95 protein-coding genes, 2 tRNA genes and 1 pseudogene are annotated in these 95,063 nt (G+C 68.4%); 43 read left to right on the forward strand and 55 right to left on the reverse strand.

Features of this window, described 5'->3' with window-relative positions:
- Positions 1-148: pseudogene (locus KUG43_RS17440) on the reverse strand (photosystem II D2 protein (photosystem q(a) protein)); the annotation flags it as partial.
- A gap of 96 nt (positions 149-244) precedes the next feature.
- On the opposite strand from KUG43_RS17440, the gene KUG43_RS00005 reads away from it, so the two are divergent.
- Both KUG43_RS00005 and KUG43_RS00010 read left to right on the forward strand, forming a co-directional pair.
- Complete coding sequence (locus tag KUG43_RS00005; RefSeq protein ID WP_216905092.1) at positions 245-811, forward strand: photosystem I assembly protein Ycf4; 567 nt, start codon at positions 245-247, stop codon at positions 809-811.
- Position 812: 1 nt separating this feature from the next.
- Positions 813-1,556 carry a peptidylprolyl isomerase gene (locus tag KUG43_RS00010; RefSeq protein ID WP_216905093.1) on the forward strand — a complete coding sequence of 248 codons (744 nt, stop codon included), beginning with the start codon at positions 813-815 and terminating at the stop codon, positions 1,554-1,556.
- Between the two features lie 31 nt (positions 1,557-1,587).
- Here KUG43_RS00010 and ilvN read toward each other — a convergent pair whose 3' ends face one another.
- Positions 1,588-2,118 carry an acetolactate synthase small subunit gene (gene ilvN / locus KUG43_RS00015; protein ID WP_216905094.1) on the reverse strand — a complete coding sequence of 177 codons (531 nt, stop codon included), beginning with the start codon at positions 2,116-2,118 and terminating at the stop codon, positions 1,588-1,590.
- Positions 2,119-2,205: 87 nt separating this feature from the next.
- A complete protein-coding gene (locus KUG43_RS00020) occupies positions 2,206-3,135 on the reverse strand; it encodes an alpha/beta fold hydrolase (RefSeq protein ID WP_353617869.1) in 930 nt (309 codons plus the stop codon).
- A gap of 55 nt (positions 3,136-3,190) precedes the next feature.
- Here KUG43_RS00020 and KUG43_RS00025 point away from each other — a divergent pair, with 55 nt between their 5' ends.
- The 4 genes from KUG43_RS00025 (at position 3,191) to KUG43_RS00040 (ending at position 5,800) form a co-directional block, all read left to right on the forward strand.
- Positions 3,191-4,372, forward strand: a complete 1,182-nt coding sequence (locus KUG43_RS00025; protein ID WP_216905096.1) for a N2,N2-dimethylguanosine tRNA methyltransferase — start codon at positions 3,191-3,193, stop codon at positions 4,370-4,372.
- A 26-nt stretch (positions 4,373-4,398) separates the two neighbouring features.
- Positions 4,399-4,497 carry a cytochrome b6-f complex subunit PetM gene (petM, locus tag KUG43_RS00030; protein WP_015108796.1) on the forward strand — a complete coding sequence of 33 codons (99 nt, stop codon included), beginning with the start codon at positions 4,399-4,401 and terminating at the stop codon, positions 4,495-4,497.
- 71 nt (positions 4,498-4,568) lie between these two features.
- Positions 4,569-5,531, forward strand: a complete 963-nt coding sequence (locus tag KUG43_RS00035) for an NAD(P)H-binding protein (RefSeq protein WP_216905097.1) — start codon at positions 4,569-4,571, stop codon at positions 5,529-5,531.
- Between the two features lie 53 nt (positions 5,532-5,584).
- Entirely contained in the window at positions 5,585-5,800 is a 216-nt protein-coding gene (locus KUG43_RS00040) for a DUF8669 family protein (protein ID WP_216905098.1), read from the forward strand.
- On the opposite strand, the gene KUG43_RS00045 is transcribed toward KUG43_RS00040, so the two are convergent.
- Positions 5,772-6,389: a pseudouridine synthase gene (locus KUG43_RS00045; protein WP_216905099.1), complete on the reverse strand. Its 618-nt coding sequence runs from the start codon at positions 6,387-6,389 to the stop codon at positions 5,772-5,774. The genes KUG43_RS00040 and KUG43_RS00045 overlap by 29 nt on opposite strands.
- Positions 6,390-6,624: 235 nt before the next feature.
- Between KUG43_RS00045 and infA the strand changes: the two genes are divergently transcribed.
- A complete protein-coding gene (gene infA, locus KUG43_RS00050) occupies positions 6,625-6,894 on the forward strand; it encodes a translation initiation factor IF-1 (RefSeq protein WP_015108791.1) in 270 nt (89 codons plus the stop codon).
- Positions 6,895-6,900: 6 nt separating this feature from the next.
- On the opposite strand, the gene KUG43_RS00055 is transcribed toward infA, so the two are convergent.
- The gene (locus KUG43_RS00055; RefSeq protein WP_286194219.1) at positions 6,901-7,275 is read right to left on the reverse strand and encodes a DUF8673 family protein; all 375 of its coding nucleotides are present in this window, start codon (positions 7,273-7,275) and stop codon (positions 6,901-6,903) included.
- Between the two features lie 45 nt (positions 7,276-7,320).
- Positions 7,321-8,802 carry a DEAD/DEAH box helicase gene (locus KUG43_RS00060; protein WP_216905100.1) on the reverse strand — a complete coding sequence of 494 codons (1,482 nt, stop codon included), beginning with the start codon at positions 8,800-8,802 and terminating at the stop codon, positions 7,321-7,323.
- 116 nt (positions 8,803-8,918) lie between these two features.
- On the opposite strand from KUG43_RS00060, the gene KUG43_RS00065 reads away from it, so the two are divergent.
- Genes KUG43_RS00065 through KUG43_RS00080 form a run of 4 tightly spaced genes read left to right on the forward strand, consistent with a single transcriptional unit; the run spans position 8,919 to position 12,840 of the window.
- Positions 8,919-10,076: an NAD(P) transhydrogenase subunit alpha gene (locus tag KUG43_RS00065; protein ID WP_216905101.1), complete on the forward strand. Its 1,158-nt coding sequence runs from the start codon at positions 8,919-8,921 to the stop codon at positions 10,074-10,076.
- Positions 10,073-10,366 (forward strand): NAD(P) transhydrogenase subunit alpha part 2, encoded by a 294-nt coding sequence (locus tag KUG43_RS00070; protein ID WP_015108787.1) that lies wholly within the window; start codon positions 10,073-10,075, stop codon positions 10,364-10,366. The genes KUG43_RS00065 and KUG43_RS00070 overlap by 4 nt, the downstream gene beginning before the upstream one ends.
- The gene (locus KUG43_RS00075; RefSeq protein ID WP_216905102.1) at positions 10,363-11,793 is read left to right on the forward strand and encodes an NAD(P)(+) transhydrogenase (Re/Si-specific) subunit beta; all 1,431 of its coding nucleotides are present in this window, start codon (positions 10,363-10,365) and stop codon (positions 11,791-11,793) included. The genes KUG43_RS00070 and KUG43_RS00075 overlap by 4 nt, the downstream gene beginning before the upstream one ends.
- A gap of 15 nt (positions 11,794-11,808) precedes the next feature.
- Positions 11,809-12,840 carry an alpha/beta fold hydrolase gene (locus KUG43_RS00080; protein ID WP_216905103.1) on the forward strand — a complete coding sequence of 344 codons (1,032 nt, stop codon included), beginning with the start codon at positions 11,809-11,811 and terminating at the stop codon, positions 12,838-12,840.
- Here the strand turns inward: KUG43_RS00080 and KUG43_RS00085 are convergent.
- Both KUG43_RS00085 and KUG43_RS00090 read right to left on the reverse strand, forming a co-directional pair.
- Positions 12,815-13,165, reverse strand: coding sequence for a (2Fe-2S) ferredoxin domain-containing protein (locus tag KUG43_RS00085; RefSeq protein WP_216905104.1), 351 nt, complete (start codon positions 13,163-13,165; stop codon positions 12,815-12,817). The genes KUG43_RS00080 and KUG43_RS00085 overlap by 26 nt on opposite strands.
- Positions 13,162-14,412 (reverse strand): 1-deoxy-D-xylulose-5-phosphate reductoisomerase, encoded by a 1,251-nt coding sequence (locus tag KUG43_RS00090; RefSeq protein WP_216905105.1) that lies wholly within the window; start codon positions 14,410-14,412, stop codon positions 13,162-13,164. Before KUG43_RS00090 ends, KUG43_RS00085 begins: the two co-directional genes overlap by 4 nt.
- Before the next feature lie 92 nt (positions 14,413-14,504).
- Here KUG43_RS00090 and KUG43_RS00095 point away from each other — a divergent pair, with 92 nt between their 5' ends.
- On the forward strand, positions 14,505-14,726 hold the full coding sequence (locus KUG43_RS00095; RefSeq protein ID WP_216905106.1) for a hypothetical protein: 222 nt from the start codon (positions 14,505-14,507) through the stop codon (positions 14,724-14,726).
- A 12-nt stretch (positions 14,727-14,738) separates the two neighbouring features.
- On the opposite strand, the gene KUG43_RS00100 is transcribed toward KUG43_RS00095, so the two are convergent.
- Genes KUG43_RS00100 through KUG43_RS00110 form a run of 3 tightly spaced genes read right to left on the reverse strand, consistent with a single transcriptional unit; the run spans position 14,739 to position 17,707 of the window.
- Complete coding sequence (locus KUG43_RS00100) at positions 14,739-15,887, reverse strand: glycosyltransferase family 9 protein (protein ID WP_216905107.1); 1,149 nt, start codon at positions 15,885-15,887, stop codon at positions 14,739-14,741.
- On the reverse strand, positions 15,884-16,927 hold the full coding sequence (locus KUG43_RS00105) for a glycosyltransferase family 2 protein (protein WP_216905108.1): 1,044 nt from the start codon (positions 16,925-16,927) through the stop codon (positions 15,884-15,886). Before KUG43_RS00105 ends, KUG43_RS00100 begins: the two co-directional genes overlap by 4 nt.
- A gap of 15 nt (positions 16,928-16,942) precedes the next feature.
- The gene (locus KUG43_RS00110) at positions 16,943-17,707 is read right to left on the reverse strand and encodes a hypothetical protein (protein ID WP_216905109.1); all 765 of its coding nucleotides are present in this window, start codon (positions 17,705-17,707) and stop codon (positions 16,943-16,945) included.
- 363 nt (positions 17,708-18,070) lie between these two features.
- Here KUG43_RS00110 and KUG43_RS00115 point away from each other — a divergent pair, with 363 nt between their 5' ends.
- A complete protein-coding gene (locus KUG43_RS00115) occupies positions 18,071-19,285 on the forward strand; it encodes a glycosyltransferase family protein (RefSeq protein WP_216905110.1) in 1,215 nt (404 codons plus the stop codon).
- Here the strand turns inward: KUG43_RS00115 and KUG43_RS00120 are convergent.
- Positions 19,219-20,409 carry a glycosyltransferase gene (locus tag KUG43_RS00120; protein WP_216905111.1) on the reverse strand — a complete coding sequence of 397 codons (1,191 nt, stop codon included), beginning with the start codon at positions 20,407-20,409 and terminating at the stop codon, positions 19,219-19,221. The genes KUG43_RS00115 and KUG43_RS00120 overlap by 67 nt on opposite strands.
- Before the next feature lie 147 nt (positions 20,410-20,556).
- On the opposite strand from KUG43_RS00120, the gene KUG43_RS00125 reads away from it, so the two are divergent.
- Positions 20,557-21,582 carry a hypothetical protein gene (locus tag KUG43_RS00125; protein WP_216905112.1) on the forward strand — a complete coding sequence of 342 codons (1,026 nt, stop codon included), beginning with the start codon at positions 20,557-20,559 and terminating at the stop codon, positions 21,580-21,582.
- A 28-nt stretch (positions 21,583-21,610) separates the two neighbouring features.
- Here KUG43_RS00125 and KUG43_RS00130 read toward each other — a convergent pair whose 3' ends face one another.
- From KUG43_RS00130 to KUG43_RS00150, 5 genes are read right to left on the reverse strand one after another with little or no spacing between them, the layout of a single operon-like run.
- On the reverse strand, positions 21,611-21,886 hold the full coding sequence (locus tag KUG43_RS00130; RefSeq protein WP_216905113.1) for a hypothetical protein: 276 nt from the start codon (positions 21,884-21,886) through the stop codon (positions 21,611-21,613).
- Positions 21,883-23,403 (reverse strand): beta-barrel domain-containing protein, encoded by a 1,521-nt coding sequence (locus KUG43_RS00135; RefSeq protein ID WP_216905114.1) that lies wholly within the window; start codon positions 23,401-23,403, stop codon positions 21,883-21,885. The genes KUG43_RS00130 and KUG43_RS00135 overlap by 4 nt, the downstream gene beginning before the upstream one ends.
- Positions 23,403-26,354, reverse strand: a complete 2,952-nt coding sequence (locus KUG43_RS00140) for an ABC transporter transmembrane domain-containing protein (RefSeq protein ID WP_216905115.1) — start codon at positions 26,352-26,354, stop codon at positions 23,403-23,405. Before KUG43_RS00140 ends, KUG43_RS00135 begins: the two co-directional genes overlap by 1 nt.
- Positions 26,351-27,181, reverse strand: a complete 831-nt coding sequence (locus KUG43_RS00145; RefSeq protein ID WP_216905116.1) for a peptidylprolyl isomerase — start codon at positions 27,179-27,181, stop codon at positions 26,351-26,353. The genes KUG43_RS00140 and KUG43_RS00145 overlap by 4 nt, the downstream gene beginning before the upstream one ends.
- A complete protein-coding gene (locus KUG43_RS00150; protein ID WP_286194220.1) occupies positions 27,178-30,108 on the reverse strand; it encodes a glycosyltransferase in 2,931 nt (976 codons plus the stop codon). The genes KUG43_RS00145 and KUG43_RS00150 overlap by 4 nt, the downstream gene beginning before the upstream one ends.
- A gap of 55 nt (positions 30,109-30,163) precedes the next feature.
- Here KUG43_RS00150 and KUG43_RS00155 point away from each other — a divergent pair, with 55 nt between their 5' ends.
- The 6 genes from KUG43_RS00155 (at position 30,164) to KUG43_RS00180 (ending at position 35,215) form a co-directional block, all read left to right on the forward strand.
- Complete coding sequence (locus KUG43_RS00155) at positions 30,164-31,834, forward strand: hypothetical protein (protein WP_216905117.1); 1,671 nt, start codon at positions 30,164-30,166, stop codon at positions 31,832-31,834.
- Positions 31,831-32,145, forward strand: coding sequence for a hypothetical protein (locus KUG43_RS00160; protein ID WP_216905118.1), 315 nt, complete (start codon positions 31,831-31,833; stop codon positions 32,143-32,145). Before KUG43_RS00155 ends, KUG43_RS00160 begins: the two co-directional genes overlap by 4 nt.
- A 325-nt stretch (positions 32,146-32,470) precedes the next feature.
- Positions 32,471-33,811 (forward strand): DUF6880 family protein, encoded by a 1,341-nt coding sequence (locus KUG43_RS00165; RefSeq protein ID WP_216905119.1) that lies wholly within the window; start codon positions 32,471-32,473, stop codon positions 33,809-33,811.
- A 72-nt stretch (positions 33,812-33,883) separates the two neighbouring features.
- Positions 33,884-34,708, forward strand: coding sequence for a PIN domain-containing protein (locus KUG43_RS00170; protein ID WP_216905120.1), 825 nt, complete (start codon positions 33,884-33,886; stop codon positions 34,706-34,708).
- A complete protein-coding gene (locus KUG43_RS00175; RefSeq protein ID WP_216905121.1) occupies positions 34,650-34,874 on the forward strand; it encodes an AbrB/MazE/SpoVT family DNA-binding domain-containing protein in 225 nt (74 codons plus the stop codon). Before KUG43_RS00170 ends, KUG43_RS00175 begins: the two co-directional genes overlap by 59 nt.
- Positions 34,871-35,215 (forward strand): type II toxin-antitoxin system PemK/MazF family toxin, encoded by a 345-nt coding sequence (locus KUG43_RS00180; protein ID WP_216905122.1) that lies wholly within the window; start codon positions 34,871-34,873, stop codon positions 35,213-35,215. The genes KUG43_RS00175 and KUG43_RS00180 overlap by 4 nt, the downstream gene beginning before the upstream one ends.
- 11 nt (positions 35,216-35,226) lie before the next feature.
- Here KUG43_RS00180 and KUG43_RS00185 read toward each other — a convergent pair whose 3' ends face one another.
- Entirely contained in the window at positions 35,227-35,586 is a 360-nt protein-coding gene (locus tag KUG43_RS00185) for a transposase (protein ID WP_353617873.1), read from the reverse strand.
- Positions 35,587-36,171: 585 nt separating this feature from the next.
- Between KUG43_RS00185 and KUG43_RS00190 the strand changes: the two genes are divergently transcribed.
- Positions 36,172-37,308, forward strand: a complete 1,137-nt coding sequence (locus tag KUG43_RS00190) for a polysaccharide pyruvyl transferase family protein (RefSeq protein WP_216905124.1) — start codon at positions 36,172-36,174, stop codon at positions 37,306-37,308.
- Here the strand turns inward: KUG43_RS00190 and KUG43_RS00195 are convergent.
- The 8 genes from KUG43_RS00195 to polA all read right to left on the reverse strand — a co-directional run bounded on the left by KUG43_RS00195 (position 37,297) and on the right by polA (position 49,797).
- Entirely contained in the window at positions 37,297-39,453 is a 2,157-nt protein-coding gene (locus KUG43_RS00195; RefSeq protein ID WP_216905125.1) for a hypothetical protein, read from the reverse strand. The genes KUG43_RS00190 and KUG43_RS00195 overlap by 12 nt on opposite strands.
- Positions 39,450-40,154, reverse strand: coding sequence for a hypothetical protein (locus KUG43_RS00200; RefSeq protein WP_216905126.1), 705 nt, complete (start codon positions 40,152-40,154; stop codon positions 39,450-39,452). Before KUG43_RS00200 ends, KUG43_RS00195 begins: the two co-directional genes overlap by 4 nt.
- Positions 40,155-40,949: 795 nt before the next feature.
- Positions 40,950-41,837, reverse strand: a complete 888-nt coding sequence (locus tag KUG43_RS17180; protein WP_216905127.1) for a class I SAM-dependent methyltransferase — start codon at positions 41,835-41,837, stop codon at positions 40,950-40,952.
- Positions 41,838-42,021: 184 nt separating this feature from the next.
- A complete protein-coding gene (locus KUG43_RS00210; protein ID WP_216905128.1) occupies positions 42,022-43,251 on the reverse strand; it encodes a glycosyltransferase family protein in 1,230 nt (409 codons plus the stop codon).
- A gap of 4 nt (positions 43,252-43,255) precedes the next feature.
- Positions 43,256-44,740 (reverse strand): cysteine--tRNA ligase, encoded by a 1,485-nt coding sequence (cysS, locus tag KUG43_RS00215; RefSeq protein WP_216905129.1) that lies wholly within the window; start codon positions 44,738-44,740, stop codon positions 43,256-43,258.
- Complete coding sequence (rfbB, locus tag KUG43_RS00220; protein ID WP_216905130.1) at positions 44,737-45,882, reverse strand: dTDP-glucose 4,6-dehydratase; 1,146 nt, start codon at positions 45,880-45,882, stop codon at positions 44,737-44,739. The genes cysS and rfbB overlap by 4 nt, the downstream gene beginning before the upstream one ends.
- A 32-nt stretch (positions 45,883-45,914) precedes the next feature.
- Complete coding sequence (rfbD, locus tag KUG43_RS00225; protein ID WP_286194221.1) at positions 45,915-46,814, reverse strand: dTDP-4-dehydrorhamnose reductase; 900 nt, start codon at positions 46,812-46,814, stop codon at positions 45,915-45,917.
- 43 nt (positions 46,815-46,857) lie between these two features.
- Entirely contained in the window at positions 46,858-49,797 is a 2,940-nt protein-coding gene (gene polA, locus KUG43_RS00230; protein ID WP_216905131.1) for a DNA polymerase I, read from the reverse strand.
- A gap of 62 nt (positions 49,798-49,859) precedes the next feature.
- On the opposite strand from polA, the gene KUG43_RS00235 reads away from it, so the two are divergent.
- Both KUG43_RS00235 and KUG43_RS00240 read left to right on the forward strand, forming a co-directional pair.
- Positions 49,860-50,435, forward strand: a complete 576-nt coding sequence (locus KUG43_RS00235) for a DUF1643 domain-containing protein (RefSeq protein WP_216905132.1) — start codon at positions 49,860-49,862, stop codon at positions 50,433-50,435.
- The gene (locus tag KUG43_RS00240; RefSeq protein WP_216905133.1) at positions 50,393-50,635 is read left to right on the forward strand and encodes a hypothetical protein; all 243 of its coding nucleotides are present in this window, start codon (positions 50,393-50,395) and stop codon (positions 50,633-50,635) included. The genes KUG43_RS00235 and KUG43_RS00240 overlap by 43 nt, the downstream gene beginning before the upstream one ends.
- Positions 50,636-50,638: 3 nt before the next feature.
- Here KUG43_RS00240 and gltX read toward each other — a convergent pair whose 3' ends face one another.
- From gltX to KUG43_RS00270, 6 genes are all read right to left on the reverse strand, one after another.
- The gene (gene gltX / locus KUG43_RS00245; protein WP_216905134.1) at positions 50,639-52,081 is read right to left on the reverse strand and encodes a glutamate--tRNA ligase; all 1,443 of its coding nucleotides are present in this window, start codon (positions 52,079-52,081) and stop codon (positions 50,639-50,641) included.
- A 24-nt stretch (positions 52,082-52,105) separates the two neighbouring features.
- Positions 52,106-52,179 (reverse strand) — tRNA-Asp (locus KUG43_RS00250).
- 234 nt (positions 52,180-52,413) lie between these two features.
- Positions 52,414-52,602: an SH3 domain-containing protein gene (locus tag KUG43_RS00255; RefSeq protein WP_006043540.1), complete on the reverse strand. Its 189-nt coding sequence runs from the start codon at positions 52,600-52,602 to the stop codon at positions 52,414-52,416.
- Positions 52,603-52,638: 36 nt separating this feature from the next.
- Positions 52,639-52,711, reverse strand: a tRNA-Trp gene (locus tag KUG43_RS00260).
- 65 nt (positions 52,712-52,776) lie between these two features.
- Complete coding sequence (gene rplS, locus KUG43_RS00265) at positions 52,777-53,175, reverse strand: 50S ribosomal protein L19 (RefSeq protein ID WP_286194222.1); 399 nt, start codon at positions 53,173-53,175, stop codon at positions 52,777-52,779.
- A gap of 138 nt (positions 53,176-53,313) precedes the next feature.
- On the reverse strand, positions 53,314-53,676 hold the full coding sequence (locus tag KUG43_RS00270) for a peptidase (RefSeq protein WP_216905135.1): 363 nt from the start codon (positions 53,674-53,676) through the stop codon (positions 53,314-53,316).
- Between the two features lie 63 nt (positions 53,677-53,739).
- On the opposite strand from KUG43_RS00270, the gene map reads away from it, so the two are divergent.
- Complete coding sequence (gene map / locus KUG43_RS00275) at positions 53,740-54,600, forward strand: type I methionyl aminopeptidase (protein WP_216905171.1); 861 nt, start codon at positions 53,740-53,742, stop codon at positions 54,598-54,600.
- Between the two features lie 21 nt (positions 54,601-54,621).
- Here map and KUG43_RS00280 read toward each other — a convergent pair whose 3' ends face one another.
- A complete protein-coding gene (locus KUG43_RS00280) occupies positions 54,622-55,338 on the reverse strand; it encodes an NAD-dependent epimerase/dehydratase family protein (protein ID WP_216905136.1) in 717 nt (238 codons plus the stop codon).
- 63 nt (positions 55,339-55,401) lie between these two features.
- On the opposite strand from KUG43_RS00280, the gene KUG43_RS00285 reads away from it, so the two are divergent.
- Both KUG43_RS00285 and KUG43_RS00290 read left to right on the forward strand, forming a co-directional pair.
- A complete protein-coding gene (locus KUG43_RS00285) occupies positions 55,402-56,508 on the forward strand; it encodes a phosphotransacetylase family protein (RefSeq protein WP_216905137.1) in 1,107 nt (368 codons plus the stop codon).
- A 39-nt stretch (positions 56,509-56,547) separates the two neighbouring features.
- Positions 56,548-57,060, forward strand: coding sequence for a DNA recombination-mediator protein A (locus tag KUG43_RS00290; protein WP_094583973.1), 513 nt, complete (start codon positions 56,548-56,550; stop codon positions 57,058-57,060).
- Positions 57,061-57,068: 8 nt separating this feature from the next.
- On the opposite strand, the gene KUG43_RS00295 is transcribed toward KUG43_RS00290, so the two are convergent.
- The gene (locus tag KUG43_RS00295; RefSeq protein ID WP_216905138.1) at positions 57,069-57,515 is read right to left on the reverse strand and encodes an NfeD family protein; all 447 of its coding nucleotides are present in this window, start codon (positions 57,513-57,515) and stop codon (positions 57,069-57,071) included.
- A 101-nt stretch (positions 57,516-57,616) separates the two neighbouring features.
- Here KUG43_RS00295 and KUG43_RS00300 point away from each other — a divergent pair, with 101 nt between their 5' ends.
- Entirely contained in the window at positions 57,617-58,531 is a 915-nt protein-coding gene (locus KUG43_RS00300; RefSeq protein WP_015108740.1) for an SPFH domain-containing protein, read from the forward strand.
- A 1-nt stretch (position 58,532) separates the two neighbouring features.
- Here the strand turns inward: KUG43_RS00300 and KUG43_RS00305 are convergent, their stop codons facing one another.
- The gene (locus tag KUG43_RS00305) at positions 58,533-59,021 is read right to left on the reverse strand and encodes an MAPEG family protein (protein WP_286194224.1); all 489 of its coding nucleotides are present in this window, start codon (positions 59,019-59,021) and stop codon (positions 58,533-58,535) included.
- A gap of 59 nt (positions 59,022-59,080) precedes the next feature.
- Between KUG43_RS00305 and KUG43_RS00310 the strand changes: the two genes are divergently transcribed.
- Positions 59,081-59,572 (forward strand): YajQ family cyclic di-GMP-binding protein, encoded by a 492-nt coding sequence (locus KUG43_RS00310; protein ID WP_216905139.1) that lies wholly within the window; start codon positions 59,081-59,083, stop codon positions 59,570-59,572.
- Between the two features lie 807 nt (positions 59,573-60,379).
- Complete coding sequence (locus KUG43_RS00315; protein WP_216905140.1) at positions 60,380-61,303, forward strand: DUF5996 family protein; 924 nt, start codon at positions 60,380-60,382, stop codon at positions 61,301-61,303.
- On the opposite strand, the gene KUG43_RS16815 is transcribed toward KUG43_RS00315, so the two are convergent.
- Genes KUG43_RS16815 through KUG43_RS00325 form a run of 3 tightly spaced genes read right to left on the reverse strand, consistent with a single transcriptional unit; the run spans position 61,300 to position 61,881 of the window.
- A complete protein-coding gene (locus KUG43_RS16815; protein ID WP_286194225.1) occupies positions 61,300-61,581 on the reverse strand; it encodes a PIN domain-containing protein in 282 nt (93 codons plus the stop codon). The two genes, KUG43_RS00315 and KUG43_RS16815, sit on opposite strands and share 4 nt — an antisense overlap.
- 26 nt (positions 61,582-61,607) lie before the next feature.
- Positions 61,608-61,736: a hypothetical protein gene (locus tag KUG43_RS16820; protein ID WP_286194227.1), complete on the reverse strand. Its 129-nt coding sequence runs from the start codon at positions 61,734-61,736 to the stop codon at positions 61,608-61,610.
- Between the two features lie 4 nt (positions 61,737-61,740).
- Positions 61,741-61,881, reverse strand: coding sequence for a type II toxin-antitoxin system Phd/YefM family antitoxin (locus KUG43_RS00325; RefSeq protein ID WP_286194228.1), 141 nt, complete (start codon positions 61,879-61,881; stop codon positions 61,741-61,743).
- Positions 61,882-62,120: 239 nt separating this feature from the next.
- Between KUG43_RS00325 and KUG43_RS00330 the strand changes: the two genes are divergently transcribed.
- The 3 genes from KUG43_RS00330 to ggt are packed head-to-tail and all read left to right on the forward strand — an operon-like array spanning position 62,121 to position 68,646.
- The gene (locus tag KUG43_RS00330; RefSeq protein WP_216905141.1) at positions 62,121-63,038 is read left to right on the forward strand and encodes an SHOCT domain-containing protein; all 918 of its coding nucleotides are present in this window, start codon (positions 62,121-62,123) and stop codon (positions 63,036-63,038) included.
- Positions 63,039-63,043: 5 nt separating this feature from the next.
- Positions 63,044-66,820 (forward strand): hydantoinase B/oxoprolinase family protein, encoded by a 3,777-nt coding sequence (locus KUG43_RS00335; RefSeq protein WP_216905142.1) that lies wholly within the window; start codon positions 63,044-63,046, stop codon positions 66,818-66,820.
- Entirely contained in the window at positions 66,817-68,646 is a 1,830-nt protein-coding gene (ggt, locus tag KUG43_RS00340) for a gamma-glutamyltransferase (RefSeq protein ID WP_216905143.1), read from the forward strand. The genes KUG43_RS00335 and ggt overlap by 4 nt, the downstream gene beginning before the upstream one ends.
- 3 nt (positions 68,647-68,649) lie before the next feature.
- Here ggt and KUG43_RS00345 read toward each other — a convergent pair whose 3' ends face one another.
- Positions 68,650-69,180, reverse strand: coding sequence for an HdeD family acid-resistance protein (locus KUG43_RS00345; RefSeq protein WP_216905144.1), 531 nt, complete (start codon positions 69,178-69,180; stop codon positions 68,650-68,652).
- Positions 69,181-69,236: 56 nt separating this feature from the next.
- Positions 69,237-69,623: a hypothetical protein gene (locus KUG43_RS00350; RefSeq protein WP_216905145.1), complete on the reverse strand. Its 387-nt coding sequence runs from the start codon at positions 69,621-69,623 to the stop codon at positions 69,237-69,239.
- A gap of 112 nt (positions 69,624-69,735) precedes the next feature.
- On the opposite strand from KUG43_RS00350, the gene KUG43_RS00355 reads away from it, so the two are divergent.
- Complete coding sequence (locus KUG43_RS00355) at positions 69,736-70,503, forward strand: potassium channel family protein (protein WP_353617870.1); 768 nt, start codon at positions 69,736-69,738, stop codon at positions 70,501-70,503.
- On the opposite strand, the gene KUG43_RS00360 is transcribed toward KUG43_RS00355, so the two are convergent.
- Positions 70,431-71,915, reverse strand: coding sequence for an NAD(P)/FAD-dependent oxidoreductase (locus KUG43_RS00360; protein WP_216905146.1), 1,485 nt, complete (start codon positions 71,913-71,915; stop codon positions 70,431-70,433). The genes KUG43_RS00355 and KUG43_RS00360 overlap by 73 nt on opposite strands.
- Positions 71,916-72,068: 153 nt before the next feature.
- Here KUG43_RS00360 and KUG43_RS00365 point away from each other — a divergent pair, with 153 nt between their 5' ends.
- The 4 genes from KUG43_RS00365 to KUG43_RS16825 are packed head-to-tail and all read left to right on the forward strand — an operon-like array spanning position 72,069 to position 75,390.
- On the forward strand, positions 72,069-73,037 hold the full coding sequence (locus KUG43_RS00365) for a CobW family GTP-binding protein (RefSeq protein ID WP_216905147.1): 969 nt from the start codon (positions 72,069-72,071) through the stop codon (positions 73,035-73,037).
- Between the two features lie 7 nt (positions 73,038-73,044).
- Positions 73,045-74,145, forward strand: coding sequence for a WD40 repeat domain-containing protein (locus tag KUG43_RS00370; protein WP_216905148.1), 1,101 nt, complete (start codon positions 73,045-73,047; stop codon positions 74,143-74,145).
- Positions 74,142-75,107 carry a metal ABC transporter solute-binding protein, Zn/Mn family gene (locus KUG43_RS00375; protein WP_216905149.1) on the forward strand — a complete coding sequence of 322 codons (966 nt, stop codon included), beginning with the start codon at positions 74,142-74,144 and terminating at the stop codon, positions 75,105-75,107. Before KUG43_RS00370 ends, KUG43_RS00375 begins: the two co-directional genes overlap by 4 nt.
- A 34-nt stretch (positions 75,108-75,141) precedes the next feature.
- Positions 75,142-75,390, forward strand: coding sequence for a hypothetical protein (locus KUG43_RS16825; RefSeq protein ID WP_286194231.1), 249 nt, complete (start codon positions 75,142-75,144; stop codon positions 75,388-75,390).
- On the opposite strand, the gene KUG43_RS00385 is transcribed toward KUG43_RS16825, so the two are convergent.
- The 9 genes from KUG43_RS00385 to hemL all read right to left on the reverse strand — a co-directional run bounded on the left by KUG43_RS00385 (position 75,387) and on the right by hemL (position 84,357).
- Positions 75,387-76,103: a 3'-5' exonuclease gene (locus KUG43_RS00385; RefSeq protein WP_286194232.1), complete on the reverse strand. Its 717-nt coding sequence runs from the start codon at positions 76,101-76,103 to the stop codon at positions 75,387-75,389. The genes KUG43_RS16825 and KUG43_RS00385 overlap by 4 nt on opposite strands.
- 746 nt (positions 76,104-76,849) lie before the next feature.
- Positions 76,850-77,185 carry a hypothetical protein gene (locus KUG43_RS00390; RefSeq protein ID WP_216905150.1) on the reverse strand — a complete coding sequence of 112 codons (336 nt, stop codon included), beginning with the start codon at positions 77,183-77,185 and terminating at the stop codon, positions 76,850-76,852.
- Between the two features lie 315 nt (positions 77,186-77,500).
- Positions 77,501-78,415: an ion transporter gene (locus KUG43_RS00395; protein ID WP_216905151.1), complete on the reverse strand. Its 915-nt coding sequence runs from the start codon at positions 78,413-78,415 to the stop codon at positions 77,501-77,503.
- A 2-nt stretch (positions 78,416-78,417) separates the two neighbouring features.
- Positions 78,418-79,134 (reverse strand): ABC transporter ATP-binding protein, encoded by a 717-nt coding sequence (locus tag KUG43_RS00400; RefSeq protein WP_216905152.1) that lies wholly within the window; start codon positions 79,132-79,134, stop codon positions 78,418-78,420.
- On the reverse strand, positions 79,131-79,982 hold the full coding sequence (locus tag KUG43_RS00405) for an ABC transporter ATP-binding protein (RefSeq protein ID WP_216905153.1): 852 nt from the start codon (positions 79,980-79,982) through the stop codon (positions 79,131-79,133). The genes KUG43_RS00400 and KUG43_RS00405 overlap by 4 nt, the downstream gene beginning before the upstream one ends.
- Entirely contained in the window at positions 79,979-80,890 is a 912-nt protein-coding gene (locus tag KUG43_RS00410) for a branched-chain amino acid ABC transporter permease (RefSeq protein WP_216905154.1), read from the reverse strand. The genes KUG43_RS00405 and KUG43_RS00410 overlap by 4 nt, the downstream gene beginning before the upstream one ends.
- 5 nt (positions 80,891-80,895) lie before the next feature.
- Positions 80,896-81,825 (reverse strand): branched-chain amino acid ABC transporter permease, encoded by a 930-nt coding sequence (locus KUG43_RS00415; RefSeq protein WP_216905155.1) that lies wholly within the window; start codon positions 81,823-81,825, stop codon positions 80,896-80,898.
- A gap of 7 nt (positions 81,826-81,832) precedes the next feature.
- Positions 81,833-83,032 (reverse strand): ABC transporter substrate-binding protein, encoded by a 1,200-nt coding sequence (locus tag KUG43_RS00420; RefSeq protein ID WP_216905156.1) that lies wholly within the window; start codon positions 83,030-83,032, stop codon positions 81,833-81,835.
- The gene (hemL, locus tag KUG43_RS00425; RefSeq protein ID WP_286194234.1) at positions 83,029-84,357 is read right to left on the reverse strand and encodes a glutamate-1-semialdehyde 2,1-aminomutase; all 1,329 of its coding nucleotides are present in this window, start codon (positions 84,355-84,357) and stop codon (positions 83,029-83,031) included. The genes KUG43_RS00420 and hemL overlap by 4 nt, the downstream gene beginning before the upstream one ends.
- A gap of 144 nt (positions 84,358-84,501) precedes the next feature.
- Between hemL and KUG43_RS00430 the strand changes: the two genes are divergently transcribed.
- Positions 84,502-86,001 carry an FAD-linked oxidase C-terminal domain-containing protein gene (locus KUG43_RS00430; RefSeq protein ID WP_286194245.1) on the forward strand — a complete coding sequence of 500 codons (1,500 nt, stop codon included), beginning with the start codon at positions 84,502-84,504 and terminating at the stop codon, positions 85,999-86,001.
- A 21-nt stretch (positions 86,002-86,022) separates the two neighbouring features.
- Here KUG43_RS00430 and KUG43_RS00435 read toward each other — a convergent pair whose 3' ends face one another.
- Positions 86,023-87,747 carry an alpha/beta hydrolase gene (locus KUG43_RS00435; RefSeq protein ID WP_216905159.1) on the reverse strand — a complete coding sequence of 575 codons (1,725 nt, stop codon included), beginning with the start codon at positions 87,745-87,747 and terminating at the stop codon, positions 86,023-86,025.
- On the opposite strand from KUG43_RS00435, the gene KUG43_RS00440 reads away from it, so the two are divergent.
- Together KUG43_RS00440 and KUG43_RS00445 are read left to right on the forward strand one after the other, a co-directional pair.
- Positions 87,738-88,118, forward strand: a complete 381-nt coding sequence (locus KUG43_RS00440; protein WP_216905160.1) for a hypothetical protein — start codon at positions 87,738-87,740, stop codon at positions 88,116-88,118. The two genes, KUG43_RS00435 and KUG43_RS00440, sit on opposite strands and share 10 nt — an antisense overlap.
- Before the next feature lie 175 nt (positions 88,119-88,293).
- The gene (locus KUG43_RS00445; protein WP_216905161.1) at positions 88,294-88,581 is read left to right on the forward strand and encodes a hypothetical protein; all 288 of its coding nucleotides are present in this window, start codon (positions 88,294-88,296) and stop codon (positions 88,579-88,581) included.
- Positions 88,582-88,590: 9 nt separating this feature from the next.
- Here KUG43_RS00445 and chrA read toward each other — a convergent pair whose 3' ends face one another.
- The 4 genes from chrA to KUG43_RS00465 all read right to left on the reverse strand — a co-directional run bounded on the left by chrA (position 88,591) and on the right by KUG43_RS00465 (position 93,272).
- Positions 88,591-89,907, reverse strand: a complete 1,317-nt coding sequence (gene chrA / locus KUG43_RS00450) for a chromate efflux transporter (protein ID WP_353617871.1) — start codon at positions 89,905-89,907, stop codon at positions 88,591-88,593.
- 323 nt (positions 89,908-90,230) lie between these two features.
- Entirely contained in the window at positions 90,231-91,034 is an 804-nt protein-coding gene (locus KUG43_RS00455) for a class II glutamine amidotransferase (RefSeq protein ID WP_216905162.1), read from the reverse strand.
- A gap of 40 nt (positions 91,035-91,074) precedes the next feature.
- Positions 91,075-92,130 carry a sulfate ABC transporter substrate-binding protein gene (locus tag KUG43_RS00460; RefSeq protein ID WP_353617872.1) on the reverse strand — a complete coding sequence of 352 codons (1,056 nt, stop codon included), beginning with the start codon at positions 92,128-92,130 and terminating at the stop codon, positions 91,075-91,077.
- A gap of 125 nt (positions 92,131-92,255) precedes the next feature.
- A complete protein-coding gene (locus KUG43_RS00465; protein ID WP_216905164.1) occupies positions 92,256-93,272 on the reverse strand; it encodes a sulfate ABC transporter substrate-binding protein in 1,017 nt (338 codons plus the stop codon).
- A gap of 207 nt (positions 93,273-93,479) precedes the next feature.
- On the opposite strand from KUG43_RS00465, the gene KUG43_RS00470 reads away from it, so the two are divergent.
- From KUG43_RS00470 to KUG43_RS00480, 3 genes are all read left to right on the forward strand, one after another.
- Positions 93,480-93,911 carry an RrF2 family transcriptional regulator gene (locus KUG43_RS00470; RefSeq protein ID WP_216905165.1) on the forward strand — a complete coding sequence of 144 codons (432 nt, stop codon included), beginning with the start codon at positions 93,480-93,482 and terminating at the stop codon, positions 93,909-93,911.
- Between the two features lie 179 nt (positions 93,912-94,090).
- Positions 94,091-94,642 (forward strand): Crp/Fnr family transcriptional regulator, encoded by a 552-nt coding sequence (locus KUG43_RS00475; protein WP_216905166.1) that lies wholly within the window; start codon positions 94,091-94,093, stop codon positions 94,640-94,642.
- 64 nt (positions 94,643-94,706) lie between these two features.
- Positions 94,707-94,898 carry a hypothetical protein gene (locus KUG43_RS00480; protein ID WP_216905167.1) on the forward strand — a complete coding sequence of 64 codons (192 nt, stop codon included), beginning with the start codon at positions 94,707-94,709 and terminating at the stop codon, positions 94,896-94,898.
- Positions 94,899-95,063: the final 165 nt, after the last annotated feature.

Consider the following 95,063-nt stretch of genomic DNA (forward strand, 5'->3'; position numbering starts at 1 on the left):
CCACGAAAACGAAGCGGTCGCGCTTGAGCCAGTCGTCGAGGACGTCGAACCATCCACGCGTGGCCGGTGCACGCCCTAGGGCGATCGTCATGGGGGAAAGCGGTGCGGATGACCCGCAGGGCTGTGGGTTACCGGGGGATGGTAACAACGTTGATCCGCCCCCCGTGCCAGGCGACACGGGCTGAAACTGACGCCTCCGGCACGCTTCGCGGCAGGATGGCGGGCCATTGTCCTTTCGTCCCGCATGGCTTCGCCCGGCGTCGCTTCCCCTTCGGCCGACGAGCAGGTGCTGGAGCAACCGGTGCTCGGCTCCCGCCGTCTCTCCAACTTGCTGGTGGCGGCGGCCGTCAGCATCGGTGGCCTTGGTTTCGTGCTCACGAGCGCCTCCAGCCGCTTCGGCCGTGATCTGCTGCCCATCGGCCACCCTGCCGCCCTGGTCTGGGTGCCCCAGGGTCTTGTGATGGGGCTCTATGGGGTGGCGGCGCTGTTGCTGGCCACCTACCTGTGGCTCGTGATCAGCATTGATGTGGGCTCGGGCCTCAACCGTTTCGATCGCGGGTCCGGCGAAGCCCGCATCAGCCGCCGCGGCTTCCGCCAGCTGATCGAAGTGGTGATCCCCCTGCGGGAGATCCAGGCGGTGAAGGTGGAGGTGCGCGATGGCCTCAGTCCCCAGCGACGCCTGGCCCTGCGGGTGCAGGGGCGCCGGGACATGCCCCTGACCCGGGTGGGCGAACCGATGCCCCTGGCCGATCTGGAGCTGGCGGGTGCGCGCCTGGCCCGCTTCCTGGGTGTTCCCCTGGAGGGCCTTTGAGATGGGTCAGACAGGCAAGCCACAGCGCACAACCCCTGCAGCCCTTGGCTGGCGGCTGCTGCTCCTGGTGGTTCTGGGGCTGACGCCCCTGGGCCTGGCGGCCTGCGCCGCCGACAGCGGCAACCAACCACTGGGCTGCGAGGCAGCCACCAGCCCCTGTTTGCAGGGCACGGCGGTGGTGGCCATGGAGACCAGCAAAGGACCGGTGGAAGTGAGCCTGGACGGTGCGGCGGCACCGCTCACAGCGGGCAACTTCGTCGATCTGGTGCGGCGCGGGGTCTACAACGGCACGGTCTTTCACCGGGTGGTGCGGGAGCCGGTGCCGTTCGTGGTGCAGGGGGGTGACCCCAGCAGCGCCGATCCCAAGGTGGCCCCCAGCGACTACGGCTCGGGCGGCTTCGTTGACCCCGCCAGTGGCGAGTCCCGGCGCATCCCCTTGGAGCTCAAGCTCAGCAACTCCCAGGAACCTCGCTACGGCGAGGAGATCACCACCCCCACCGCCACGCGCCAGCTGGCCCTCACCCATGAGCGCGGTGCCATCGCCATGGCCCGCTCCAGCGACCCCAATTCCGCCAGCGCCCAGTTCTATGTGGCCCTGCAGGCCCTGCCCGAACTGGATGGCCGCTACGCGGTCTTCGGCCGGGTGACCAAGGGGATGGAGGTGATCGATCGCATCCAGCAGGGGGACAAGCTGATCCGGGCCCGGGTGATTGAAGGGGGCACGCTGGTCAAGAAGAAGCCCTGAGGCCCGCTCAGGCGGGGACGCGCTTGCCCTCTCACGCGGGGACGCGCTTGTCTGAGGCGGTGGCTTTGAGCAGCTCGGTGTTCACCCCCGAGGCCCGCTCCAGAGCCACCTTGCCCGTGCGGGCGATCTCCAGGATCCCGTAGGTCTCAAGCAGACGCTCCAGGGCCACCAGCTTGCCCGGATCCCCCACCACCTCAAGGGTGAGGGCATCGTCGGCGACGTCCACCACCTTGGCCCGGAAGACCTGGACCAGATCGAAGATGGCGCCGCGGTTCTCCGCCGGCGCCGCCACCTTCAGGAGCATCAGCTCGCGCTCCACCGCCGGAATGGTGGAAAGATCGATCACGCCGAGCACGTTGATCAGCTTGTTGAGCTGCTTCGTCATCTGCTCGAGGGTGCGGTCGTCCCCTTCCACCACCATGGTGAGCCGGGACATGCCGCGGTGCTCCGCCGGCCCCACCGCCAGGCTCTCGATATTGAAACCCCGCCGGGCGAACAGACCGGAGATACGGCTCAGGGCGCCCGATTCGTCTTCCACCAGCACCGAGAGGGTGTGCTTCATGTCGGGCTCGTGATCGGGGTGCGGCGGGGAACCGGGTGGAAAGCCGGCATGGTCTAACCAAGGTACGCGCCAGGGGAGGCCTTCCCTTCAGCCCGTCTCCAGGCGCTCCAGCCAGCTGAGCACCGCGCCATGGAAGGCGTCCGGGGTCTCATCGTGGGGACAGTGGCCGCAGGAAGGGATCACCTGCAAGTGGAGGTCGGGTCGTAGCCGCAGACACTGCTTGGAGACCTCCACCGGCACCAGCCGGTCCTGGCCGCCCCAGACCAGCAGGGTGGGTCGGCCCGGCCGCTGCAGCAAGGCGACGGCGGTGGCGCGGAACGGCCGCAGCGCCATGCCGATGCTCATGGCCCGCAGGGCCCGCACCGCACTGGGGCGTCGGGCGGGTCGGGCGATCAGCCGACGCAGCTCCTGATCGCCGATCACCGGGTGGTGGTAGGCCGACTGGATGCCCAGGTCGAGCAGGGGGGAATGGGCCAGCAGGGGAACCACCAGCTCCAGGGGCAGGAGCCGCAGCAGCAGGTGAATCACCCCCCGCTTCAGCCGCCGGCGCCAGGGGGGACGGCGCGGGGGGTGGCGCCGGGCCATCAGCAGGCTGGGATCGGGCAGGGGAGCCGCCACCACGGCCCGCACCCACTGGGGGAAGTAGACGCTGCAGGTCAGGGCCACCAGGCCACCGAGGGAATGGCCGACCAGCACGGCCGGCGTCTGGACCACCTCCGCCAGGAAGGCCTGCAGCTGCCTTGACCAGAGGCGGTTGTCCAGGGCCTGATGGCGATCCAGACCCGGCTGGCTGGAGGCGCCGAAGCCGATCAGGTCGAGGCCGTAGACGCACCAGCCCGCTGCCGCCAGGGGGCCGGCGTTGCGGCGCCAATGGCCACTGGCGGCCCCGAAACCGTGCAACAGCACCAGCGCCGGCCCGTCAGGGGGACCCAGGCGGCGCCAGTGGCAGCCGTGGCCGCGCCAGTCCCACTGGGCGTGCTCCCCCCAGTCGGCTCCCTGCTGCGGTGCGGTCTGCACGGGGGCAGGCTGGGGGTCGGCGGACGACACCGATGGTTGCGGCAAGGACCCGAAGTTGAGCGAACCCCCTCACTATTGCGAAGGTGCCGCCGTCGTGGAGACCGGTGGCGGCTTCTTCCGACCCGCCTCCAGGCCAGCCAGGGACTTCGGAGTGCTGCTGGCTCGCAGCCTGGCGGCCTCTGGCCGCGACCGACCCGTGCAGGTGCTGGATGGCATGGCGGGCTGCGGCATCCGGGCCCTCCGCTACGGCCTGGAGGGCGGCGCCACGGCGGTGTGGGCCAACGACGCCGACCCCGACCGCCTGCCCTTGCTGGAGCGCAATCTGGCCCGGCTGCCGGCGGCGGTGGAACGGCAGCTGAGCACCGCCACGGCCCAGCAGCTGCTGGCCGGCTGCCTGGTGGAGGGGCGCCGCTTCGATCTGGTGGATCTGGATGCCTTCGGCTGTCCGGCTGCCCTGGTTCCCCTGGCCCTGGAGGCTGTGGCCTTCGGCGGCGTGCTCTATCTGGCCAGCACGGACGGACGTTCGGCCACGGGCCATGACCGCCGCGCCGCCGTGCGCCGTTTCGGTGCCGCCGCCCGGGCCCACCCCGCCAGCTGGGAGATCGCCCTGCGCCTTCAGCTGGGGTTGCTGGCCCGGACCGCCTGGGCGATGGGGCGGGGGCTCACCCCCCTGCTGAGCTTCAGCGAAGGCCGGGCGTTCCGCACCGCCGTGCGACTGGCGCGCCATCCCGCCGCTGGGGAGGAGGCCCAGCTCGGCCTGGTGGCCCACTGTCATGGCTGCGGTGATCAGCAGGTGCAGAGCCTGCTGCGGCTCGGCCGTTGGCGCCCCTGCGCCTGCCCCGGGGCTGTTTCAGACCAGGGGGCCATCCAGAGCGGGCCGGCTCTGGCGGTCAGCGGCCCGCTCTGGATCGGCCCCCTCCAGGATTCCGCCACGCTGGTGGCGATGCTGCAGCTGGCCGAGGGGGCTGGCGCCCATCTGGACCGGCCGGGCCGGCGGTTGCTGGAGCGGCTCCGGAACGACCCGGCCGCGACGCCCCGCTGCTGGCCCGTGGACGCGATAGCCCGCCGTCTCGGTCAGGGGCCCCCGCCGTTGGCGCAGCTGGTGGCGGCACTGACGGCGGAGGGTTTCGCCGCGGCGGCGAGCGGGGTGATGGCCGGCCAGCTGCGCAGCGAGGCTCCCTGGCCGGTGATCGTGGCCACGGCCCGGGAGCTGGTGGCCGCGACGGCTGCTAGATAGGTACCCCGTTCCCCCTTGTCCGGGCCATGGCCTCTGAAATCTTCGGCACCGCCGCCATCTTCTGGGTGCTGATCCCCGTCGGGCTGGCGGGCGGCGCCCTGCTGCTCAAGCTCCTGAACGACTGAGCGCCGGAGCCCGGCTCCGCGCTGGGGCCGGACGCACCCTTAGGCTCAGCCCGCTTCCTTTGCAGGGGTCCATGAAGGTTCTGGTCGTCGGTGGAACAGGAACCCTCGGTCGCCAGATCGCCCGTCGTGCCCTTGATGCGGGACACACCGTCCGTTGCGTCGTGCGCTCTCCACGAAAGGCTGCTTTTCTGCAGGAATGGGGCTGTGACCTCACCCGTGGTGACCTGCTGGAACCCGCCAGCCTCGATTACGCCCTGGAGGGCCAGGAGGCGGTGATCGATGCCGCCACGGCCCGGGCCACCGATGGCGGCAGCGCCTACGAGATCGACTGGGACGGCAAACAGAACCTTTTCGCCGCCTGTCGGCGCGCCGGTGTGGGCCGGCTGGTGTTCATGTCGCTGCTGGATGCCGCCAAGCACCGTGGCGTGCCACTGATGGACATCAAGGCCTGCACCGAGGAGTGGCTTGAGGCCTCCGACCTCGACTACACGATCCTGCGTGGTGTCGCCTTCATGCAGGGCCTGATCAGCCAGTTTGCGATCCCTGTGCTGGAGAGCCAGACCGTCTGGGTGAGCGGTGCACCGACGCCGATCGCCTACATGAACACCCAGGACGTGGCCCGTTTCGCCGTGGCGGCTCTTGAGCGGCCCGAAACGATCCGGCAGGCGTTCCCGGTCGTGGGTCCCCGGGCCTGGATCACCGGCGAGATCACCCAGCTGTGCGAGCGGTACAGCGGCCGCGAGGCCCGGGTGTTCCGGGTGCCGCCGGTGCTGCTGGGCCTAATGCAGTCGGTCACCGGATTTTTCGAGGCCAGCCTCAACGTGGCCGAACGGCTGGCGTTCGCCGAGGTGGTGGGCGGCGGCGAGCCCCTCACCGCGCCCATGGAGGCCAGCTACGCCGCCTTCGGCCTGGATCCAGCCGAAACCACCCTGCTCGAGGATTACCTCAAGGAGTATTACGACACGATCCTGCGGCGTCTGCGGGAGATGGAGTCCGACCTCGACAAGGAAGCCAAGAAGAAGCTTCCGTTCTGAAGCGCCACCCGCTGCCAGTTCGTGTGTACTATTGCTGGGGTTTGCCGGCGGTCATGGCGATTTCCCAGATCAAGAACCTCCAGCGGCGGCTGGCCAACCTGGAGGAGGAGGCCATCGCCGAGCTCACCCGGGCCTGCGGCCACGAGCTCTGGGCCTCGCTGGGCTTCGATGCCTTCGACACGCTTGAGGATCCGGATCGCCGTGCCCGGGCGAACTATTACTACGGCCAGCTCCAGACCGTCAGGGAGTTGAAGGACGCCCTGGTCTGAGCAGCGCCGCCAGACGTTGTCGCTCCTGGGCGCTCACGGCGCGCCAGGTGCCCGGGGCCAGACCCACCAGATCCAGGGGCGGACCGCCATCCATCAGGTCGATCGCCGTGCGCAGCAGGCGCAGGGTGGGCAGCCCCACCGCAGCAGTCATGCGCCGCACCTGGCGGTTCCGCCCCTCGCGCAACTCCAGTTCCAGCCAGTCGGTCGGCACCCGCAGCCGGTGGCGGATCGGCGGGTCCCTTTCGGGCAGGGCCGGGTCCGCCACGGCCCGGGCCCGGGCCGGCAGGGTGCGTCGCCCCTGCACCATCACCCCCTGACGGAGGCTGTCGAGGGCGGGCGGCGTGATCACACCCTCCACCTGCACCAGATACCGGCGCCAATGTCCCCGGGCCGGGTCGGTGAGCCTGGCCTGCAGCCGGCCATCGTCGGTGAGCACCAGCAGGCCCTCACTGTCCGCATCCAGGCGGCCGGCGGCATAGACGCCCGGTTGATCGACCAGCTGGGCCAGGGTGCCCCAGGGACTGCCCGGTTCCGGTCGGAACTGGCTGAGCACCCCGTAGGGCTTGTGGAGCAGCAGGGTTGTGGTCACTGCTCCAGACGCATCAGGCGCTTTCCCGGGCCCGCCAGAGGTTGACCACGCCGATCGAGATCAGCAGCAGGCCCAGATCCATCGAGATGGGAGGAAGGATCATGGGGTGGGGCCAGGGGCGCTCGGTCGGCCGACCCTATCGCTCCGGTCTTCCCATCGTGTGAAGGGCTTGGGAGCCGGCACGGCCGGCGCTTAAGCTGAAACTCTGTTGTTTTCCTCAAGCCAGCCTTCCCGCATGATCGAAACGTCCGGTGTGATCGAAAAGGAGCAGGGCAATGGGTTCTACCTCGTCACCCTCGAGCAGCCTGCCGGTCACCAGTGCCTCTGCCGGGCGGCGGGCAAGCTCACCAAGTTTCGGATCAAGCTGCTGGCCGGGGACAAGGTGCTGGTCGAGATCAGCCCCTACGACCTGACCCGGGGCCGCATCACCTACCGGGAGCGCAATGCCGGAGCCACCGGCCCAAGGCCGGGGGGCAACCGTCCCGGCGGGCCCAGGCGCCGCTGAGCCTGCTCAGATCTCCAGCAGGCCGTCGGTTTCCGGACGGCGGCCAAGGTGCAGATCCCTGGGCACCATCAGCACATTGGCCTGAAGCAGTTCGGGGTGATCTTCCAGTGTGAGCAGCCACTCACGGAATTCCTCGTTGATGGCGTAGCTGTCTTCGAACAGCTCACGGCCATCGAGGGCGGCACGGCGGGCCAGGGCCCAGCAGACCGCCACGGTCACGCGACGATGGACAGCGGCATTGAGGGGACCATCCAGCGGGGCATCAAAACCACCGTCCCGGTCGCTGGCGTCTCTTGGATTGTCCATCGGGTTGATCTCGGTGGAAGTCCTGTAGTGCCCACGTTGGCTGCTGGTGGGCACCTCGATGGTGTTGGTTGTCACATCGTTGCAGGAAAATCGGCGGCAAACGGCCAGATGCAGCCACTTTCAGGCCGATCCGCGCCCAAAGGACGGCAGCACGGGCCCGCTGACGCTGAGCATCCGGCCGGCATCGTCCGCGATGGCCTGCAGCGGCAGGCGTTGGTCGCTGGCCGGGGAGCCAGCGCTGCCGGGCACCGTTTCCATCGGGCGGGGCCGAATCACGTAGGGCTCACTCACGGTCCAGGCCCGGGCATAGCTGATCAGCAGGGGATCGGCCGGCGCGAAGACGTAGGACGGCCGTCGTGGGATGGTTTCCTGACCGGAGCGATCCCCGTCCATGCGAACGGCCCTGGTGATCGCCTGCACGAAGCGACTGCGGGTGACCACGGTGGTCAGGTAAGCCACCACCCGTAGCCGGGGGGCATCGAAGCCTTCGGCGCACATGTCAATGCTCACCAGCCAGTCGGCCTCCCCGGCCTGGAAGGCCGCCAGGCGCTGGGCCGCCTCCGGATCCTGGGAGTGCACCAGGTGCACCCGGTCCCCTTCCTTGGCCAGCAGGTCGGCGATGCAGCCGGCATGGCCGATGTCGCGGGCCACCACCAGACCGCCGGCTCCTGGATGCTCCAGCCGCACCCGTTCCAGGCGGCGGCGGGCCTGCAGCAGCAGCCGCAGGGCGATCCCGCCCCGATCCCCCGGGCGGATGGCCCGGCGCAGGTTGCGGGCACGCCAGCTTTCACGCTGTTCCGCCGACAGAGGAGAGGTCTCGGTGTCCCGTCCGCCCTCCGGTCGCCCGTGTTCGACCCAGCCATCCTGGAAGCGGAATTCCAGGGGCCGCACATCGCCGGCGGCGATCAGGGCACGGGGCTCGACGCAGAGATCCGGGATGATGCGCTCGGCCGGTCCGTGCTGGTCGTGCATCCGCACCCGGCGGCCGGAACAGAAGCCGAGGTTGTCGGCGCGGAAAGGGGTGCCGGTGAGCCCGAGGCGCAGCTGGGCGCCGCCGCTGAGGCTGCTGAAGGCATGCCCCCAGGCGGTGGCTTCCGGTTCGAGGGGATCAAGGCCCAGGTGGTGCACTTCGTCGCCGATCGCCAGCCAGCGGCGGCCATGCAGATGGGCGGCCAGCTCCCGCTCCAGGCGCCGGCGGTGCAGGGCAGCCGCCTGGTAGCTGAGCAGCAGGCCCTGGCCGGTCGCCGCCGCAGGCGGTCCCCCTGGGGTCTCCCATTCCTGCAGGACCAGGCCGAGGCGGGCGGCGGCGCCGATCCACTGGCGGGCGATGGCACTGCGGTGGCAGAAGACTACGAACCGCTCCAGGCGTCCTTCCCGTTGCAGCTGCTGGAAGGCGAGCAGGGCCCCCAGGGTTTTGCCGGCGCCGGGACCGGCGTGCAGGAGCACGTCCTGGCCCCCGGGGCTCGCCGCGACCAACCGGGCGCGCAGCAGCTGAATCAGCCGGCGTTGCCAGGCCCGGGGCTCGGGGCCGCGGGGGGCGCCGGGGACTCCCGGCAGGCCTGCATCACGGCGCAGACCCAGATCGAAGGACGGTGGCGCCATGGGCCGATTCTGCTGGGCTGGCCAGGGCCCGGTGGGCGTGTCCGCACATTGGCGCCCGGTTGCTTGCCGCCACGGGCGGGCCTGTCTATCGCGGGAGAACTGTTTGTCGCCCCGCGTTGGTCAAATTGCTGATTCCCAGGGAGACGGCTCCCGGAGAGCGGAGGGTCGCCGCGACCCCCGAAACGGTCAGGCGGCTGGTGGCCAAGGGGGCGACCCTGCAGGTGGAACAGGGGGCGGGCCAGTCGGCCGGCTTCCTCGACGCCGACTACGCCGCCGTGGGCGCCGAACTGTGGGACGGGGACGCCGGGGCCTGGGGGGCGGTCGATGGGGTGCTCTGTGTGCAGCCTCCCCGGAGCGAGGATCTGGGTCGCCTGCGCGAGGAAGCCCTGCTGGTGGGGCTGCTGTCTCCCTACGGCGCCACAGCCCTCGTCGAAACGCTCAACGGCCGGCGGGCCTCCGCCATCGCCCTCGAGCTGCTGCCAAGGATCACCCGGGCCCAGTCGATGGACGTGCTCTCCTCCCAGGCCAACATCGCCGGCTACAAGGCGGTGCTGCTGGCGGCGGCCGCCCTCGACCGCTACGTGCCGATGCTGATGACCGCGGCAGGCACGATCCAGCCCTCCCGGGTGCTGATCCTGGGTGCGGGCGTCGCAGGTCTTCAGGCCCTGGCCACCGCCCGCCGCCTGGGCGGCGTGGTGTACGTCTCGGATGTGCGGCCGGCGGTGAAGGAGCAGGTGGAATCCCTCGGGGGCCGCTTCATCGACCCGCCGCAACTGGAGGAGGCCCCCGCCGAGGTGGGCGGCTATGCCCGCCAGGCCAGTGAGGCCTTCCTGGCGGCTCAACGCCAGCAGCTGGCCGACCAGCTTGCTTTGGCCGACATGGTGATCTGCACCGCCCTGGTGCCCGGCCGGCCGGCTCCCCGCCTGATCAGCGAGGAGATGCTCGATGGCATGCGCTCTGGCGCGGTGGTGGTGGATCTGGCCGTGGCCCAGGGCGGCAACTGCTTCGGCACGATCCCCGGGGCCACGGTGGAGCGCCGGGGCGTGCTGCTGATCGGGGCCGATGGCCTGCCCAGCACCGTGCCCAACCACGCCAGCGCCCTGTACGCCCGCAACATCGCCACCCTCATTGAGCACGTGCTGGGCGAGGACGGCTTCCGGCTGGATCCGGAGGATCCGATCCTGGATGGCTGTCTGCTCACCCATGCCGGCGCCTGCCGCCGCGCTGACATCGTCGAACCCGCCGGCCTGTCCCCCATCGGAGCCCGTTCATGAGCCTTCTGACGCAGTCCCTCTGGGTGCTCCTGCTGGGCAGCCTGCTGGGGCTGGAATTGATCGGCAAGGTGCCCCCCACCCTGCACACCCCACTGATGTCGGGGGCCAACGCCATCAGCGGCATCACCGTGCTGGCGTCCCTGACCCTCATCCAGCAGGCCGGAGACAACACGGCCCTGCTGGTGATCGGAGCCCTTTCCCTGGGCTTCGCTCTCTACAACGTGATCGGCGGCTTCCTCGTCACCGATCGCATGCTCGCCATGTTCCGCCGCAAGGGTGACAGCCGATGACGTTCTCCATGGATGCTTTTGCCGCCGCCATCGATCTGGCGGCCGTGCTCCTGCTGGCCCTTGGCATCAAGGGCCTCTCGAAGGTGAGCTCCGCCCGCGGAGCCAATGGTCTGGCGGCCCTGGCCATGGGACTGGCCGTGGTGGGGCTGCTGATCGAGATCCGGCCCGATCCGATCGCCTGGCTCTGGATCGCCGCCGGCAGCGCCGCCGGTGGCCTCGCCGGCCTGGTCACAGCCCGCCGCGTGCCGATGACCGCCATGCCGGAAACGGTGGCCCTGTTCAACGGCTGCGGCGGCATGGCCTCCCTGCTGGTGGCCATGGGAGTGGCCCTGTTCGATGGGGGTGAGGCCGACATCGTCGCCCTGGTGTCGATCGCCGTGTCGGTGTTCGTCGGGGCGATCACGTTCAGCGGTTCGATCGTGGCCATGGCCAAGCTCCAGGGCTGGCTGGACACCCCCGGCTGGACCCAGAGCCGCCTGCGCCACGGCGTCAACATCTCTCTGGCGGTGCTCTGCCTGGTCTCGGCCCTGCTGCTGCCAGGCGATCCCTCCGGCCTGCCCCTGTGGCTGCTGATGGGGGGCTCCACCCTGCTGGGCATCGGCGTCACCCTGCCCATCGGCGGCGCCGACATGCCGGTGGTCATCTCCCTGCTCAACTCCTATTCCGGGGTGGCGGCGGCGGCGGCCGGCTTCGTGGTGGGCAGCCAGCTGCTGATCGTGGCCGGCGCCATGGTCGGGGCGGCGGGACTGATCCTCACCCAGGTGATGTGTACCGCCATGAACCGCTCCCTGGTGTCGGTGCTCTTCGGTGGCGCCCTCGGGGCCAGCGCCGGCGCCGTGGGCGGCGGCGGCAGCGAGGCGGGCTACACCCGCATCACCAGCTGCAGTGCCGAGGAATGCGCCATGGCCCTGGAGCAGGCCGAGCGGGTGGTGTTCGTGCCGGGCTACGGCCTGGCGGTGGCCCAGGCCCAGCATTCCCTGCGGGAGCTGGCCAAGCTGCTCGAGGGTCATGGGGTGGAGGTGAGTTACGCCATCCACCCGGTGGCGGGGCGCATGCCGGGCCACATGAACGTGCTGCTGGCGGAGGCCGACGTGCCCTACGAGCAGCTGCTGGAGATGGATCTGGTCAACCCCGAGTTCCCCCGCACCGATGTGGTGATCGTGCTGGGGGCCAACGATGTGGTGAACCCCCAGGCCAAGAACGACCCCACCAGCCCCCTGTACGGCATGCCCGTGCTGGAGGTGGATCAGGCCCGCCAGGTGTTCGTCGTCAAGCGCAGCCTGGGGGCCGGCTATGCCGGCATCAACAACGCCCTGTTCGAGATGCCCCAGACCGCCATGGTCTTCGGCGATGCCAAGGCGGTGCTCAACGGCCTGCTGAGCGAGCTCCGTTCCATGGGCGTGGGCAAGACGAAGGTGGCGGCCTGAGGGAGGGCCGGGGTCGTGAGCCAACTTCCCCACCATCTCGGCCTCCCCCCCTTCCGCCAGCGTTCCCCCTGGATCGGGGGGGATCTGCAGACCCTGCGGGACACGCTGCGGCCCCTGCGGTTCCCCCCCGATCGCGCCGAGGCGCTGGCGATTCCCCTGGCGGACGGCGACCAGCTGGTGGCTTTGCTGGATCGTCCCGATGGCGGAGCGCCGCTGGGTCTGGTGCTGGTGCTGCATGGTCTGGGGGGCTCCAGTGACGGCCCCGGACCGCGGCGCCTGGCCCAGGCCCTGGCCGCCGAGGGCTTCGCCGTGTTGCGCCTCAACCTGCGGGGTGCCGGCCGCGGCCGCTCCCTCGCCCGGGGCACCTACTGCGCCCTCTGCAACGACGATCTGCGGCCGGCCGTGGCCTGGGCCCGGCAGCTGGCCCCTGACCTGCCGCTCTATGGCGCCGGCATTTCCCTGGGGGGCACCGTGCTGCTCAACGCTGGCCTGGGCGGCCTGGACTTCGATGGCCTGGTCAGCGTCAGCAGCCCCCTTGATCTGGGGGTCTGCGCTGTCCAGTTCGAGCGCCGCCGCAACCGGGTCTACCAGCGCTGGCTGATGCAGCGTCTGCGGGAGCAGACCCTGGCCGATCCGGGTGGGCTCAAGGAGGCGGAGCGCCAGGCGCTGCTGGGGCCAACGCGTGCCCGCACGATCCGGGCCTTCGATGCGGCCATCACCGCTCCGCGCTGGGGTTTCGCTTCGGTGGCTGCCTATTACGCCGCCGCCAGCCCCCTGGCTTCTCTGCTTGAGGGCTGGTCCATGCCCCCGACCCTGCTGCTCCACGCCGGCGATGATCCCTGGGTGCCGGTGGGTCCGCTGCGGCAGTTGGCGGCCGCACTCCCCAGCCTGGCTGGGGCCGGCGTGGGAGCGGTCCCCACGGTGGTGATCACGCCCCATGGCGGCCACAACGGCTTCCATGCCCCCGGCGACGGGCCGGCCTGCTGGGCCGATCGGCTGGTGGTGGCCTGGTTGCGGCGCCTCAGCCGGGGGGAAGGGGGCGGCTGAAGGGGGTGCGGCGCACGATCCATTCCTCGATCGGCACCCCGCCGATCACGTGCTCGCGGACGATGCGCTCGATCCGCGCGGGGGTCACGCCGCCGTAGGTGAGGCCCTCCGGCCAGATCAGCAGCACCGGGCCTTCGCTGCAGACGCGCAGGCAGTCGGCCTTGGTGCGCAGCACCACGCCCTGGGGCCGGCCGGGCTCCTCCAGCCCCAGCTCCCGAACCAGCTGTTTGAGCCGGTCCCAGCTGGCCGCACCGACGGCCGGGTCGCCGCAGAGCGCCTTGGTGGGGGTGGCGCAGAGCAGCAGGTGGTGCTGGACCCCGTTCATGCCGGCAGGGCCGCGGCCGGTTGGCCGCGGAGCGCCACGGCCGCCTCGCGGGTGGCCTGGCGGGCCCAGGCGTCCACCGCCAGCACGTCGTCAAGGGACGGCTCGCCGTGGTGGTCGGCGCGGTGCCGGTCGCAGACCCGCTCGATCAGCTGGGGGATGGCCAGGAAGGGGATGGCCTCCTCCAGGAACAGGGCCACCGCCTGCTCGTTGGCGGCGTTGAGCACGGCGGGCATGGTGCCGCCGGCCCGGCCAGCCGCGTAGGCCAGCTCCATGCAGGGATATTTCTCTCGGTCGGGGGCGCGGAAGGTGAGCTGGCCCACGGCGGTGAGATCGAGGCGGCGCCAGGGGGTCTCCAGCCGCTCCGGCCAGCTGAGGCAGTAGAGCAGGGGCAGCTTCATGTCGGGCCAGCCCAGCTGGGCCAGCACCGAGGAATCGGCCAGTTCCACCATCGAGTGGATGATGCTCTGGGGGTGGATGACGATCTCGATGTGGTCGTAGTCGAGGCCGAACAGGTAGTGGGCTTCGATCACCTCCAGCCCCTTGTTCATCAAGGTGGCCGAGTCCACCGTGATCTTGCGCCCCATGCTCCAGTTGGGGTGGCTGGTGGCATCGGCCACGGTGGCCTTGGCCAGGTCGGCGGCGGGCCAGTCACGGAAGGCGCCGCCGGAGGCGGTGAGCTGGATCCGCCGCAGACCGGGTGTGGGGACACCGGTGGAGAGGCGGGCGGTGTCCGCCCAGGGGGTGCCCTGCAGGCACTGGAACAGGGCCGAATGCTCCGAGTCGGCGGGCAGCAGCCGGCTGCCGCTGCGCTGCAGCTCGGGCAGCACCACCGGGCCGGCGGCGATGAGGGTCTCTTTGTTGGCCAGGGCCAGGTCCTTGCCGGCCCGGATCGCCGCCAGGGTGGGCAACAGACCGGCGCAGCCGACGATGCCGGTGACCACCAGGTCGGCGCTGGGCCAGGCGGCGGCGGCGCAGAGGCCGTCGGATCCCCCTACCAGCTCGGGCAGCCGGGCCGGACGACGTGACGGTTCCAGGGCCGCCAGGCGGCTGGCCAGCTCGGCGACCCGGTCGGCCTCGGCCAGGGCCACCACCTCCGGCTGGTGGCGGATGATCTGCTCCACCACTAGATCGAGGTTGCGGCCGGCGGTGAGGGCCACCACCTGGAAGCGATCGGGGAACTCCTCGGCGATCTCCAGGGTCTGGGTGCCGATCGACCCGGTGGAGCCCAGCACGGCGATGGCTTTCACAGGCTGGCCCCAGCAGGATGGACGGCGTCCCAGTGTCCCATCTCCGGACGCCGGCGGTGCTGGCTTAACTGGGGCGACCCCGAACCGCTTTCATGTCTTGGTTGCAGCGCTGGAACTTCATCGAGCGGGCCCGGATCGAGCGCCAGCTCTGGGAGGCTTTCGAGCGTCGTGAGGACCTCGAGGCGCTGGTGGAGGAGTGCCGCGCTGCGGTGGCGGCGGGGGAGCGGGAGCGGGCGTTCCAGCTGGAGGTGTGGCAGACCACCCTGCAGCGGATCCGCAAGCTGGAAAAGCTGATGGCCGGCAAGCAGCCCTGACCCGGTGGCTCCTCAGGAGCGCCGGTTGCCCTGCTGCCAGGCCCGCTGCACCAGAGGCCACACCACCTCGGGCGGCAGCCCGTCCATGCAGGCGTGATGCTCCAACGGGCAGCTCGGGTTCTCGAAGCGCACCTGGAGGCAGCCGCCGCAGCACTGCCGGCTGCGGCTGATCCAGACATGGTCGGCCCGGGGGGCCCAGAGATCCCGGGGGCTGGCACCGATGCCGTCGGCGTCGGTGCCGAACAGGGCCACGGTGGGACAACCGGCGGCCGCGGCCAGATGCAGCGGGCCGGAATCAACGGCGATGCAGAGCCGGCTGCGGGCCAGGGCCCCCACCAGCACCGGCAGGCTGAGTCGCCCGCGCAGGTCCCTCAGGCCGGCGCGGGCGAGCAGGGCCCGCTCCAGCCGATCGCCGGCCTGGCGGGGCTCCGCGGGGGGAGGGCCGCCGATCAGGCCGATGGCACCGGCCGTCAGGCCCATCTCCCGTCGCAGGCGCTCCAGCAGGGCCAGCCAGTTCTGCAGCGGCCAGAGTTTGGCCGCACGCTCACCGTTCACGGCGATGAGCACCTGGGGCAGCCCAGGCGGTGCGGGCTCCCAGGGGATCTCCACCCGTTCGAAGTCGGTGTCCACCCAGGCGACGCGGCAGTGCAACTCGCGGATGCTGTTGCTGGCGATCCAGCCGCCGTAGCGCTCCACCAGGGTGGGACTGGCCCAGTGGGGATCGAGGGCCAGGGCCTGCAGGGGGTGGTCGCCGGGCGGGATCGGTGCCGCTCCCACCACGAAGCGGGGTGCCAGGGCCCTGGCCCAGGCGGCGGTATAGGGGGCGTGGCCGTCGGCATTGATGACCAGATCCACCCCGTCACCGTGGTTCCGGTCCGCCAGGGTTCGTCGCCACTGCGCCAGGGCCGGCAGGGCCGCCGGGCCCTGCTCCGCCAGCGGCAGGCTGGCATCGATCCAGGGATTGAGCCGCTCCAGCTCCTTGGTGCGCTGGCTGCCCACGTAGGTGAGCCAGGCGCCGGGGTACTTCTGGCGCAGCCCCCGCAGCAGCGGTTGCAGCACCGCGTAGTTACCGAGCTTGGGGGCCCCGAGCACCACGATCCGGGGCCGGGGGCCGAGGTCCTGGTCCTGGAACCGGCGCATCAGGCGGGGAAGGGTGTTCATCGATGCCCTGCGCCGATGGGGCCGACGGGATCGACCGCCGGGGGATGGGCCGGCTCCAGCACCCACTGGCTCAGCCAGCGGCGCATCCAGGTGCCGCGATGGGGCTGCTCCAGCCGCCGTCCGCTGTGCAGCCAGAGGCTGTTGAGCAGGAAGGTGGTGCGGTTGCAGGCCTCCAGCCGGGGGTCACTGGCGATGGTGGCGCTGGTGGTGGGGTTGGCCCGCAGCTGCAGGCTCTGGAGGTCGTCGGGGGTGATCCATTCGACGGAGTCGCTGGCGCGCAGGCGTTCGGCGTAGTCGAGGTCCTCGCAATAGGCCGGGTGGAAGTTGGCATCGAAGAGGCCCACCCGATCCCAGGCGGTTGGGGTGATGGCGAAGGCGGAGAACTCCTGGGGGGCCGGCAGCAGCGGCAGGAACTGGGGACGGGATGGGTCGACCCGCTCGATCAGCCGGGCCAGGACCCCTGGCGCGAACACCACATCGTTGTTGACCAGCAGGGCGAAGGGCGCCTCGGGAAAGGCCGTGAGGATCGCGTTCCAGCTGGAGGCGACACCCTGGTTGGCGAAGGGCCGGGCTACCCGCACCTGGCCGATGCCGGCGGGCGGCTCCCGCTCCAGCTGGGCCAGCAGCCGGCCGAGGGCCGCACTGTCGGGGAGGCCGGAGGCGATGCTGTTATCAACGATGGCGAGGGTCTCGACGGGGTGATCGAGGCTGTCGAGCAGACGCAGCAGCAGGTCGGGCCGATTGAGGATCGGAACGCCCAGCAGCGGGATGGCGGTGGGCATGGACGTACGGGGGCAGACCCCATCCAGCTGCCGCCAGAAGTCGTCCACCGGAGTGCGATCGCCGCTGAGGGAGGCGTACTGGGCCAGGCAGCCCCAGAGGTCGGGATTGGTGAGGTCGCCGCGGCAGGGGGACGACGGCAGCGTGGAGAAAAAGGTCCTGGTCCAGAGATAAAGGAGGGACTTTGCTGCCGCCATGTCCCCCTTCTGGAGGCATGTGACGTAGTTACGGGCGAAGCGGGTCTGTTCCAAGCGGGCCACCGGTGGCTGGGGTCATCAGCCGAAGGTGATGGAGTCGCCCTGGGTGGAGATGAAGGCCGTCTGGCTGGTATCGAAGGTGTATTCCTCACCGCCGATGATGAGCAGATCGCCGTCGCCGGCGCCGAAGATCTGGGTGCCGTTGCCGAGATCACCTTTGACGTTGAAGAAGACCTGATCAACGACGGCATCGTTGCCGAGATCGATCCAGGTGTTCTGCACCTTGTTGGAGAAGTCGAGAACGTCTGCCCCCTTGCCGAGCAGGATGGTGGAATCGCTGACCTTGCCCCCGAAGATCAGGGTGTCGTCACCGGCGCCGGCGCTGATCCGCACAGAATCAGCCTTGCCTGTGATGGTGTAGCTGTCGGCCCCAGCGCCGGAGGTCATGGTGGTGTTCTTGAGGGCACCGGTGATGGCGGTGTTGTCACCACTGCCAAGGGAAATGGTGCCCCTGGTGATGTCGGTGGCGATCAGGGTGTCGTCGCCAGCGCCTGTGCTGATGGACGTATTCCGGGAATTGCCGGTGAAGGTGACGGTGTTGTCGTCGGCGTTGCCCGCGTAGGAAATGTCCTTGGAGGCTCCCGAGAAGGTGGTGCGCGTGTCACCAGTCGTGGGCTCCTTGATGTTCACATCCTCGATGCTCCGGCCCTTGTTGGGGAAGACGCGGGTGTTGACCGTGTCAGCGCTGAGGCTGGTGAGAACCCTGGCGCCGGAGGTGGTGGTCTGGGTGATCGTATCGCCGGGAGTCGGCACGAAGATTGAAAGGGTATCGGAGGAAGCCATCTCGAGAAAAGTGCTTGATATTCGTTGGAACAAAGCTTATGGGCTTGTATTTGAACCTACGTGTATCCCGTGTAACGTTTTCAACATACCCTCTCAAACATCTCACTAATTGTGAGCAAAACCTAAGGTTGTCTTTGTTGGCCCTATGTCGCTGCCCCGCGAACTACAGGCAGACTTTCAGGAAAGATATCATTGCCACAGTGCTACCGCTTGGCCACTATTCCTGTCATGCCAGTGCTTCCCGGTAATTCCGAATTCGAGCAGGTCCTTCAGGAAGTGAGGCAGGCGGAGAGCCGGCAGGAATGGCGTGAAGCCGCCTGCATGTACCAGGAGCTGATTGGGGCGCATGCTGCAGATGGGCCGTTGATCCTGCGTGCCGCCAATGCCCTCTGGCTCTCGGATCAGCCGGAGGAGGCCCTGGTGCTCTATCGGCGGGCGTCTTTGCTGGTGCCGTCCAGCCCCGCTCCCCTCATGGGCCTCGGCAACAGCCTGCGGGATCTCAACCGCTTTGAGGCAGCCGATCGTGCTTTCCGTGCCAGCCGCCAGCTGCGGGACGGCCCAGAGGTGGCCTGCAACCACGCCTCGGTGCTGATCGGCCTGGAGGCCTACGCGGAGGCCTACGCCCTGGCGGAACGCCGTTTCGAACTGCCCAGCCACGCCCCCGGACCGGAGGGAGGGGTGGCGGCTGTGGTGGCCGGGGCACGGCGACTGCACGTGCGCACCGAACAGGGCCTGGGGGATGGCCTGCAGTACCTGCGCTGGATCCCCCCTTTGATGGAGCAGGCCGCTGTACGGGGCCAGAGGGTGGTGCTGGAGGTGGAGCCGTCGCTGGTGGCGCTGCTGCAGGCGGGGCTGGCCTGGTTGCCCCAGCCGCCGGAGGTGCGGGCCCGACCCGAAACCGACGGAGACGGCGAAGGGGATTCCGCTGGCCGGAGCCTGGTGAGCCTGCTGTCGCTGCCGGCGGCCCTGGGCGGCGCCCCCTGCCCCCAGCCACCAGGCCCCTACCTGCGGGGCCTGGACCCCGCCGCCTGCGCTGATGGCTACGGCCGGCCACCGCGGATTGGTCTCACCTGGGCCAGCGGCCGCAAGCTCAGCGATGGCTTCACCTGTCGGGAATACCGCAAGCGCAGCCTGCCGGCCGCCGCCCTGGTGCGGCTGGTGGAGGGGGTGGTGGCCCTGGGGTGCGAGCCGGTGCTGCTGCAGCAGGGGGAGGACCGGCAGCTGGCGGAGCCGGTGGGTCATCTGTTCGGCGGGGCCATCGACCCAACCGGTGATTTCCTCGCCACGGCCCGGGTGCTGGCCGGCACCGACCTGGTGATCACGGTGGACACGGCCATGGCCCACCTGGCCGGCGCGATGGGCCATCCGGCCTGGGTGCTGCTGCCCTTCAGCGCCGATCCCCGCTGGCTGAGGCAGCGGGACGACAGCCCCTGGTACCCGAGTCTGCGCCTGTTCCGCCAGGCCGACGACCGGGACTGGCGGCCGGTGGTGGAGGCGGTGCTGCAGGCCCTTCAGCGAAGCAGGCGCAGGCTGCGGATCAGGGCCTCAAAGCCCTCGGCGGCCCGGTTCACCTCGTAGTGGGCGGCGACGGTGGCGCGGCCGGCGTCGGCCATGGCGGCGAAGGCGAGTGGGTCGGCCAGCACCGCCAAGAGGGTCTCGGCCAGGCGATCGGTGTCGTTGAAGGGCACCAGCAGCCCGTTGTGGTTGTGCTGGATCACTTCGTTCAGCGGCGGGTTGTCGGAGCCCACCACCAGGGCGCCGGAGGCCATCGCCTCGAGCAGGCTCCAGGAGAGGGCATAGGGATAGCTGAGGTGGACGTGGACGGCGCTGATGCGGAACAGGGCCAGCAGCTCGCGGTGTGCCAGGGGCGGCAGGAAATGGACACGCTCCAGGGGCAGCCGGTGGCCGAGCAGGGCCAGCAGTTCGCCCTTGTGGCCCTCAGGGTGGGAGGAAGGGGCGCCGTAGCCACTGCCGCTGCCCCCCACGATCACGGCCCGGGCGTCGGGCCTGGCGGCGAGGACGGCCGGCAGGGCCCGCAGAACGCTGCGGAAGCCCCGCAGGGGTTCCAGGTTGCGGCTGGCGAAGGTTATCACCGGATCGCCCTTGACCAGGGTGGGGCCGCCCTCCAGCCGCAGGCTGGTGCTGCCGATGGCGGCGGGCGGCAGGGCGATGCCTTCGTGCAGCACATGGAATCGGCTGCGTAGGTGGGGGGGGAAGCTGTCGCGGGCAAAGCGGGTGGGCACCACGCAGGCGTCGGCTTCGGCCACCGCCGCCAGACCCATCAGGTTGCCGCGGCGCCACTGGGCCCGCAGGGCGGGGGAGGGTTCTCCCAGGTCGGCATCGAAGCCGTAGCCCAGCAGGAGAGGGGCGGCATAGAGCTCGGGGTAGGCGATCAGCACCGCCTCAGGCCAGACATCGCGCAGGTAGAGCAGCTCCCCCCAGCCGCTGTGGGCGAGCACGGCCTCCGGGCGGTAGCCCTGCTCACGCAGTTGCAGGCAGCGCTCCTGGACGCGCCCGGCCCGGTGCAGGTTGGTCTCCAGCAGCGGATCCACCAACCCCACCGGCAGGGTCGGCGGCTGCCAGGCGTAGTCGAGCCGCTGGCCGCGGGGGGTGGCACCCAGACCGAGGACGCGATGGCCGCGGCGTTCAAGGGCGGGGGTCAGATCACGAAACTGGCCTGGATGGTTCTGATGGATCAGCAACAGTTCCATCCGTTAACGCTATTACAATCCCCCTGCGTGTACCTGACCTGCGTCATGTCGCTCTGGAGCCGTCTGTTCGGACGCCGGGATACGGTGAGCTGGGGTGAAAGAAAAGTGCATAAAGATAGTGATCTTCTGGATACGTTGGTGAGTGATCCAGGCAGCGTGCCGATGGAGATGGATCGCCGGCCCCAGATCACCCCCTGGTCGGCGGCGCGTCTGGGCACGATCTTCATGGATTTCGCCCACGAAGCCACCCCCACCCGGCTGGCGGAGGCGCGGCTGGCACGCCAGTGCCTGTCAAAGTTCTGGTTGAGTGCGCCGATCGATGCCCTGGAGCTTCTCTATGGCTCGGCGGTGGGCCAGAGCTATCGCCAGATGATCGGAACTGAGCTGGCCTCCCAGCCCCTGCTTCGCGATGAAGAGAGCTGGAGAGACCATCTCTCCGAGCGCCTCCAGAGCGGCTTCGATCGGCCGGAAATGGCCAATGTGCTGTTGGCGGCAATGCCCTATTTCCGCCGCGGCAAGATGAAAGTGCGCAACTGCGAACAGAATCTTCCCGACTGGCTGCTCGTGGACTACGCGAGCCTGTTCGAACCGGAGCTGCTGCCGCGGTTGCGCCAGCCCAGCCCGCTGGAGCGCCGGGCGCTGGCCCCGGCGGGGGCTGGGGCGGGGGTGGTGGCGCCGTTGGCCGCAGAGCCGGACCTGCCGCCGTTGCCCCAGCTCTCCGCTTTCAGCGGCGCCCAGGCCCTGCAGCTCACCGGCAGCGAGGAGTTCCTCACCCGCCTCAACGGGCTGGTGAACCTGTTCGAGATCGACCCCGACGATGGCGCCATCCTCCAGGAGCTGGGCAGCTTCCGGCGCCAGCTGGGCCAGATCTGGCTGGACACGCCCGAGGAGCGACTCCAGCCCCTGTTCGAGAGTCCGTTCGGCGACATTTACCGCAAGTTCCTGCGCAGCGGCTACGCCGGCACGCCCCTGGCGGAGGAAGACCGGCAGCTGCGGACCCAGCTGGCTCACTACGTGCGCAACATGACCCGGCCCAAGGCCACCCAGGTGGTGCTGGCGGTGCTGCCCTTCTATCCCCCGGGCAAGATCGGCTTTGCCGGCGGCGAGCAGTTCATGCCCCAGTGGCTGTTGGGGGCCCTGCCCAGCCTGTACGTGAAGAGCTGAACAGGGCAGGCCCCAGTGCCGGGAGCCCTCACTCGTGGAACTCCTTCCACAGCAGCCAGTAGGTGAGGTAGCCCAGCAGGGGCAGCAGGACCATCGGGGCCAGGGCGAACAGGGTCACCACCGGCGGCAGGTGGAGCACCAACCAGAGCAGCACCAGGCCATAGGCGAGGAAGGAGAGGGCGATGCCCACCCAGCGCTGGCGCAGGCGTTCCTTGAGGCGCAGCCGCCAGGCCTTGAACCGGCGACGGCGGCGTTGCTCGGGCGGCACGAAGCGCCACCAGTCGCCCTGGGGTCGGGAGCTCACTGGGACCGCAGACGCTGGAGGTTGCGGCGCTGGTCTTCGAACAGGCCGGTGAGCAGGCTGATCATGCGCCGTTCGCGCAACTTGATGTCGGCGGTGAGGGCCATGCCTGCCTGGAGCGGCACGCTGCTTTTGTCAGGCAGGGGAATGGTCTGGCGGCCCAGTTTGAGGATGACCGGAAAGTGGAGGCCCTCGGCCTGGGTGCCGAGCACCTGGGTCTGCTCCTCGGGGGTGAGGGCATCGGAGCCGATGCGCTCCACCTTGGCCGGCAGGTAGCCGAAGGTGCTGGCAGGGAAGGTCTCGATCGAGAGTTCAGCGCTCTGGCCCACCTGCACGAAGCCGATGGCCTTGTTGGGCAGGTACACCTTGGCCCGCAGGGAGTCCTGGGGCACCACCTTCAGCAGGGGGGTGGTGGCGTTGACACCCACCACGCTGCCGGCGCTGGCGTCGACGTCGAAGACGAGGCCATCGGCGGGGGCGGTGAGCAGGCCGTACTGGATCTGAAGGCGGGCCTGGCGGATCTGGGCGTCGAGATCACTGATCTGGCGCAGGTTGGCTTCGATCGCGGTGCGCAGCTCCACATCGGTGCCGGAACCGGTGTTGACCAGCTGGGAGCGCAGGCGGGCGATCTCGCTCTCCTCTTCGGCCACGCTGGTGCGCAGGTCCTGCATCTTGTTGCGCGCCTCGAGCAGCTGCACCTCGCTGACGGCGCCATCGCGCACCAGGGACTGATAGCGGCGTTCGATGTCGGCGTAGATGCGCAGGGAATCGCGGTAGCCGGCCAGGCGGGTGGTGCTCTTGGCCAGTTCCTCCCGGGCGGCGTCCAGGCGGCTGTTGAGCTCGCGGGCGCGGTCGCGCAGCTGGTTCTGCTGGTTGGCGGTGAGGCCGGCGGTGGCGGCCTCCTCCCCGAGGGTGGCCCTGGCGACGCGGTTCTCGTTGAGCAGCCGCTCGCGGATGCTCTCGGCAGCGGCCAGCTTGCTGCGGGGCTCGCGCAGGTCGAAGCGGATCAGGGGCTGGCCCTTCCTCACCGCCTGGCCCTCCTTCACCAGCACCTCCTCCACCACGCCGGGGACGGGGGAGGCGACGTCCTTGACGGTGCTGGTGGGCTCGAGCTTGCCCGGCACGGCCACGGTTTCGGAGATCGGCGCCGTGACGCTCCAGAGGCCGAGGGCGGCCACCCCGCCCACCCCCGCCCAGACCAGCAGGCTGGAGCTGCGGCGGCTCTTGCGCAGCACCACGGTTTCCCGGAACGACCATTCTTTGGCCGCTTCCGATCCCGTTGGGGTGAGGCCGCTGCCGAAGGGGTGGCTGACGGCCGAGGGGTCGGTGGGTTCGCTGGTGGGCGGGGCCTCTTCGGCAGGCGCACCGGTGGGAAGGGAATCCTGGCCCACCAGATCGACGCGCACCGGAATCACCGGGTGGCGGCGGCTGGAGCGGGGGGAGCGCAGCCAGTCGACGCAGCCGTCGAGCAGGGACACCAGGCGGGAGGCGGGATCGGCGGAGCGGGGTGGGGTGGCCATCAGCTGAGACCCTCCTGGTTCTGGCTGCGGAAGAGGGCGTAGTACCAGCCGCGCAGCTGCATCAGCTGGCGGTGGTTGCCCTGCTCCATCACGGCGCCTTTGTCCATCAACACGATCAGGTCGGCGGGCTGGACGGTGGAGAGGCGGTGGGTGATGAAGAAGACGGTGCGGCCCCGGAAGGCCTCGAACAGGTTGATGCACACCTGGCGCTCGGTGCTGGCGTCGAGGGCGCTGGTGGCCTCGTCAAGGATCAGCATCCGGGGGTTCTGGAGCACGGCCCGGGCCAGGGCGAGGCGCTGGCGTTGGCCGCCCGAGAGGCCGGCGCCCCGCTCGCCGACGTTGGAGTTGTAGCCCTGGGGCATCTGCATGATGAAGTCGTGGGCGCAGGCGATGCGGGCGGCGCGGATCATCTCGGCGGCGGTGGCATCGGGCTTCACCATCAGCAGGTTCTCGCGGATGGTGCCGTCGAAGAGGAGCGAATCCTGGGGCACCACGCCGATCTGGCGGCGCAGGGAATAGAGCTCCACCTTGCCGATGTCGAGGCCATCGATCAGCACGCTGCCCCGCTCGGGCGAATAGAAGCGGGAGAGGAGCTTGAGCAGGGTGGATTTGCCACTGCCGGAGCCCCCCACCAGCCCCACGAAGGAGCCGGCGGGGATCTCCAGATCCACGCCATCGAGCACCAGGGGACCCTGGTCGCGGAAGCGGAAGCCCACATCGACGAACTGCACCCGGCCTTGCAGGGGGGGCAGGGGGATGTTGCTGGCCTGCTCGCTGGTCTGCTCGGTGTCGCGGTCGACCACATCGGCCACCATGCGCAGCGACTGGGTGTTGAACTGGAAGTCCTGCCAGGTGCCCACCAGTTGCACCAAGGGCTGGCGGATGTAGCCGGCGAGGATGTTGAAGGCGAACAGGGCACCCACATTCAGTTGGCCCTGGATGATCAGCCAGACGGCCACGGCGATCACCACCAGCTGGCCGAGGTTGCTGAGAAAGTTGGACAGGTTGGCGATCGCTTCGCGGGTCACCTTGAGCTTGAAGTCTTCGCCGATGTAGGCGGAATAGCGGTTCTGGAATTCCCAGCGGGTCTTGAGTTCGGCGTTCTGGGATTTGATCGTCTGGATGCCGGTGATGGCTTCGTTGAGGAAGCTGGAGGCCCGCACCGCCTGGGCCATGGTGCGGTTGATCTGGCTGCGCACCAGGGGATTGGTGACCAGGCCCACGGCGGCGATCAGGGGCAAGGTGGCCAGGGTCACCAGGGTCAGCAGGGGGCTGATGGCGAAGAGGATGGCCAGGTAGATCAGGCTGAAGCCGAAATCCACCAGGGTGGGCAGGGTCTGGCCGAGCAGGAAGTCGCGCAGGCGATCGAGCTGGGAGAAATAAAAGGTGATCTGGCCCACGGGGCGGGCATCGAAGAAGCCCTGGGGCAGCCGCACCAGCTGGTCGAGGATCGTGGCCTTGGCGTCCTGGTCGACGCGGTTGGCCAGGTCGGTGAACAGGAAGCTGCGCAGCGTCTTGAAGATGCTCTCCATCAAGGTGGCGAGCAGCATCACGCTGGCGATGCTGACCAGGGCGCCGATGTTGCGGCTGGCCACCACGCTCTGGATCAGCACCATCAGGCCGAGGGGGAAGACGAGCCGCAGGGCGTTGATCAGCACCGAGGCCACCAGGACCTCGACCAGCTCGCGGCGGTGCTGGCGCAGGAAGGGGACATACCAGCTCCAGCTGAAGCGCTGCTGCTTGGCATCGGGTTTGCGATCGAAGAGCAGCAGCTCCACCAGGCCGCCGTCGTGGGTGATCAGCTCCTCGGCCGGCACCAGCAGGGCGCCGAGTTCGGCTTCCAGCAGGCGGGCGCGGCCATCGGGTTCGACGCCATCGAGCAGGCCGAAGTGGCCGTTCTGGAACAGCAGGGCCGGGGCTGGCACGCGCCCCAGGCGGCTGGCGGGCACCCGCGAGAGCACCACCCGCAGGCCGAGGGTGTCCATGATCTGGCCGATGTTGACCAGGTTGAGCTGGTCCTGGCGCTGCAGGATGGCGTCCACCTGATCGGCGAGGGCATCGCGGTTCAGCGGCAGGCCGAAGTAGTCGGCCAGGGACTGGCAGAGGGCGATGGGCACGGCGCGGACACCGCTGGCCCGGCCCAGGGCCAGCTGGCCGCTGCGGTCGCCGGCGCGGCGCGGCGGTGGTTCGAGGGCGGGCGCGTAGGTGCCGCCCGCCCCCTCGGCCAGCACGGTGGGGGTGAGGGGGTTGGGGCCGAGCGTGATCGGCGCTTCCGCCTCCCGGGGGATCGCCAGGCCCACGAGCCGCAGCCAGGGGGCCTCGGGGCCGGGGCGCACCAGGGGACGGTGCGACCAGGGCTCGGCCAGGGGCAGGCCGCTGCTGGCGTACCAGCGGAAGCCCGGAGGCAGGCCCAGCTCTCCGGGCCCGCCCGGGGGCAGGCTGCGCAGGCGCACCTGCTCGGGCGGCAGGGGCCAGTCGTCGAGGAGGGCTTCGGCGTGGGGATCCCGTTGGGCCAGGGCCAGCAGCAGGGTGTGGAGCTCGGCGGCGCTGGGCTGGTTGGCGAACCAGGCGGCGAAGTCGGGATGGCCGCTCAGGAGGTCGCGGAAGGCGGCGGCGGGGAGTTGCAAGGCCTCCACCTCGGTGGTGGCGCGCAGGTGTTCGCAGGCGTCGCGGCGCAGCAGGCCCGCCCAGCCGGCCAGGGTTCCGGGGCCGAGGCGCTCGATCGTGCGCAGGCCCCGGCCGCTGGGGCTGGGGCCGAGACTGCGCAGCTGGCCGCTGCAGAGCAGCAGCACGCCCTCGGGCAAGACGTCTGGGCGCAGGACGGTCTGGCCGAGGCGGAAGCGCAGGGGCTCCAGCAGGGCATCGATCGCGTCGCGGCGGGCGGGGGGGAGCCGGTCGAAGGGGGCGAAGTCGTTGAGCAGTCCGCTGATGGCTCCGGGGGAGGAGGTCATGGGGCGGGGTCCTCCTGCAGCAGGGCGAGCATCGCGTCGAGGGGCGGCAGCGGCTGGCCTTCGAGGAGGAGCCGCGCCCGCTGCTCGAGCCATTCCTCGAAGAGTTCGCCCATCATGCGCTCCCTGGTGAGGTCGTTCAACTCGGCCGGCAGGAACTGTTCGAGCCTCAGCACCACCCAGCTCTCGCCAACCGCGAAGGGTTCGAACAGCTGGCCGGGGCGGCCACGGCGCAGGCGGCTGACCAGGCTCTCGTGGCCGGTGGCCAATGGCAGGGGGCCGATCTGGCCGCGGCAGTGGCGCTCGGGGCCTTCGGAATGGAGCGGGGCGAGGCTGTCGAAATCAGCTTCGCCCTCGGCGATCTGGTGGTGCAGCTCGGCGGCGAGGTCCTCACTGTCGACACGCAACAGGGAATAGACCACCTGGTCGAGCTCGGGCTTGCGCTGCAGGAAGCGCACTTCCACCTCGTCCTCCCAGCGGCAGCGCACCAGGCGCTGCAGGCGCCGTTTCTGGGTGGCGAGGATGCGCAGGTCGTCGAAGACCAGGCCGCGCTCCTTGAGCCAGCCGGGCACCTGGTCGTCGTCGCTGATGCCACGGCGCTCCAGGAAGGCGGCCATCAGGGCCTTTTCCTCCTCGATGGGCAGGGGGATGGCGTGCACGAGCTGATCGAGCACCCAGGCGCGGGCCAGGGGCCGGGCCTGGGCCTGCTGGCGGATGAGGCGGTTGAGTTCGGAGAGGGCCAGCCAGGGGCGGCCGGGGGGCAGTTCCACCACCGCCGGCTCCGGCAGGCCGGCGAGGGGTTCGGGCAGGGTGTCGCGGGGGGTGCTCATGGGGAGGGCCCCCGGTGGGGCAGCTGGAGGCGATGGAGGGCCTCGGCCATCAGGGCCAGGCCGCGCTCGCGGCTCCAGGTGGCGCTGGCGTAGCCGAAGGCGGCAGCGGCCATGGCGCGCCAGGTGTCGTCGTCGTCGTTGAGCTGGAGCACGGCCCGGCACCAGTCGTCGGGGCTGCGGGCGATCAGCACCTCCTGGCCGTGGCGCAGGCCGGTGGCCTCGGCGGCCAGGGGGCTGAGCACCTGGGGCAGGCCGTGGGCGGCGGCGGCCACCACCTTGCCCTTGAGGCCGGCGCCTGAGCGCAGCGGCGCCACGAAGACGCGGTGGCGGGCATACACCGTGGCCGGATCGGCCACCCAGCCCTCGACGACCACGCCGGCTTCGGCACCCCAGCGGGCGGCAAGCCCAGCATCGAGACCGCTGCCGTAGAGATGCAGCCGCAGCTCCGGCCGCCGCTGCTGCAGCTCCGGCCACACTTGCAGCAGGAAGGCCTCGACCGCATCGCGGTTGGGGGGATGGCCGTAGCTGCCCAGGAAGGCGAGGCCCGTGCGGCCCTCGAGGGGGGCGGGAGCCTCGGGGCCATGCACCACCCACGGGCAGGGGGCGGTGGCGGCCTCGCCGAGGGTCTCGGCCTCGATCACCGCCCGCTCCACCTCGGAATAGCTGAAGGTGAGATCCACCTGGCGCATCACGGCCAGTTCCTGGCGCTTCACCTCTTCCACCGCTTCGAGGGCGCGGCGGCCCGCTTCGCCCTGCAGACCCTCGGCGCGGGCGGCGCGCAGCTGGCGCAGGTGGTGCAGGTCGGCGTTGCAGAAGAGCAGGCGGGCCTGGGGGGCGTGGAGCTGGATGAGCGGCAGCGCCTGGGCGGCCACGGTGTAGCGGGTGAGGTAGATCAGCTCGAACTCACGGCCCCGCTCCCGCAGGAACTCCTCCAGGGACAGCACGAAGGGGGCGTGGATGAGCTCGATGCCGCTGCGCTGCAGCTCCTCGCTGTAGCTGGCCAGCCAGGCCAGGTTGAGGGGCAGCAGCGTGACCTTCCAGCCCAGGTCCTGGAGCAGGCCCATCTCGACAAGGGCCGCATGGCTGCCCGCATCGCGGTCGGGCCGGGGGGTTTCCTGATCGAGGCAGAGGGCGCGGCCGAGGATGCCGCGGTCCTTGATGGTTTCCGCGGCGGCGTGGTCGGGTTCGCGGCTGCCCTCGAAGGCGGCGGCCCATTTCTGCTGGAAGACGGGCCCGTGGACCGCCTGGAAGCGCTTGAGGCCGGTGGTGGCCTCGGTGTCGGTGCCGCAGCTCAGGCCCTCGTGGTGGATCACCCGGGCCAGGGGGGCATAGCGCACCGTGTGGCCGGCCTGTCGCACCTTGAAGGCCAGGTCAGTGTCCTCGTAGTAGGCGGGGGAGAACTCCGGACTGAAGCCACCGATCCCCTTCCACAGATCGAGGCGGATGGCCAGGGCGGCGGCGCTGACGTAGTCCACCTGGCGGGCGTAGGCGACGCGGGGATCGTGGGGGTTGCCGCCGCGGCCGTAGTTCCAGGGTTCGCCGTTGCCCCAGACGATGCCGCCGGCCTCCTGCAGGCTGCCGTCGGGGTAGAGCAGCTGGGCCCCCACCATTCCGGTGTCGCTCCAGCGCTCGAAGGGATCGAGCAGCTCCTCCAGCCAGGCGGCGCAGGGTTCGGTGTCGTTGTTGAGCAGCACCAGAAAGGGGGCGCGGGCGGCGGCGGCGCCGCTGCAGCAGGCCTGGTTGAAGCCGCGGGCGAAGTCGTGGCGGATGACGCGCACCCCGGGGGCGTCGGCAGCCAGGGCCTCGGCGGTGCCGTCGCTGGAGCCGTCGTCCACCACCACGATCTCCAACGGGATGCGGGTGGGGGCGTAGGCGATCGCCGCCAGGCAGCGGCGGGTGATGCCGTACTGGTTGTGCACCGGGATCACGACCGACACGAGGGGATCGGCCGCGATCGGCAGCTGCAGGGACTGGCGCGGCACGGCGCCGCCGTCGGGGCCGGGTTCACTGACCATGACCGCCGGGGGACCCCCTTCGCTGCGCGGCAGGGGGTGTTCCAGCAGACGCTGCAGCAGGGGCAGATCGGGGGGCAGGGGCGTGCCATCGCTGTCGGACCAGGCCAGCCAGGTGCGCAGGCTGCGGTAGCGCTCGCGGGCCAGGGGCGAGAGCTCGTCGGGGAAGGGGGGACGGGCGTGCTGCTGCAGGGCCGCCCAGGGGGTGAGATGGAAGGGCATCAGCTCGAAACGTTGATCCAGCACCTGGCCGGCGCTGGTTTCCAGCTGCAGGTGGTGGAGGCTGCCGTCCGTGAGGGCGGTGGGGAGCAGCAGCTGGAAGGGCCAGGGCTCCTCCGGCAGCGGCTCGGGGGGTGTGATCGGCAGGGTGGTGCGGCCGTCGAGGCGCAGCAGCAGGGGCTCGGGGCCACGGCCCCAGCCGTGCAGAAGGGGGGCCTCCAGCCGGGTGAAGGCGCCTTCGCGAATCGGACCGTGCTGGCGCTGCTGGTCGATTTGGCCATAGGTGGCCGCATCGAGCCGCATCGGACTGCCGGCCAATTCGGTGCCACTGGCCGCGACCAGCACCCGCAGCACCAGCCCCTGGGAAAACGGGGGCAGCGGGTGGGAGGGGCCCCACCAGAAGCGGAAGCCGCAGGGCTGCTCGATGCCCAGCGCCTGCAGATCAGGCCGGGCCTGGGCCGCCATCAGTTCGGCGACCAGCTGGTGCTGGCCGGGGTCGAGCAGGTCGTCGATCACCATCTGCAGGTGCAGTGGCGCGGCCTGGGGCTGCAGGGGCCAGGGGCAGGCCCAGCCGCACAGGCCGCCCTGCGGGCTCCAACCCTCGAGCCGGCCCACCAGGCCGGGGCGACGCCATTCAGCGAGGGAGGCGGTGGGGGTTTCCAGGGTGCCGGGCGGCTCGGCGAGCATCGCAGCCATGCTGGAATCGTTGGTGGAACGTTATTGCCGCCCTACCGCTTTGTCTCGTGTCGCCATGGACCCGGCAGGCGGAGAACCGGCGGTACGGGTGCCGCTGCGGCTGCTGCGGGAGCTGGCGCTGCCCTACCCGGCCTATCACCAGCTGATCGCGTCGCTGCGGCCCGAGGCCAGCGGGGCTGGTGAGGATCCCCTGCTGGCGGAACTGGCGGAAGCCAGTGCGGCGGCCCTGCGGGAAGCCCTGGAACACGGCCGCCTGGAGGCGGCCCTGGCCGCCCACGATGATCTGCTGGGCCATGTGATCGAGCTGGCGGCGGCGCGGCCGGAGGTGGCGACGGTGCTGTGGCAGCGCTACGGCGACCTGCTCGGCCAGCTGACGGGTCAGGTGCACGAGCGGTTGGTCCCCCGCAACGGCGAGCCGGTTGATTTCAGCCTCCCTGAACGGGCCGGCGACGGGGCGCTCTGCCTGCGCATGGCGGCGATCCTGGAGCCGACGGCGGGCCAACCCTGGACGGTGCCCGACTGGCTGCCGGTGTTGGAGCAGCAGCTGGTGCAGCACGGAGCCCTTGCCTGGCAGCAGAAGGTTTCGGTGGAGGCGGCCGCCGCCGGGCCCTGCCTGGATCTGTTCCTGCGCCTTTGCCAGCTGCTGGATCCCGTGCCGGTGTGGGTGGACCTGGCCTGCCGCACGGCGATGGGCCAGGTGATCGAAGCCCTGCCGCCCGCCGGCGCCCTGGCGGAGCCGGAGCTGGCCCTGCTGGTCGCGCGGGTGGGCCGTCTGCCGGTGGCGGCGGAGCAGCGAGCGGCCTTCGATGCCGCCCTACTGCGGGCCCGCTTCAGCCTGGAGCTGCTGCAGCAGGGCCGTGACGTCAGGCGCCCCGGCGACGGCGAGGGTGTGGAGGTGCTGGAGGCGGAATGGCTGGAGGACGAAGCGCCCGATCCTGGGGCGGCGGGCTCCCTGCCGGCGGTGGAGTGGCGCCCAGGCGCTCTGGTGGTGGAGCTGGATGCGCTGGAGCTGCAGCTGCTGCACCACGCCGAAGGGGCGGCCGAGCCCCTGGAGGAGGCCTTGGCCGAGCTGCGCCGCCGCCACCACGACAGCGACTTCTGGAACGCGCCTGCTGCGGAGGCGTTGGGGGCGGAGCCTGACCCGCTGGAGCTGCTGCGGCGCTTCGAGCTGGAGGCCGGCTTCTACGCCACCACCCAGGCACCGCTGGAGAGCCTGCGGCAGTGGGCCCGACCGGCGTTGCAGGCCCTGCTGCAGGCCCAGGTGTGGAGCGCCGCTGCGGCCACCCACGACCTGTGGCAGCCCTGGGGGCAGCCGGGTCAGCGGCGCCAACCGCCGCGCGGCTCCGAGCTGCTGGAGCGGCTCGGCGGTGGTGAGGTGCTGCTGGTGGGCGAGGGCCCCGAAGCCACCGAGGCGCTGCTGGAGGCCCACCGGGCCGGGCGGTTGTTCCCAGGGGGGGCGTTCGGCCTGCGCTGCCTGGCGGTGCCCCAGAGCCGCCACCCGCAGCGGCCCGCCGCGGGTTTCGAGTACAGCCTGGAGGCCCTGGTGGCGGCGGTGGAGGCGCTCTACCAGGAGCGGCCGTTCACGGTGCTGCTGGCCGGGGGCGGGGCCTACCGGCTGCCCCTGGCCCAGGCGATCGGCAGCCGCTACGGGGTGCTGGCGGTGGCGGGGGCCACGGGTCTGGCGGCGTGGCTGGGGGCCGAGGCGGCGCCGGAGCTGGGCCGATGAGCCCACAGGCAGGCAGAGAGTCGGACTGGCGGGCGGTGATCGCGGCCCACCCGCTCGAAAGCCACGAGGCGGCCGCGTGGTTGCGGTATGGGGTGGCCCTGAGCCAGCTGATCGAGCCCTCGGCCCAGGAGCGCCAACAGCAGCAGCAGGCCGGGCTGGCCTTTGCCCACGCCGAGGCGCTGGGGGCGTCGAAGAAGGCCGTGGCCCTGAGCCAGCGGCAGGCGACGCTGCTGGGCCTGGCCCAAGCCCTGGAACTGGCCGGGGCCGGGGCGGCAGCGGCGGCTCTGGGGCGCCTGGCCGACTGGCCGTGAATGGCGCTGTTGGGGGCACAGGAGGGGGCTGGTTGGCGGAATGCGGACTTGTGTACAGGCTGTACAGGTCTGGCGTCGGGCCCCGCGAGCCCTCCGGGTTCCCCCCGGAATCCGCCGGACGGCCTGGCGTCAACGGCGCCTACGCTCCGTTCCCAGTGGGACATTTCCCCGTCCCAGGCGCTCCTGGAGGTCCTGACCCTCCTGCTGCAGCGGCGGATTCGTTTGTGATCGTTGTGTTGCAGGGCCGGGATGTTGCCTTGGAGTGGATCCAGGCCCGTCCCCTCTGCGTCGGCGTGGTTGTCCCCTACACCCTCTGACGCCCGTTGTGACGAGCAAGCGCACCCTCAACGCCCGCAACCTGGAGGCCCTGGGGGCGGCGGCGCTGGCGGAGCTGCTGCTGGAGGTGTCGAGCGGCCAGGCGGTGATCCAGCGGCGGCTGCGGCTGGCGCTGGCGGCGGCGGAGGGGGCCGGTGGTGCCGCCCAGGAGGTGCGCAAGCGGCTGGCGGCGATCGATCGGGCCCGGACGTTTGTGGGGTCGGCCCGTCGCCCGGCGCTGCTGAGCGATCTGGAGGCCCAGCGGCAGGCGATCACCGGCCCGATCGCCGACGAAGACCCAGGGGTGGCCTGCGAGCTGCTGCTGCGCTTTCTGGAAATCTCCGCCGGGGTGCTGACGCGCTGCTCCGACAGCACCGGCGCGGTGAGCGGCGTGTTTGAGCGCGCGGCTGAACAGCTCGGACCGCTGGCGCTGGCCGCCCAGCTGGCGCCCGAGACCCTGGCCGAGCACGCCGCTGAGCTGCTGCTGGAGGACAGCCACGGGGCGTTCGACGGGCTGGTGCCGGCCCTGACGGAGGCCCTCGGCGAAGGGGGCCTGCAGCGGCTGGAGCGGGGCTGCCGCGATCGCGGCGCCCGCAACGGCAGCCGTCTGCTGCTGCAGATCGCCGAGGCCCGCGGGGATGGGGAGGGCTACCTGGGCCAGTTCAGCGTCGCGGATCTGCGCCGCCGTCCCGTGGCCGCCGACGTGGCCCGGGTGCTGCTGGCCAACGGCCGGGCGGCGCAGGCCCTGGAGATCCTCGATGGCGCCACCGCAGACAACCCAGGCCGGCTCGATGGCGCCTGGCAGGACAGCCGCCTGGCCGTTCTGGAGGCGCTGAATCGCCCCGCCGAGGCCCAGGAGATGCGCTGGCAGTGGTTTTGCCGCAGCCTCTCGATCCCCCACCTGCGCGACCACCTGCGGCACCTCGAGGCCTTCGAGGATGGCGAGGCGGAGGAGCGCGCCCTGCGGCTGGCCGAGCAGCACCCGAGCCGCCTGCTGGCACTGGAGTTCCTGGTGGCCTGGGGGGCGCTCGCCCGCGCCGCCCGCCTGGTGCTGGCCCACGCCACCGAGTGGGACGGGGAGGCCTACGCCATCCACAGCGGCGCCGCCGAGCGGCTCAGCGCCGACCACCCCCTGGCGGCCACGCTGCTGTTGCGGGCGATGGTGTGGGGGGCGCTGGAGATGGGCCGCAGCCAGCGCTACCGTTACGCCGCCGAGCACCTGCGCAGCTGCGATCTGCTCGCCGATCGCCTGGACGACTGGCAGGGCCATCCCGACCATGCCGCCTTCGTGGCGCGGCTGCTGGAGTGCTTTGGGGGGCGGTGGGGCTTCTGGCGGTTGGTGGAGGCGTGAGGCTCAGGGCAGCACTGTTTTCAGTCATGAACCATGGCCAGGTTGTGGGGAAAGCAACGGCCCTGGCGTGCGATGGAACGGGTGAACGGCAGTCACCTCAGTGCCAGTGAGCTCAATCGTCGAGGGATCGCCGCCAGTGAAGAGGCCCTGCAAAGGGGCCCGGTGCATCTGATGAAGCGGATCCATACGGCAGCGGTTGTGCTGAGCGAAAGCCACTACCTGCAGCTGTGCCAGCGGGCTTCCCTGGCCCCTGAGGTTTCTGCTTTGGAGTGGCTGGTCAGCTGCCCAGCGGCAGCGCAGGGCCGCACCAAGAAGGAGATCGATGGGCTCAAGGTTCGTGAGCCGTGGGTTCACGGCGTGAAACGGGCGCTGGCGGAACTGGCTGCCACCGACCCAGGAATGGGTACGGCCGTGAGTCGTCTCAGCTGGATGGAATGCCGTGTCGGACCTCTGCGCCGCCACGATCCAGCCACCCTGGCGACCTTTGATGCCTTTTTCTCCCGCACGGATCTCATCTGGCTGGAGCTCACGGCTGCTGTGTTTGAGCTGGCCACCGACCTGCGCGGGCGTCACAGCCTGCGCACGCCGGTTGCGCTGCAGGTCGCCTGTTGCCTCCAGCTAGGTGGTGGGGCGGTGATGAACACCAGAGATCCGCCCGTTCGGAAGGGGACGCACTTCGATCTGCTGGCCTGGCCGAGCACCGTGATGGCGCAGCAGCTCAGCCAGGATCGCGATCAGCCCGCACCTCAGGGGAAGGCATGGAATCGAACCCGTAAGGACGCCTTACGACAAGGAGGCCTCCGGCCTAAAGTGGTGTTCAGTGACTGGTTTGCCAGCGATGGAGGTCGCCACACTCACCGCCAAGGGGCAGGTCACGGTGCCGAAGGCGGTGCGTGAGGCCCTGGGATTGCGGCAAGGCGATCAACTCAGTTGGGAGCTTGAGGACGGTTCGGTGCGCGTGCGGGCCGTGGCGCCGTTGGATCTGGCCTATCTGCAGGGGCTGGAGAGCAGCCTGAACGAGTGGAGCAGCCCGGAGGACGAGGAGGCGTTCCGCGATCTGTGAGCGTCCTCGACCGCCATACGGTGGTTCGGGTGCCGTTCCCCTTCACGGATCGGGAGGCCCCGAAGCTAAGGCCGGCCTTGGTGCTCTCCCAGCCCGAATTCCAGCGAGGCTGCGGCCATCTGCTGCTGGCGATGATCACATCAGCGCGGCAATCCTCGTGGCCCCTCGATTGGCCCATTGAAGATCTGCAGGCCGCCGGCCTGCCCCAGCCCTGCCTGGTGCGTTTCAAGCTGTTCACCCTGGATGAGCGGCTGGTGCTGGGGAGCCTGGGTTCTTTGGCCGCCGCCGATCGGACAGGTGTAGCGGCCCGGCTGGGCAAGCTTCTACCCACTGGGCCGTGAGCAAGGCCCCCTCAAGGCTCGCAGGCGGGCAGGCCCGACAGCAGGCGGCAGAGGGGACAGGGCTGACTGAAAGTCACTTCAAGCTGTTTCTGCTGGGCTGGTGCCAACCCAACACAGCATTCGGTGGATGTCATGCGCCACTGCCATTGGCCAGCACGGATTGACCGAAAGCTGTTGCAGCGCAACAGGTTGAGAGCCAAGGTGCGCAGCAGGGCCAGGACCTGCACCCCATGGCGCTGGCTGTAGCGTTGGGCGTCCTCACCGACCTGTGTGTCGCGGGGCCAATGCCACTGGTTTTCGATCGCCCAGCGTTGCCGCATCAGGCGCAGCAACGCTTTTGGGCTGGTTCGCAGGGCGGGATGTAGACGCAGTCTGCCGGTAAGGAATTATCTTCATAGTTGACATTTAGAGAGTACCGACTATTGATCTGGCATGCATCGGCTTAAGACATAAACTTGATCAGTTCGTATGCGTTTCGGATCTCAGTTTATGGCTAAAGATAGAGTGATTCCTTTAGGAGTCTGAAAGAACTTACCTGATTGTCGGTGGCTTTTGAAGACTGGGGTAAGCCAGCAGCGCGCCTACGGAAAGTCTACTGATTGAAAGGGGAGATTGCGTATACAGGTGAACGATGTGCCCATCAAGAGATCTGCCCGATGATCATCATGAACAGACCAAGTGAGCGTTGGGAGCGTCGGAGAGTTTAAAGAGTCTGCAATGTGGGATTAGGTGCCGTCCAGTCCTGATGAGATGCTCACGTCTTCAGTGGATACTCAGATGAAATTCAGAACAAACCAGAGATTCTAAGGGTCTGCAGGCGCAGAAACGTTCACGCTAGCTTCCCTGCAGTTCCAGTGAAGACCCTTACAATGGGTTGGCAACATTGTAGGGGTTAAGGTTGTTGGAACTTGTTTCCATAAGCTAAAGGCCATTCATCTCTGATCAATCTTCGAATCATGCCTCCACAAACGTTCTACATCTATGGCTACTATGGATCAAAGAATGCCGGCGACGAGGCCTTTCGATTAGCATTTCGGCATATACTTCCATCGCATTCAAGTCTTCGATTCATCAGGCCATCAGAACTCGCAGACAACTTGGATCTCAGTAGCCAGATCCGTCAGGATGTTGCTGCTGGCAAAGCGCGCTTAATTGTGGGCGGTGGCGCAATTATTGGCGAGCCCTACTTCTGGGCTCATTTGCCAGCCGAAACACCATTTCATGTGATTAGTGCTGACATTGGATCACAGGACAATCTTGTCAATAGGTACATTCCTAGCCTCGCCCAGATGCAAACATCCTGGATTCGTAGCGAGACTGATGCGGCACAGCTTCGAAAATTGACATCCTTAGATCGCAGTATCTCATACCTACCCGATATCGTGCATTCGCTTGGGCCGAGTCCTGAAGATAGTCAGGTGGTTGCCAGCCTTGACCGAGCAACCCGTAATCGTCGGCTTTTGGAACTCATGGAGAAATATTGCGAAAATACGCAGAGTCCAGACAAGTTAAGAGATAAAAACATGGCCATATTCTTGTCTGATCATTATTATGACTACAAGACTATTCAAAGCGGAAATGTGCTTGAAGCTCTTGAGCGCGAGGCTTCCGACAGGATATTCCTCCGTAATCTACGACTCTCCTTTGATGAGATCAGTCCGTACTATAATCTCTATTTCTTTAGCCTAAGCTACTGGTATAATTCAATTGACGCTTTTGTCGGATATCGCCTGGCGAGGGCCTCCAGTCAGTCAGTTCAATACAATATTCTATCTCGCTATATCGATCCGGCTGAGATCTTGAGTTTGATGCCCTATTTTGACACAGCTGTTTCGATGAAGTTTCACGGCTTGATCTTCCCCTTGACGGCCGGCATTCCAGTGATGAATATTGGCAACTCAAAAAAGAATCAAGACCTTGCGCGCCAAATGGGTATCGTATCAGTGTCGCCAGAAGAGATGACGATGCCATTGTTTATGACAGCACTCAAGCAAGTTGAGTCTATTGAGTATTCTACGTCACTGACTGAAAGTCAGCGACTCGCAAGAGAGGCGATCCACGTGACATTCTCTAATCCTGACTTATGGGACTAAGGAATGAAAAAGCTCATCATTGTCAATGAGATTGATTAGGTCTTTCATATTTACCGTGATGACGCATGTTCTGCAGTCAAACAGATTAAAGAAGATACGAACTTCCTCCCTCTGCACCAATACCGAGCTCACGTAGCAGACACCTTCATTCTTGCGAAAGCCATGATCCTTGGCAAGGGCCTGTGTATTCACTGATAGGATTGGCTCACGGCTTATGCTCATCGGCTCAAGGCTTTCGCTTGAGATAGTCATCAGAAATTGGTCATAGATATATGAACCTAGTCGACGTCGGTGAACGATCATTGCAAGGCCTCGTTCTTCCTTCCCATCGTGCAGCATGAAGGGATGTGCACTATTGCGAATTGGGCAGTTTAAAGCGGCTGGTAGATTCAGCGTTTTATGATGAACTTGATGCCAATCTAGTAGGCTGCTATCGGCACGGAAGACTTGCCAAGGCTGGACTGAATAGAACAGGTAAGCTTGATTGTCCTTTTCATGGATGAGCCAGTTCTTTTCGAAGCCGCTTGGCAACTGAGAAGTGTTCTGATGGTGTTCGCTAAGCCGATGCAGGATTGGCAATCCCTCAAAATGAATGACGCCCTGTTCAGGGTCTAAGCGCCCCAATGCTTGGACGACTAGCATGTCGTCGATGGTATTGTTCGCGGCTGCATTCGTGGAAATTTTGGGTAGCCATTTCTGATAGCGAGTTCGAGATAAAATGACTGCTCCAATGGCGTAGATGTTGCCTTGATAGGCGAATAGCCTCAAGTCTTCTATCTTACACTCACTTGGATAGCCGATGTAGACTAATGGCTTGACTTGAAGCCTTTTAGGATCTGCTAAACTGCCTGAGGCGGGCTGCTCCCATCCTAGGAAGTTAATCGATGGATGTCGTCCAACATCCGCACGTCGTCCAGACCAGCTGTCAAAATTTCGTTCATAACGCCACGTAGAAACTACCGTCTCTTGAGTTGCTAGCAGTGATTGGTTCATCACCCCCGACGGACCATGGCCGGATAGCCCTCTGACGATGGCATAGCGATCCGAAAGATGTTGACAAGGAGTCAGTGAAAATCCTGCCATCTCGCTTTGAACGAGGAGTCCTTCCACCAGGCAACTGCGCGTTGATTTCGGGGAGAGCAGGGAAGCTGTCCTGTCCGCACCGACCAGTGTTTCCTGCACCGGTGATTCCATGGCCTTGTGAAGAAAGGCACCATCCCCCAGTTGATAGTCAGCGGGATCCCTGAACACTAAGGTCGACATGCTGTCGATAACAGGTCCATAGCATGAATCGACGAGTAGAAATTCGGAAGGTCTTGTTAGGGGTTTAGGGCTTAGCAGAAGATAGGCATCAATGCCACGGTTGAGGGAAAATGGGACCGGCTTACGGCTATCGAAGTAGGTGGAAAAACTATGAAAGCCGGGTTTGGAGATTGAGACCTTGCGGGTGGAGAGCGGAGCGCATATCAGCGAATCTTTTTTGTGACTAAGCTTTTTCAGTAATGGCGTGACTTCAGCCACCAGATGAAAGAGTCGCATCTCGCCGACGATGGCAATGAATGGATGGGGGATCAGAAGATACGCGTGGTACCCATCGTGCGGTTGGTTAGCGGCGATTTGGAGATGCCATAATCCACCCCCAAGGGACTCCTTGCCAACATAGATCGATTCGTCGCTAGCTCTGGACATGCCATCTCTCTGTGACTCCATGCCGAAGTAATTGGCCAGTTGGTTGCCGAAGCAGAACTGGTCAACCTGGTGCGATGTCTCCAGCTGCGTACTTTGATGGAGGATCTCGGATTCTTGAATTTCCTGATCGAGACCATGCAGGAACCAAGCCTCATGGCTGCGGTCGTCGTAGACACCATGGAAGGCACACAGGAAGCGATAGCGCAGCAGCAATTCGGTGACAGTTGTCAGCCGTTGCTTCTGGCTTGAGTGCAAGGCCAGCGACTGGTAATAGGCGAATACCAGGGATTCACCTAAGCCCGCCTTTGCTTCTTGCAAGAGCACCGATTTCTCGATGCGTTGGAGGCCGCCGGCTAGGAGCAGAGCGGCTGACGCTGTGAAGTGCTCAGAGATGCCAATGACCTTCAGCAGTTCAGATGCGATTGGAGCCAGCGGCTCCCCAGCTTGATGGTTCACGACGCGGCTATCAAGGTAAGTCTGAAGTCACGCAGGACTCGATGGTAAGTGTCATCAATGATGGAATCCTGGTGCTGGGGCAGAATCTTCTCAAGCGGAATGTCACCGAGTCTTTCGGCCGGTAGCGATTGCAGCTGCTGTTGGAGTGAGCCATAGAGTCCAGCACTGATTGGGGGATCTTGGAAGCCCTTGATGCGCCATTTGAGTAGCTCTTTTATTGTCAGGTGCGGTGTGCATTGGCAGCTAGAGCATTCATGAGACTCCCTGAGACTAGTGATCAGAATGCGTATCATCTTCCGGCGCTCTTTGTTGATATTGCGATGCACATAATGAACCACATCGCCGAGATCGTGCGGAATCATGTCGGGATGCAGGAGATCGGAGGCCCTCAGGGCATTGGCATGGCAAAGATCTGGCATGAGAAGCTCCAGGGAAGCAGCGGCAAAGTGGTGCACTGCAGCAAGAGCACTGACCTGGTGCTCCATGATGTCTGAATCCGCCAGAGGTAAAGCCAAATGGGCAAATCCAATCCAGTTACGTCGTCTTAGTGCGGCAACACTTGTCCAATATCGAAACCAATAATTGCAGGCATCTCTCTGGAGGGCTTCTGCAAAGTCGCTATATCCGTCGACCCCACTCACTTCGGCCAGCAATCCCTTGAGTGCATGAGTCCAGGCCTCGTCAGGGGCTAGCTCTTGCATGCGGCCAACGCAATCGCGGAGGCTGTCAGAATCGTTGGCCCGGTGGGCCTGCAAGCCATTCGCTACCAGGCCCTGCTGCTGAAGCTCATCTCTTTTCTTCCCAATGGGTTCTATGCATGAGAGTGGCTGTCTTGGAGGACTTGTGCTTTCTGATCTCACGCAATGGTCGCCATCGACTTCGGCTAGGTTTGATAACTTCTCCCACACCTCTGGCGATCTGGGATGATGCAATAGGCTCTTTCTTAGCTTTACAGCAACTGAATGTAGTTCCATGCCGGCCCCGGGAAGTTTGAGCAGAAGTGATCGGAAGGATTCGGATGGGAGGTGGAATGAGTCTCTTCGTTCTCTGAATGCATGCAACCAATACCATTTCGCATTCAGTGTCGTTGCCTCCGGATTGGGACTTGACATCACAGAATGATTCTGACGTATGTCTATCAAGGGCGAGTAAGTAGCTGATGAGAGTAGCCTTGAGTGCACTGTAAGTATGAATGAGCCCAGGGTGACAATCTGTGCCGTCTGCTCCGCTCGGTGATTGATCGGGCTTCGCTTGGCGGTACTGCCGGTTGTCCCAGTGACTTCTGCTGGATTTGAATCGTTTGGCTTCCTTGAATCAATGCTTTGCGGATTGGGATGCTTTCGACAGAATCTAGATCGTTATCTTGCTGCAGATCATCCATCTTCAGATGGACTCGTTGATGACGTGCTTGTCTGAACAGATCCCTGTCAACGAGGAATCCCACCTGGTATAGGTGCAGAGTCCTTGGCGGGTGAGGTCTGCCCTGTAGTGGGCTGTTAACGGTTGGCCGTAATCACCAAAATCCCGGGTAGATCCGCGCCCAGAATCCCATGCTTCCAGCTGGAAATGTGTTGGATGCTGGCATCGCAAAAGCCTGCCACTACGAGTTGCTCAATCAACTCCCAGCCTGGAATGCGATACACCACTGTTCCTGAATCCACTGGATCGCCATGTCGTTCTGCTATGTCGAGAAAAACTGGTGCTCCACCGTTTGGATCAGGCAGGGCTTTGATGATCGACTGCCGTTGGCCAAATGCCATCGGGCAGGTGGCGACGAGTTGACCTCCAGGCCGTAGTACCCGCACGATCTCTTTGAATGCAACGTCAAGATCTCTCACCTGCTCAAAGATTTCGTTGCATAGAACCAGATCAAAGCTCGCATCAGGAAAGGTGAGCGAACATAAATCCTGATGGAGCATCTCAAGATCCACGCTCTGGCCCTTCTCCACAAGCTCGCTGCAAATCAGTCGATTCTTTGCTAGATGCTTGCGTAGCCAGTCGGTCATCCCTGATGGGCTCTCTGCGAAAAAAATATCAAGCTGTTCCAGGGCCTCCAGGGTCCCATAGCATGCTTCCAGTGTATGGAGAAGGCCGCGATTGCGGCTCAGGAGTCCATTGGCGATGATGGATTCTCGATAGTTTGATCCTAGGATCTGAATGGACTCCGGAGGCATGTATCTCCCTGAGAGTGGTTCAACAAACCCCAAAGCCCTGGTGACTTCAATGCATTGCTCAAGGAGGGTTCCCTTCTGCAGCAGGGTTGGCAGATCATCCCTGAACTCTTCGAAGCTCTCATAACTACGAGATTGATCGTGCAGTGCCAGTACGTCTTCGCAAGGCATCGACAGCGGGCGGTTGGGGTTATCCACCAGGTGTTTACTCACGAGCTACACAATCCTAAGTCAATCGGCTGCCCCAGCAAGGCTGCCATTCCCCAAGGCATGGCTCAGACAGCATGCTTCATGGGCGAGGACGGGAGCAGGGTCCCGCTGCAGCCAGCAGGCTGCGGCAAAACGGAAGAGAGCTCCCATGCCATTGGCAACATCCTCCGACCCTGCCAATAGCGAATTACAGCACCTTCAAGCTGAACTGGGGTGCCATGGAAGACATGCCCCAGGCCGCCACAACATCAGTTCCGCTCCACACCACAAGTTCGACCAAATCTCCGATATGCACGTTGCCGCTCAACCCTCCCGTGGTCTCCCGTTGCACGTCGTACGGCCTCAGGGCTTCCGCTTGCCAGGGGAACTCCAGCGTCGGTCGACTTAGGTCCAGCGCTGCACCGTTCTCCAGCACCGGGAACACCCGAATCCGTGCCTGGCCGGCGATCGACAGCGACACGGCCAGGGTCTGGCCCGCGCGCATCAGGGCATAGACCGGAACTCCGGGGACCAGGCTGCCGCTCAGAGTGTCATGGGGGAGGCCCTGGTTGAACGGGGCGCAGGCCTGCGCCGCCAGCTCCCGGATCGCCTCGGGCACCTGCAGAGGATCGGCGGTACGGAAGAACTGCTGGTCCGGGAGGCCGATCGCATCCGCCATCGCCCGGCTGTACACCGACGACTGCACCTCTCGGCTGAACTCTCCCCGGCCGAAGAACTGTCGCGCCGCCTGGAAGCTGCCCTGCAGTCCTTCGTCGCCGTGCAGGTGGAAGTAGAGGCAGTTGTAGAAGCCGAACTTGATGCTGGCGCCGTAGGGGCTGCGCACGGTGGTGAGGTGGGCGCCGCCGCAGAGGGCCTCCGGCAGGAAGTCCTCGCTGGCCACCGCCGCCTGCTCCACCCCCACCAGCCAGAGGTAGTCGAGGTGGCGGGCGGCCGTGATCGCCCCGCGCTTGAAGGCGAACGGTTTGCGGGCCACCAGCGGGCTTCCCAGCTTGCCGCACACCAGATTCAGATAGGTGAAATTGACGCAGTCGAAGCTGGCCACCAGCGCCCGGCTCTCCCAGAAGCGTTCCACCGCCGCCCGGTCGAGCAGCAGAAGTTCATCGGCATCCACCGACAGCACCACATCGCCGCTGGCCAGTCCGTAGCCATGGATCCGCTTCTCCCGCTCGCCGGCGAACACGCCGTGGTGGTAGTGGATCGGCACCCCCAGCCGCCGGGCGAGCCCTGCGAACAGCCCGGCGGCCCGCGGGCTGGGCTGCTCCAGATCCCGCCCCACCAGCGGTTCGAGCAGGTCTCGGGTGAACTGGAATGGTCCGTCGTTCACCACGATCTCGTCGACCCAGGCGAGCCGCTCCACCACCCGCTCGATGAAATCGAAGTCCTCGAAGAACTGGATCACCACCGAGACGCTGGCCATCTGCTCAGCTCCGCACCCAGTCGGTCACGCCGCCGGGCCGGTCGATCAGCTCGATGCCCTCGGCGGCCAGCTCGGCCCGGATGCGGTCGGCGGTGGCGAAATCCTTGGCCGCTTTGGCGGCCCGGCGCTCCTCAATCCGCTGCTGGATCGCTGTCTCCGCCGCCTCCGCCTCCGCCGGGGTTCCGTCCGCTGAGGCGTTCGCCGCCTCCGCCTCCAGCCCCAGCACCCCGGCCAGCTCCATGAGCAGCCGCCAGCGGGGCTCCAGGTCCGCCGCCTCCCCACCGGCCTCGGTTTCGCTCCCCCCCCGCTCCAGCCGGTTGGCGAGGGCCCGCAGCGGCCGGGCCAGCTCGAACAGCACCGCCACGGCCGCCGAGGTGTTGAGGTCGTCGTCCATGGCGGCGGCGAAGCGTCCGCGCGCCTCGTCCAGCGCTTCGGAGGCCCCCAGGCTGGCCAGCTCACGGTCGGCACCCCAGCCCAGGGCCGCCCCGTGGCGCTCACCCAGGCCGAGGGCGGCGTCCAGACCCTTCCAGCCGGTGGCGGCCGCCGCCAGGGCCTCGGCGGTGAAGTCCAGCGGCTTGCGGTAGTGGGCCTGCAGCACGAACAGCCGCAGGGTCATCGGGCTGACACCGCTCTCCAGCAGCGCCCGGATCGTGGTGAAGTTGCCCAGTGATTTGGACATCTTCTCGCCGCCCACGTTCACCATGCCGTTGTGCAGCCACCAGCGCGCCAGGGGCTGGCCGCTGGCTGCCTCCGACTGGGCGATCTCGTTCTCGTGGTGGGGAAAGATCAGGTCGGCGCCGCCCAGATGGATGTCGATCGTGGTGCCCAGCTCCTCGCGCACCATCGCCGAACACTCGATGTGCCAGCCCGGCCGGCCCGGTCCCCAGGGCGACGGGAAGCTGGGTTCCCCGGGCTTGGCCCCCTTCCACAGGGCGAAATCAAACGGATGGCGCTTGCGGGCCTCCTCCGCCTCCTTGGTGCGGCCGCTGGCCCCCTCCTGCTGGTCCTCCAGCGTGCGGCCGCTGAGCTTGCCGTAGCCGGCCTGGCGCATCACGGCGAAGTACACGTCGCCATCGGCGGAATAGGCCGCCCCCTTGGCCTCCAGCTCGCCGATCAGGCCCCGGATTGCGTCCAGGCTGCGGGTGGCCCGGGGCATCCGGTCGGGGGGAAGGATGTGCAGGGCGCCCATGTCGGCCTGGAAGGCGGCGATGTTGCGCTCGCTCACCACCGCCATTGAGCTGCCCTCCTCCTCGGCCCGTTTGAGGATCTTGTCGTCGATGTCGGTGAAGTTCTGCACGAAGGTGACGGCATAACCGCTCCACAGCAGATAGCGCCGCAGCACGTCCCAGACGATGTAGCTGCGGGCATGGCCCAGGTGGCACAGGTCGTAGACCGTGACGCCGCAGCAGTAGATCGTCACCTTCCCAGGCTCGAGCGGCTCGAACGGCTCGCAGCGGCGGCTGAGGGTGTTGGTGAGCCGCAGGGTCAACGGCCCGCTCCCGCCGTGACCTGGCCCAGGCGCCCGCCGCCGTAGCCGGCCCGGCTGCGGACGTTGGTGCACCAGTCGCCATGGGCCAGGTACCACTCCACCGTCCGCCTCAGACCCTGCTGGAAGTCATGGCGGGGGTGCCAGCCCAGCTCGGTGCTGATCCGTTCCGGGTCGATGGCGTAGCGCCGGTCGTGGCCCGGCCGGTCGGCCACCGGCGTGATCAGACCGGCGTGGGGGGAGCCGGCGGGCCGCAGCTCGTCCATCAGGGCGCAGATGGCCTGCACCACCTCCTTGTTGGTGCGCTCGCCATGGCCACCGACGCAGTAGCTGCGTCCCAGCTCGCCGCTGGTGGCAGCCAGCAGCAAGGCTTCCACATGGTCTTCCACATACAGCCAGTCGCGCACATTGGCGCCATCGCCGTACAGCGGGATCGGCTCGCCGGCGGCGGCCTTGAGGATCACCACCGGGATCAGTTTCTCGGGGAATTGCCAGGGGCCGTAGTTGTTGCTGCAGTTGGTCAGCACCACCGGCAGTCCGTAGGTGTGGTGCCAGGCCTGCACCAGGTGGTCGCTGCCCGCCTTGCTGGCCGAATAGGGGCTGCGCGGGTCGTAGGGGGTGGTTTCCGAAAACCGCCCACTGGCCCCCAGGGAGCCGAAGACTTCGTCGGTGCTGATGTGGTGGAAGCGGAACTGCTCCCGGCGCTTCGGCGTCAGCCTCTCCCAGTGGCTCCGCACCGCCTGCAGCAGGTTGTAGGTGCCCATCACGTTGCTGACCAGGAACGCGCCCGGATCGTCGATCGAGCGGTCGACGTGGCTTTCGGCCGCCAGGTGCAGCACCAGATCCGGATCGGCCTGCCGCACCGCCGCAGCCACCGCCTCGCCATCGGCCAGATCCACCTGCAGCAGCCGGTGGCGCGGGCCGTCGGAGCGCTCGGCCGCCTCCCCCAGCTGCGCCAGGGTGTTGTAGACACCCAGCAGATCGCTGGCGTAGCCCATCTTGTCGAGGTTGAACACCGTCACGGTGCTGCCCCGCAACAGCCGCCGCACCAGCGCCCCGCCGATGAAGCCCGCACCCCCCGTCACCAGGATGCGGCGACGGCCGGCGAGCAGCACCTGTAGGTCGAGGGGGTGGTTGGGGAGCATCGGGGTGGGGCGAAACGACAAAAAGGGTGGTGTCAGGCCGTGGGCAGGGGGATCTGCGCCAGCACCTCGGCCAAGGCGGCCTGCCAGTGCTGGCCCTCCAGCTCCAGTGCATGGCGGGTGGTGCTGGTCTCCAGCAGCGAATAGGAGGGGCGCCGGGCCGGGGTGGGGTAGTCGGCGGTGGTGATCGGTTTCACCCGGGCCGGGGCGTCGATCAGCCCCCGCGCCGCCGCCTGGGCGCCGATGGCCACGGCGAAGTCGTACCAGCTGGCGGCGCCACAGTCGCTCCAGTGGTGGCGCCCGCTCACGCCCCGCTCGATCACCCGCCAGCAGGCGGCCGCCAGCCCGGCCGTGGCCGTGGGGCAGCCCACCTGGTCGGCCACCACCCCCAGGGCTTCGCCGGCGGCGGCTTTGGCCCGGTGCAGCCGCAGCATCGTCAGGCAGAAGTTGGCCCCCACCGGCCCGTACACCCAGCTGGTGCGCAGCAGGCACAGGCGTTCCGCTGGCAGGGCGGCCGCCGCCCGCCGTTCACCTTCCGCCTTGGTGGCGCCGTAGGCCCCCAGGGGCGCCAGGGCCTGCTCCGGCGCGTAGGGATGGCCCTGCTCACCGTCGAAGACGAAATCGGTGCTCACCTGCAGCAGCCGCCCGCCGCTGCTGGCCAGGGCTGCGGCGAAGGCCCCGGGGGCACCGGCGTTCACCGCCTCGGCAAGCGCCGGTTCCGACTCGGCCCGATCCACCGCCGTGTAGGCGCCGGCATTCAGCACCCAGTCGGGCCGGTGCTGCTCCACCGCCGAGCGGCAGGCGGCCGCATCGGCCAGATCCAGCTCGCCCCGGCCCGTGGCGATCAGCTCGATGCCGGCAGGAACCGAGGCCACCAGGGCCTGGCCCAGCTGGCCGTGGCGGCCGGTCAGCAGCACCCGCACCGGTTCAGGCATCGATGGCGGGGGAAAAGCTCAGGCGCAGCCTACCTTCGCGCCGCTATTTCGCTTCCATCCAGTTGGGGCCGACCCCGGTGTCCACCGCCAGCGGCACCGTTAACTGCACCGCCTGCTCCATGGTGCGGCGGGTGAGCTGCCGCACCTCCTCCAGTGCTTCCGGCGCCGCTTCCAGCACCAGCTCGTCGTGCACCTGCAGCAGCAGCCGGGCCGGCAGGCCGGCCTCGCTGAGCGCCCGTTGCAGGCTCACCATGGCCAGCTTGATGATGTCGGCGCTGGAGCCCTGGATCGGGGCATTGGCGGCCGCCCGCAACTGCTGGGCCTCCATGCCGCCCCGGCGGGCCACCTCCAGGTCGATCTCCAGCGGATCCTTGCCCCGCAGCCGGCCCAGGCCACCGGGATCGAAGTGGAACGGGCGCCGCCGCCCAAGGATCGTCTCCACATAGCCGCGGCTGAGGGCCAGCCGCTCCTGCAGCTCCAGGTAAAGGAACACCCGCGGGTAGCGCTGCTTGTAGAGGCTCAGGAACTCCTTGGCCCGCGCCTGGCCCATGCCGGTCTCCCGCGCCAGCCGCTGGGCGCCCATGCCGTAGATCACCCCGAAGTTGATCGTCTTGCCCAGCCGCCGCTCCTCCGGTGTCACCGTGTCGGTCTCCAGCAGCAGCCGGGCCGTCAGGGCGTGGACGTCGTCGCCCTCGTTGTAGGCCTGCACCAGCACCGGTTCGCCCGAGAGGTGGGTGAGGATGCGCAGCTCGATCTGGGAGTAGTCGGCGCTGATCATCCGCCAGCCCTCCTGGGGCAGGAAGGCCTTGCGGATGCGGCGGCTGAACTCGGTGCGGATGGGGATGTTCTGCAGGTTGGGGTTGCTGCTCGACAGCCGCCCGGTGGCGGTCACCGCTTGGTTGAAGTCCGTGTGCACCCTCCCGGTCTCCGGCTCCACCAGCGCCGGCAGGGCCTCCACGTAGGTGCTCAGCAGCTTGCTGAGCGTGCGGTGCTCCAGCACCAGCTTCACGACCGGGTGGTCGTCTTCCAGCTTCTCCAGCACGGCCGCGTCTGTGCTCCAGCCGGTCTTGGTGCGCCGCGACTTCTTGCGATCCAGCCCCAAAGTGTCGAACAGCAGTTCCCCCAGTTGCTTCGGGGAGGCCAGGTTGAAGTCGACTCCCGCCGCTTCCTGGGCCTCCCGCTCCAGCCGCACCAGGGTGCTGCTCAGCTCCTCGGCCAGCTCCTTGAGGTAGGGCACGTCGATGCGGATGCCGGTGGCCTCCATCTGGGCCAGCACCGGCTCCAGGGGCAGCTCCACCTGCTGCAGCAGCAGGGGCAGCTCCGGCCCCATCGCCGCTAGCTGCTCGGCCAGCAGGGCTCCCAGGCGCCGGGTGAGGTGCACGTCCATGGCGCAGTAGAGGGCCGCCGCCTCGATCGGCACGTCAGCGAAGGTCTGCCCCTTGGCCACCAGATCGCCGTAGGTCGTGGGATGGAGGCCGAACTCCCGCTCCGCCATGGCCTCCAGGCCATGCTTGTCGTTGGCATCCCGCAGGTAGTCCGCCAGCAGGGTGTCCATCACCACACCGGCCAGGGACAGCCCATGGCGCAGCAGGATCAGGCGGTCGTACTTGGCGTTCTGGAGCGCCTTGGGATGGCTGGCGCTGTCCAGCCAGGGCCCCAGGGCCAGCAGCACCGCGTCCAGGGGCAGTTGCTCCGGCGCCGGCGGCGCCGCGCTGAGCAGGTCGGCGGCGGGCGGGCTGTGGTGGCCGATGGGCACGTAGGCCAGGTCCCCCAGGCCCTCCCCCCAACACACGCCGATCCCCACCAGCTCGGCCTTGAAGGGATTGAGGGAGGTGGTCTCGGTGTCGAGGGCCACCGGCGCCGCCGGATCGGTGCAGGCCAGCAGCCGCTCGATCAGGGCGGCCAGGGCCTCCGGCGTGGTGATCAGCACCGGCCGCAGGGCCGGCAGGCCGTCTTCGGCCCCGGGCTCTGTCGCTGCAGACAGCTCCGGCGTTGCTGGATCGCTGGCGGGGGCGGCCGTGGCGGTAGCGGCTGTGGCGGTGGCGGTGGGCTCGGGGGGCTCGGCCGAGAAGAGGCGGGCGAAGCCCTCGGTCTGCTTCACCAGGCTGAACAGCTCCAGCTCCGCCAGCCGCGCCCCCAGCCCCTCGCTGTCCACCCGCCCCAGGGCCAGGCGGGGCTCCTCGGGCAACGGGATCTGCACCAGGATCTCCGCCAGCATGCGGGAGCGGAAGGCGTTCTCCCGGTCGGTCTCCAGCTTGGTTTTCAGGGCCCCCTTCTGCTGGTCGAGGGCGGCGTAGATGCCGTCCAGGTCGCCGTGGGCCTTGAGCAGGGTCAGGGCCGTCTTGGGCCCCACCCCCTTGACCCCGGGGATGTTGTCGGAGCTGTCGCCCGTGAGGGCCTTGAGGTCCACCACTCCCTCCGGCGGCACCCCCAGCTTCTCGATCACCTGGGCGCGACGGATCTGGGTCGGGCCGCTGTTCTTGGCGTAGGGGCCGCCACCCATGTACAGCACGCTGATGTCGCGCTCGTCGTCCACGAGCTGGAACAGGTCGCGGTCGCCGGAGAGGATCCGCACCCGCCAGCCCTCGTCTGCCGCCCGGTTGGCCAGGGTGCCGAGCACGTCGTCGGCCTCGTAGCCCGGCGCCATCGACAGGGGCAGGTCGAGGCAGTCCTTGAGGATGGCCTGCAGGTTGGCCAGGTCGGCGAAGAAGTGTTCCGGTGCCTCCTCCCGGTGGGCCTTGTAGGCGGCATCCGCCTCGTGGCGGAAGGTGGGTTCGGCCGTGTCGAAGGCGATCACCACCCCCTGGGGCGCCAGTCCCTTGCAGTTGTCGAGCAGGGCCTTGAGGAAGCCGTAGGTGACGCTGGTGGGCACCCCGTCCTTCGTGCTCAGGCCCCCCTCACCGCCCTTGGCGAAGGCGTAGAAGCTGCGGAAGGCCAGGGAGTGGCCATCCACCAGCAGCAACAGGGGCTTGTCCCGCTCCATGGCCGTCCCTGGGATCTGCCCGCCGATCGCCACAGCCTGCCATCCGGCGGCCCGCAAGCGCCGTGAAAGCCACCGGCCGGGCCGCCTTCAGCCGCTGTCGCCAGTACCGCTGGTGGCTGGAGCGGGTGTGGGAGCCGGAGGGCAGCCGGCTCCTGTTCATCGGCCTGAACCCTTCCCGCGCCGACCACCGCCACGACGACCCCACCCTGCGGCGGCTGATGGCCTTCGCCGCCGGCTGGGGTTACGGCGGGCTGGAGGTGCTCAACCTCTTCGCCCACATGAGCCCCAGCCCGGCGGCCCTCGCCCACACCGCCGATCCGGTGGGCGCCGCCAATGGGGCCTGGCTGCGGCGGCGCCTGCGGGCCGCTGATCGCCGCGCCAGCCCCGGGCTGATCTGGTTGGGCTGGGGCAACGGCGGCCGCCGGCTGGGCCAGGACGCCCGGGTGCTGGCGCTGCTGGCCCCCCACCAGCCGCGGCTGGTCTGCCTCGGCCTCACCGCTGCGGGGGCCCCGCTCCACCCCCTCTACCAGCCGGCGGCGAGCCTGTTGCGGCCCTATGGGCCATCCTGTGGGCGTTCAGCCGCAGCCGCTGCTCCATGGCCCGCACCCCCCGCCGCTACGCCATCCACCTGTTCCTGATCGGCGGTCATCACCAGGAGGTGCACTTCAACACCCTTGAAGACTTCCAGACCTGGTACGGCGGGGTGCTGAACGCGGCGTCCCTCGATGCTTTCGTCAACGTACCGATCAGCGACCTGACCAGCGAATTCCTCGTGCTGCGGGCCGGCAGCGTCCAGGCGATCCGGGTGGAGCCCATCTACGGCGCCCTCGAAGATTGAGGCTCAAAGGGCGGCGGCGATCCGCTCCCGGTCGCTGCCCAGCCGGTGCAGCAGCAGCCAGGTGGTGAGCAGGTCGGGCCCCTTGAGGCTGCCCAGCAGGGCGGCCCGCAGGCCCTTCATCAGCACCCCTTTCTTGACGCCGGCGGCCGTGGCGGCCTCCGCCAGCAGCCCCTGGGCGGTCTCGGCGTCGAGCGGGCCCTGCGGCAGCCGTTCCAGCAGGGCGCCCAGGGCGCCGCGGCTGCCCGGGTCGGTCCGCAGCGCCAGGGCCGCCTCGTCCGGCTCCGGCGTTGCGAAGAAGGGGGCGGCCTGGTCCACCCCGTCCGCCAGCAGGCTGAGCGAGGGCCCCAGCAGGGCGCAGAGATCCTCCTGCCAGCCGGCGTCAGCGCCTGCCCCCTCGCCCCAGCCCCGGGCCTGCCAGAGGGGCAGCAGCCGCTGGCGCAGCTCGCCGGCCGCCAGGCCATGCAGCACCTGGGCATTGAGCCAGTTGAGCTTGTCCCAGTCGAAGCGCGCCCCGGCCCGGTTCACCCGCTCGAAGGAGAACACCGCCGCCGCCTGCTCGAGGCTGAAGCGCTCGCCGATCCCCTCCGGCGGCGACCAGCCCAGCAGGGTCATGTAGTTGACCAGGGCCTCGGCGGTGTAGCCCATGGCGCGGAAATCGCCCACCGAAGTGACGCCATCGCGCTTGGAGAGCTTGCGGCCCTCCTGGTTGAGGATCAAAGGGGTGTGGGCGAACAGGGGCGGGGTCAGCCCCAGGGCGGCGTAGAGCAGCAGCTGCTTGCCGGTGTTGGCGATGTGGTCCTCGCCGCGGATCACGTGGCTGATGGCCATGGCGGCGTCGTCCACCACCACCACCAGGTTGTAGAGGGGGTCGCCGATGGCGCTGGCGGGCGCCCGGCGGGCGATCACCATGTCGCCACCCAGGTCGCCGCCCGCCCAGCGCATCTCCCCCCGCACCAGGTCGTTCCAGGTGATGGTGGAGCCGTCATCGATGCGGAAGCGGATCACCGCCTCGCGGCCCTCGTCGATGTAGGCCTGCTGCTGCTCGGGGCTGAGGTTGCGGTGCAGGTTGTCGTAGCGGGGGGCCCGGCCCTCGGCCTGCTGGCGCTCCCGCATCGCCGCCAGCTCGGCGTCGCTGGCGAAGCAGCGGTAGGCATGGCCGCTGGCGAGCAGCTGCTCGATCGCGGTCCGGTGGGCCTCGATGCGCTGGCTCTGCACCACCGGCTCCTCGTCCCAGGTGAGGCCCAGCCAGCGCAGGCCATCGAGGATGTTCTCGGTGTACTCGGCCTTGGAGCGTTCCCGGTCGGTGTCCTCGATGCGGAGCAGGAAGGCGCCCCCCAGGTGGCGGGCGAACAGCCAGTTGAACACCGCCGTGCGGGCGGTGCCGATGTGCAGGGTGCCGGTGGGGCTGGGGGCCAGCCGAACGCGTACAGGAACCGTTGCGGGCACGGAAGCGGCTCCAGATGGTGAGAACGGGACTGACGGGGCTCGAACCCGCAACTTCCGCCGTGACAGGGCGGTGCTCTAACCGATTGAACTACAGTCCCAGACCGACGTTCGAGGCTCGAATCGCCCCGAGGGGTGGATCCGGCGCCGATGGGCGATCGCGACGGCGCTGACGCCGACCAAGGAAGTATCCATCGTCACCCGTCCCACCGTCAACGCCCTCATGCTCCGGTTGACGAGGGGTTGGGGCGACGTCGGCCACACAAAAAGCCCCGTGCAGGGCACGGGGCCGTAGGCGCTTGACGGTGCTGAGGGGCGCCGGAACGCCCAAGCCCTCAGGGGCGGAAGCCGGCGGGTTCAATCAGGCGCACCTGATTGCCCCGGGCGGTGAATTCCCGCCCCTGGTCGCTCTGAACCACGACCCGACCTCCGGATTTGACCCGGATCACCCGGGCCCGAACCCAGCCAAGGGCCGCTGATTCCAGCACCTTGACCACATCACCGGGCTGTAGATCCAACTCCATGTCCGGAACCACGAAACTGCAAATGGGACCATCGAACGCGCCGTGGAGGACTTGAACCCCCGACATCAGGTTTTGGAGACCTGCGTTCTACCAACTGAACTAACGGCGCAAGGCGATGGTCCCTGGAAAGCGTGAAAGGGAGACGCGGGCAATGAAATCCCGAGAAACCAGGCTTCAGCGATCGAAGCGCTGTTTGACGCGAGTGGCTTTACCCACCCGGTCACGCAGATAGAAGAGCTTCGCCCGACGCACCTTACCGCGCCGCTCCACCTTCACGGAGGCGACCTGGGGGCTGTGAAGCATGAACACCCGCTCCACGCCGATGCCCTGGAAAATCCGGCGCACGGTGATGGTCTGGTTGAGGCCGCCGTGGCGCTTGGCGATCACCACGCCCTCGTAGGGCTGCACCCGTTCCTTGTTGCCTTCCCGGATCCGCACGCCCACCTTGACGGTGTCGCCCACGTAGATCTCGGGCAGGTCGCTCTTCAGCTGGGCCGCCTCGAACTCGTCGATCAGGGCCCGGGCGCTGAGCTTGCCGGTGGTCACCTTCACCGTCGTAGCAGCAGTGGCCATCACGGTTTCAGTCGCAGTTTCCGCTTCCACCGACTGGGGCTCCGCGTCTGGGGTTTGTGGGTCCACTTCCGTGGACGGATCGATCTCGGTTGCCATCCCTGTTCTCGGAGCGCCAGGCCAAACCAACACCTTACCGCCTCAGGTGACCCCCTTCCCCCCAGGCCGCCGCCAGCCCCGCCGCAGCCGCTCCCAGGCCATGAACCCTCCGGTGACGAGCATCCACAGAAGCCCCAGGCCGTTGAGCAGCACGTAAACCGTCTCGCCCACCTCACCCACCCATCCCTGGAGCCATTCGCCCTCGTGCAGCACCATCAGCGGATGGGCCTGGTCCCGGCTCAGCCCGCCCCAGTCGCGCAGCAGTCGGTAGCCCACCCCCGTGACGGCCGAGAGCAGCAGGGGGGCGAGCACCAGCGGCGCCAGCCAGGCATGGGCCTGCCGCAGGCGCACGCCCCAGGAGGTTGCGGCGGGGCGTGAGGGTGCGGCCGGGGTGGCTTTTGACACGGTGAACCGACGGCGGGAGGGACGCCATTGATAACTTGAATGTCCGGCTCCGACTCCCACCGCATGAACCTGTTCGCCGATCTGCTGGCCAGCACCAACGGCGTCAAGGGCGGTGGCACCCCTCTCACCCAGGCCGGCCCTCGCATCCAGAAGGGCCGCCGCGGTGTCGAGGTGAAATCGGCGCGGGAGATCGCGATCATGCGCCAGGCCAGCCGCATCGTGGCCACGGTGCTACGGGACATCATCGACATGGCCGCCCCGGGCATGACCACCGGCGACCTCGACCGCCACGCCGAAACCCGCATCCGCGCCATGGGGGCCACCCCCAGCTTCAAGGGCTACCATGGGTTCCCGGCCAGCATCTGCGCCAGCATCAACAACGAGGTGGTGCACGGTATCCCCAGCGCCAAACGGGTGATCAAGGCCGGCGACCTGGTCAAGATCGACACCGGCGCCTACTTCGAGGGCTTCCATGGCGACAGCTGCGTCACCCTCTGCGTCGGTGAGGGGGTGCCCGAGGAGGCCCGCCGCCTCAGCCGGGTGGCCCAGGAATCCCTGATGCAGGGCCTGGCCACGGTCAAGGCCGGCAGCACCCTGCTGGAGCTGGCCGGCGCGGTTCAGGACCACGTTGAGGCCCACGGCTACGCCATCGTCGAGGACTACACGGGCCATGGCGTCGGCCGCAACCTGCACGAGGAGCCCTCGGTGTTCAACTACCGCACCAGGGATCTGCCCAACATGCAACTGCGTGCCGGCATGACCCTGGCAGTGGAGCCGATCCTCAATGCCGGCAGCAAGGCCTGCCGCACCCTCAAGGACCGCTGGACCGTGGTGACCGTGGATGGCAGCCTCTCGGCCCAGTGGGAGCACACGATCGTCGTCACCTCCGACGGCTGCGACATCCTCACCGACCGCGATTTCTAGGCCCGTCCAACCCTGCCGCCCTCACGGCCGCCGCAGCAGGCCCACGTAGGCCCAGCGGCCCAGGGTGGCCAGCGGCATCAGCAGGTAGGTGAGCGGGTTCGGCGTCACGATGATCAGGCTGCAGTTCCAGTCGGCCTGCCTCAGGATCTCGCCCGCTACCCAGTCGGCCCCCATCACCCCCACGGGGTTGAGGGCGGAACGGAACGGCCCCAGCACCAGCCGCCGCAGCCGCAGGGTTGGCGCCAGGGCTGGCGCCCGCAGGCTGAGCAGCTGGCCCAGCAGCCGCTTGCTGATCTCATACAGGGGGCTCACGGCCGGCTGGATCTCCGCTTCCGAGGTGTTCACCCAAACCTCCGCCCGCCGCGCCCCCTCCCGCCTCAGCGCAACCGCGGCGAACAGTTCCAGTAACCGCCAGGCGCTCAGGGCGTTCACCTCCAGGGAACGGCCGGTCGCCTCGGCGCTGCAGTCGCCATGGACGTTGATGCCGTGGTTGATCACCAGCACGTCCACCTGCTCGAGCAGGGGTTCCAGGGCTGCCTCCTGGCCCACCTGCCAGTGCACCTGGCGCAGGGGGATCGGCTGCCCGTCCGGGCCGGCCAGCTGCAGCGGCGCGCTGCTGTGGCAGAGGGCGATCAGCTGGGCTCCGCGGCCGTGGAAGCGGCGCAGCAGGGCCTGGCCCAGGGCGCCGCTGGCCCCGGTGACGGCCACGGTGAGGGAGTCGGTCGACGGGGCCGGCATGGGCTTGCAGTGGACGTGCTGCCTAGATTGCCCCGCACCTGCAGGACCCGGCGAGGTCACCCCATGTCCATCCCCCTGCTGATCGGCTCCTGTGAACCCTTCAGCGGCAAGTCGGCGGTGGTGCTCGGTCTTGGCCGCCAGCTCACACGCGCGGGCGTGCCGCTCGCCTTCGGCAAGCCGCTGGTCACCTGCATGGACGATCCGCTCGACAACTTTCCTGACGCGGCGCCGGACAACCCCCTGCTCGATCCCGATGTCCGCTTCATCGGCGACACCCTCGGACTGTCCCAGGACCAGCTGATCCCGTCGCTGCATGTGATGGATCCGGCGACGGCCCGGGAGCGTCTGCTGGCAGGGGACCTGACCCCCGGGGAAGGGCTGACGCTGCTGCAGCGGCGCATTCACGACGACGCCGATCGCCTGGTCCTGCTCGAAGGGGCCGGCAGCCTCAGCGAAGGCCAGCTCTACGGCCTGGGTCTGGTGCAACTGGCCCACGCCCTGCAGGCGCCGGTGCTGCTGGTGCATCCCTGGAGCGACAGCCGCAGCGTCGATGCGTTGCTCGAAGCCAGGCGCCAGCTGGGCGATCTGCTGGCTGGTGTGGTGCTCAACGCCGTGCTGCCCGACATGGTGCCGGAGGTGCGGGAGGCGGTGCAGCCAGCCCTGGAGCGGCTGGGCATCCCGGTGCTGGGCGTGATGCCCCGCAGCCCCCTGTTGCGCAGCGTCACGGTGGAGGAGCTCGCCCGCCGCCTCGAGGCCACCGTGCTCTGCTGCCACGACGGCCTCGACCTGCTGGTGGAGACCCTCTCGATCGGCGCCATGAATGTCAATTCGGCGATGGAGTTCTTCCGGCGCCGCCGCAACATGGCCGTGGTCACCGGCGCCGACCGCACCGACATCCAGCTGGCGGCCCTGGAGGCCTCCACCCAGTGCCTGATCCTCACCGGGGCCGGTGAGCCGCTGCCCCAGCTGATCAGCCGGGCCGAGGAACTGGAGGTGCCCGTGCTCAAGGTCGACCACGACACCCTCACCACCGTGGAGGTGATTGATGCCGCCATCGGCCATGTGCGCCTGCACGAAGCGGTGAAGGCCACCTATGCGATCCGCCTGGTCGAGGAGAACTGCCACTTCGAACGGCTGTTCGGCCGGCTGCGCCTGGCGGTCCATGCCTGAGGGCGCTGCTAGTTTCAGGTCGTTGGTTGTCGATAACGGGTGACCCGGTCCCTAGATCTTCCGGCACTGGACCGGATCGATACGCTCGCCCAGGAGCTGGCCATGCTCCAGGACCGGGGCAAACGCAGAATCGCTTTCCTCGGCAGCCGCCATGTGCCGGTGGTATCCATCCATCTGGTGGAGCTGGTGGCCCGCTCCCTGGCCCAGGAGGGCCACAACCTGATCACCTCCGGTGCCCAGGGGGTGAACGCCGCCGTGATCCGCAGCGTGTTGGAGGTGGATCCGGCCCGGCTCACCGTGCTGCTGCCCCAGAGCCTGGAGCGCCAGCCCGGTGAATCCCGCAGCCAGTTGGAGCGGGTGCTGCATCTGGTGGAAAAGCCTGAGAACGATGAGCTGCCCCTGCCCATGGCCAGCAGCCTCTGCAACCAGGAGATCATCAACCGCTGCGACCAGCTGATCTGCTACGCCTTCCACGACAGCGAAACGCTGCTCTCCAGCTGCCGCACCGCCGAAGACATGGGCAAGGTGGTCAGCCTGATGTTCTTCGATTAGCCAGCCGTCTAACCCAGCGACTCCTGGCGCGGCAGCACCTGCAGCCGCGTTCCCTCCCGGCCCATCACCGTCACCTGGGTGCCGGGGGGTAGGAGCTGGTCGGGCGCCAGGTTCTGGGCGGCCCAGCTCTGGCCCTGCCAGCGCACCCGGCCCTCGCCATTGGCATCGAAGGCCGTGGTCACCTCCGCCAGCTCGGCCCGGGCACCCGGGGGGATCGTGCGCGCCTGGCGCCCCGCCGACCAGCGCCGCATCCAGCCGTAGCCGGCCCCCACCAGAGCGCCGAACAGCAGCACCTGAACCAGGGGCGGCACGATCGGTACCAGCACGGCCACCAGCGTGAGCAGCAGGGCGGCCACGGCGCCCACCAGCAGCAGGCCGTCGGCGTCGGCGCCCACCAGCTCCAGCAGCAGCAGCACCCCCGCCAGGGCCAGCCAGAGGATCGGGGGAGCGGGCATCGGCAGGGGGGCGAAGGGTTGGTGGCCAGGACAACGAACGCAACGGCAGCGTTGGCCTTCGCTCCCATCCTGCCTAGCGTGGCTCCAGTGAAGAAGCCTGCATGGAAGCGCTCATCATTCCGGTGCTGGTGGTGCTGGCCGGCCTGGGCATCAGCGGCGTCAAGGTCACCAGCAGCAGCCGCTCGATGCTGGTGGAGCGCCTCGGCAAGTACGACCGCGAACTGCGCCCCGGCCTCTCCCTGGTGATCCCCGGCCTGGAGCGGGTGGTGAGCCACGAATCGCTGAAGGAGCGGGTGCTCGACATCCCCCCCCAGCAGTGCATCACCCGCGACAACGTCTCGATCGAAGTGGATGCGGTGGTGTACTGGCAGCTGCTCGAGCATGCCCGCGCCTACTACGGCGTCGACAACCTGCAGGCGGCGATGGTCAACCTGGTGCTCACCCAGATCCGGGCCGAGATGGGCAAGCTCGACCTTGACCAGACCTTCACCACCCGCCAGGAGGTGAACGAAACCCTGCTCAAGGAGCTGGATCAGGCCACCGATCCCTGGGGCGTCAAGGTGACCCGCGTGGAACTGCGCGACATCCAGCCCTCCCAGGGGGTGCAGCAGGCGATGGAGCAGCAGATGACCGCCGAGCGGGAGAAGCGGGCGGCGATCCTGCGCTCCGAAGGGGAGAGGGAATCCCAGGTGAATGCGGCCCGGGGCCGGGCTGAGGCCCTGGTGCTCGATGCCAAAGCCAAGCAGGAGGCCGTGCTGCTTGATGCCGATGCCCAGGCCAAGCAGCAGTTGCTGCTGGCCAAGGCTCGGGCCGAGTCGGCCACCCAACTGGCCGCGGTGATCGAGGCCCATCCGGCGGCCGCCGAGGGCCTGCGGTTGCTGCTCGCCAAGGACTGGATGGCGATGGGCCAGCAGATGGCCGCCGCCCATGGGGGATCGGTGCTGATGGTGGACCCCCAGAGCCCGGCGTCCTTGCTGGCGGCCCTCAAGGGGCTACAGGAGAAGGGCGGCAGCTGACTCAGCTGCGCAGCACCGCCCGCAGGCCTTCGGAATACAGCAGGGCGGTGCAGAGAATCCCGCCGGCCCAGCAGAGGCTGCGCACAGGCGGCAGGTTGGCCACATAGGCCGCCAGGTAGCCCAGGCGCAGGGCCGGGTGCAGCAAGGCCGCCAGCGCCAGCCAGGGGGAGGCCGCCAGTACGCCAGGGGCCACCACCAGGCACAGCAGGCAGGCCGGCGCGTGCAGGGTGAAGGCCTCGAAGCTGTTCTGGTGGGCCCAGTTGGCCCGCTTGCCCCAGGCCGGCAGCCGCTCGAACATCGCCCGCGGCGCGGCCAGGTCGGAGGGTTTGAAATCGGCCTGGGAGCGGGCGGCCCCCAGGGGGATCAGGCTGAGCACCACCACGGCACCCGAGAGCACCAGCGACCAGGCGAAGGGCCCACCCGCCGCCGCCGGCAACACCGGCAGGGCGATGCTGGCCGCCAGAAGGGAGCTGGGCAGGGAGAAGGTCATCGGAACGGGGCCGCAAGGTCTCTTTTCTAGGCTGGCGCTGCCTTGCCTTCGCCTGCCCCATGGCCGACAGCTATTCCTTCGACGTCGTCTCCGACTTCGACCGCCAGGAGCTGGTGAATGCCGTCGACCAGGTGCGCCGTGAGGTGGGCCAGCGTTACGACCTCAAGGACTCGGCCACCGAGATCGACGTGGAGGAGGCCAGCCTGACGATCACCACCGCCAGCGACATGACCCTCGACGCGGTGATGGACGTGCTGCGGCAGAAGGCCACCAAGCGCAACCTATCGCTGAAGATCTTCGATCTGCAGACCCCCGAGCCGGTGGGCGGCAACCGGGTCAAGCAGGTGGTGAAGCTGCGCAAGGGCCTCAGCCAGGAGCTGGCCAAGAAGCTCAGCAAGCTGGTGCGTGACCAGATCAAGAAGGTGACCGTGGCGATCCAGGGCGAGAGCCTGCGCGTCACCGGCAAGAACAAGGACGACCTGCAGCAGGTGATCACGCTGCTGCGCGCTGAGGATCTGGAGGTGCCGCTGCAGTTCGAGAACTACCGCTGAGGGTTCCGTTGATCCTTCTCCTCAGCTTGCGACTGAGCCCGAAGGCGGCAGCAACTCCGAGCCATGGAAGTGGGCCAGGGACGGCGTCCATCCCGGGATCGGGGCGAGGGGGTGGTGTGAGCCATCCGGACAGGGACTCGGTGCCTGGGCCCGGAGCCGGACACTTTTCAGGATCGCCGTCCACTTCATAGCCTGGGCAATACAAAAGTGATCCAAACAGGGGCCATCCAGCTGGTGTCGGGGGAGGGGACGTGATCAGAAGTTGCCAACCATTGTTATGTCCATGGAACAAGGCCGGGGTCGTCAAAGTGGATCCATCGGCGGTGACGGACACATAGCCACAGTTCGGAAGAATGCATCGGGGCGCCTTCAGGTAGAAACCCTTGGCAGGCCCGAAGTTAATCTCAACTTCGCCCGGTGGAAACTTGGTAGTCACGCCGGCCTCTAGGCTGTGGAACGTGCCGACCACCCCATCAAAGACGAAGATCACATCAAGGGGATAGGCTGCCTGCGGGGCCAGCAAAATTCCTGCAATCGCTCCGATGAAATAGGAAGAGAATTCACGAACTTCATTCCGCTTCATTTCGACTCTCCCCCCAGTCATCTACTCCAGCATTCTATGATGTGGGCGGACATGATATGCATTCCTCTGCATCTTAATGCCCGATGCAGATAGGCTGTGGAGGTGCATCAGATGGTTTGGGGAAGTCGCGTGATCGGCCTTGTCCATGGTCCTGGCACGCTGCATGAACCGGGCCCTGCGTTGCCAAGCCCTCAGACTGAGACGGCATGAGCGTGCCGAACCCCATGGCTTCCTCGCAGCGATCGGTGACCAGCGACTGGCCGGCCCTGCCCTATGGCGACTGGGCGGACACGGCCACCACCCTGCATCTGTGGACCCAGATCGTGGGCAAGATCCGCCTGGTGCAAACGCCCTGGACGAACCATTCCTGGCACGTTCCTCTCTATCTCACGGCCCGGGGACTCACCACCTCACCGATTCCCTGCAACGCCAGGCTGTTCGAGCTGATGTTCGATTTCCTCGATCATCAGCTGGTGATCCAGTCCAGTGATGGGGGCTTCCGGCAGGTGGCCCTCAAGCCCCGCAGCGTGGCCGACTTCCACGGCGCCGTGTTCAGTGCTCTCCATGAGCTCGGACTTGAGGTGTCCATCCACACCACCCCCAGCGAAATCGCCGACGCGATTCCCTTCGAGCAGGACACGGTTCACCACCAGTACGACCCGGAGGCCGCCCAGCGCTTCTGGCGGGCCCTGCTCCAGGCGGATCGGGTGTTCAAGGCATTCCGGGCCCGGTACCTGGGCAAGTGCAGCCCGGTTCATTTCTTCTGGGGCAGTTTCGATCTGGCGGTGACCCGTTTCTCCGGACGGCCGGCGCCGCCCCATCCCGGCGGCATCCCCAACTTCCCCGACTGGGTGGCGCGGGAGGCCTATTCCCATGAAGTGAGCAGCGCCGGCTTCTGGCCCGGCGGCGGCGACATCGCCTATCCGGCCTTCTATTCCTATTCCTACCCAGCGCCGGCCGGCTTCGCCGCTGCCGCCGTCAGGCCGGATGGGGCCATCTGGGATCCGGCCCTGGGGGAATTCCTGCTCCCCTACGAGCTGGTGCGGACCGCCGCCTCGCCCGATGCGCTGCTGCTCGACTTTCTGCAGAGCACCTATGAGGCCGCCGCCGACGGCGCTGGATGGGAGCGGAGCGCGCTGGAGCGCTAGTTCACGGCTTGCACGTGATCCCCATAGGCGGCCAGCTGCCGATCGGCGCTCCATAACCGCAGCGCCTCCTGTTGCGCCTGCACCACCAGCAGGCGATCGAAGACGAAGTCTTCCGCGCAGCGGTGGGGACCACGGTGGATCCAGGGGAGTTGCTGAACGGCCAGGGCAGGCTCGGCCCGGATCGGCAGCTCTTGGCATCCTTGCCCGAGCAGGCCGAGCCGCAGGGCAGCGGCATCCACCTGGAAGTCCGCCCGTCCAAGGGACGCCTTGATCGCCACCTCTCAGAGGCTCACGACGCTCAGCGTCAGCGGCTGCAACGGGTCTGCCAGATGACCGCCACGACAGCCGACAGCCGCTCGGGCTCCACGGCCCGCCAGAGCAGCAGCTGGGTGTCGAGCAGAAGCGGCTGGCGCTGTTCAGTGGAACTGGCCACCAGCTCAGCCAAACATCGCATCGGCGGAGCCCCGCAGGAAGCCGCCACGGCGGGGATCGGTGCTGGAGACCACCAGCACCAGGCGAACCAGCGGTTTTCCTGCCTTGGCGATCACCACCTCCTCGCCCTGCAGCGCCTGGCTCACATAGCGCTAGAGGTGGGTTTTGGCGTCATGGAGGTTCACCTGCATGGACGGATCCAGAGGTTGACTCAGCTTGGTTTGATTGCGTCTAAGTCCTGGAGCTGGCCAGCGGGACAGTGCGTCATTGACGCGTGGAGCCCCAAGACCTTGGGGAATCCGACGGGGGTAGTGGTAAGGTTGCCGGCCGCACAAAAATTTCTGTCCGGTTTCGCGCCGGACATGGCTTCCGCCAGGACCTAGCAATGGAAAAACTCACGGCCGAAGGGCTTGAGGTCGTCAACGACCTGGCCCAGCGGTATGGCTTCAGCCAGGACGCCGTGCTGCACATGACCTTCGCCCTGCTCAAGGGTCGTGGCGGCATGGCCCAGTTCAACCACCCGGAATTCGCGGGCTCCGGCCAGTGGATGAACGGCGGGATGATGATGCTCGGCGACATGTTCAACCATGGGCTCAAGGCCCGGGTCGATGGGGTCTGCCGGGAGCTCGCCGCCGCGATCGCCAGCCAGCCCGAGCTGTTTCCGCGGGGCAGCTTTCAGTCGCAGAGCCAGAGCGGCGGCGCTCAGCAGGTGATGGTGGGCGGCGCCGGACTGCAGCACCAGGCCAGCGTTGGCGGCCAGCAGATGCAGGTGAGCGGTGGTATGGCCCCGATGCGGCCGATGAGCTTCGGCTCCGCCCCCCTGTTCACCCCCGACCCCCGCGATACCTGGTGGCCCGCTGAACTGGGAACCCCCAGCTCCAGCGGCGCCCAGAACGAAGTGCGCTACGCCTACTTCCCGGCTGCCGGGCGGCTGGCGGTGGAGGTCAACGGCCAGGTCAGCGTTTACGACACCAGTGGCCACCAGATCGCCGGCATCTCCTCCCAGCAACAGTCTTCCGGCGGCGGGCTGGTGTTCAGCACAGGAGAAGGCAGCATCAGCCTGGCGCATCTCGCGGCGGTGGGTGCTCCAGCGGCGGCGGAGGCCCCCTCGAGGCCCCCTGCGGCGGCGCCTCCAGAACCCGCTCCACCGGCAGCCGCTCCGGCCAGGCCCGAACCCGCTGCCACCGAGCCCGCCACCGACGTGTTCGCCACCCTCGAGCGCCTCGGGGAGCTCATGCAGAAAGGCATCCTCACCGAGGAGGAATTCGCCGCCAAGAAGGCCGAGCTGCTCAGCCGCCTCTGACGCCTGTGGCGGACGCCTGGCGGTTCTGGATCGATCGGGGGGGCACCTTCACCGACCTGGTGGCCACCTCCCCCTCAGGCGAGAGGGTGGTGCGCAAGGTTCTCTCCCATCGCCCGGGCAACGGTGAGGCGGCGTCGGTCGATCCCGTGGTGGAGGTCCTGCGGGAGGTGCTCGGGCTGGCACCGGGAGTGAGTTTCCCTCCGGGGGTGATCGAGGAGGTGCGCCTGGGCACCACCGTGGCCACCAACGCCCTGCTGGAGCACCGGGCGGAGCCGGTGCTGCTGCTGGTGAACCGGGGCTTCGCCGATCTGCCCCGCATCGGCGACCAGCACCGTCCCGACATCTTCGCCCTCCAGATCGTGCCGCCCCGTCCCCTCAGGGTGCGGGTGATCGAGGTGGAGGGCCGCCTCGCGGCTGACGGCCAGGAGCTGGCGCCGCTCCGGCTCGACGACGCCCTCGCCGACCGGGTGAGTCGCGCCCTGGCCGACGGCTACCGGAGCTGTGCCGTGGCCCTGCTGCATGCCTATCGCGAGCCCGGCCACGAGCGGCAGCTGGGCGCCTGGCTGACGGCGCTCGGGGCCGGGCCTGTGGTGCTGTCCCATGCCGTCAGCCGCCAGCCCCGGCTGGTGCCCCGCTGCGCCACCGCCGTGGTGGAGGCGGCGGTGCGGCCCGTGCTGCGCCGCTACCTCGACCGGTTGGCCGCCGACCTCGGACCCCATGCCCGCCTGCGGGTGATGACCTCCAGCGGCGCCCTGCAGGCACCGGAGCGGCTGCTGGCCAAGGACACGATCCTCTCCGGACCTGCCGGCGGCATGGTGGGGGCCGTGGCGGCCGCCCGCGCCGCCGGCCTGGCCACCGGGCCGATCCTCGGCTTCGACATGGGCGGCACCTCCACCGATGTGTTTCATTTCGATGGCCGCCGCGGCGACGCCGGCTGGGAGCACGCGATCGAAACCGAGATCGTCGGTCTGCGGCTGCAGGCGCCGATGCTGCCGATCCATACCGTGGCGGCAGGGGGCGGTTCGGTGCTCCATGCCGACGGCGGTCGCCTGCAGGTGGGCCCCCAGTCCGCCGGGGCCCATCCCGGCCCGGCCTGCTACCGCAACGGTGGCCCCCTCACCGTCACCGACGCCAACCTGCTGCTGGGACGCCTGCCGGCCGCTGCCCTGCCGCGGGTGTTCGGCCCCGGCGGCGACCAGCCCGCCGATGCGTCCCTGGTGCGGGAACGCTTCGACGATCTGGCAGGCCAGCTCACGGCGGCCGGCAGCGCCGGCTTTTGGGCGGAGGCGGTGGCCCAGGGGGCCCTGGAGATCGCCGTCGAGAGGATGGCGGAGGCGATCCGGCGCATCTCGATCCAGCGGGGCCACGACATCCGCCAGGCCGTGCTGATCAGCTACGGCGGCGCCGGCGGCCAGCACGCCTGCCCCCTGGCCCGGCGTCTCGGCCTCGAAAGGGTGATGCTGCACCCCCTGGCCGGGGTGCTGTCAGCCCTCGGTATCGGCCTGGCGCCCCAGGGCCTGGTGCGGGAGCAGCCCGTGCGGCGGCCCCTTTCCGCCGCGCTCATGCCCCTGCTGACGCAGAGCATCGCCGATCTGGAGGCCTCCGCGCGCGCCGATCTGGAGGCCTGCGGCGATCTGACCGCCGGCGTCCCCTGTCGCCAGCGGGTGCAGCTGGAGCTGCGCAGCGCCGGCAGCGACCGCGGCCTGGAGGTGCCCTGGCTGCCCGCGCCGGAGGCCCTGCGCGAGGCCTATGAGGCAGAGCACTGCCGCCGCTTCGGCCACGTGGTGGCCGGTGAGGCGCTGGTGGTGGAGCGGGTGATGGTGGAGCTCTCCGCCGGGGTGGCGGAAGGCGAACCCGCACCGGCTCCGAACGCCTCGGTCGGCGCCGGGTCGCCGCCGCCCCCCGAGCTCACCCCCCTGTGTCTGCCGGAGGTTCCCCCCGCCGCGGGCAGCGCCGGCCCTTCCATGGCCTGGCGCCTGGTGCCCCTGTGGCGGCGCGAGCAGCTGGCGACCGGCCAGCTGCTGCGGGGGCCAGCCCTGGTGGTGGAACCCACCGGCACCACCGTGCTCGAGCCGGGTTGGACGGGCCGGGTGCTGGCGGGTGGCGAACTGCTGCTGGCCTGGGAACCCGGGGAAGCCCAGCCGCCGTCGGGCCGGGCCGCGCCGGCCCAGCGGGTGGCACCGGATCCCGCCGGACCCGATCCGGTGCGGCTGGAGCTCTACAACCATCGCTTCGCCGCCATCGCCGAGCAGATGGGGGTGCGCCTGCAGCAGAGCAGCCGCTCAGTCAACATCCGCGAGCGGCTCGACTTCTCCTGCGCCCTGTTCGACGCTGACGGCCGGTTGGTGGCCAATGCCCCCCACATCCCCGTGCACCTGGGCTCGATGGGGGCAAGCGTGGGCCAGCTGCTGGCGGCGGTGGCGCGGGGGGCGGTGCCGCCGCTGGCGCCAGGCGACGCCATCGCCGCCAATGATCCCTTCGCCGGCGGCACCCATCTGCCCGACATCACCGTGATCACGCCGGTGTTCGTTGCCGATGGCTCCGGGCCGCCGCCCTTCTTCGTGGCCTGCCGCGGTCACCACGCCGACGTGGGCGGCATCACCCCCGGCTCCATGCCCTCCTTCAGCCGCAGCATCAGCGAGGAGGGTCTGGTGCTCGCCAACGTGCCCCTGCTGCGGGGCGGGCGCTTCGAGGCGGCGCTATGGCGTACCCGGCTGGCGGCCGGTCCCCACCCGGTGCGCAACCCTGAGCAGCTGCTGGCCGATCTCCAGGCCCAGGTGGCGGCCAACCGGCTGGGGGCCGAGGAGTTGCAGCGCCTGGTCAAACGGGCCGGTGTGGACGAGGTGCGGGCCTACATGGGCCATGTGCAGGCGAACGCCGCCGAAGCCGTGCGCGGCGTCATCGATCGGCTCGAGGGCGGCTCCCACAAGGTGGAGCTCGACGACGGCAGCCGCATCGCCGTGGCGGTGCGGATCGACCGGGCCGCACGGCGGGCCACGGTGGATTTCACAGGCACCTCCCCCCAGCAGCCCGGCAACTTCAACGCCCCCCTGGCGATCACCCGGGCGGCGGTGCTCTACGTGTTCCGCTGCCTGGTGGGCCAGGCGATTCCCCTCAATGACGGCTGCTTCGATCCGATCGATCTGGTGGTGCCCCAGGGCTCCCTGCTGCATCCCAGCCCGCCGGCGGCGGTGGTGGCCGGCAACGTCGAAACCTCCCAGGCGGTCACCAACGCCCTGTTCGGTGCCCTGGGGCTGATGGCGGCGGCGCAGGGCACCATGAACAACCTCAGCTTCGGCGATGCGCGCTGCCAGTACTACGAGACCATCTGCGGCGGCACCGGGGCCGGGGTGCTGGCGGATGGAAGCGGCTTCGCCGGCGCCAGCGCCGTGCAGAGCCACATGACCAACTCGCGCCTCACCGATCCGGAGATCCTCGAGGATCGCTTCCCGGTGCGGCTGGAGCGCTTCGCCATCCGCACCGGCAGTGGCGGGGTGGGCCGCTGGCCGGGGGGCGAGGGGGTGGTGCGGCGGCTGCGCTTCCTGGCGCCGATGACCGCCGCCATTCTCTCGGGTTCCCGGCGGGTGCCCCCCTTCGGCCTGGCCGGTGGCGGTGACGGGGCGGTGGGCCGTAACCGGCTGGAGCGCGCCGATGGCCGGATCGAGGACCTCCCCGGCTGCGCCCAGGTGGCAGTGGAGCCCGGTGATCTGCTGGAGATCGCCACCCCCGGGGGCGGCGGCTATGGCACGCCGGTGGCAGGCCCGAACGGGGATCCCCCATGAGCAACGGGCGCCGGGGGGCCATCGGGGTGGCGCTGGTTGTGCTGGCCGCACCGGCGGCATTCGCCCAGCCTCCTGGGGCCCTTCAGCCCGCCGGCGCCCTGGGCAGCAACGTGCTGCAGGAGGGGGAGCAGCGCTTCCGGCCCCTCTGGTCGGCGAAGGGCATCGTCGCGGCCCAGGAGCCGCTGGCGGCGGCGGCCGGGGCGGCCACCCTGCGGGCGGGGGGCAACGCGGTGGACGGGGCCGTGGCCACCGCCTTCGCCCTGGCCGTCACCCTGCCCCAGGCGGGCAACCTGGGCGGCGGCGGCTTCCTTCTGCTTTGGTTGCCGGGGCCGTCGCCGGCAGCGGCGCGGGGCTGCCTGGCCGCCACGGTTCCCGGTGGTGCCGCCGGTGAGGGTCCGGAACGGCGCCTCGGCGGCGGCACGGCGGTGACGGTGAATTTCCGCGAAACCGCCCCCCAGGCCGCCCGACCCGAGATGTTCCTGGGCGCCGATGGCCAGGTCGACCGCGCCCGCGCCACCCGCAGCCTGCTCAGCACCGCCGTGCCTGGCACGGTCGCCGGCCTCACCCTGGCCCAGCGCTGCTACGGCCGTCTGCCCCTGGCCCAGGTGATGGCGCCGGCGATCACCCTTGCGGAACGGGGTTTCCCGGTGAGCAAGGACCTGAGCGATTCGTTGACCGCCTCAGCGCCCCTGCTGCGGGCCGACCCTGCCTCCCGCCGCCTCTTCCTGCCGCCTCCCACCCCGGGCACGCGGCTGCGCCAGCCGGAACTGGCGGCCACCCTGCGGCGCATCGCCGCCCAGGGAGAGCAGGGCTTCTATCGGGGGCCGGTGGCCGACGCCCTGGTGGCCGCCATGGAGCGGGGGGGCGGCCTCATCCGCCACGGCGATCTGCGCGCCTACCGCGCCCGGCTGGTGGCGCCCCTGCAGGGCCGCTTCCGCGGCCATCCGCTGCTCACCATGGCGCCGCCTGGCGGTGGTCTCACCCTGCTGCAGCTGCTGGCCATCCTCGAGCCCTTCGACTTGGCCGGCAGTGGCCTCAACGCCGCTGCCACCGTGCACGTGATGGCGGAGGCGATGAACCTGGCCTACCGCGACCGCAATGCCCTGCTCGGCGACCCCGACCAGGTGCCGGTGCCGGTGGAACGGCTGCTGTCGCCAGCCCACCTCGATGGCCTGCGCCGCCGCATCAATCCGCAGCGCCACACCCCGGCCCCGGCGCTGGAGGCGGCCTCCGCCCGTGAAGGCACCAACACCACCCACCTCTCGGTGGCCGACCGGCAGGGCGGCCTGGCGGCCCTCACCACCACCCTCAACTTCCCCTACGGCAACGGCATCAGCGTGCCAGGAATGGGCTTCCTGCTCAACAACGAGATGGACGATTTCACCGCCAGAGCGGGCAGCGCCAACGCCTTCGGCCTGCGCCAGGGGGAAGCCAACGCCATCGCCCCGGGCCGGCGGCCCCTCAGTTCGATGGCTCCCACCCTGGTGTTCCGCCCCGATGGCCGCCCCTGGCTCGCCACGGGCAGCCCCGGCGGCAGTCGCATCATCACCACCGTGCTGCAGGTGCTGCTCAACCGGGTGGTGCATGGCCTCAACCTGGCCAGCGCCGTGGCCTCGCCCCGGATCCACAGCCAGCTGTGGCCCGACCGGATCGATGCGGAGCAGGGCCTCAGCCCCGACACCCGCCGCCTGCTGGAGGCCATGGGCCACAGCGTCCGCCAGGCCCCGGCCATGGGGGCGGCCAACAGCGTCGAGGTGCTGGTGGGGGGCGGCAGTCTGGGGACGGTGGATCCGCGCCGGGCCGAGGGCCTGGCCGTGGCCGAGTGAGGCTCAGCCCTGAGGCGCGACGGGGGCTTGTGGCGGGGCGGCGGTGATCAGGTTGAAGGCGGAGAAGGCCAGGCCGAAACCGAACAGGGTGCCGATGGCCCAGATGCTGTCGGAGGGCCACTCGGCGATCAGCATCCCCCCCAGCACAACGGTGACAATGCCGTCGAGCAGCACCAGGCCCCTGGCCGGCCCTGTGCCGGCGGCGGCGCCCGCCAGCTCCATCACCCCCTCGACGGCCAGCAGGACGCCGATGAACAGGGTCAGGCTCACGGTGCTGGCCACCGGGAAGGCCACCAGGCCGATGCCGCCCACCACATACAGCACCCCGGAGATGGCGCGGAACACCTTGCTGCGGGTGTCATCGGCCGAGGTGAGCCGCAGCAGCTGAGAGGCACCCGCCGCCACCGCCACCCCACCGAGGGCGATGGTGAGCAGGGTGGCCGAGACGAAGGGAAGTGCCAGACAGAGGACGGCCGCCACGAGCAGCAGGCCGGCGGTGACCCAGCGCACGGTGGGGGAAGCGGGGACGGACAAGGGCTTGGGGAGGCTGGTGGGAGGCTAGGCCGCTTTCCCCGGGCCGACCGCCGGGCTCAGCGGGAGCGCGGCGGGCCGTTGTAGAGGATCGCCACCACCCGCCGGCCGTCCGGGGCGATCTGGATCTCGGTTTCCGTCGTGGCCGGCAGCCCCTTGGCCTCCCAGCCGGGGGGGCCTCCGTGGAAGCGGTAGACAAAGCCGTCGGCGTCGCTGCGCACCAGGCAGGGGTTGCTGGCCGCTGAGGTGGTGAACATGCAGTTGGCCGGGGTGTACACCGTCAGCCCGCCGTTGCTGAGCACGGCCGCGTTGCGGGCCAGGTTGAGGGCCCGGACTTCGTTGAAGGGGATCCCCTGGGCCAGGGCCGGGGCCAGGGGGGCCACCGCCAGCAGGAGCCCCGCGGCGGCGGGCAGCAGGCGGGAGGCGGGCCGGAAGCGGAAGGCCATGGAGATCCTCGCGGGTGTTTCCAGTATCCATCGGCTGAACGGACCCGCGTCCGGTGGCCGCTGGCCTCCGCAGAGGTTCGACCTACGTTGTCGGTTCCGATCCCTCGCCCCCGTGATCCGACCTCCGGCAGCCCCCGCCACGCCGGAAGGTCTGCTGCGGCGACGGCACCGCTTCTACCGTCGGCTGCTGTTTCTGTGCCTGCTGGTGATGCTGAGCCTGGCGTTTCCCGAGACGCTGCGCCTGGCCGGATCGGTGGGCTACTTCCTGATCACGCTCCTCACCACCGTCGAGCTGGGCGGCTTCCTCGCCGGCTCGGTGGCCCGTGACTGGGGTGACCGTCTGTACCTGGTGCTGGGAGGCGCCAACCTCGTCGCCCAGCTGTACTGGCTGCTGACCCCCGAGTCGCGGCGCCTGTCCGGGGTGCCCCTGCTGCTGATCACCACCCTGTTCATCGGCTGGAGCCTGGTGCGGCTGGTGCGGACCCTGGGCCGGGAGCCCCGGGCCACCCGGCCGGTGGTGGTCGGGGCGGTGGCCGGCTATCTCCTGCTTGGACTCAGTGGTGGCCTGGTGCTGAGCGCGCTGGAAACGATCCAGCCCGGCAGCTTCCTGGCCAACACCGCCGATGGCCAGGCCGCCATCGTTCGCTCCCATTCCGGGGTGGCTGCCCACAGTGTCTGGGAGCTGGATTTCGCCCGCATCAATTACTTCGCCTTCGTCAGCCTCACCACCACCGGCTATGGCGACATCACCCCGGCCCTGCCGCCGGCGCGGATGGCCAGCGTGGTGCTGGGGATCGCCGGGCCGCTCTACATCGCCGTGATTCTGGGGGTGCTGATCAGCCGATTCGCGGCCCCGGAGGAGGGTGACTCCGGCGACTGAGACGCGCCATCCGGCGTCAGGGCCCGCTCAAGGCCCACATCCACCCCGAGGTGCTGATCGGGACGGCCGGTGATCAGCAGCGCCGTGCGCTGGCGGGTGGCGATCTGCCACATCCATTTGCTGAACAGGGCGATGCGGTTCTCGGTGTCGGGGATGAAGGCCAGATGGGCCAGGGCCCACAGAATCCAGCCCGCCAGCCCACTCACATGCAGCCCGCGCAGATCGGCCACCGCGTACCAGGGGCCGATCACGGCCATGCTGCCGAGATCGAACCAGCGGAAGGGCTCGCTGCGGCGGCCTTCGAGGCCCGCCAGGATGTCTCGCGCCACCCAGCCGCCCATCTGCACCGCCGGCCCCGCCATGCCCGGCAGCACCCGGCCGTCACCGGTGTGGGCGTAATGGCAGAGATCGCCCACCGCCCGGATCTCCGGGTGCCCCGGCAGCGAGAAGTCGGCCTCCACCTGCAGCCGGCCGCCCCGGTCGACGGGGGCGCCGGTGCGTTCCGCCAGCAGCCGGCCCAGGCGGGAGGCCCGCACCCCGGCGGTCCAGCAGATCGTGGCGGCCTCCAGGTCGCCGAGGCCATCGCCGCCGGCGTCCGCCGCGCCAGCGACAGCCTCCGGGGGGCGCTTGAGGATCACCCGGCCCGGCTCGATCGCCGCCACCAGCGTGTTCAGGCGCAGCTCGACGCCGGCCCGCTCCAAATAGGCTGCGGCATCCAGAGACAGGTTGGCGGCCATCGCGGGCAGCACCCGGTCGACCGCATCCAGCAGGACCACCCGGCACTGGTCGCGATCGAGCTGCTTGAAGTCCCGGGCCACAGCGCGGTGCATCAGCTCGATCAGGGAGCCGGCCAGTTCACACCCCGCCGGACCGGCCCCCACCACCACCACCGATTGCAGGAAGCGGCGCCGCTCGGGGTCCCGGGTCTGCTCGGCTTCTTCGAGGGCCATCAGCAGCCGGCGGCGGATCTCATCGGCGTGCTCGAGGATCTTCATCGGCGGCGCCAGGGGCCGCCATTCCTCGTGGCCGAAGTAGGTGCTGCCCGAACCGCTGGCCAGGATCAGGTGGTCATAGGCGTAGCGGTGGTCGTTGAACACCACCTCCCTGGCCTCGGTGTCGATGTCGACCACCTCGCCCAGCAGGATCTGGATGTTCGCGGCCTCGCCCACCATCTGGCGCAGGGGCGAGGCCACATCCGCCTCCGAAACGAGTCCGGAGGCCACCTGGTAGAGCAGGGGCTGGAAGAGGTTGAAGTTGCGCTTGTCGATCAGGGTGACGCGCACCGACTGGCCTGCCAGGGCGTTGCAGGCCTTGAGCCCGGCGAAGCCCCCGCCGACGATGACCACGTGGGGCCAGTCGCGCATGGCCTCCAGGGGCGGATCCAGCTCGAGGAAAAAGCGTTCCGGGGCCATCGCTCCACATCCTCACAGCAAGAACGTAGGCAGCCCGCCATGCCGGGGCGGTAGTGAAGGACGCGGTTTGCGTTGAAGCGCGGACGCACTCCCAGCGGCTGCTAACTTGATAATGATTCCCAAACCCGGCCCGGCAGCGCCAGGCCCCTGCCTATGGCCTCCCCTCGGGATCGCTTGCCAGTCACCGTTCTCACGGGCTATCTCGGCTCCGGCAAGACCACGCTGCTGAACCGGATCCTCACCCATGAGCACGGCCTGAAAGTGGCCGTGATCGTCAACGAATTCGGCGACGTGGGCATCGACAACCAGCTGGTGATCGAGGCCGATGAAGAGATCTTCGAGATGAACAACGGCTGCATCTGTTGCACCGTGCGTGGCGACCTCATCCGCATCATCGGCAATCTGATGAAGCGCCGCGACCGTTTCGACCATCTGGTGATCGAGACCACCGGCCTGGCTGATCCCGCCCCGGTGATTCAGACCTTCTTCGTCGATGAGGACCTGCGCGACGAACTGAAGCTCGATGCCGTGGTCACCCTGGTTGACCTCAAGCATGTGGAGCAGCACTGGGACTGCGAGGAGGTCCAGGAGCAGCTCGCCTTCGCCGATGTGCTGCTGCTCAACAAGATCGATCTGGTCGATGTCGAGGCCTGCGTGGCGATCCAGCAGCGGACCCGGGCCCTCAATCCGCTGGCGCGGGTGATTCCCACCTGCCAGGCCGATGCGGCGATGGACCAGATCCTCGGCGTGGAGGCCTTCAGCCTTGAGCGAGCCCTGGCGATCGATCCGGAGTTTCTGACCTCCGACCACGACCATGAACACGACGGGGCTGTTGGCTCGGTGGCCTTCATCGAAGAGCGCCCGATGAGTTACAAGAAGCTGGAGCGATGGATCGATCGGCTGGTAAGTGAACGGGGCCCCGATCTGTTCCGGATGAAGGGCATCCTGCGGATCGACGGAGACAGCCATCGCTACGTCTTCCAGTCGGTGCACATGCTGATCGACAGCACCCGGGATCGCCCCTGGCGTGACGGCGAAACCCCCAGCACCCAGTTCGTGATCATCGGCCGCGATCTCGACGAGGCCGCCCTGCGGGCCGGCTTCGAGGCCTGTGTGGCCTGAGGACACCATGGCGGCCCCCCCGACCCTGGTGCAGGAGCGACTCTGCGGCGCCTGCAGCCACGCGATCACGGCCCAGGCCTGGTCGGCCGATGGCGAGCTGCTGGCCATGGCGACGGCCGGCGGCGAGCTGTTGTTGATCGATTTCCGCGCTGGCTGCGAGGAGTGGCTGCGCGGCGAGCGGGACTGCAGCCTCGATGTGGCGGGCTTCAGCGCCGACGACCGCTTTCTGATGGCGGCGGGCCAGGACGGGAAGCTGCTGCTGTGGGAGCTGGGGGGCTCCGGTGTGCGGCCGATCGCCTTCGACCCCCTGCCTCTAGGTGGCCACTGGCTGGATGCGGCCGCCTGGCAGCCCCAGGGCTCCCTGTTGGCGGTGGGGGCCGGCAAGCAGGTGCGGCTGTGGGATGGCGCCAGCCGGAGCCTGCGCCCGGAGAGCCAGGAGCTGAAGGGCACGGTGCTGGCCCTGGCCTGGAGCCGTGATGGCCGGCGGCTGGCGGCGGTCTGCCACGGCGAGGTGCTGCTCTGGTCTCCGGACGACCCTGTCCAGGCCCCGCAGCGCTGCGCCACCGGTTCGGCGGGGCTGTCCCTGGGATGGTCCGGCCAGGGCAACCTGCTGGCCAGCGGCCAGCTGGACGGCTCGCTGATGCTCTGGCCCGACGGCGGGGCCGGTCGCGGCTGGCAGTTCCGTGGCTTCCCCGGCAAGGCGCGGGCCCTGACCTGGTGTGATCAGCCGGGGCGCCTGGCGCCGCTGCTGGCCGTCGCCTCCGCCGACATCGCCGTGCTCTGGAGTCAGCAGGATCGCGGTGCCAAAGGCTGGAAGCCGGAACCCCTGGTGCTGCATGAAGGCCGTGTCCATGCCGTCGCCTTTGCCCCCGGCAGCAGCCTGCTGGCCACCGCCTCGGGCGATGGCACGGTGGGTCTCTGGGATGGGCGAGGCCGGTTGCAGCAGTTGCTCGAGGGCGACGGCCAGGCCATCACCAGCCTCAGCTGGCGACCCGATGGCCGCCATCTGGTCGCCGGTGGTGAGCAGGGCCAGTGGTGGCTCTGGCCCGTGACCCTGCCCCCATCCGTCCGCTCGCGCCCCCCCAGTCCCGGAGGTTTTGCCCCATGATCCAGCCCCCTTCCCGTCGTCCCCTGCTGGCCCTGGCCATGGGTCTGTCCGCCCTCCTGCTGGCCTGCCGTCCGGCGGTGGAGTCGGCAGCACCCCAGGGCGGCCGCACCGATCGCCCCAAGGTGGTGACCACCTTCCTGCCGATCACCCTGTTCACCCGCGCCGTGGCCGGCGACTGCGCCGAGGTGACGGCGCTGATCCCCGCCGCCAGCGGCCCCCATGATTTCCAGGCCCGGCCGGGAGATGTGGCGGCCATCCGCAACGCCAGGGTGCTGGTGAAGAACGGCCTGGGCATGGAATCGTTCCTCGACAAGCTGGTGCAGGGCGCCGAAAACCCCGCCCTCAAGGTGATCGATTCCAGCCGCGGCATCGCCACCCTGGAGAACACCGAAAAGCCCGCCGGCGAGAACGACCATGGCCATGATCACGGCCACGACCACGGCCCCATCAATCCCCACATCTGGCTCGATCCGGTGCGGGCCGCCCAGCAGGTGGACAACATTCGCGATGGCCTGATCGCCGCCGATCCCGCCTGCGCCGATGGCTACCGCCGCAATGCCGCCGCCTTCAGCGGCCAGCTGCGCCAGCTCAACACAGAATTCGAGAAGCAACTGGCGCCCTTCCGGGGCAAGACCTTTGTGGTGGTGCACGACTTCGCCCCCTACTTCGCCGAGCGCTACGGCCTCAAGGCCGAGTACCTGGTGGATGTGCCCGAGCAGAACCCCTCGCCGGCGGATCTGGCGCGGGTGGCCGACACGGTGAAGCGCAGCCAGCTGCGGGCCCTGCTCAGCGAGCCCCAGGAGGGCAACCGCTCCTTCAACGCCCTGGCCGGCGATCTCGGGATCCGCATCAGCGTCTTCGATCCGATGGAAACCGGCACCGAGGAGGCCTCCCGCAAGCCGGCCACCTATGGCGAGGTGATGGGCCGCAACGTCGCCGACCTGGTGAGCGCGTTCCGCTGATGCAAGCGCCGGAGGTTGGGGGTCTGGTGATCAGATGACGGAGCTCTCCCAGCTCGGCACGGTGATCGGCCAGCCGTTCATGCAGCGTGCCCTGGTGGGGGGACTGCTGAGCGGGACCCTGGGCGGCCTGCTGGGCAGTTTCGCCGTGCTGGGGCTGCTCGGTTCTGGCCTCACCAACCTGCCCTCGGGCCCCTGCGTGGTGATCGTGCAGTTCTTCGGCTTACTTCTGGCCCTTGGCGTCAGCCTGTGGCGCCGGCAGCGGGGCAGGACGTCCCTGGCCTAGTCGGCCGTTCCGTCCCGGCCCGCCGCCAGCACGATGTTGGCGCAGGCCTCGGCGTCGGAGAGGGCATCGTGGTGCTGGAGTGGCAGTCCCAGATGGCGGCACACATCCGGCAATTTGGTGGGCCGCAGATTCCAGGCCTGCCTGGCCAGCTGGACCGTGCAGACAAAAGGTTGGCTCGGAGGCCGCAGGCCGGCCTGCTCACAGCAGGCCCGCATCACGCCGGCATCAAAACTGGCGTTGTGGGCGGCGATGAATTGCGCCCCCTCCAGACAGGCCGCCAGCTGCGGCCAGAGCTCCGCGAACGGGGGTTCCTGGGCCACCTGCGACCAGCTGATGCCGTGGATGGCGGTGAACTGGAAGGTCCGCCGCGGCGGGCGAATCAAGCGATGCTCGCGGCGCACGATGGTTCGCCGCTCCACCCGCACCAGGGCGATCGAGCAGGCGCTGTCACGGCCTTGATCGGCCGTCTCGAAATCCAGGGCCACGAAGCAACCCTGCGGAACGTCCCCCAGGCCAGGGCCGATCACTGGCGCTGGCGATGGTTGCCGCTGGCGCAGGGCGGCTTCAGCGCAACGCAGAAAGAGCCGTTCATCACGTTCCAGGTTGGCGGCACCCCAGCGACTGCGGTGCGTCCACAGTTGTTCATAGCGAAGGACGTCCTGCTCCGCCCAGCCCACTGCCCTGAGTGCAGCGCCACGGCACGACTCATCCATGGGTCTGACGGCTGGCGTTGTCTCTCCTGCTTACCAGAGGCCGCGGGCCTACGGGGCGACGGCAGCACGGGGGCACCGCCAAAGCGCCAGCGCACACCGCCGTCGTAGCTGAGTTCGTTGACGTTGCTCCGGAAGGAGCCCCCCACCCCGGCGTGTGTTGGCGGCTGGTGCCGTTGTTGACCGGCAAGGTGGGGCCGGCCAGGGGACGTGCCGACGAAGCTGTTCCAGCTGCCCCCTCTGACAAAGGGCCTTTTCAGCACCGGATCCCACACAAAACCATTAAAAGACTCTGGACCAGCTGTGAATTTTGAACCAGGAACTCTTCCGGAAGTCCGTGACTCCGTTTGAGCCGCTCAGGGCTGTCCAGGGGCGAAACACCTGGATAGATTGATGGAATAAATCGTGCCGTTGAACGTCACCTTGAGCGGTGCGGCTTCTCAAGGCTGCAACGGGATCAGGAAACCCATGGCAGCGAGCAGGACTACGGAGCTCGGCACTATGGCCTTGATTGGATTGATCAGCAGCGGCCGGAGATGGAACTGCCACCAGTGACCCGCTTGATTGGCTCTGCTCTGGCTATCACGAGCAAGGACCATCTTGGGTTGAAGCAGTGGGTTGGCCACGTGCCATTGTTCTCACTCGACAACGTAATGGAGGTGGAAGAAAAACGCCAGTTTCTGATATCTCGCATCGGGCTCGCCGCTCACCCGCATGGGCGTGTCCTTTGAGATGACGCCCCACACTGGCTAGTTCACTTGCCTGACTTCGACGGTCGCCATCTGCAGATGGTTGCTGGCCCTGCAGACGGCAGACCCCTGGCCCGTACCCCCCTGGTTGGTCCGGCTGGTGAAGGTCCATTGGAAGGTTCGTTGCGCCCCGTCATCCGCTGTTTCGTCAAAGCGGCTGATTCGTTTGTAACTGTCTGGATACAGCAGTTTGCTACTTGCGAGTTTCTCGCATTCCGCCTGTTGTTCTGAGCGCCGATCCTTCACGGTCACCTCTGGTGCCGGATCGGGTAAGAAGGTAAGCCTGCCCAGCAGCCCGAGGCTGGCGAGAAGGACCAGGCCCGTGCAGCAGAGCACGGCAATGACCCATCGCGGTTTTCCATTGTTCCGATTTCGCCGGCTCCGCAGCAACCTGGCAATGGAGCGCGATCGTCGAGCCTGAGTTCTCTGCCTACGGGCTGGGTTGGCTCGCTTGCGTTTCCTGCTGCGGCGCTTCAGCCACGATGTCAGAGGATTGTTCAGGCCAGCCATTCAGATGGTCTGGCGATGGGCAGGTGGACGGACTGCAAAGAAAATGGGCTGTTGACCATATCCGCATATCATAGCAGTCATTTTTCCGCGGACAGGTCCCTCTTCCCTTCTGTCTGGCGAGGGACACTCCGGCGACTTTACTCAGAGCCCAGCCCCGCAGAACTTGCAATGGAGCGCATCAGGATCATGGCCGCCCTTCTGGCAGGCCCCGCAGACGATCAACTGTTTTTGATCCTCCTGCTGCGGGGCCTGGAACTCGCCCGATCCGGCTGACGTTCCTGCGGCAGGCCGCAGCACCTTCAGGCCGATTTCGGCGCTGAGGATGCCGGTGGGCACGGCGATGATGCTGTAGCCGATCAGCATCACCACCGAGGCCATGAAGCGCCCCAGGGGTGTCACCGGGGCCACGTCGCCGTAGCCCACCGTGGTGATCGTGACGCAGGCCCAGTAGATGGCCACCGGAATGCTGCCGAAGCCGTCATTGCCGGCCTCGATCACATACATGAAGGCGCCGATCAGGATCACCAGCGTCACCATGGCCAGCAGGAACACGGTGATCTTGCGGCGGGCGGCGATCAGGGCGCTCCAGAGCAGTTCCGCCTCCTGCAGGTAGGCCCCCAGCTTCAGCACCCGGAACACCCGCAGCAGCCGCAGCACCCGCACCACCAGGAACAGCTGCCCGCCACCGATCAGCAGGCCCAGGTAGGAGGGCAGGATCGCCATCAGATCCACAATCCCGAAGAAGCTGGTGGCGTACCGCCGTGGCTCCGCCACCACCAGCAGCCGCAGCAGGTATTCGAGGCTGAACAGCAGGGTGAAGCCCCACTCCAGCCGCAGGAAGGTGCCGGCCCAGTGTTGCCGCAGCAGTGGGTCGCTCTCCAGCACCACCGCCAGCACACTCAGGGCGATCGCCAGCATCAGCAGGGCGTCGAAGGCCTTGCCGGAGGGGGTGTCCGTCTCGAGGATGGTGCGCTCCAGCCACGGGCGCCCGACCACCCGCACCAGGGCCAGGGCCAGGACGATCAGGCCGCCCAGCAGCAGCGGCACCAGCACCATCCTCAGCCGCTCCCCAGGTAGGAGGCCCGCAGCCCCGCATCGGCCAGCAGGTCGGCGGCGCTGCCCTCCAGGCTGATGCTGCCGCTCTCCAGCACCACGCCGCGGTCGGCGATCTCCAGGGCGGCGGTGGCGTTCTGCTCTACCAGCAACATCGACAGCCCGCCTGCGTGCAGGGCCGCCAGGGCGGCCATCACCTCGGCCACCAGTTTTGGCGCCAGGCCCAGGCTGGGCTCATCCAGCAGCAGCAGGCTGGGCCGGCCCATCAGGGCCCGGGCGATTGCCAGCATCTGCTGCTCGCCCCCGGACAGATTGCCGGCCAGCTGGCGGCGCCGTTCCGCCAGGCGGGGAAACAGGCCGTAGCAGCGTTCCAGGTCGGCGGCGATGCCGGCCCGGTCGCGTCGCAGCCAGGCACCCAGTTCCAGGTTGGTGGCCACGGTCTGCCGCGCCAGCACCCGCCGGCCCTCAGGACAGTGGCCGATGCCGAGGCGCACCGTGCGGTGGGTGCGCACCCCCGCCAGGTCGGCGCCGCGCCACAGCACCTGGCCGGCGGCGGTAGGAACCAGCCGGGAGATGGCGCGCAGGGTGGTGCTCTTGCCGGCGCCGTTGGCCCCCAGCAGCGTCACCAGCTCGCCCTCCCGCACCTGCAGATCGAGTCCCCGCAGAGCGGTGAGGGCGCCGTAGCGCACCGTGAGCCGGCGCAACTCGAGCAATGGCGTCATCGGCCGTCTCCGGCGGCCCGGCCCGCGCCGCCGCCCGAGCCCCCACCCGAACCCCCACCCGAACCCCCCAGGTAGGCCTCGATCACCCGCGGGTCGCGACGCACCTCGGCGGGGCTGCCCAGGGCGATCCGTTCGCCGAAGTTGAGCACCGCCAGGCGGTCGCAGAGCCGCATCATCAACGGCACGTGGTGCTCAATGATCAGCACCGTCAGGGCGAACTGGTCGCGGATCCGGCCGATCAGCTGCTGCAGGTCGTCCTTTTCGGAGGGGTTCATGCCGGCGGCAGGTTCATCCAGCAGCAGCAGCTGGGGTGCCGTCGCCAGGGCCCGGGCGATCTCCAGCCGCCGACGGTCGCCGTAGGGCAGATCCCCGGCCCGCTGCTCCGCCAGGGCCCCCAGATCCAGCAGGCTCAGCAGCTCCATCGCCCGGGCCTCCAGCCGCCCCTGGTGGCGGCGGAAGCTGCCGTTGCCCAGCAGGGCCCCCAGCAGGGGGGCGCGGGCGGCGTTGTGCAAGCCCACCAGCACGTTCTCCCGCACCGACAGGCTTTCGAACAGTCGCAGGTTCTGGAAGGTGCGGGCGATGCCGAGCCGGTTGAGACCGCTGGCCCCCAGGCCCGTGGTGGGCACCCCCCGCCAGAGGCAGCGGCCGCCGCTGGGGTTGGTGAGGCCGGAGATCACGTTGAACAGGGTGGTCTTTCCGGCGCCGTTGGGGCCGATCAGGCCAAAGATCTCCCCCTCAGCCAGCTCCAGGCTCACCCGATCAAGGGCCAGCAGGCCGCCGAAGCGACAGCTGATCGCCTCCACCTGCAGCAGGGGAGACGGGGCGGTGCCGTGGGTGCTGTGGCTCATGGGGCCTGGGGAGCCTGGTGGCCCCGTTTGCGGCCCAGGCGGAGAAGGGCGGCCAGCCAGCGCAGCCGCTCCGCCGTCACCAGTCCCTGGGGAAAGAACAGCGGACCCAGCAGGATCACCGCCCCGAACAGGATCAGGCGCAGGTCCCCCACCGGCCGCAGCAGCTCCGGCAGGGCGGTGAGTGCCAGGCCCCCCAGCACCGGCCCCAGCCAGAAGCGCGAACCGCCGAACACCACGAAGGCCAGGGTGGTGATGCTGGCGTCGAAGCTGCCGGCACGGGCGTTCCAGGAATTGAAGAAGTGGGCGGCCAGCGCCCCGGTGATGCCGGCGAGCACGGCGCTGGCCACGAAGGCGATCAGCTTGGTGCGCGGCGTGTCGATGCCCACGCTGGCGGCCGCCAGTTCGTCGTCGCGGATGGCCGCCATCGCCCGCCCCAGCCGCATCGCCTCGAGCCGCTGGCACAACCAGCAGGCCAGGGCCAGCAGCGCCAGGGTGAACAGCACGTAGCCGCCGGCGTGCGCGAAGGGCTGGGGGATACCGAAGATGCCCATGGCGCCGCCGGTGAAGGGCAGGTTGAGGTTGAGCACCCGCAGGATCTCCACCAGGGCGATCGTGGCGATGGCCAGGTAGATGCCCCGCAGCCGCAGCACTGGCCCGCCGATCGCCAGGGCGATCAGCCCCGCCAGCATCCCCCCCAGCACCATCTCCGCCACCAGGGCCGGCAGCGGAGAGGTGGCGCCGCTGCCGGCGAAGGCGGCGACGCCGGTGGAGAGCAGGGCGGCCACGTAGCCCCCCACCGCATAGAAGCCCGGGGTGGCCAGCGACAGCTGGCCGCAGCGCAGGGGCAGGTAGACCGAGAGCGCCAGCAGGGAGCCGAGCAGCATCTGTTCGAGCAGGGCGGCGTCCATGGCCCTCACACCTTGGTGGGCAGCGGCCGGCCCAGCAGCCCCCGGGGCCGCAGCAGCAGCACCAGGAACAGGAAGCCATAGCTCACGGCATCTTTGTACCCCGACCAGTCGGCCGGTACAAAGGCTTCCGCCAGGCCGACGATCAGCCCGCCCAACACCGCCCCCGGCACACTGCCCAGCCCGCCCAGCACCAGCACCGCCAGCCCCTTGAGGCCGTAGCCAATGCCGAAGTAGGGCCCGGCGATGCTGACGCTCAGCCCCACCAGCCCGCCGGCCACCCCGGCCAGGAAGCCGCTGAGCCCGAAGGCGAGCCGCACCATGGCTGTGCTGTCGATGCCCAGCAGCTGGGCGGTTTCGGGGTCCTCGGCCACCGCCTGCAGCCCCTTGCCGTTGCGGCTGCCCTCCAGCCACAGGGTGAGCAGGGCCAGCAGCAGCACCGCGATCCCCAGCAGCAGGGCCTGGACCGTGCGCACCCTGGCCCCCAGCAGGGGGAAGGAGGCCGGCAGGCCGCCGAGGGCGCCGGTGGGGATGGCATAGCTTTCGGCTCCCACCAGCAGCTGGATCAGGTTCACCAGGATCACGCCGGCCCCGAGGCTGGTGATCAGGGCCAGCAGGGGGTCGGCCCGGCGGCGACGCAGGGGGCGGAAGGCCACCCGCTCCACCAGCAGGGCCACCAGGGCCGCCCCCAGCCCCGCCAGGGGCAGGGCACCCCAGAAGGGCAGGGCGAAGGGCAGCTGGAAGCCGGCCAGCAGACCGTTGGCCCCCACCGCGCCGCCGATCAGCAGGTAGGTGAAGTAGGCCCCCAGGGTGAACACCGCCCCATGGGCGAAGTTGATCACCCCCAGGACCGAGAACACCAGGGTGTAGCCGAGGGCGAACAGCCCGTAGACGGCCCCCACCGACAGACCGTTGACCAGGATCTGGAGCAGGTCCACCCGGGGCTTACTTGAGCAGGGCGAAACGTCCGCTGCGCCCGCCCGGATCCATGCGCACCTGGGCCACGAAGAACTGGCTCTGGATCACCTCACCCTCGGGGGTGAAGCGGATCTCACCCAGGGGGGTGGCATAGGTGCCGGCCAGGAGCTCCTGCATCAGCTGCTTGCGGGTCGCCGCCAGGGGGGCGCCGGTCAGGGGCTGGCGTTTGTCGAGGCGCGCCAGGGCCTCGCCGATCACCTGCAGGGCTGTGTAGGCCTGGGCGGTGAGCTGGGGCGGAATGGCACCACCTTTGGCGGCCTTGAAGGCCTTGAGGAAGGCCGCGTTGGCAGGGGTGTCCAGTTCGGGGCTGTAGGCCTGGGCGATCAGAAGCCCGTCGCAGTACTTCTGGCAGATCGGGTAGATGTTGGGCGTGTTCATGCCGTTGCCGGCCACGATCAGCCCCCGGTAACCCAGCTCCCGCAGCTGGCGGATCAGGTTGCCCCCATCCACCGCCTGCAGCGACAGCACGATCAGATCGGGCTTCTCCCGCAGGGCGGCGCTGATCTGGTTCTGGAAGTCCTGGTCGTTGAGCTGGGTGCGCTGCACGGTCACCGGCTCAAGGCCCTTCTCCTTGAGGGCCTTCTGGAAGATGGTGGTCTCGGCGGTGCTGTAGGCGTCATCCTGGGCGTAGAACACCGCCGCCCGCTTCAGGCCCGGCTGGATCTTCAGGGCGCGCTCGATCGCCAGGGGCGCGATCACCGAGCTCTCGGCCGACACCCGGCTGATGAAGAAGCCGATCTCCGGGATGCCGGTGGCCGTATTGGAGGGGGCCACCACCGGCACACCGCGGCGCTGGGCGATGGGGTCGGCGGAGAAGGCCTGCTGGGAGAGGGTGGGGCCGATCAGGGCCAGCACGCCCCTGTTGATCTGCAGGGTGAAGGCCGCGTTGGCCCCCGGTTCGTCGCTGCCGCTGTCCTCCAGGGCCAGCTTCAGGGGCCGGCCGTTGATGCCGCCGCTGCCGTTGCGCTGCTGGAGGGCCAGCTCCAGGCCGATCTTCTGGTCCTGGCCGTAGACGTTGGCGTTGCCGGTGAGAGCCAGCACAGCCCCCACCGGCACCCCGCCGGTGACATCCACTGGCTGGTTGGTGTCATCGCTGCCGCAGCCGGCCAGCAGCAGGGACAGGGTCAGCAGCCCCGTGCCGAGCCGCAGGAGACGACCGACGCTCACGCCAGGGTGCGGAAGACGTCGCGGAAGGCGGCGATGGTCGCGTCGATGTCGGCGTCGCTGTGGGCCAGGGAGGTGAAGCCGGCCTCGAAGGCGCTCGGTGCCAGGTAGACGCCGCGCTCGAGCATGCCGCGGTGCAGGCGGCCGAAGCGGGCCGTGTCGGCGGCCTTGGCCTGCTCGAAGTTGTGCACCGGCCCCTCGCAGAGGAAGAAGCCGAACATGGCGCTGATGTTGCCGCCGCAGCAGGGCACGCCCGCCTCGGCGGCGGCGGCCTGGATGCCGTCGCTGAGCCGGCGGGTGATCGCCTCCAGCCGCTCGTAGCTGCCGGGTTGTTTCAGGAGCTGCAGGGTCTTGATGCCGGCGGTCATGGCCAGGGGATTGCCGCTCAGGGTGCCGGCCTGGTACATCGGCCCGGCGGGTGCCACCATCGCCATGATGTCGGCCCGGCCGCCGTAGGCCCCCACCGGCAGGCCGCCGCCGATCACCTTGCCCATGGTGGTGAGGTCCGGGGTGACCCCGAAGCGGGCCTGGGCGCCGCCATAGCTGATGCGGAAGCCGGTCATGACTTCGTCGAACACCAGCAGGGCCCCGTTCTCCTTGGTGAGTTCCCGCAGGCCCTCGAGGAAGCCGGGCTCGGGGGTGATGAAGCCCGCGTTGCCCACCACCGGCTCCAGGATCACCCCGGCGATTTCACCGGGGTTGTTGGCGAACAGCTCCTTGACCGATTCGAGACAGTTGTAGGGAGCGGTGAGGGTGCTGGCCGTGACCGCCCGCGGCACCCCGGGGGAATCGGGCAGGCCGAGGGTGGCCACCCCGGACCCCGCCTTGACCAGGAACATGTCGGCGTGGCCGTGGTAGCAGCCCTCGAACTTGATCACCTTCTCCCGGCCGGTGAAGGCGCGCATCAGCCGCAGCACCGCCATGCAGGCCTCGGTGCCGGAATTGACGAAGCGCACCATCTCCACCGACGGCACGGCGGCGATCACCAGCTCGGCCAGCTCGTTCTCCAGCACGCAGGGAGCCCCGAAGCTGGTGCCCTTCTCCAGGGCCTGGTGCAGGGCGGCGATCACCTCCGGATGGCTGTGGCCGCAGATGGCGGGGCCCCAGCTGCCCACGTAATCGATGTACCGGTTGCCGTCCACGTCCCAGGCGTAGGCGCCCTTGACCCGGTCGAAGACGATCGGCTGGCCGCCAACGGACTTGAACGCCCGCACCGGGGAACTGACGCCGCCGGGCATGAGCTTCTGGGCGGCGGCGAAGATCTCCTCGGATCGGGTGGTGAGGAGAGCAGGGGCCGAGGTGGGCGCTGAAGGGGTGGCCGAACTCAAGGCGGGATCCGCGGAAGGTGGACGCATTCGTTTCCCATCCTGACCCAGAAGGGTGCCGGGGTGCCTGGCCTCAGTAAGTTCGGAAGCAATGCCCCCCCTCCCCCGGCCCACCGGAGCCCCTGCGTGACGATCGACTGGGCCGCGATGGAGCGCCACTGCCGCGCCCTGCTGCCGGCGCGGGCGGTGGTGGCGGCGGCCCAGGAGCTGCTGGCCTACGACTGCGACGGCCTCACCCTGCACCGGGCCCAGCCCCCGCTGGTGGTCCTGCCGGAAACCACCGAGCAGGTGGCCGCCATCCTGAGGCTCTGCCACCGCCGCGGCGTGCCCTTCCTGGCCCGCGGCAGCGGCACCGGCCTCTCGGGCGGCGCCCTCGCCGAGACCGAGGCGCTGGTGATCGCCACCAGCCGCATGCGCTCGATCCTCGATGTCGATCTGGCCAACCGCCGCATCACCGTCCAGCCGGGGGTGATCAACGGCTGGGTCACCCGGGCGGTGGCCGGCGACGGCTTCTACTACGCCCCGGATCCCTCCAGCCAGGTGGTCTGCTCGATCGGCGGCAACGTGGCCGAGAACTCCGGCGGCGTGCACTGCCTCAAGTACGGCGTCACCAGCAACCACGTGCTGGAGATGGAGGTGGTGCTCCCCGATGGCACGGTCACCACCCTGGGCAGCGGCCTGGCCGAGACCCCCGAGCTGGACCTGCGCGGGGTGTTCATCGGCAGCGAGGGCACCCTCGGCATCGCCACCGCCATCACCCTGCGGCTGCTGCGGGCGCCCCAGAGCGTGGCGGTGCTGCTGGCCGATTTCACCGCCATGGAGGCGGCCGGGGAGGCGGTCCGTCTGGTGACGGCGGCCGGGGTGCTGCCCGCCGGGATGGAGATCATGGACAACTTCACGATCAACGCCGTCGACGATCTCTTCGGCCGCGATGAGTACCCCCGCGATGCGGCCGCCGTGCTCCTGATCGAACTGGACGGCCAGGAGCGGGAGGTGACGGCGGCTGTGGAGATCGCCGGTGAGCTCTGCCGCCAGGCCGGGGCCCGCACGATCCGGCGCGCCTCCAGCGAGGCCGACCGCGCCCTGCTGTGGAAGGGGCGCAAGTCCGCCTTCGCCGCCGTCGGCCGCATCACCCCCACCTATTACGTGCAGGACGGTGTCGTGCCCCGCAGCGCCCTGCCCGGGGTGCTGGCGGCGATTGAGGAGCTGAGCCGCCGCTACGAGCTGCCGGTGGCCAACGTGTTCCATGCCGGCGACGGCAATCTCCACCCGCTGATCCTGTACCGGGCCGATGAGCCCGGCGTGATCGAGCGGGTGCAGGAGCTGGGGGCCGAGATCCTGCGTCTCTGCATCGACGCCGGCGGCAGCATCACCGGCGAGCACGGGGTGGGCAGCGACAAACGCTGCTACCTCGACTGGATGTTCGCCCCCGACGACCTGGCCACCATGCGGCTGGTGCGAGAAGCCTTCGACCCGGCGGGTCTGGCCAACCCCGGCAAGATCTTCCCCACGCCGCGCAGCTGCGGCGAATCGGCCCGGCGTCAGGTGGCCCATCGCCACATCAAGGTGGAGCACCACTTGCCCAAGGAGGCGGCCGAAGTGGAACAACGGGACGTGGAGTCACTGGCCTCCCTGGACGTGTTCTGAGGGCTTCGCCCGCGCCTGGAATCAACGGTTGTTCTTCTTGAACGTCTCGATGGCGTTCACCAGGCCCGGAGTGGAGGCTCCGCTGATGAAGTCGAGCTTGAAGGTCTGGTTCTTACTGAGGTACTGCGCGTAGGCAGGGCGAAGGAATGGCCGGAAGCTGTCACTGTTCTGGATGTGGGTGGCGAAGAAGGGCACGATGATGGCATTGACGTAGCCGCTGATCAGGCCCTGGCTGGGCAGGGTCAGGTTGGTGGCGGATTTGATGGCGTCTTCGATGCCTGGGTCGATCTTGCTGAAATTCACATGGGCCTGCCCCTCGGCCATCATCCAGTACCGCTGAGGAACCGTCAGCCAGGTGAAGCTGGCGGCTTGCTCCATCGCGGCGGGAGCGGCGGGATCGTAACTGCCTGAACCAATCAGGATCGGGATCGTGATGTTGCTGAGGCCCTTGGGGCCAAAGATGGCCCGATTCACCGGATTTCCGGCAAACACAGCCGCTGCCCGTGGATCCTGCAGTTGGTAGGTCTGGCGGGGTAACTCTAGGGCACGACACTGCAGCAACAAAGAAGCATTTAAACCGCCGAACTCACGATCGCATTCCTGCTTGAGGTGGTCAAAATCGATGCTGGCTCCAGCAATCGCCAGCACGGTGTAGCCACCGAAGGAATGTCCGGCGACCCCGACCCGTTCCAGATCTAGCTTGCCACCGAATTGCTTCTGGTTCCTGCGCCCCAGTTCGTCGATCACGTAGCTGATGTCCTTGGGACGGTTGACGAACTCCTGGCCGTCGAAGATGTCCTTGTGCAGACCATTGAGCATCTCCTTGAGCCAGATCGCGTCGCTGCCGGGGTGTTGCGGTGCGGCCACGAGAAAGCCATGGGTGGCCAGATGCTTGAGCGCCTCCTCGAAGTCCTCCGGGCGTGAGGCCAGACCATGGGAGAAAACGATGATGGATGTGGCTTTCTGCTCCTTTCCTTCCGGCCGGTAGACATCCACGTAGAACTTTCGTTGTCGGCCCTGATCCACCAGATTCCAGACATCTTTCTTCACCACGAAGGGACCTGGCTTGCGTGGATCCGGCAGCGCGGCATAGTCCACCGGTGTCTGGGTGGCCGCTTCCTGGGCCGTGAGGTTTCGCAACGTGGTGGTGAGGGTTTCGGTGGCCTTGATCACCCGTTCCCCGGCTTTCGCTGCCCCCAGTACCGCCTCCCCATGAATCTGCACATTGGTGGGCAGCTGCTCGAGCACACTCAGCAGGCTCAACCCATCCTTGGAAAAGGCCGCAGCCACCAGGGCGGAGCGGATGGCGTACTTGCCGTTGCCAGCTCGGGTGATCGTGATGGCCCTGCCCAGTCGCTCCAATAGGCTCTCGCCCATCGCGCTGTTGAAGAAGCGCGAGACCAGCAGCGGATCCATCGTCGTCTTCTGAACCAGCGCCTTGCGAAACTCCACCTGTTGCTTCGGGGAGGAGAATTGCAGGAAATAGGCAAGATCCTCAGGAACCTTGCCGGAGTCGGCAAAGGTTTTCAGGGAACTGATCTTCAGCGACCGGATCAGCGGCCCATAGGAGAACGACAGCGTTTCGCCCGCCTGCACGGGTGCGGCGGCCATCAGGGCGCCGGCCAGGCCTGCGGACAGAGCGGCAATGACACCGGCAAACGAGCGCTTGAGCACGGGATCAATTCCAATCTTCCATCCTACCAACCGGTGCGGTTGACGCTGCCGTCGCAGCATCGGTGGCGCCATGGCTTGCGGTGTCGAGCAGTAAAAACCGTTGCTCGGCTTCGATGCTGGCCGCAGAACATGTTGTCGAGAAAGACATGGGGAGGCCCAGCGTGAATTTGACCATCTCCCCAGGCGCTCGTTGTGTCGGTTCCTGGAAAAGCGGCAGCGGAAACTCCCCCTTCGTTCCTCCCATCAACCGGGCTGCTGCCTGGATGAACGATGTGTCGCGTCGGCCATTGTTCTGCACCCAGGCCTACAGCCTGATGCGCAAGGACTGCACGGACCTGACCGGATGGATAGGGCGTCAGGCCCATCCTTACGCGAATGCTTTCATGTTCCGCGACGGCATGAGGGGGCATCCGCGCCTGGAGCGTTTCCCCATGCGCAGGTAAGAGACAACAGCATTCACTGGATCAGACGACCTTCGCAGCTGGTGTTTCAGGCCGAGGACTACGGCTCGGACATCATTGAGCGCTGAGCCTTGACGGACATGCCCCGTAGGAGGCGCTTCGCTGGACTGCCATTCGGTAGGTTTCCGCTCCACTGTCATTGCTCTGTCCCATCCCGATGCACCAGCCCCTCTCCGCCGCCCTGGTCCTCAGCCTCCTGATCGGGGCTGTACCCCCCGCCCAGGCCCAGTCCCCGGTCGTCAGCCTGATGGCCAAAAAAGTGGCCGAGCGCTACCAAAAGTCCACTTGCGACCAGCTCTGGGCCGCCCGCAGCGAACGGCGTGGGTCGCAGGAACAGCGGGTGTTCGAGATGCTCAGTGATGAACCCCAGATGCGCCAGGCCTTCTTCGATCAGATCGCCGGCCCGGTGATGAACAAGCTGTTCATCTGCGGGATGATCCCCTGAGCGAGCCACTCAGCCACCGGCGGTGAGCCACCAGCGCCCCAGGCCCACCGCGGTGGCGGCGCCGATCACCGGCAGGGCCCCCAGTCCCCGGCCCAGCAGCACCACCGCCGCCAGCAGCACCAGCACGGCGCCGCCGTCGACGCCGCCGCTGGGGGCCAGGGCCGGTCCGGCCAGGTAGAGCGCCAGACTCAGAATCACCCCCACCACGGCGGCGGTGATGGCGGTGAGGGGGGCGCCGACGCGCAGGTCCTCGCGGCTCGCCTCCACCAGGGGGCCGCCGGCCAGGATGAACAGGAAGGAGGGCAGGAAGGTGAACCACACCACCACCAGGGCGGCCACGACGCCGGCCGACAGGGTGCCGCTGCCGTTCCAGCCGCCCATGAAGCCCACGAAGGCCACCACCATGATCAGCGGCCCCGGTGTGGTCTCCCCGAGGGCCAGGCCGTCCACCATCTGGGCGGCGTCCAGCCAGCCGTAGGTGTCCACCGCCCCCTGGGCCACATAGGGGAGCACGGCATAGGCGCCCCCGAAGCTGACCAGGGCCACTTTGGTGAAGAACCGGGCCATCGTCGCCAGCTGGCCCTCCCAGCCACCCGCCAGGCTCAGCAGGGCCAGGGGCAGGCCGAGGGCCACCCCGCCCCCCAGCAGGGTGAGGGCGAGGCCGGGCCAGTGGAAGCGGGCGTGGGCGGGGGTGGGGGTGTCGTCGCCGTGCAGGGCGGCCTCCGGGGGGGTGGCGCCCCCGGGCGCGCCTGGGGTATGGGGTGAGGGGCCCCGGAACAGGGCCGGTCGCAGCCGACCGCCGAACCAGCCCACCATGGCCGTGGCGATGATCAGGGCGGGGTAGGGCACCCGGCCCACGGCCAGGGCCAGACAGGCCGCCGCCGCGATCATCACCAGGGCGGGGTTGTGCAGCGTGCGCCTGCCCAGCCGCCAGGCCGCCTGCAGCACGATTCCCAGCACCGCCGGTTTGAGCGCCCAGAACACCGCCGCCAGCACCGGCAGCTGGCCCCAGAGGGCGTAGATCGCCGAGAGGCTCAGCAGCACCATCACCGAGGGCAGCAGGAACAGGCCGCCGGCGATCAGGGCGCCGCCCAGGCCGTGCATCAGCCAGCCCAGGTAGGTGGCCAGCTGGGTAGCCTCCGGCCCCGGCAGCAGCATGCAGTAGTTGAGTGCGTGCAGGAAGCGCCGCTCCGACAGCCAGCGCCGGCGCTCCACCAGTTCGGCGTGGAGCAGGGCGATCTGGCCGGCCGGCCCGCCGAAGCTGACCAGTCCCAGCCGCAGCCAGAAGCGGGCAGCGGTGGTGAGGCTGAACGGATCTTTCAGCACCGATCGGCACCGCGAAGGCTCACAACTTAGTCAGTGGGATGTCCCCGGCCGTCGCTGAGCGGATGTGTTTCCAGTTACATTGGCCGAGCCAGTCCGTGGGGGCTCTTTCTTCAGTCCGTGGTCGAACTGGCGTGCCTGGATGGTGATGCTGGCGGGTGTTCTTGTCGGCCAGGTGATCGGTTTCTCCCCCCAGTTGTTCGTTCTCATCGCCGTCTTCTGTCTGCTTGGCGGCTGGATGTTCGATCGATGATCCAGGCCCACATCCCGCTGTGGTGCGAGTGACGTTTCGTTCGATGATCGCAGGTCGGCTGATGTTGCCTGGCTTAGAGGATGGGGATAACGGGAGCACCAGGGGGCTGGCGGTGCACCACCTCTCCGTCCACCAGCAGAACGGCTTCTCCCGCCTGCAATGGCAGCCATTCCTCGTCGGTTGTGAGTGGTTCGGTGCTGACGATCGTCACGACGTCGCCATCGCCGGCCAGCTCGGAGAAGTCGACGCTGAGGTCGTCATCGGCCAGGGTGGCACGCCCGAAGGGCGACCGTCGTGTGATCCGGTGCAGCCCGCTGCTGGCGTGGGCGAACAGCCAGCTGCCGTTGCTGATCAGGCAGTTGAACGTGCCCTGATGCTCCAGCCGCCGCGAGGTTTCGACCAGGATGGCGAAAGTGGCCTCCAGATCCTCCGGATCGGCATCGGCGGCGTTCAATTGCTCAAGGATCCAGCAGAAGGCAATTTCACTGTCGGTGGATCCCTCCGGCCGAAACAGGTGGGTGCCCGGCAGGGGCCCCAGCAGGTTGCCGTTATGGGCGAACACCCACTCCCGCCCGCGCCAGCGGCGATGGAAGGGGTGGCAGTTCTCCAGGGCGACCACCCCCTGGGTGGCCTTGCGGATGTGGGCGATCGAGCAACGGGAGCGCAGATCCAGGCGCGCTACCCGGGCGGCGATGGGCGAGAAGGCCGCCGGGGCGTCTTCCCGGTACAGATGCACGCCGCGGCCGTCGGGGTCGAAGCTGGCCACCCCCCAACCATCGGCGTGGACGCCGGTGGCGCCGCCTCGGCGGGTGAGGCCATGGAAGGAGAAGCGCATGTCGGTGGGGGTGTTGGCGCTGAGGGCCAGCAGTTCACACATCACCCGAGGTCCACCGACGCCCCCATTCTCCCCGCCGGGATCAGCGCGAGCGGCTGAACAGTTGGTCCCAGACCCCGTCCTTGCCGAAGAAGGTGGCGTTGATCTTCTCCCAGCCGCCGAAGTCGCCGGCCAAGAAGACCTGCTTCACGGGGGCGAAGCGGTGCTTCACCCGGCTCCAGACGCCCGGGCTGACCGGACGGAAGCCTTCCTCGGCGAAGATCTCCTGGGCCGGCTCACTCTGGAGGTAGGTGGCCAGGGCTTCGGCGGCCTTGCGGGTGCCCTTGCGGTCCACGTTGCGGTCGATGACGGCCACCGGGCCCTCGATGCGGATGTTCACCTCGGGCACGATGAAGGGTGCCTTGAGATCGCCACTGCGCTTGGCCAGGATCGCCTCGTTTTCGTAATTGAGCAGCACGTCGCCCTGGCCGCGCTTGAGGAACACGTCACTGGCCTCGCGGGCGTCCTTGGGCAGGTTGTCGACGTTGCGGTAGACCGAACTGACGTACGCCCTGGCCTGGGCCTCGCTCCCCCCGGTCTGGCTGATCGAGCCCCACAGCCCCAGGAAGTTCCAACGGGCACCGCCGGAGGTCTTGGGATTGGCCGTCACCACGGTGACGCCCGGCTTGGCCAGATCCGCCCAGGTCCGGATGCCTTTGGGGTTGCCGTCGCGGGTGATGAAGGCCACCACCGAATGGGTGATGATCGAGTCACCGGGCAGATCCTTCTCCCACCCCGGCTGCACCAGGCCCGCCTCCTGCAGCTTGAGCACGTCACCGGCCAGGGCCAGGGTGGCCACGTCGGCATCGAGGCCATCGATGATCGCCCTGGTCTGGGAACCGGAGCCCCCATAGCTGGTCTTCACGGAGATGGCCTGGCCGGTTCGGGCCTTCCAGTCGGCTTCGAACCTGGGCAGGATCCGGTCGTAGGCCCCCTTGGTCACGGCGTAGCTCACCAGCAGCAGCTCCTGGGGAGCGCCGCTGCCGCCGGCACCTCCGCCACCCTCGGACCGGGGGCTGCAGCCGGTCAGGGTCAGGCCCCCCAGCAGGAGGCCGGTGATGGCGAGGGAGGCGGCGGAACGGGCGGAGCGGGAAACCACGGTTTTCTGATCGGTAATTCGGTAGAGCATACACCGGTATCCCGATCGGCTAACCAGAGGCCCCTGCGCCCCTGGTCCGCCTCCCCTGGCCTGTTCCACCCCCGCTCAGGGGGTCAGCTCCTGGCTCAACGGGACTTGGAGAAGATCGAATCCCAGAGACCTCCTTTGCCGAAGAACCGCTTGTTGATGGTGTCCCAGCCGCCGAAGTCCCGGGCCGTGAACAGCTTCGAGACTGGAGCGAATCGGGATCTTGTCTCGGCTTTGACCTTGGCGTTGACGGGTCGGAATCCCTCCTCGGCAAAGGCCCGCTGGGCCGGCTCGCTGTACAGATACCTGGCGAAAGCCTCGGCCACCTTTCGGGTTCCCTTGCGGTCAACGTTCTTGTCGACTACGGCGATCGGCCCTTCGATCAGGATGTTGGTGGTGGGCACGATGTAGGGGGTTTTCCAGGTGCCGCTCTTCCTGGCCAGGATCGCTTCGTTCTCGTAGTTGAGCAGCACATCACCCTGGTTGCGTTTCACGAACACGTCGGTCGCCTCACGGGCATCCTTGGGCAGGGTGTCCACATTGCGATACACGTTCGTTACGAAGGCGCGGGCCTTGGCCTCATTGCCGCCTGTTTCCGTCACCGAGCCCCAGAGACCCAGGAAGTTCCAGCGGGCGCCGCCGGAGGTCTTGGGATTGGCGGTGATCACCTCCACATTCTTGTTGTCGAGATCGCTCCAGGTGCGGATCTTCTTCGGATTGCCGGGTCGCACGAAGAACGCGACCACCGAGTTGGTGATGATGCTGTTGTTGGGATTCTCCTTCTCCCAGCCCGGACGGATCAGGCCTGCCTCCTCGAGCTTCAGGGTGTCGGCCGTCAGGGCCAGGCCCACCACATCCGCCGCCAGGCCGTCGATCACCGCCCTAGTTTGGGAGCCGGAGCCGCCGTAGCTGGTGCGGATGACGACGCTCTGACCGGTCCGCTTCTTCCAGTCGGCTGTGAATCGGGGAATGATCTTGTCGTAGGCCGCCTTGGTGACGGCGTAGGAGACCAGCAGCAGTTCCTGATTTTTCGCCGGTTGCTGCGCCTGGGCGTTCAGGGGCAGCAGGGTGCCGGAACCCCCCAGGGCGACGGCGACGGCCAGGGGGGCGGCCACCAGGCCGGGATGCCAGGGGCGGCGAGCGGCTGGCGGGACCGGCGAGGAGAAGGGATGAAGCACGGTTGTCCGATGGGTGAACTGGTGAAACCTATCCGTCGCGCCGCCGCGGCGATGTAGGGCGGATGACATCCCCCGGGTGTCTGGCTGGCGGCTGGCCCGGGGGTGGGTGCTGTCACAATCCCCGTAAGACAACCGTGGAATCCCGTGGCCTTCAGTGCGAAAACCGGCTACGGCCTCGTCTCGCTCATGGAGCTGGCCGCCATCCATTCCCGCGGAGGGGTGCTGCAGGTGGCGGAGATCGCCCAGCGCCAGGACATCCCCGACCGTTACCTGGAGCAGATGCTCGCCAGCCTGCGACGGGGGCAGATCCTGCGCAGCATCCGTGGCCCGAAGGGGGGCTACCAACTGGCCCGGCCGCCGGCGGAGATCTGTGTCGATGACATCGTCAGCTGTCTGGAGGGGGAGGTGGCCCCCCGCTCCGCTGGCCAGAGCGCCACCCCCGAATTCGAGGTGCTGGGCCGGCTGGAGCAGCGTTTGGAGGAGGCGCGCCTGGGGATTCTCTCCGGCACCACCCTGCAGGACCTTCTGGACCAGCGGGACCACCTGGCCCAGGCCCAGGCCATGTACTTCATCTGAGGTAGAGCCCCCGCTGGATCGTTAAATAGACCACATTGCCGATGGGGAATGTGAGGTATGGTTCTGGGGTCCCCGCAGGCTCCCCATGTGCTGTTGTCGGCGAATGCCTGTTGCCAGCCGACCGCTGGCCGTTCGCTCTGCCCAGATGACCCCGTACCCATCCCTTCTTTCCTGCGGCCATGACCACCTCACGCCCACCCCAGGCCCTCCGCCTCACGCTCCTGCCCCATGACGTCCTGCCCGATGGGCTGCACTGGAGAATCCAGGACGGCTACATCCGCACCGCGTCCCACGACGAGGACGGCGAGTCCTTCACCCTGGGCCTCTGGGGCCCGGGCGACTGGGTGACCAATGCCTACTCAGCCCTGCGGCCGGTGGAGATCCAGTGCCTGTCCACCGTCGTGGTGGAGCAGGGCCATCCCAGCGACTCCGAAATCCTCGCCTTTCTGCACCACCAGATCAGGAACACGGAAGAACTGTTCGAGATCAACCGGGTCCGCGGCGCCGACTCGCGGCTGCTGAGGCTGCTGCGCTGGATCGGCATCCGTTTCGGGCAGGTCAGCAGCCGGGGCTACCGGCTCTCTCTGCGCGACATGAACCTCACCCATCAGGCCCTGGCGGAGATCTGCGGCCTCACCCGGGTGACGGTCACCAAGACCCTCAACCATTTCAAGCGCCTCGGCCTGCTGCATCAGGTGAGTGACACCGACCTGATGGTCAGCATCCCCTGAGCGCGCCGAAGCATTTCAACCCCACATTGTTCAGCACCCATCCTGTTCAACAACCCTGATCGTCATGGCCGCCCAGTATTTCCGCTCCAGGCTCAGTGAGCCCCAGCCCCAGCGCTTCACCCTCGTCTTCCGCAACGGTGAGCTGCTGCGCCACCAGGACCCCCTGGCCGTGGCCCAGTACCTCGCCGATGCCCGTTTGGCGGAGGTTCATTCCGAACCTCCGCGGCGCCGCGCCGGCGCGGCTCAGATCGAGTAATCCGGTTGGAAGGCGTGGGCCTGGCGGTTGATCCCATGCCGTCGGTCGCCGGGCTTGAGGTTGGCGACGTCGACCTCTTCCCGGGGGAACTGGGCCACCACCACCTCTTCCGTGTCGAGCACCAGTTCCGCCTGCAGGTCGCGGCCCATGTGGGTGAGGCGCCGC

The sequence above is a fragment of the Synechococcus sp. CCY 0621 genome, from assembly GCF_019038465.1.
Lineage (GTDB): Bacteria > Cyanobacteriota > Cyanobacteriia > PCC-6307 > Cyanobiaceae > Cyanobium.

Bases quoted from the DNA above. Each gene is read 5' to 3' on its own strand.
- KUG43_RS00370 (WP_216905148.1), top strand. From the start codon at position 73,045: ATGGCGGCCCCCCCGACCCTGGTGCAGGAGCGACTCTGCGGCGCCTGC.
- polA (WP_216905131.1), bottom strand. From the start codon at position 49,797: ATGGAGCGGGACAAGCCCCTGTTGCTGCTGGTGGATGGCCACTCCCTG.
- KUG43_RS00110 (WP_216905109.1), bottom strand. From the start codon at position 17,707: ATGGCTTCCTCCGATACCCTTTCAATCTTCGTGCCGACTCCCGGCGAT.
- KUG43_RS00210 (WP_216905128.1), bottom strand. From the start codon at position 43,251: ATGGCCAGCGTCTCGGTGGTGATCCAGTTCTTCGAGGACTTCGATTTC.
- KUG43_RS00365 (WP_216905147.1), top strand. From the start codon at position 72,069: ATGGCCTCCCCTCGGGATCGCTTGCCAGTCACCGTTCTCACGGGCTAT.
- KUG43_RS00200 (WP_216905126.1), bottom strand. From the start codon at position 40,154: ATGCAAGAGCTAGCCCCTGACGAGGCCTGGACTCATGCACTCAAGGGA.
- KUG43_RS00480 (WP_216905167.1), top strand. From the start codon at position 94,707: ATGGCCGCCCAGTATTTCCGCTCCAGGCTCAGTGAGCCCCAGCCCCAG.
- KUG43_RS00285 (WP_216905137.1), top strand. From the start codon at position 55,402: ATGTCCATCCCCCTGCTGATCGGCTCCTGTGAACCCTTCAGCGGCAAG.
- map (WP_216905171.1), top strand. From the start codon at position 53,740: ATGAACCTGTTCGCCGATCTGCTGGCCAGCACCAACGGCGTCAAGGGC.
- KUG43_RS00160 (WP_216905118.1), top strand. From the start codon at position 31,831: ATGAGCCCACAGGCAGGCAGAGAGTCGGACTGGCGGGCGGTGATCGCG.
- KUG43_RS00005 (WP_216905092.1), top strand. From the start codon at position 245: ATGGCTTCGCCCGGCGTCGCTTCCCCTTCGGCCGACGAGCAGGTGCTG.
- KUG43_RS00350 (WP_216905145.1), bottom strand. From the start codon at position 69,623: ATGGCCTTCCGCTTCCGGCCCGCCTCCCGCCTGCTGCCCGCCGCCGCG.
- KUG43_RS00240 (WP_216905133.1), top strand. From the start codon at position 50,393: ATGGCCCGCACCCCCCGCCGCTACGCCATCCACCTGTTCCTGATCGGC.
- KUG43_RS00135 (WP_216905114.1), bottom strand. From the start codon at position 23,403: ATGGCCACCCCACCCCGCTCCGCCGATCCCGCCTCCCGCCTGGTGTCC.
- KUG43_RS00400 (WP_216905152.1), bottom strand. From the start codon at position 79,134: ATGACGCCATTGCTCGAGTTGCGCCGGCTCACGGTGCGCTACGGCGCC.
- KUG43_RS00070 (WP_015108787.1), top strand. From the start codon at position 10,073: ATGAGCCTTCTGACGCAGTCCCTCTGGGTGCTCCTGCTGGGCAGCCTG.
- KUG43_RS00455 (WP_216905162.1), bottom strand. From the start codon at position 91,034: ATGTGTGAACTGCTGGCCCTCAGCGCCAACACCCCCACCGACATGCGC.
- KUG43_RS00435 (WP_216905159.1), bottom strand. From the start codon at position 87,747: ATGGCGCCACCGATGCTGCGACGGCAGCGTCAACCGCACCGGTTGGTA.
- KUG43_RS00100 (WP_216905107.1), bottom strand. From the start codon at position 15,887: ATGAACACCCTTCCCCGCCTGATGCGCCGGTTCCAGGACCAGGACCTC.
- KUG43_RS00170 (WP_216905120.1), top strand. From the start codon at position 33,884: ATGGAACGGGTGAACGGCAGTCACCTCAGTGCCAGTGAGCTCAATCGT.
- rfbD (WP_286194221.1), bottom strand. From the start codon at position 46,814: ATGCCTGAACCGGTGCGGGTGCTGCTGACCGGCCGCCACGGCCAGCTG.
- KUG43_RS00385 (WP_286194232.1), bottom strand. From the start codon at position 76,103: ATGGATGAGTCGTGCCGTGGCGCTGCACTCAGGGCAGTGGGCTGGGCG.
- petM (WP_015108796.1), top strand. From the start codon at position 4,399: ATGGCCTCTGAAATCTTCGGCACCGCCGCCATCTTCTGGGTGCTGATC.
- KUG43_RS00330 (WP_216905141.1), top strand. From the start codon at position 62,121: ATGGAAAAACTCACGGCCGAAGGGCTTGAGGTCGTCAACGACCTGGCC.
- KUG43_RS00315 (WP_216905140.1), top strand. From the start codon at position 60,380: ATGGCTTCCTCGCAGCGATCGGTGACCAGCGACTGGCCGGCCCTGCCC.
- KUG43_RS00140 (WP_216905115.1), bottom strand. From the start codon at position 26,354: ATGACCTCCTCCCCCGGAGCCATCAGCGGACTGCTCAACGACTTCGCC.
- KUG43_RS00300 (WP_015108740.1), top strand. From the start codon at position 57,617: ATGGAAGCGCTCATCATTCCGGTGCTGGTGGTGCTGGCCGGCCTGGGC.
- KUG43_RS00040 (WP_216905098.1), top strand. From the start codon at position 5,585: ATGGCGATTTCCCAGATCAAGAACCTCCAGCGGCGGCTGGCCAACCTG.
- KUG43_RS00395 (WP_216905151.1), bottom strand. From the start codon at position 78,415: ATGGTGCTGGTGCCGCTGCTGCTGGGCGGCCTGATCGTCCTGGCCCTG.
- KUG43_RS00085 (WP_216905104.1), bottom strand. From the start codon at position 13,165: ATGAACGGGGTCCAGCACCACCTGCTGCTCTGCGCCACCCCCACCAAG.
- KUG43_RS00175 (WP_216905121.1), top strand. From the start codon at position 34,650: ATGGAGGTCGCCACACTCACCGCCAAGGGGCAGGTCACGGTGCCGAAG.
- KUG43_RS00475 (WP_216905166.1), top strand. From the start codon at position 94,091: ATGACCACCTCACGCCCACCCCAGGCCCTCCGCCTCACGCTCCTGCCC.
- KUG43_RS00280 (WP_216905136.1), bottom strand. From the start codon at position 55,338: ATGCCGGCCCCGTCGACCGACTCCCTCACCGTGGCCGTCACCGGGGCC.
- ggt (WP_216905143.1), top strand. From the start codon at position 66,817: ATGAGCAACGGGCGCCGGGGGGCCATCGGGGTGGCGCTGGTTGTGCTG.
- KUG43_RS00405 (WP_216905153.1), bottom strand. From the start codon at position 79,982: ATGAGCCACAGCACCCACGGCACCGCCCCGTCTCCCCTGCTGCAGGTG.
- KUG43_RS00145 (WP_216905116.1), bottom strand. From the start codon at position 27,181: ATGAGCACCCCCCGCGACACCCTGCCCGAACCCCTCGCCGGCCTGCCG.
- KUG43_RS00375 (WP_216905149.1), top strand. From the start codon at position 74,142: ATGATCCAGCCCCCTTCCCGTCGTCCCCTGCTGGCCCTGGCCATGGGT.
- KUG43_RS00305 (WP_286194224.1), bottom strand. From the start codon at position 59,021: ATGACCTTCTCCCTGCCCAGCTCCCTTCTGGCGGCCAGCATCGCCCTG.
- KUG43_RS00075 (WP_216905102.1), top strand. From the start codon at position 10,363: ATGACGTTCTCCATGGATGCTTTTGCCGCCGCCATCGATCTGGCGGCC.
- KUG43_RS00360 (WP_216905146.1), bottom strand. From the start codon at position 71,915: ATGGCCCCGGAACGCTTTTTCCTCGAGCTGGATCCGCCCCTGGAGGCC.
- KUG43_RS00155 (WP_216905117.1), top strand. From the start codon at position 30,164: ATGGACCCGGCAGGCGGAGAACCGGCGGTACGGGTGCCGCTGCGGCTG.
- KUG43_RS00035 (WP_216905097.1), top strand. From the start codon at position 4,569: ATGAAGGTTCTGGTCGTCGGTGGAACAGGAACCCTCGGTCGCCAGATC.
- infA (WP_015108791.1), top strand. From the start codon at position 6,625: ATGATCGAAACGTCCGGTGTGATCGAAAAGGAGCAGGGCAATGGGTTC.
- KUG43_RS00255 (WP_006043540.1), bottom strand. From the start codon at position 52,602: ATGGAGTTGGATCTACAGCCCGGTGATGTGGTCAAGGTGCTGGAATCA.
- KUG43_RS00190 (WP_216905124.1), top strand. From the start codon at position 36,172: ATGCCTCCACAAACGTTCTACATCTATGGCTACTATGGATCAAAGAAT.
- rfbB (WP_216905130.1), bottom strand. From the start codon at position 45,882: ATGCTCCCCAACCACCCCCTCGACCTACAGGTGCTGCTCGCCGGCCGT.
- KUG43_RS00095 (WP_216905106.1), top strand. From the start codon at position 14,505: ATGTCTTGGTTGCAGCGCTGGAACTTCATCGAGCGGGCCCGGATCGAG.
- KUG43_RS00310 (WP_216905139.1), top strand. From the start codon at position 59,081: ATGGCCGACAGCTATTCCTTCGACGTCGTCTCCGACTTCGACCGCCAG.
- KUG43_RS00430 (WP_286194245.1), top strand. From the start codon at position 84,502: ATGGAGCGCCACTGCCGCGCCCTGCTGCCGGCGCGGGCGGTGGTGGCG.
- ilvN (WP_216905094.1), bottom strand. From the start codon at position 2,118: ATGAAGCACACCCTCTCGGTGCTGGTGGAAGACGAATCGGGCGCCCTG.
- KUG43_RS00295 (WP_216905138.1), bottom strand. From the start codon at position 57,515: ATGCCCGCTCCCCCGATCCTCTGGCTGGCCCTGGCGGGGGTGCTGCTG.
- KUG43_RS00010 (WP_216905093.1), top strand. From the start codon at position 813: ATGGGTCAGACAGGCAAGCCACAGCGCACAACCCCTGCAGCCCTTGGC.
- rplS (WP_286194222.1), bottom strand. From the start codon at position 53,175: ATGGCCACTGCTGCTACGACGGTGAAGGTGACCACCGGCAAGCTCAGC.
- KUG43_RS16825 (WP_286194231.1), top strand. From the start codon at position 75,142: ATGACGGAGCTCTCCCAGCTCGGCACGGTGATCGGCCAGCCGTTCATG.
- KUG43_RS00060 (WP_216905100.1), bottom strand. From the start codon at position 8,802: ATGGCGCCACCGTCCTTCGATCTGGGTCTGCGCCGTGATGCAGGCCTG.
- KUG43_RS00445 (WP_216905161.1), top strand. From the start codon at position 88,294: ATGCACCAGCCCCTCTCCGCCGCCCTGGTCCTCAGCCTCCTGATCGGG.
- KUG43_RS00150 (WP_286194220.1), bottom strand. From the start codon at position 30,108: ATGGCTGCGATGCTCGCCGAGCCGCCCGGCACCCTGGAAACCCCCACC.
- KUG43_RS00410 (WP_216905154.1), bottom strand. From the start codon at position 80,890: ATGGACGCCGCCCTGCTCGAACAGATGCTGCTCGGCTCCCTGCTGGCG.